This window comes from Pseudomonas sp. Au-Pse12 (assembly GCF_021341665.1).
Taxonomy (GTDB): Bacteria; Pseudomonadota; Gammaproteobacteria; order Pseudomonadales; family Pseudomonadaceae; genus Aquipseudomonas.
Genome location: NZ_JAJTTH010000001.1, coordinates 1 through 114,757 on the forward strand (window position 1 = coordinate 1; position 114,757 = coordinate 114,757).

The 114,757-nt window shown below is 62.9% G+C and carries 93 protein-coding genes (1 of these 93 cut by a window edge); 58 read left to right on the forward strand and 35 right to left on the reverse strand.

What is annotated here, in order from left to right; all coding sequences use genetic code 11:
- The 5 genes from LXM55_RS00005 to LXM55_RS00025 form a co-directional block, all read right to left on the reverse strand.
- On the reverse strand, positions 1 to 3,529 hold a 3,529-nt coding region (locus LXM55_RS00005), incomplete at its 3' end, for a DUF6531 domain-containing protein (protein WP_233317425.1).
- Positions 3,530 to 3,531: 2 nt separating this feature from the next.
- Complete coding sequence (locus tag LXM55_RS00010; RefSeq protein ID WP_233317428.1) at positions 3,532 to 4,641, reverse strand: DUF2169 family type VI secretion system accessory protein; 1,110 nt, start codon at positions 4,639 to 4,641, stop codon at positions 3,532 to 3,534.
- Positions 4,641 to 6,839, reverse strand: a complete 2,199-nt coding sequence (locus LXM55_RS00015; RefSeq protein ID WP_233317430.1) for a type VI secretion system Vgr family protein — start codon at positions 6,837 to 6,839, stop codon at positions 4,641 to 4,643. Before LXM55_RS00015 ends, LXM55_RS00010 begins: the two co-directional genes overlap by 1 nt.
- A gap of 541 nt (positions 6,840 to 7,380) precedes the next feature.
- A complete protein-coding gene (locus LXM55_RS00020; protein WP_233317431.1) occupies positions 7,381 to 7,809 on the reverse strand; it encodes a DUF2628 domain-containing protein in 429 nt (142 codons plus the stop codon).
- 286 nt (positions 7,810 to 8,095) lie between these two features.
- Complete coding sequence (locus LXM55_RS00025; RefSeq protein WP_233317433.1) at positions 8,096 to 9,028, reverse strand: hypothetical protein; 933 nt, start codon at positions 9,026 to 9,028, stop codon at positions 8,096 to 8,098.
- A 246-nt stretch (positions 9,029 to 9,274) separates the two neighbouring features.
- Here LXM55_RS00025 and LXM55_RS00030 point away from each other — a divergent pair, with 246 nt between their 5' ends.
- The 4 genes from LXM55_RS00030 to LXM55_RS00045 all read left to right on the forward strand — a co-directional run bounded on the left by LXM55_RS00030 (position 9,275) and on the right by LXM55_RS00045 (position 13,664).
- Positions 9,275 to 10,198, forward strand: coding sequence for an ABC transporter ATP-binding protein (locus tag LXM55_RS00030; protein WP_233317435.1), 924 nt, complete (start codon positions 9,275 to 9,277; stop codon positions 10,196 to 10,198).
- Positions 10,195 to 10,929 (forward strand): ABC transporter permease subunit, encoded by a 735-nt coding sequence (locus tag LXM55_RS00035; protein WP_233317436.1) that lies wholly within the window; start codon positions 10,195 to 10,197, stop codon positions 10,927 to 10,929. Before LXM55_RS00030 ends, LXM55_RS00035 begins: the two co-directional genes overlap by 4 nt.
- A 9-nt stretch (positions 10,930 to 10,938) precedes the next feature.
- Positions 10,939 to 12,768 (forward strand): GldG family protein, encoded by a 1,830-nt coding sequence (locus LXM55_RS00040; protein WP_233317438.1) that lies wholly within the window; start codon positions 10,939 to 10,941, stop codon positions 12,766 to 12,768.
- Between the two features lie 146 nt (positions 12,769 to 12,914).
- Positions 12,915 to 13,664, forward strand: coding sequence for an SDR family NAD(P)-dependent oxidoreductase (locus LXM55_RS00045; RefSeq protein ID WP_233317440.1), 750 nt, complete (start codon positions 12,915 to 12,917; stop codon positions 13,662 to 13,664).
- Here the strand turns inward: LXM55_RS00045 and LXM55_RS00050 are convergent.
- Positions 13,661 to 14,578, reverse strand: coding sequence for an AraC family transcriptional regulator (locus tag LXM55_RS00050; protein ID WP_233317442.1), 918 nt, complete (start codon positions 14,576 to 14,578; stop codon positions 13,661 to 13,663). The genes LXM55_RS00045 and LXM55_RS00050 overlap by 4 nt on opposite strands.
- Positions 14,579 to 14,711: 133 nt before the next feature.
- Here LXM55_RS00050 and LXM55_RS00055 point away from each other — a divergent pair, with 133 nt between their 5' ends.
- The 3 genes from LXM55_RS00055 (at position 14,712) to LXM55_RS00065 (ending at position 18,311) form a co-directional block, all read left to right on the forward strand.
- Positions 14,712 to 16,184 (forward strand): aldehyde dehydrogenase family protein, encoded by a 1,473-nt coding sequence (locus tag LXM55_RS00055; protein ID WP_233317444.1) that lies wholly within the window; start codon positions 14,712 to 14,714, stop codon positions 16,182 to 16,184.
- Between the two features lie 338 nt (positions 16,185 to 16,522).
- Positions 16,523 to 17,539, forward strand: coding sequence for a fimbrial protein (locus LXM55_RS00060; RefSeq protein ID WP_233317446.1), 1,017 nt, complete (start codon positions 16,523 to 16,525; stop codon positions 17,537 to 17,539).
- A gap of 142 nt (positions 17,540 to 17,681) precedes the next feature.
- On the forward strand, positions 17,682 to 18,311 hold the full coding sequence (locus LXM55_RS00065; protein WP_233317448.1) for a response regulator transcription factor: 630 nt from the start codon (positions 17,682 to 17,684) through the stop codon (positions 18,309 to 18,311).
- Positions 18,312 to 18,368: 57 nt separating this feature from the next.
- Here the strand turns inward: LXM55_RS00065 and LXM55_RS00070 are convergent, their stop codons facing one another.
- Positions 18,369 to 22,007, reverse strand: coding sequence for a transporter substrate-binding domain-containing protein (locus tag LXM55_RS00070; RefSeq protein WP_233317449.1), 3,639 nt, complete (start codon positions 22,005 to 22,007; stop codon positions 18,369 to 18,371).
- 84 nt (positions 22,008 to 22,091) lie between these two features.
- Positions 22,092 to 22,982: an EAL domain-containing protein gene (locus LXM55_RS00075; protein WP_233317451.1), complete on the reverse strand. Its 891-nt coding sequence runs from the start codon at positions 22,980 to 22,982 to the stop codon at positions 22,092 to 22,094.
- 235 nt (positions 22,983 to 23,217) lie between these two features.
- On the opposite strand from LXM55_RS00075, the gene LXM55_RS00080 reads away from it, so the two are divergent.
- From LXM55_RS00080 to LXM55_RS00105, 6 genes are all read left to right on the forward strand, one after another.
- Entirely contained in the window at positions 23,218 to 26,457 is a 3,240-nt protein-coding gene (locus tag LXM55_RS00080) for a hybrid sensor histidine kinase/response regulator (protein ID WP_233317453.1), read from the forward strand.
- A 125-nt stretch (positions 26,458 to 26,582) separates the two neighbouring features.
- Positions 26,583 to 27,689: a DmpA family aminopeptidase gene (locus LXM55_RS00085; RefSeq protein ID WP_233317455.1), complete on the forward strand. Its 1,107-nt coding sequence runs from the start codon at positions 26,583 to 26,585 to the stop codon at positions 27,687 to 27,689.
- Between the two features lie 255 nt (positions 27,690 to 27,944).
- Positions 27,945 to 28,538: a fimbrial protein gene (locus LXM55_RS00090; RefSeq protein ID WP_233317457.1), complete on the forward strand. Its 594-nt coding sequence runs from the start codon at positions 27,945 to 27,947 to the stop codon at positions 28,536 to 28,538.
- A 63-nt stretch (positions 28,539 to 28,601) separates the two neighbouring features.
- On the forward strand, positions 28,602 to 29,315 hold the full coding sequence (locus tag LXM55_RS00095) for a fimbrial biogenesis chaperone (protein ID WP_233317459.1): 714 nt from the start codon (positions 28,602 to 28,604) through the stop codon (positions 29,313 to 29,315).
- Between the two features lie 74 nt (positions 29,316 to 29,389).
- Positions 29,390 to 31,879, forward strand: coding sequence for a fimbria/pilus outer membrane usher protein (locus tag LXM55_RS00100; RefSeq protein ID WP_442799719.1), 2,490 nt, complete (start codon positions 29,390 to 29,392; stop codon positions 31,877 to 31,879).
- 574 nt (positions 31,880 to 32,453) lie between these two features.
- Positions 32,454 to 33,389: a fimbrial protein gene (locus tag LXM55_RS00105; protein WP_233317462.1), complete on the forward strand. Its 936-nt coding sequence runs from the start codon at positions 32,454 to 32,456 to the stop codon at positions 33,387 to 33,389.
- Between the two features lie 307 nt (positions 33,390 to 33,696).
- Here LXM55_RS00105 and LXM55_RS00110 read toward each other — a convergent pair whose 3' ends face one another.
- Positions 33,697 to 34,506 (reverse strand): helix-turn-helix transcriptional regulator, encoded by an 810-nt coding sequence (locus LXM55_RS00110; protein WP_233317464.1) that lies wholly within the window; start codon positions 34,504 to 34,506, stop codon positions 33,697 to 33,699.
- Positions 34,507 to 34,620: 114 nt separating this feature from the next.
- Between LXM55_RS00110 and LXM55_RS00115 the strand changes: the two genes are divergently transcribed.
- On the forward strand, positions 34,621 to 35,436 hold the full coding sequence (locus tag LXM55_RS00115; protein ID WP_233317466.1) for a carbon-nitrogen hydrolase family protein: 816 nt from the start codon (positions 34,621 to 34,623) through the stop codon (positions 35,434 to 35,436).
- A gap of 108 nt (positions 35,437 to 35,544) precedes the next feature.
- Positions 35,545 to 36,636 (forward strand): polyamine ABC transporter substrate-binding protein, encoded by a 1,092-nt coding sequence (locus tag LXM55_RS00120; RefSeq protein WP_442799728.1) that lies wholly within the window; start codon positions 35,545 to 35,547, stop codon positions 36,634 to 36,636.
- Here LXM55_RS00120 and LXM55_RS00125 read toward each other — a convergent pair.
- The 8 genes from LXM55_RS00125 to LXM55_RS00160 form a co-directional block, all read right to left on the reverse strand.
- On the reverse strand, positions 36,633 to 38,084 hold the full coding sequence (locus tag LXM55_RS00125) for an efflux transporter outer membrane subunit (RefSeq protein ID WP_233317468.1): 1,452 nt from the start codon (positions 38,082 to 38,084) through the stop codon (positions 36,633 to 36,635). The genes LXM55_RS00120 and LXM55_RS00125 overlap by 4 nt on opposite strands.
- A 10-nt stretch (positions 38,085 to 38,094) precedes the next feature.
- Positions 38,095 to 41,196, reverse strand: coding sequence for a MexW/MexI family multidrug efflux RND transporter permease subunit (locus LXM55_RS00130; protein ID WP_233317469.1), 3,102 nt, complete (start codon positions 41,194 to 41,196; stop codon positions 38,095 to 38,097).
- 18 nt (positions 41,197 to 41,214) lie between these two features.
- Positions 41,215 to 42,336: an efflux RND transporter periplasmic adaptor subunit gene (locus tag LXM55_RS00135; protein WP_233317470.1), complete on the reverse strand. Its 1,122-nt coding sequence runs from the start codon at positions 42,334 to 42,336 to the stop codon at positions 41,215 to 41,217.
- Positions 42,337 to 42,397: 61 nt separating this feature from the next.
- Positions 42,398 to 43,624, reverse strand: a complete 1,227-nt coding sequence (locus LXM55_RS00140) for an MFS transporter (RefSeq protein ID WP_267924085.1) — start codon at positions 43,622 to 43,624, stop codon at positions 42,398 to 42,400.
- A 251-nt stretch (positions 43,625 to 43,875) separates the two neighbouring features.
- A complete protein-coding gene (locus LXM55_RS00145) occupies positions 43,876 to 44,946 on the reverse strand; it encodes an XdhC family protein (protein WP_233317472.1) in 1,071 nt (356 codons plus the stop codon).
- Positions 44,947 to 45,033: 87 nt separating this feature from the next.
- Positions 45,034 to 47,283 (reverse strand): xanthine dehydrogenase family protein molybdopterin-binding subunit, encoded by a 2,250-nt coding sequence (locus tag LXM55_RS00150; protein WP_233317473.1) that lies wholly within the window; start codon positions 47,281 to 47,283, stop codon positions 45,034 to 45,036.
- Complete coding sequence (locus LXM55_RS00155) at positions 47,283 to 47,750, reverse strand: (2Fe-2S)-binding protein (RefSeq protein ID WP_233317474.1); 468 nt, start codon at positions 47,748 to 47,750, stop codon at positions 47,283 to 47,285. Before LXM55_RS00155 ends, LXM55_RS00150 begins: the two co-directional genes overlap by 1 nt.
- Positions 47,751 to 47,820: 70 nt before the next feature.
- On the reverse strand, positions 47,821 to 48,750 hold the full coding sequence (locus tag LXM55_RS00160) for an AraC family transcriptional regulator (RefSeq protein ID WP_233317476.1): 930 nt from the start codon (positions 48,748 to 48,750) through the stop codon (positions 47,821 to 47,823).
- A 701-nt stretch (positions 48,751 to 49,451) separates the two neighbouring features.
- Between LXM55_RS00160 and LXM55_RS00165 the strand changes: the two genes are divergently transcribed.
- On the forward strand, positions 49,452 to 50,249 hold the full coding sequence (locus LXM55_RS00165) for a fimbrial protein (protein ID WP_233317478.1): 798 nt from the start codon (positions 49,452 to 49,454) through the stop codon (positions 50,247 to 50,249).
- Between the two features lie 98 nt (positions 50,250 to 50,347).
- On the opposite strand, the gene LXM55_RS00170 is transcribed toward LXM55_RS00165, so the two are convergent.
- Positions 50,348 to 51,106 (reverse strand): SDR family oxidoreductase, encoded by a 759-nt coding sequence (locus tag LXM55_RS00170; RefSeq protein ID WP_233317479.1) that lies wholly within the window; start codon positions 51,104 to 51,106, stop codon positions 50,348 to 50,350.
- Between the two features lie 100 nt (positions 51,107 to 51,206).
- On the opposite strand from LXM55_RS00170, the gene LXM55_RS00175 reads away from it, so the two are divergent.
- The 7 genes from LXM55_RS00175 (at position 51,207) to LXM55_RS00205 (ending at position 58,738) form a co-directional block, all read left to right on the forward strand.
- Positions 51,207 to 51,794 (forward strand): TetR/AcrR family transcriptional regulator, encoded by a 588-nt coding sequence (locus tag LXM55_RS00175; protein WP_233317482.1) that lies wholly within the window; start codon positions 51,207 to 51,209, stop codon positions 51,792 to 51,794.
- A 239-nt stretch (positions 51,795 to 52,033) separates the two neighbouring features.
- Entirely contained in the window at positions 52,034 to 52,732 is a 699-nt protein-coding gene (locus LXM55_RS00180) for a Crp/Fnr family transcriptional regulator (protein WP_233317483.1), read from the forward strand.
- A 132-nt stretch (positions 52,733 to 52,864) separates the two neighbouring features.
- Complete coding sequence (locus tag LXM55_RS00185; RefSeq protein WP_233317486.1) at positions 52,865 to 54,430, forward strand: long-chain-fatty-acid--CoA ligase; 1,566 nt, start codon at positions 52,865 to 52,867, stop codon at positions 54,428 to 54,430.
- Positions 54,431 to 54,515: 85 nt separating this feature from the next.
- Complete coding sequence (locus LXM55_RS00190) at positions 54,516 to 55,304, forward strand: crotonase/enoyl-CoA hydratase family protein (protein ID WP_233317487.1); 789 nt, start codon at positions 54,516 to 54,518, stop codon at positions 55,302 to 55,304.
- A 78-nt stretch (positions 55,305 to 55,382) separates the two neighbouring features.
- A complete protein-coding gene (locus LXM55_RS00195; RefSeq protein ID WP_233317489.1) occupies positions 55,383 to 56,168 on the forward strand; it encodes an enoyl-CoA hydratase/isomerase family protein in 786 nt (261 codons plus the stop codon).
- Positions 56,169 to 56,178: 10 nt separating this feature from the next.
- Positions 56,179 to 57,948, forward strand: a complete 1,770-nt coding sequence (locus tag LXM55_RS00200) for an acyl-CoA dehydrogenase (RefSeq protein WP_233317491.1) — start codon at positions 56,179 to 56,181, stop codon at positions 57,946 to 57,948.
- A 10-nt stretch (positions 57,949 to 57,958) separates the two neighbouring features.
- Positions 57,959 to 58,738: an SDR family oxidoreductase gene (locus LXM55_RS00205; RefSeq protein ID WP_233317493.1), complete on the forward strand. Its 780-nt coding sequence runs from the start codon at positions 57,959 to 57,961 to the stop codon at positions 58,736 to 58,738.
- A gap of 307 nt (positions 58,739 to 59,045) precedes the next feature.
- Here the strand turns inward: LXM55_RS00205 and LXM55_RS00210 are convergent, their stop codons facing one another.
- Together LXM55_RS00210 and LXM55_RS00215 are read right to left on the reverse strand one after the other, a co-directional pair.
- Positions 59,046 to 59,972 carry an alpha/beta hydrolase gene (locus tag LXM55_RS00210; RefSeq protein ID WP_233317495.1) on the reverse strand — a complete coding sequence of 309 codons (927 nt, stop codon included), beginning with the start codon at positions 59,970 to 59,972 and terminating at the stop codon, positions 59,046 to 59,048.
- Between the two features lie 67 nt (positions 59,973 to 60,039).
- The gene (locus LXM55_RS00215; RefSeq protein ID WP_233317497.1) at positions 60,040 to 61,500 is read right to left on the reverse strand and encodes a flavin-containing monooxygenase; all 1,461 of its coding nucleotides are present in this window, start codon (positions 61,498 to 61,500) and stop codon (positions 60,040 to 60,042) included.
- A 189-nt stretch (positions 61,501 to 61,689) separates the two neighbouring features.
- On the opposite strand from LXM55_RS00215, the gene LXM55_RS00220 reads away from it, so the two are divergent.
- The 8 genes from LXM55_RS00220 (at position 61,690) to LXM55_RS00255 (ending at position 69,773) form a co-directional block, all read left to right on the forward strand.
- Positions 61,690 to 62,412, forward strand: coding sequence for a TetR/AcrR family transcriptional regulator (locus LXM55_RS00220; RefSeq protein WP_233317498.1), 723 nt, complete (start codon positions 61,690 to 61,692; stop codon positions 62,410 to 62,412).
- Positions 62,413 to 62,637: 225 nt separating this feature from the next.
- Positions 62,638 to 64,365, forward strand: a complete 1,728-nt coding sequence (gene lhpI, locus LXM55_RS00225) for a cis-3-hydroxy-L-proline dehydratase (protein WP_233317499.1) — start codon at positions 62,638 to 62,640, stop codon at positions 64,363 to 64,365.
- 159 nt (positions 64,366 to 64,524) lie between these two features.
- Positions 64,525 to 65,697 (forward strand): acyl-CoA dehydrogenase family protein, encoded by a 1,173-nt coding sequence (locus LXM55_RS00230; protein ID WP_233317500.1) that lies wholly within the window; start codon positions 64,525 to 64,527, stop codon positions 65,695 to 65,697.
- Positions 65,694 to 66,887: an acyl-CoA dehydrogenase family protein gene (locus LXM55_RS00235; protein ID WP_233317501.1), complete on the forward strand. Its 1,194-nt coding sequence runs from the start codon at positions 65,694 to 65,696 to the stop codon at positions 66,885 to 66,887. Before LXM55_RS00230 ends, LXM55_RS00235 begins: the two co-directional genes overlap by 4 nt.
- 15 nt (positions 66,888 to 66,902) lie before the next feature.
- On the forward strand, positions 66,903 to 67,685 hold the full coding sequence (locus LXM55_RS00240; RefSeq protein ID WP_233317502.1) for an SDR family oxidoreductase: 783 nt from the start codon (positions 66,903 to 66,905) through the stop codon (positions 67,683 to 67,685).
- A gap of 2 nt (positions 67,686 to 67,687) precedes the next feature.
- Positions 67,688 to 68,146 (forward strand): MaoC family dehydratase, encoded by a 459-nt coding sequence (locus LXM55_RS00245; RefSeq protein ID WP_233317503.1) that lies wholly within the window; start codon positions 67,688 to 67,690, stop codon positions 68,144 to 68,146.
- A 31-nt stretch (positions 68,147 to 68,177) separates the two neighbouring features.
- Positions 68,178 to 69,380, forward strand: coding sequence for an acetyl-CoA C-acyltransferase (locus LXM55_RS00250; RefSeq protein WP_233317504.1), 1,203 nt, complete (start codon positions 68,178 to 68,180; stop codon positions 69,378 to 69,380).
- 9 nt (positions 69,381 to 69,389) lie between these two features.
- The gene (locus tag LXM55_RS00255) at positions 69,390 to 69,773 is read left to right on the forward strand and encodes a steroid Delta-isomerase (protein WP_233317506.1); all 384 of its coding nucleotides are present in this window, start codon (positions 69,390 to 69,392) and stop codon (positions 69,771 to 69,773) included.
- Between the two features lie 55 nt (positions 69,774 to 69,828).
- On the opposite strand, the gene LXM55_RS00260 is transcribed toward LXM55_RS00255, so the two are convergent.
- Together LXM55_RS00260 and LXM55_RS00265 are read right to left on the reverse strand one after the other, a co-directional pair.
- Positions 69,829 to 70,299: an SRPBCC family protein gene (locus LXM55_RS00260; protein ID WP_233317508.1), complete on the reverse strand. Its 471-nt coding sequence runs from the start codon at positions 70,297 to 70,299 to the stop codon at positions 69,829 to 69,831.
- Between the two features lie 59 nt (positions 70,300 to 70,358).
- On the reverse strand, positions 70,359 to 71,135 hold the full coding sequence (locus LXM55_RS00265; RefSeq protein ID WP_233317509.1) for an SDR family oxidoreductase: 777 nt from the start codon (positions 71,133 to 71,135) through the stop codon (positions 70,359 to 70,361).
- Positions 71,136 to 71,295: 160 nt separating this feature from the next.
- Here LXM55_RS00265 and LXM55_RS00270 point away from each other — a divergent pair, with 160 nt between their 5' ends.
- Genes LXM55_RS00270 through dmpG form a run of 4 tightly spaced genes read left to right on the forward strand, consistent with a single transcriptional unit; the run spans position 71,296 to position 74,884 of the window.
- Complete coding sequence (locus LXM55_RS00270) at positions 71,296 to 72,123, forward strand: alpha/beta fold hydrolase (RefSeq protein WP_233317511.1); 828 nt, start codon at positions 71,296 to 71,298, stop codon at positions 72,121 to 72,123.
- Entirely contained in the window at positions 72,120 to 72,911 is a 792-nt protein-coding gene (locus LXM55_RS00275) for a fumarylacetoacetate hydrolase family protein (protein ID WP_233317513.1), read from the forward strand. Before LXM55_RS00270 ends, LXM55_RS00275 begins: the two co-directional genes overlap by 4 nt.
- 16 nt (positions 72,912 to 72,927) lie before the next feature.
- Positions 72,928 to 73,836: an acetaldehyde dehydrogenase (acetylating) gene (locus LXM55_RS00280; protein ID WP_233317514.1), complete on the forward strand. Its 909-nt coding sequence runs from the start codon at positions 72,928 to 72,930 to the stop codon at positions 73,834 to 73,836.
- Between the two features lie 13 nt (positions 73,837 to 73,849).
- Entirely contained in the window at positions 73,850 to 74,884 is a 1,035-nt protein-coding gene (dmpG, locus tag LXM55_RS00285) for a 4-hydroxy-2-oxovalerate aldolase (RefSeq protein WP_233317517.1), read from the forward strand.
- 34 nt (positions 74,885 to 74,918) lie between these two features.
- On the opposite strand, the gene LXM55_RS00290 is transcribed toward dmpG, so the two are convergent.
- From LXM55_RS00290 to LXM55_RS00300, 3 genes are all read right to left on the reverse strand, one after another.
- The gene (locus LXM55_RS00290) at positions 74,919 to 75,077 is read right to left on the reverse strand and encodes a hypothetical protein (protein ID WP_233317519.1); all 159 of its coding nucleotides are present in this window, start codon (positions 75,075 to 75,077) and stop codon (positions 74,919 to 74,921) included.
- A 124-nt stretch (positions 75,078 to 75,201) separates the two neighbouring features.
- A complete protein-coding gene (locus tag LXM55_RS00295) occupies positions 75,202 to 76,332 on the reverse strand; it encodes a helix-turn-helix transcriptional regulator (RefSeq protein WP_233317520.1) in 1,131 nt (376 codons plus the stop codon).
- Positions 76,333 to 76,460: 128 nt separating this feature from the next.
- The gene (locus tag LXM55_RS00300) at positions 76,461 to 77,504 is read right to left on the reverse strand and encodes a Rieske 2Fe-2S domain-containing protein (protein WP_233317522.1); all 1,044 of its coding nucleotides are present in this window, start codon (positions 77,502 to 77,504) and stop codon (positions 76,461 to 76,463) included.
- Between the two features lie 175 nt (positions 77,505 to 77,679).
- Between LXM55_RS00300 and LXM55_RS00305 the strand changes: the two genes are divergently transcribed.
- Both LXM55_RS00305 and LXM55_RS00310 read left to right on the forward strand, forming a co-directional pair.
- Positions 77,680 to 78,516, forward strand: a complete 837-nt coding sequence (locus LXM55_RS00305) for an SDR family NAD(P)-dependent oxidoreductase (RefSeq protein ID WP_233317523.1) — start codon at positions 77,680 to 77,682, stop codon at positions 78,514 to 78,516.
- Entirely contained in the window at positions 78,506 to 79,432 is a 927-nt protein-coding gene (locus LXM55_RS00310; protein WP_233317524.1) for an alpha/beta hydrolase, read from the forward strand. Before LXM55_RS00305 ends, LXM55_RS00310 begins: the two co-directional genes overlap by 11 nt.
- A 62-nt stretch (positions 79,433 to 79,494) precedes the next feature.
- On the opposite strand, the gene LXM55_RS00315 is transcribed toward LXM55_RS00310, so the two are convergent.
- Both LXM55_RS00315 and LXM55_RS00320 read right to left on the reverse strand, forming a co-directional pair.
- Entirely contained in the window at positions 79,495 to 80,880 is a 1,386-nt protein-coding gene (locus LXM55_RS00315) for a DUF1329 domain-containing protein (protein ID WP_233317525.1), read from the reverse strand.
- A gap of 23 nt (positions 80,881 to 80,903) precedes the next feature.
- Entirely contained in the window at positions 80,904 to 82,481 is a 1,578-nt protein-coding gene (locus tag LXM55_RS00320) for a DUF1302 domain-containing protein (RefSeq protein ID WP_233317526.1), read from the reverse strand.
- Between the two features lie 253 nt (positions 82,482 to 82,734).
- Between LXM55_RS00320 and LXM55_RS00325 the strand changes: the two genes are divergently transcribed.
- Together LXM55_RS00325 and LXM55_RS00330 are read left to right on the forward strand one after the other, a co-directional pair.
- On the forward strand, positions 82,735 to 84,483 hold the full coding sequence (locus LXM55_RS00325) for an FAD-dependent oxidoreductase (RefSeq protein ID WP_233317527.1): 1,749 nt from the start codon (positions 82,735 to 82,737) through the stop codon (positions 84,481 to 84,483).
- Positions 84,480 to 85,358, forward strand: coding sequence for an SDR family NAD(P)-dependent oxidoreductase (locus tag LXM55_RS00330; RefSeq protein WP_233317528.1), 879 nt, complete (start codon positions 84,480 to 84,482; stop codon positions 85,356 to 85,358). The genes LXM55_RS00325 and LXM55_RS00330 overlap by 4 nt, the downstream gene beginning before the upstream one ends.
- Positions 85,359 to 85,446: 88 nt before the next feature.
- On the opposite strand, the gene LXM55_RS00335 is transcribed toward LXM55_RS00330, so the two are convergent.
- From LXM55_RS00335 to LXM55_RS00355, 5 genes are all read right to left on the reverse strand, one after another.
- Positions 85,447 to 87,021 carry a FadD3 family acyl-CoA ligase gene (locus tag LXM55_RS00335; protein WP_233317529.1) on the reverse strand — a complete coding sequence of 525 codons (1,575 nt, stop codon included), beginning with the start codon at positions 87,019 to 87,021 and terminating at the stop codon, positions 85,447 to 85,449.
- Positions 87,022 to 87,094: 73 nt separating this feature from the next.
- Positions 87,095 to 87,841 carry an SDR family NAD(P)-dependent oxidoreductase gene (locus tag LXM55_RS00340; protein WP_233317531.1) on the reverse strand — a complete coding sequence of 249 codons (747 nt, stop codon included), beginning with the start codon at positions 87,839 to 87,841 and terminating at the stop codon, positions 87,095 to 87,097.
- A gap of 102 nt (positions 87,842 to 87,943) precedes the next feature.
- Complete coding sequence (locus LXM55_RS00345) at positions 87,944 to 89,017, reverse strand: 2Fe-2S iron-sulfur cluster-binding protein (RefSeq protein WP_233318997.1); 1,074 nt, start codon at positions 89,015 to 89,017, stop codon at positions 87,944 to 87,946.
- Between the two features lie 24 nt (positions 89,018 to 89,041).
- A complete protein-coding gene (locus LXM55_RS00350; protein WP_233317533.1) occupies positions 89,042 to 89,797 on the reverse strand; it encodes a glucose 1-dehydrogenase in 756 nt (251 codons plus the stop codon).
- Positions 89,798 to 89,945: 148 nt separating this feature from the next.
- Positions 89,946 to 90,461 carry a flavin reductase family protein gene (locus tag LXM55_RS00355; RefSeq protein WP_233317534.1) on the reverse strand — a complete coding sequence of 172 codons (516 nt, stop codon included), beginning with the start codon at positions 90,459 to 90,461 and terminating at the stop codon, positions 89,946 to 89,948.
- Positions 90,462 to 90,698: 237 nt separating this feature from the next.
- On the opposite strand from LXM55_RS00355, the gene LXM55_RS00360 reads away from it, so the two are divergent.
- From LXM55_RS00360 to LXM55_RS00415, 12 genes are all read left to right on the forward strand, one after another.
- Positions 90,699 to 91,883, forward strand: a complete 1,185-nt coding sequence (locus LXM55_RS00360) for a flavin-dependent monooxygenase (RefSeq protein ID WP_233317536.1) — start codon at positions 90,699 to 90,701, stop codon at positions 91,881 to 91,883.
- Positions 91,884 to 92,005: 122 nt separating this feature from the next.
- Positions 92,006 to 93,127: an LLM class flavin-dependent oxidoreductase gene (locus LXM55_RS00365; RefSeq protein WP_233317537.1), complete on the forward strand. Its 1,122-nt coding sequence runs from the start codon at positions 92,006 to 92,008 to the stop codon at positions 93,125 to 93,127.
- A gap of 211 nt (positions 93,128 to 93,338) precedes the next feature.
- Complete coding sequence (locus LXM55_RS00370; protein ID WP_233317539.1) at positions 93,339 to 94,244, forward strand: VOC family protein; 906 nt, start codon at positions 93,339 to 93,341, stop codon at positions 94,242 to 94,244.
- 2 nt (positions 94,245 to 94,246) lie between these two features.
- Complete coding sequence (locus tag LXM55_RS00375; protein WP_233318999.1) at positions 94,247 to 95,128, forward strand: CoA transferase subunit A; 882 nt, start codon at positions 94,247 to 94,249, stop codon at positions 95,126 to 95,128.
- 12 nt (positions 95,129 to 95,140) lie between these two features.
- A complete protein-coding gene (locus LXM55_RS00380) occupies positions 95,141 to 95,938 on the forward strand; it encodes a CoA-transferase subunit beta (RefSeq protein WP_233317541.1) in 798 nt (265 codons plus the stop codon).
- 27 nt (positions 95,939 to 95,965) lie between these two features.
- Positions 95,966 to 96,835 (forward strand): enoyl-CoA hydratase, encoded by an 870-nt coding sequence (locus LXM55_RS00385; RefSeq protein WP_233317544.1) that lies wholly within the window; start codon positions 95,966 to 95,968, stop codon positions 96,833 to 96,835.
- A gap of 2 nt (positions 96,836 to 96,837) precedes the next feature.
- Positions 96,838 to 97,905 carry an NAD(P)H-dependent flavin oxidoreductase gene (locus LXM55_RS00390; RefSeq protein ID WP_233317546.1) on the forward strand — a complete coding sequence of 356 codons (1,068 nt, stop codon included), beginning with the start codon at positions 96,838 to 96,840 and terminating at the stop codon, positions 97,903 to 97,905.
- A gap of 11 nt (positions 97,906 to 97,916) precedes the next feature.
- A complete protein-coding gene (locus LXM55_RS00395; protein WP_233317548.1) occupies positions 97,917 to 98,672 on the forward strand; it encodes an enoyl-CoA hydratase family protein in 756 nt (251 codons plus the stop codon).
- Positions 98,673 to 98,682: 10 nt separating this feature from the next.
- Positions 98,683 to 99,849 (forward strand): acyl-CoA dehydrogenase family protein, encoded by a 1,167-nt coding sequence (locus LXM55_RS00400; RefSeq protein ID WP_233317550.1) that lies wholly within the window; start codon positions 98,683 to 98,685, stop codon positions 99,847 to 99,849.
- Positions 99,850 to 99,859: 10 nt separating this feature from the next.
- Positions 99,860 to 100,936 (forward strand): acyl-CoA dehydrogenase family protein, encoded by a 1,077-nt coding sequence (locus tag LXM55_RS00405; RefSeq protein ID WP_233317552.1) that lies wholly within the window; start codon positions 99,860 to 99,862, stop codon positions 100,934 to 100,936.
- Positions 100,929 to 102,077 (forward strand): acetyl-CoA C-acetyltransferase, encoded by a 1,149-nt coding sequence (locus tag LXM55_RS00410; RefSeq protein ID WP_233317554.1) that lies wholly within the window; start codon positions 100,929 to 100,931, stop codon positions 102,075 to 102,077. The genes LXM55_RS00405 and LXM55_RS00410 overlap by 8 nt, the downstream gene beginning before the upstream one ends.
- Before the next feature lie 25 nt (positions 102,078 to 102,102).
- Positions 102,103 to 102,978 (forward strand): SDR family oxidoreductase, encoded by an 876-nt coding sequence (locus tag LXM55_RS00415; protein ID WP_233317555.1) that lies wholly within the window; start codon positions 102,103 to 102,105, stop codon positions 102,976 to 102,978.
- A 12-nt stretch (positions 102,979 to 102,990) separates the two neighbouring features.
- Here the strand turns inward: LXM55_RS00415 and LXM55_RS00420 are convergent, their stop codons facing one another.
- Positions 102,991 to 103,671 (reverse strand): TetR/AcrR family transcriptional regulator, encoded by a 681-nt coding sequence (locus LXM55_RS00420; protein WP_233317556.1) that lies wholly within the window; start codon positions 103,669 to 103,671, stop codon positions 102,991 to 102,993.
- A 127-nt stretch (positions 103,672 to 103,798) separates the two neighbouring features.
- Between LXM55_RS00420 and LXM55_RS00425 the strand changes: the two genes are divergently transcribed.
- The 7 genes from LXM55_RS00425 (at position 103,799) to LXM55_RS00455 (ending at position 111,415) form a co-directional block, all read left to right on the forward strand.
- Positions 103,799 to 105,835, forward strand: a complete 2,037-nt coding sequence (locus LXM55_RS00425; RefSeq protein WP_233317558.1) for an NADH:flavin oxidoreductase — start codon at positions 103,799 to 103,801, stop codon at positions 105,833 to 105,835.
- A gap of 132 nt (positions 105,836 to 105,967) precedes the next feature.
- Positions 105,968 to 107,275: a M24 family metallopeptidase gene (locus LXM55_RS00430; RefSeq protein WP_233317560.1), complete on the forward strand. Its 1,308-nt coding sequence runs from the start codon at positions 105,968 to 105,970 to the stop codon at positions 107,273 to 107,275.
- Between the two features lie 58 nt (positions 107,276 to 107,333).
- The gene (locus tag LXM55_RS00435) at positions 107,334 to 108,140 is read left to right on the forward strand and encodes an amino acid ABC transporter ATP-binding protein (RefSeq protein WP_325169824.1); all 807 of its coding nucleotides are present in this window, start codon (positions 107,334 to 107,336) and stop codon (positions 108,138 to 108,140) included.
- Positions 108,140 to 108,781, forward strand: a complete 642-nt coding sequence (locus tag LXM55_RS00440; RefSeq protein WP_233317562.1) for an amino acid ABC transporter permease — start codon at positions 108,140 to 108,142, stop codon at positions 108,779 to 108,781. The genes LXM55_RS00435 and LXM55_RS00440 overlap by 1 nt, the downstream gene beginning before the upstream one ends.
- On the forward strand, positions 108,778 to 109,440 hold the full coding sequence (locus LXM55_RS00445; protein WP_233317563.1) for an amino acid ABC transporter permease: 663 nt from the start codon (positions 108,778 to 108,780) through the stop codon (positions 109,438 to 109,440). The genes LXM55_RS00440 and LXM55_RS00445 overlap by 4 nt, the downstream gene beginning before the upstream one ends.
- A gap of 60 nt (positions 109,441 to 109,500) precedes the next feature.
- Positions 109,501 to 110,352, forward strand: coding sequence for an ABC transporter substrate-binding protein (locus LXM55_RS00450; protein WP_233317565.1), 852 nt, complete (start codon positions 109,501 to 109,503; stop codon positions 110,350 to 110,352).
- A gap of 58 nt (positions 110,353 to 110,410) precedes the next feature.
- Positions 110,411 to 111,415 carry an Ldh family oxidoreductase gene (locus tag LXM55_RS00455; protein ID WP_233317566.1) on the forward strand — a complete coding sequence of 335 codons (1,005 nt, stop codon included), beginning with the start codon at positions 110,411 to 110,413 and terminating at the stop codon, positions 111,413 to 111,415.
- 682 nt (positions 111,416 to 112,097) lie between these two features.
- Here the strand turns inward: LXM55_RS00455 and LXM55_RS00460 are convergent.
- Both LXM55_RS00460 and LXM55_RS00465 read right to left on the reverse strand, forming a co-directional pair.
- Entirely contained in the window at positions 112,098 to 112,844 is a 747-nt protein-coding gene (locus LXM55_RS00460) for a hypothetical protein (RefSeq protein WP_233317567.1), read from the reverse strand.
- On the reverse strand, positions 112,844 to 114,757 hold the 3' portion of the coding sequence (locus LXM55_RS00465) for an RHS repeat-associated core domain-containing protein (protein ID WP_233317569.1). It continues 2,316 nt past the right edge of the window; only the last 1,914 of its 4,230 coding nucleotides appear in the window; its start codon lies off the right edge, out of view; it ends in the stop codon at positions 112,844 to 112,846. The genes LXM55_RS00460 and LXM55_RS00465 overlap by 1 nt, the downstream gene beginning before the upstream one ends.

Consider the following 114,757-nt stretch of genomic DNA (forward strand, 5'->3'; position numbering starts at 1 on the left):
CGGCCTGTTGTTCGGTCAGCAGGCTGAGGCGGTTGTAGTGCTGTTGCAGGTTGAATCCGGCTGTGCTGCTGCGCTGGATGTCCCGGCCCAGGGCGTCGCGGCTGATCTGCAGCGGTGCATGACCGGCGATCAGCAGTTGTGCCAGGCCGCCATTACGGTCGTGTTGCCATTGCACCTGAGGCAAGGCGGCGAAGGCTTCCTGGGCGTTGGCGTGTTCGGCGATGGCGCCGGCCTGTTGGCCGATGGGCAGGCCGCTGGCGGGGTCGTACTGGTGTTCGATCAGGCGGCCATTTATGCGTTCGTTGATCAGGCGGCCCACGGCGTCGCGCTGATACTCGATGTAGGCGCCCGGGCTGCTGACGCTGATCAGGTGCCCGACGTCGTTGTAGCTGAACTCGGTCTGTTCGCGCCGTTCGCCATTGGCTTGGTAGTGAGTAATGGTCAGCAGGCGCGCGCTGGCGGTGTCGTAGTGGTAGGCCACGCGTGCGCCGTCGGCGCAGTGTTTTTCCGTGAGCCAGCCGACGGCGTTGTAGCGATAGCGGGTGAGGGTGCCGGCGAAGTCGCGCTCGGCGACCAGGCGTCCGGCCTTGTCGTAGGTGTATTGATACACATCGCCGACGCCATTGGTTAGGCGGGTCAAGCGGGTGAGTTTGTCGTAGCCCAGGGTCAGGTTTTGCCCGCCGGGGTAGGTGAGTCTTTCCAGCAGGTCGAAGGCGCCGTAGCCGTAGCGGGTGCGATGACCTTCGCCGTCGACGAAGCTGGCCAGTCGGTGTTCGCTGTCGTAAGTCCAGTGTTGTTGGGTGCCGTCGGCCAGGGTCACGCTGCTCAGGGAGCCGCGAGGGTGGGCGTGCTGGTTTTGGTAGGCGTACTGAGTGACATGGCCCAGCGCGTTTTGCTGCTGGAGAAGGCGGCCCAGGGTGTCCAGTTTTACCCGGCTGATCTGGCCGTCTGGTTGCTGGATTTCGCTCAGGCGTTGTTTGGCGTCGTAGCGGTAGAGGGTCTGGGTGCCCTCTGGCCAGGTCTGGCTCAGCAGCTCGCCGTGGGTTCCGCGCTGGTAGGCGGTGGTTCGTCCATCGGGATCTTTGACGCTGCTGAGGTTGCCCTGGGCGTCGTATTCCATCTGCCAGGAAGCACCGTCGGCGGCGAGGTATCGGGAGAGGAGACCCTGGGCGTTGTAGTCGAAGGTGTGCCGGGTGCCGTCCGGATTGATCTGGGTCAGCAGTTCGCCGAAGTCGCTGTAGCGGTAGGTGGTGGTGCGGCCCAGAGGGTCCGTAGTGGCGACCTTGTTGGTGTATTCGTCCCACTCGGTGAGCCATTCATGGCCCAGTGCGTCGATCTCGCGCACCACCAGGAAGTCGGCGTTGTAGTAGAAACGGCTGCTTGCGCCTTCGGCGTCATGGTAGTCGGTGCAGCGATTGGCATCGTGGTACTCGAAGCGGTCGGCGTAATGACCGCTGTCGGCATGGGTGCGAATGACCCGCCCTTTGGCGTCGTAGGTAATGTGGAAATGGGTCTTGTCGGTGTCGCGCCACTGAGTCATGTGGCCGGCGTTGTTGTAAGCGTGATACAGGGTGCCGAACTGATGGCTGGCACAGTCGGTCAGCATGCTGTGTTGTTCATAACGACAACTCAGCAATCGACGTGGGCTCTGCTCGCCGTCATGCAGGGTGACGCCTGTCAGCAGGCCGGTGCTGCCGAGTTCAATGTGCAGCTGATAGCCGTCGCTATGTTCGATGCGCTGCAGCCGCTGCTGTGGGCCGTAGATAAAGCGGATGCGGTTGCCGTTGCCATCTTCGATCGCCGTCAGGGGGCGAGTGGGGCTTGGGCTGTGAGCAAAGCTCAGGGTTTGCTGGGTCGTGCGGTCATACAGGCGCAAGGTGCCCGAGCGTTGACCGCTGAGCAGGTAGCGCCCGTTACGCCGGTTGTGGGCCTGGACCTCGTCGTCCGGGGCGTCGTAGTCCAGGGTGCTGCCGTCGACGGTGTGGTAGGTAATGCGCTGGCGATCGAGGACCAGGTGTTGGGACCAGTCGTCGGCCCATTTGCGCCCCAATAGCCCGCGAAAGTCTGCACGCGAGCGATACAGGCGCGAGAGTTTCAGCGGGATGCTGCCGGGGATTTCCAGCACCGGCCAGGTCTGCAGGTAGTCGCCGGTGGCGACATCCACCGGTTCGCCTTCCAGGCCGCATTTGCTGGTTTCGCAGTTCTTGCCGCTATCGGAGGTTTTTCCGGTTTTTACATCTTCCGCGGTGCCGTGGCGGGCACCTTGTGGGGTGACATGGACGCCATCATCCACGTGGGTAACGGTTTCAGTACGGTTGGCGTTCTTCAGGGCCTTGGCTGCCTTGGCGGCCTCTGCTGCTTTGCCCGACTTGAACAGCGCCCACGGTAAGGTCGCAATCTCCACCCCGGCCCGCGTCACTGCTTCAATATGGTTGCCCTTGGACCAGGCCTCTGTCACCGGCTTGACCAAGGCTGATCCCACAGCTTTGGCACCGCTCCAGGCCCCTTCACCGACGGTGCCTGGGGTGATATTTCCTAGGCGCATGTTCTCCGCGAGGATCTGCGCATCCAGTGCATGGCCTTTCATTCCATCCGGGGTATAGCCCTGGAGCACCTTGGCTTGATACTTGACCCCGGTATAGGCCAGTTCGCCAACCCCCATGACCGCGTCTTTGGCAAACCCGGCCAGGCCACGAGTCATCTGCGCATCGACGTCTGCCATACCGGGCACTTGGCCTAATGCGCCCAGTACCGCCCCTCGCTTGATACTGGCGATGCCCTCATCGGCGCTTTTATTCCAGCCATCAAAATCGATGTACTTATCCAGGCCATCGATATCGAGCTGTTGCTGCTTCAGGGCTTCGCGCTCGGCCTCCAATTCTTGCAGGCGGGCACTGGTCCGCTCTCCGGGAGGTGCCAGGTCACTCGACTCGCAGGCCACCGGAGTGGCCGACTGGGCTGTCGTCACGATCTTGCCCAGGGTGCCGCCCACGCCGGCAGCGTTGCAGTTGATCAGGCAGGCGCTGTCATGTCGGGCCAGTGGCAGTCCATTGACCTTGACGTTGCTGTGGCCCTCCAGCAGTTTGACGTTGCCGGCACCCAGCGAGGTGCCGGCGACCACATGGGCTCCGGCGTCGGCCTGGACCTGATTGAAGATGTCGCCCAGGCGATAGACCTTGGTGCCACGGGCCTTGACGTCGCTGGAAGCCAGTACGGGTTTGTCCAGTGTGGCGAACGAGTCGAAGGCCACCACCACCGGTCCGACCCAGCAGAAGTCCGGCGCACTGCACACGGCTTTCCACTCGCTACTGTCATGGGCAACGTGGCGTTTACTGCCACCTTTGGCGGTTGCGGCCGCTTCCCTATCGACCGGCGCCGACTCGGCAGCCACCGCCTGGGTGGCTGCGGCTTTTTGAGCATCCAGCTCAGCTTTCAACTGCTGCAGCTCACTGAGCCTGCGCTCATCCATCAAGCGTTTTTCCGCTGCCGCATCATCGGCGCTGTCGGAGATCGTCAATCTGTCCGTCATCTTCACGCCTTCCCTGGCAACGCGGCGGTGCCGACCAGCGCCATCGTGATCTGGCTGATACCTGCCGTGACGGGGAGGCGCCACAGCAACACGGCCTGGCGCTTGTCCAGGTCAAGGCGCAGGGTGTCGAGCACCGGTACGCTGACGTAGGGCTCAGCGTCCGCGCTTTCGCACACTGCGATGGGGCCAACACCCGGCAATTGCAGGGTGCAGTCGCCTTCGCGCAGGCAGCCCTTGAGCCGCACGTTCTCGTCGCCGGTCAGGTAGGGCGCGACCACCTGGTCGGCCGGGGCGCTCTGGTAAAAGCGTGGGTCGAAGTCTTCCGGCAACAGCGGGTAGCGTTCGGCGAGCCACTGCCCATCCAGCGTGCCTTGCAAGCCCACTCGCGGTTGCCACCAACGGGCCAGCGCAGTCAGCCCCACGGGCTGCAAACGCTGTGATGGTGCTTTGTAAGGGTGTGCTGGGTCTTCAATCTGTGGGGCGGGCAGGCTGTCCAACTGCGCGAGCTGCGCTTCAATGCGCTGGCGTACCGCAGCCTCCAAGGTGCTCAGCTGCGCCGCGCTCGGCAACCAGCCACACCCGGCCGTATTGCTGGGGTAACTGACGCTGGGAATCAGCGCCTGCTCGGGTGACGGCTCGGGGTCGTAGAAACTGCCGCCAAACGCCAAGCGGTAATCCAGCGCGACCTTTTCCACCTTGTCGGGGGCACCGAGCGTCCACCCCATAAGCCCCTTGTTCACGGTGCGTGGACCATAGACCTGTAAGGTCTTGCGTACCGGTCCGACGTGCACCTCGACCGGCCAGCTCGTTTGCCACTGCCCCTCGAAACTGTGCACGCTGCCTTGCAGCAGCACATCAGTGCCGGGTTTGCCCAGCAGCAGATCGCCTTCTTCGGCGATAACCGCCTGCAAGGGGTGGGTGGCCAGCGGGCCGTCAAAGCGATCCCCCAGGACGATCTCGCTCTGCTCTTCACTCAAAGGCATGGCCCGGCCCGGAGCGAAATCAAAGGTGCCGCGAATCACCAGGATGTCCATCGGCACACCCGCAGGGGTGGTTTTTTCATACAGCAGGTGCGGCAGGCCGGTGTGGTTTTCGATATGGATGACGCCCATCACCAGCTACCGTCGATCAGCAGCGGCATGGCATCGGTCACATCCAGACCTTTGAGCTGAGTGGTTTCGGCGTCCACCGGCAGGTTCGGCGCCGGTTGCGCGGTCCCACTGTTGAGGTGCACGTCCGAGGGGGCGTCGGCGTTGACCGTGTTGCCCGCCACCAGGTGAATGTCCGGTCCGTCGAAGTAGATCCCGGCATCGGTGATCACGACTTTCGAACGCCCGACCTGCAAGGTGATGCTTTCACCGTCCAGCTTGATGCTCGATCCCGGCCCGCTGGCGGCCGGTGCAGGCTCTTCACCTTCCGGCGGCGCTTCACTCTGCACGCTGCCATCACCCACTTTGAGGCTGTAAGAGGTGCCGACCACCGTGCTCTGGCTGCGGCCCACCTGGGTACTCTGGTTGATCCCTACCAGGGTGTTCATGTGCAGGCCGACGTTCTGGCTGTAGACCGTGCCGATGTTCATCATCTTGGCCAGCCCGACGTTTTGCAGCGAAGCCAGGTTGATGGTTTCGGTCTTGAAGCAGTCGACATTGATCGACCAGTTGCGCTTGATGCGATCACGCTCGTGACGGTCGATGGTCTTGGTGCGATCACGTCCGACCCAGTGGGTTTCGTCGTGTTCGACTTCGATGTTCTGGTCTCTTTCCGCGTGGACGTAGATCTCTTCGGCGCCCTTTCTATCCTCGATGCGCAACTCGTTGGAACCATTGCCGCCCAGGCTGCTACGGGTCTTGAACACGCTGCGGGTCTTGTTCGCCGGCAGCGGGTAGGGCACCGGGGTGTGCTGGTTCGGCACGCAGCCGGTCACCAGTGGCTGCTCCGGATCACCACCGATAAAACTGACCAGCACTTCCATGCCGATCCTCGGGATGATCACGTGACCAAAACCTTCACCGGCCCAACTGGTGGCCACCCGCACCCAGCAACTGGAGAAGTCGTTGCGTTCGCCTTCGCGGTCCCAATGAAACTGAATTTTTATGCGTGAGAATTCGTCACACCAAATTTCCTCGCCGGCAGGCCCGGTCACCAGCGCGGTCTGGCTGCTCAGCCGAGGTTTGGGGGCCGGCTCGTCGGGCCGGAAGAAGGTCTCGCTGGGGATGGCGCTGAAGCGGTTGCGGTAACCCTGGGTGAAACCGTCGCCTTTGCTGTCGTCGCTGGTGACCGACTCTTCCAGCACCTGCGGTTGGCGGCCTTCATGCTCAACGCTGACCAGCAGCCACATCTGGTTGTAGTCGCTGCGCGGGTGCTCGCTCAGGCTCACCAGATGGCCGCAGCGAAAGGTCGGCAGGTCACTCTGACCCTTGGCCAGCTGGTAGTCGGCACGGTGACCTTCAAGGGCGATCTGGCTCAGTTGTTTCCCCACTGCGCCGGTGCTGTAGCGGCCCGGGTAGCGATAGTCCTCCAGCACCGGAGTGGCCTCGCTGCGCACAGAGCTGTGCAGGGTACTGGGCACCGGGTCGAGCTGGGCACCGCTGGACGCGCTGCGCGGATCGGGCTTTTTCAGGTCGTAGTCGCGCCGGGCGACCTGGCTGGTGCGGGTGCTGAAACGCACCGCGAAATGGCTGACCACCGGGTCTTCGGCGGCCAGGCCGCTGCCTTGCTGATAGCGCGCGGTGGCCAGGATCGGGTAGTCGGTCTGGTTGTCGGAGAACACCAGCAGGTGCCGGTCGAGACTGTGTTCGTGGTGCCAGTGAATGCCGTCTTCGAAGCACAGGCGTTGTAGAAACTCAAAGTCCGTTTCGCCGTATTGCACGCAATACACACGGGGCACTGATGGCTTGGGGGCAATATTGAAGCGGTACTGGTCGGCAAGAATGCCGTGCTCCTTGAGCACCTTGGCGATGATCTGCGGCACCGTCAGGTTCTGGTAGACGCGCTGGTTGTGGCGGTGCTGCAACTGGTAGAGATGGGGGCGCAGGATCAGCTGGTAACGGGTCATGCGCTTGCCGCTGTCGCCGACCTCGATGTCGTCGATCAGGCCGTGAATGCCTTCGCCGTTGAGGCCGAACTGCAAACATGCAGGTTGGTTGAGCAGGCTTTCCAGGTCGACATGGGGGTTGTCCGAGACCAGGTCGACATGGATGGCATACAGCTCGCTGATGGCTTCGCGACCCTTGAAGGCCAGCACCTTGAAGTCGTGGCGAACGGAAGGGATGGACAGCACAAAATGCGCAGTGTCGGCCGGCGCGAACATAGGCTCATCCTTAAGCTTGAGAGAGGGCCAGATCCGCGCCATACCTGGCCCGGACGAAACGTGGCGCGTAACCTAGCAAAGGGGGGAGCGAGGTTAATATGGGACCAATCTGAAAGATGGCTTGAGGTTTCGTAATTTCCGAATCCGCCATCCATCAAGCGCCGCAGTGTTTAAGCGTTGACGCCGCCTAACGTCCTAATGCCATGACTGAGCACTCCATCAAGACAATCGAAGGCATGCAGCAATTGGCTCTCGGTCGGGGAGGCATGTGCCTATCCAAGACCTATCACAATCGGTCTATGCGGCTGTCCTGGCGCTGCGCAGCTTGCACTTATTGGGTCAAGTGCCGTAGTGAGTAGAAACGCCGAAAGTACTTGAGGCGTTGGTGTGTCAGCGCTTTGTTGAAAGAAGGGGAAATTGAATTTGGTGCTGGTGTTGTTGAGCCTTGGCGCGTTCAGTAAGGAATGTTCCGATCAACTCAGAAAAACGAGCCCGCATCCTCATGGTGAGGACCGGGCTCTTGGCTGACCAAGTATCTAAATCAGAAACGCATACCCTGGAATGGATTCCAGCTTTGTTCACCTTTCACTTCTTTCAGGTAGTACGAGTAGTTGGTCATGAGCGCATAACTCATGGAGACAGCGATGTTCAGACCTGTAGTCAACGGTTTGGGGAATTCCATGCCAAAGATCGCAAACATCACACTTAGCACGACATTGATCGTAAGTATGATACCCAGCATGGCAAGATTCTTCTTCCAGAGGCCCAAGACGAACAGGTAAATAGGCCCGAAGAAAAATGCAATCACGTTGGCGTTAATGAGCATTTTCTTTTTGAGGCCAGGCAGCGTCTTGATTGCCTCCTTGTATCGTGGATCGCTCGGTGAACCATAAGTGTCAAAAAAGTTGAAGCGCTCCTGCCACTTGGTGCTGTATTTACCGCTGCTTTGTACTTGCTCATTTGTGTTCATTTTTGCGCTTCCTGATATTCCATAATGTAATGCCTTTTCTTCCGTTAGTTCCTGTGCTTCTTTTTTTCTTGTTTTTAGCGCGCTGATTATATTGGTTTTTTGAGGGGGGGATTCAAGTGAATTTCTTGCACCGTTTGTTCAGCCTGCGTTGATTGGCGAGGCTGCGTACTGAGTTTGCACGGTGTCTAGAGAGTCCGAGGCACTGGATAGGGGAGGCGAGTGTGTGACTGATCCAGCCCTCTGGGGAGGGCGGGCACCCAGTTGATCGTTTTACGGAGACGGCCCGTTACCGAGTGCCATCCAGACTCCCGCCCACGCCGCTGATCAATTTGATCACCTCGGCGAGCTTGGCTTCTGCGCTGGCTAGAGAGGCGAGCCCATGGTTGAGTTCCGCCTCCCGCAGGTCCAGTGACGCCGCGCGCTCGACCAACACCTTTTCCCGGCGGTCCTGGTCGAGGTGGATGCTGTTCAACTGATCATGCTTGCCCTGCAAGGTGCCTTGATGGTCCTGCATGTTGGCCATCAACGCTTGCAGGTGATCTTCGATACGCTTGGCCACGCCGTGTTGGGGCTCCTGGGCGGGCGCTGCCTCTCGGGCGAGGGGGCGTTCGTCTGTAGGTGGGGCGTTGACGGCGGCCAGAGGTGCATGGGCAGTGATCCTGCCCAGCAGCTCCATGGAGGAGGGTGGCTGGGGTTGTTCGTCAGGGTGGAATGAGTTCGACAGGGTGTAGTAGTCGTCGCACTGCAGTGTCACTTGCAGAGGCCGTTTGGGCGATGGCGGCTCACAGGCTGCAGCGAGGCTGATGGGTGCGCTCAGTTCTGGACGGAACTGAAGTAACTTCAGCAACAACTCATCATTAATCTTCAAACTGTGGTGGCTATGAGAATAGTCGGGCTCGATCTGTGTTCCTGTCAGATCAAGCAAGTGATAGTCATCGTCAGTCTGTAGGGGCGGGACGGATGAGGCGTCACGAATAATACTCTTCAATGTATTGGCCGCGACTTTGAACTCGCTCGGTGTGGCGCCGATCAGTCGCCATGAGTTCTTTTCGTTGATGATCGAACTGACATAAATCTGTATCAGGTTGTTGTCGAGTTTTTCATTGAGGCTATAAACAACAAACTCGCGGTTGATTGTCTTGACTGAAAAACTACAGACCAATGCGGCGTTGAGCAGGTCTCCGCTGAGGTTTTGCACGCTGATGGTTCGAAAGTTCATATTCCTGTCCAGGCTCATGTTGCTGATAGAGAGGCGTATTTCAGTGGTCGAGAATACCGGGGGGACAGTGCGAGTTTTGTAGGGCGTTTCTTGCTTCGCTGCGGATAAGACAACAGGGTCCAAGGCAATGTCTGGCGACTTGATACTGCGGTTTTATAGCGGCAGTGATCGAGTTATGTTTTTTCGCGACCCATACCTCCAGTCAATGCCACCAGACGCCTCACGTTACCCTGCGAATCGGAAACCATGATTGAACTAACAAGACTGACCAAGTCGTTCTCGAAGAAGATTGCCGTCAATAACCTGTCCTGCACCATTGCCCCGGGAGACGTGCTCGGGGTGCTGGGGCCCAACGGTGCCGGCAAGTCCACCTTCATGAGAATGCTCGCCGGTTTTGTCAGGCCGACGTCCGGTACCCTCAGCCTGTATGGCGTGGATGTGATTCGGCACACACGCAAGGCTCAGCGACTGATCGGTTACTTACCTGAACAGAGCCCCTGCTACAGCGACATGAGCGCCCGTGGCTTCCTGACGTTTATCGCTGAGATGCGCGGTTATCGTGGAGCGCAGAAGCGGCATCGCGTGGCCAGCATGATGGAGCGTTTCGGGCTGGAGGACATGGGCCACTATCCCATTGAGGACCTTTCCAAGGGCCATCGCCGGCGGGTCGCTCTGGCCCAGACACTGCTGCACGATCCCCAGGTGCTGATCCTCGATGAGCCCACCGATGGCCTGGACCCCAACCAGAAGCGTCACGTCCGTGAGCTGATCAAAGGGTTGGCCGCTGAGCGGATCGTGATCCTCTCCACCCATATCCTCGAAGAGGTCGAGGCGCTGTGCACGCGGGTGCTGGTGCTCGACAAGGGGCAGATACTGGCCGATAGCAGCCTCGAGCAATTGCAGGCGCGCTGCCGTTATCACCAGGCCGTGACCCTGTTTGCCTCGCACCCTTTGGATCTCTTGTCGCTGGCGGTGTTGCCAGGGGTCGCAGGCATCGAGGCGGGGGCGCAGCCCAACAGCGTGAAGGTGCTGGCCCGCGCCGGGGAGGTGATTTTCCCGGCGATCAATGGGTTGATCAGCCGCTCGGGCTGGGACGTCAGGCACCAGGAAGTGGAGCGTGGGCACTTGGACGAAGTGTTCCGCACGCTGACCCGGGAGGCGCGAGCATGAGGTTGCTGCCTGCGATTGCCAAGCGTGAGTTCTTCAGTTATTTCGAAACCCCTACGGCCTACGTGTTGATGACCACCTTCCTGGTGCTGTCGGCGATCTGTGGCTTTTATCCCGGCAGTTTCTATGAGCGCAATCAGGCCGATCTCGCGCCATTTTTCAGTTGCCACCCCTGGCTCTACCTGGTGCTGATGCCGGCGCTGGCGATGCAGCAGTGGGCGCAGGAGCGCAAGTCCGGCAGCATCGAGTTGCTGCTGACCCTGCCAGTGACCTGCCTGGAGGTGGTGCTCGGCAAGTTTCTCGCGGCCTGGTTGATAGTCACCATCAGCCTGTTGCTGACATTTCCCATGGTCCTGAGCGTCAACTACCTGGGCCATCCGGATAACGCGGTGATTGCCTGCGCTTACCTGGGGAGCTGGCTGTTGGCGGGTACCTGCCTGGCGATCACCAGTTGCATGTCGGCACTGACCCGGAATCAGGTGATCGCCTTTGTTCTCGCGGCCGCGGTCTGCTTGCTGGGCATCGCCGCAGGCTCCGCCGCGGTACTCGACATGTTCAAGCCCTGGGCGCCGGCCGAGTGGCTGGACAGGGTCGCTGCCATGAGCTTCCTGGTGCAGTTCGACGCCATCAGCCAGGGCGTGCTTGACCCGCGCAACCTGCTGTACTTTGTTGCCCAGATTGTCGCCTGGCTGGCCGCTACCGCATTGGTCGTCGATATGCGCAAGGCTCATTGAGTCATGGTCATGTCGCGAACCTTGTCGATCTGCACCTGCTTGCTGGCGCTGTCCTCGATCCTGCTGGTGGGCCAACCTTCGATTGGCGCGCGACTCTCCGCGTTGCGCCTGGACCTCACCGAACAGCAGCTTTACAGCGTCAGCGACGGCACCCGCAGGTTGCTTCAGGCACTGCCGGAGCCCGTGGACCTGTACTGGTTTTACTCCAGCCAGGCCGCCAGGGACCTGCCGGACCTGCGCAGTTACGCGCAGCGGGTCGAGACCCTGCTCCGGGAGTACGAACGCCTGGGCAACGGCCGCATCAGGCTACATATCATCGACCCTGGGGCCTTTTCCGCCGAAGAGGCGCAGGCCCAGGCCTATGGCTTGCAGGCCTGGTCGCCAGGGGAGGGGGCGTTGCCGGTGTATTTCGGCCTGGCGGCGGTGGACGCGCAGCACCACCAGCAGAGCATTGCCTTCTTCGCGCAGGACCAGCAGTCCTTGCTGGAGTACCAGATCAGCCGGCTGCTGCACGCCTTGAGCAGCCCTCAGCGCCCAGCGCTGGGGCTGCTGTCGAGGCTGCCGCTGAGCGGCGGCTTCGATCCCCAGAGCGGCAACCGGCGGCCAACCTGGGCCGTGTTCGAGGACATTCGCCAAGCCTTCGACGTGCGTGAGCTGGACCTCGAACTGCAGAAGATTCCCGAGGACCTCAAGCTCTTGTTGCTGGTCCACCCCCGGCGCCTGTCCCAGGAGACCTTGTACGCCATCGATCAGTTCGTGCTGCGTGGCGGTCGGCTGCTGGTATTTGTCGACCCCTACAGCGAGGCCGACCCGGGGGATCAGTACTTCGGCATTCCCAGCAAGGACAAGTCTTCTGACCTGGCGCCGTTGCTCCAGGCCTGGGGCGTGCACCTGAACGCCGGCTCGACCCTGGGCGATGGCGACTACGGGCAGTTCGTCAATCTCGGGCCGCAGGCAGACGCGGTGTGGCAGCCTACCGCCCTGAGCTTGCCGACAGCGGCTATCAACCAGCATGAAGTCAGCACCGCCGGCCTGCACCGCATCAACCTGAGCACCGCCGGGGTCCTGGAGCCCCTGAAAGGCAGCCGCATGAGTTTCAACCCGCTGTTGCACAGCTCCGAGAGCTCGACACTGTTCAAGACCGCGCGCTTCGATCACTTACCGGACCCAAAGCAACTGGCCCGGGAGATGAAAGCCTCCGGTCAGCGCCTGACCCTGGCCGCGCGCCTGCAAGGGCCGGCCCGCTCGGCGTTTCCGGAGCGGGCAGGGGCCGAGGAAGGGGGGCTGGTCGCCGCGGACAGCATCAACCTGATCGTCGTCGCCGACACTGATCTGCTCAGGGACAGCCTGTGGATGGAGCGTCAGGAGCATTACGGCCAGCAGCAGGCGGTGGCCTGGGCCGACAACGGGGCCTTTGTCCTCAATGCGCTGGACAGCCTGGCGGGCTCCGAAGCCCTGATCGGGTTGCGTTCAAGGGGCAACTACCACCGCAGCTTCACCCGGGTCGAACAGATGCAGCGCCAGGCCCAGGCCAGCGTGGTGCAGATGCAGGGCGCCCTGGAGAAAAGGCTGGAGGAGACCGAACGGCAACTGGCGGTGCTCCAGGACGATGCCACTCAAGCTGACGCTGGCACGCCCGAGCGCCAGGCCCGGGAAGCTGCCTTTGCCGAGGAAAGGCAGGCCATCGTTACCGAGATGCGCAGGGTGGCGCGGGACATGACCGTGCAGGTGGATCGGCTCGGCCTGCAGCTCAAGCTCGCCAACATCGCCTTGATACCGGCCCTGTTGAGCCTGTTCGGCTTGTGTCTGTGGGGTGTCCGCTGGTGGCGTCGGCGTTGAAAGCCCCCGAGGCCTGTGCTGGACGCTGGCGCATGTTTCCTGGCTTTTCAGCCATTAACGCTCCCCGGGCCCGAGCTTAAGCTGCTGTCATCGCTCAACGCCGGCCGGCGCTGGGCTGACTGAGCAACGACGGGAAAGGTTCAAGCATGAAAACATTGGAAAAGAAAATCGCCCTGGTGACCGGTTCCTCCAAGGGCATCGGTGCCGCAATCGCCCGGCAACTGGCAGCGCAGGGGGCCACGGTGATCGTCAACTACACCCGCAGCCAGGCCGATGCCGACAGGCTGGTGACGCAGATCGTCGAGCAGGGCGGCAGGGCCTTTGCGATCCAGGCCGATGTCTCGAAAAGCCTTGAGGTCAAGGCACTGTTCAAGACCATCGGCCACCTGCATGGCCACCTCGATATCCTGGTCAACAATGCCGGGGTCTATTCCACCGGGGCGCTGGCCGACGTCACCGAAGAAGCCTTTCACCGGCACTTCGACCTGAACGTCCTGGGCCTGATTCTCTGTTCCCAGGCCGCACTCGAGTACTTCAATCCGGCCGGGGGCAGCATCGTCAACATCAGCTCCAGCGTCACCTCGTTCACCCCGGCCGACTCCACGGTCTACACCGCTTCCAAAGGGGCGGTGGATGCCGTGACCCGAACCCTGGCCAATGAACTGGGGCCGCGAAACATTCGGGTCAACTCGGTCAACCCGGGGCTGGTCGAGACCGAAGGGGTGCACGCCAGCGGTTTCTTCGCCGACGAGTTCCGCCGCAAGATCGAATCCATCACGCCCCTGGGTCGGATTGGCGTGCCCCAGGACATTGCGCCGGCGGTGGCTTTCCTGGCCTCGGACGCGGCCGGCTGGATCACCGGCGAAACCCTGATCATTGGCGGCGGCCTGCGCTAGAGGCCCTGCTGCGCGCGCTGATAGTGCCGCGGCGCTTCGTTCATCACCCGCTTGAACGCGGTGCTGAAGGCGCTTTCCGATTCGTAGCCGAGAGAGAAGGCGATGCTGGAGATGCTGTCGGCGGAGTTACGCAAGCGGTCGCTGGCCAGGAGCATGCGCCAGCGGGTCAGGTACTCCATGGGGGCGACGCCGACGATGTGCTTGAAGCGCTGGGCAAACGCCGAGCGCGACAGGTTGGCCAGGCGCGCCAGTTCCTCCACGCTCCAGCGCCGCGCCGGGTCGTTATGCAGGGCGCTGATGGCGGCACTCAGATGGCGGTCGGCAAGGCCGGCAAACCACCCGCTGCCTTCGCCGTCGAAGGTGTCCAGGTGAGCCCGCAGCACCTCGACGAGCATGATGTGAGCCAGGTGCTCGGTCATCAGCGAGCGCCCTGGACGGTGCTGATGCAGCTCCGAGGTAAAGCGCTCCAGGGCCCAGCGCAGGATGGAGGCCTGGGCGGAAATGCCGGTCAGGTGGACCAGCGAGGGCAGGGTGCTGAGCAGGACCTGGGCCGGGACCCCGGTGAACTCGAAGCGCCCCCCCACCAGCTGGGTTTCCTGGCCGCCATGGTCGAGGCGTATTTCATCTTCGGCCAGGCGCTGGAAGAACGGCCCGGCATCGACCGGCACCTGGCTCATGTCGCTGTAAAGGGCAAAGGGAACGCCCCGGGTCATCAGGAAGCAGTCGCCTTGTTGCAAGCGCTGAGGCTGTTGTTCGCCTGCAACTAACAACCAGCATCCACCCTGGACCACGGTGGTGAACTTGATCCCGGCATTTTCGGGAAAACTGAACGCCCAGTCGCCCGCCAACTTTAAAGTTGCAGAGTGATAGTTGCGAATGCGCAATAAGGAAAGAACACCTGAAAGCGGGTCCATGACTCGGCCTTTATTGAGTTTCGAGAAGTAAGAAGAGGACTCTAACATCGAGATTGCTGTGCGGGATATATAAATATATCGCCACTATTGCCGGCAATTTTTTGTCCAATCTGTAACTTGCAGAGGCATTGATATGACTGTCGTATTTGCACCGTTTTATGGCCCGTTGATTAACGGCGTATTTGAACATGATGATAATGCCCCGGTTCCCGCGTTCGATCCGGCCACCGGCCAGTGCCTGGCGCACATCCATTACTGCAACGCGGCCGATGTCGGGCGTGCGGTCGAGGCGGCCCAGGCCGCCTTTGCCGGCTGGAAGGCGCTGGGGCAGCAGGAGCGGGGGCGGCTGATCAATGCCCTGGCCGATGCCGTGGAGGCCGACAGCGAACGATTGGCGCGCATCGATGCCCACGACGTCGGGCGTTGCATCAGTGAGGTGCGCAAGGACTATCAGACCGCGGTGCGTCACTACCGCTACTTTGCCGCGGTGATCATGGCCCATGAAGATCAGGGCCGGGAGATCGCTGGCGGCTACGCCCTGGGCAAGCGCGAGCCCCTGGGCGTGTGCGGGCAGATCATTCCGTGGAACGCACCGGCCATCATGGCCGCGTTCAAGCTGGCGCCGGCCCTGGCGGCAGGCAACACCGTGGTCCTGAAACCCGATGAAAACGCTTCCCTGTCGACCCTGGAGCTGGGCCGGCACATCGCGCGGATCTTCCCCGCCGGGGTGGTCAATATCGTCACCGGCCTTGGCGAGGTGGTGGGGGCGGCCCTGAGCAAGCATCCCAAGGTGCGCAAACTGTCGTTCACCGGCAGCACCGAAGTGGGCCGGATCGTCGCCGGGGTGGCGGCCGAGCGACTGGTGCCGGCGACCCTGGAGCTGGGGGGCAAGAGCGCCAATATCGTCTTTCCGGACATTCAGGACCTGGACGCGGTGGTGGACAACGCCACCTTCGCCGCCATTCACAACAATGGCCAGTCGTGCCTGGCCGGCACCCGGCTGTTTGTCCACAAGGACATTTTCCAGGCCTTCAAACAGAAACTGATCGAGTCTTTTCAGCGGGTCAGGGTCGGCTCGCCCCAGGATGAAGAGGCGCGCGTCAGTTGCCTGGTGTCCGCCAGGCAGGGCGAGAAGGTCCTGGAATACATCGCCACGGGTATCGAGGAAGGCGCTGAACTGCTGGTGGGGGGCACCAGGGTCGAGGTCGCGGGCTGCGAAGCCGGCTATTTCATCCAGCCCACGGTGTTTCTGGCCCGCAACAGCATGCGCATCTGCCAGGAAGAAATCTTCGGCCCGGTGCTGTCGCTGATCCAGTGGAGCGATTACGAGGAGATGATCGCCCAGGCCAACGACACTGAGTACGGCCTGGCCGCCGGGATCTACACCAGCAACCTGAAGCACGCGATGCACACCGCCGACCGTCTGGAGGCCGGCTCGGTCTGGATCAACCGCTACTCCAACATCAGCGATGGCACGGCTTTTGGTGGTTACAAGAACAGCGGTATCGGCCGCGAGTTCTGTCGCGAAACCCTGAACGCCTACACCCAGGTCAAGACCATCACGCTCCAGGCTGAAGTGCCGGCGCCCTGGTTTGCTCCGCGCTAGATCCTGAAGTGTTATCGGACCGCTTGTTTCCTTGGGAGCAAGCGGTTTTTTTGTGCTGAAGATAGGTGTTGGTGTTTGTGTAGGACGAATCCTACATTCGCGTGCGGATTGTCTGTGATTGGATGTCGATTCCTGCGATTTTTGTTTTTCTGGATCGAGATTATAAATCTCCGAATCTTTTCGATATCGACCAGCTGCTCACTATCCATAACAGGGAAGTTGTCGTGCTCAGTCTTGCTGAAAGGGGCTGGCGGCTACGATTCCCTGTCTTTGGATAAGACAGTGGCTTGGGGATTTATTATTGGGTGCAGGAAGCTGATTTTGCAGGGTGAGAAATTATGAATGTCTATGCTTTATGGAGTTTGACGTTTTTGGTAATAGTGTCTGGGGGGGTGTCGAATGCTAATGCCGAATGTGTGAGTAAAAATGTAAGTCTTCCAAGTGTTAACTTGAAGTTTCAAGGAGCAAGCGTATATCCCGCGATGATATCCAGTACTTGGCATGAGGCGTTTATAGATGGTGCATTGGATTGCGTGTCGAGAAGCGGGGTTAGGTATTTTTATACTATTGGTTCGCTCTGGTCAGTCAGCAGAACTTACAGCTTTGAGGGCGCGAGCTACGGTGTCTACGAGACTGCTAATCCTGCAGTTGGAATGATTTTAGCGGCTGCAGAGCCTGGTGGAGGTTTTGTGGTTGTTGGGAGTTCTAGAACTACCGTATTTAGTGTAATGGGCGTGGGAGCGGATGGAGCCGCAAGGAGCGCCGCTATATATCGATATCGATATATAGCTCTGAACAAACTACCCTCGGGAGTTGTTGGTCTGTCTGGGAAAAATGTGACGGATATTAGCGCATCCCATGACCTGATGGATTTCAAAAGTGTTTTGTCCAGTGCTGCCAGTTCCATTTCTGTAAATAATCTTTCATGCAGCCTCAGTGTCCCGGCAGCGGTAAAGCTGACTAAAGCTACCGTTTCATCATTATCTTCGACGGGGGCGAGTAGGGTGGTGGGTAACTTTCAGCTAAGGGTGCGGTGCGGTACCTCATACCTTCCCTATAAGGTGCTTTACTCAATGTCCGACATTAACTCACCTGGCAACACCTCTTCGATCCTCAAGATTTCCAGCCAATCGGGGGCTGCCTCGGGGGTAGGGCTGCAAATTCTAGATGCGGGCGTACCTATAAGCTTTGGGCCTGCATTCGCGCCAGGAACTTTTAGGGGAAAGTTTGGAGATATGGGCGTTCAAGGTGGTGATCTTGCCAGGCAGCTAAGTGTTAACTATGTTCGTAGCGGTGGAGCGGTCAAGCCTGGGGTGGTGAGTGCGGGCATCAGCGTTACCCTCTCTTATGACTGAAGTTTAAAACTAAATAAGTCTGACTTTGTCGAGCGTAAATTAAGGGCTTTTGCTAAAGTCGGCATCGCAGTAAATAGATACCGTGTTGGCATGCCGCAATAGCGCAATGCTGTAAGTGCGGAAAATCAGGAGCAACTAAGCAATGGGCAATATAGTCATAGTCGACGATCACCCGCTGATGCGCATGGCCGTGCGGGTCATGCTCGAAGGTGAGGGGCACACCATCATGGCGGAAGTCGATAACGGCGTGGATGCCCTAGAGATCATCCGCAAGTTGCTGCCTGACCTGATCGTCCTCGACCTGAGCATCCCCAAGATGGATGGCCTGGCGGTGATCGCCCGGCTTACCGCCATCGGCATTTCCACCAAGGTGTTGATCCTGACTTCCGGTGATGCGCGTAATTTTGCCATGCGCTCGCTGCAGGCGGGTGCCGCTGGTTTTGTCTGCAAGGACGACAGCCTGGATGAGTTGGCCGGCGCGGTGAAGGCGGTGCTGGCCGGCTACAGCTATTTCCCGGCCAACACCATTCATATGCTGCGCGACAACTCCCAGGCGGCAACCGAGGAAAGCCTCAAGCTGGCGCAATTGTCCGATCGGGAAATCACCGTGCTCAAGCTGCTGGCCCGTGGCCTGGGCAACCAGGATATCGCCCAGCAACTGATGATCAGCCACAAGACGGTCAGTACCTACAAGGTGCGTTTGCAACGGAAGTTGAGCGTGGAAAACCTGATTGCGATGGTGGAGCTTGCCAAGCGTAACGATCTGGTTTGAGCTTGCACGAAGCAAAAGGCCGGAGGGTTGAATCTCCGGTCTTTGTGCATCCGCACTTCAGCCGGTCTGGGCGAAGGTCTTTTTGATCCGTAGCAGTTCTTCCTCCACCTCGGCGGCGCTGGCTGCCAGAGCTTTCAGGTTGTGCTCCGCACAGGCTTGTTCCAAGGCCTTGCACAGCTGTGTCAGGTGGGCGTTGCGCAGAATGGCCGCTCCGCCGCGCATGCGATGAGACAGGTGCACCAACTCCTCGATATTCAGTTCCTCGCGCAGTCGGCGCAACTCTTCGAGGTCGCGCCGATTACTCTTGAGCAGTTCGACCCGCAGTTGCTCCTGCAGCTTTGGATTACCCATGCTCAGTTTGCTCAGTGAGTCGATCCCCCCGGTACGTTCGCGAGGGCTTTCCTCGACGGGCACCGGGCTTGCGCTTACACCCATGGCGACCAAGGTGCACAGGCGCTCTTCCAGGGTGTCGAGGCTCACGGGCTTGATCAGGCAGTCACGCATGCCTGCATTGATGCAACGTTCGATTTCCTCTTGCTGGGCATCGGCGGTCAAGCCGACGATCAGCGTGCGCTCGCGCTGCTGCTGGTGCTCTTCCTGACGGATGGCCAGGGTCAGTTCGACACCGTTCATCAGTGGCATGTGGTAGTCGGTGAGCAGCAGGTCAAAAGTGCTTTGTCGCCATAGTTGCAAGGCTTGCAGCCCGTTTTCAGCTTCCACGGCCTGGCAGCCGAGAAACTCCAGTTGGGCCCTCAGCATCTGCCGATTGAGGGTGTTGTCATCCGCGACCAAGACCCGGGCGCAGCGTTGAGCGGGACGTTGTGACGGGGGGAGGGGCGCTGCCTGGGTCGGGGGTAGCGGTTCGAGGACTTTCAGGCGCAGGGTGACTGTGATTGTGGTGCCCCGTCCCGGGGTACTGTGCATGTCCAGGGCCCCGCCCATCATCTCGCACAGCGAGCGTGAGACCACCAGCCCCAGGCCGCTGCCATTCTGTCCGCCGAAGGCGGGCTGGGCCACCTGGGCAAACGGCCGAAACAGCGATTGGCGATCCTCTTCCGAAATGCCGCGGCCGCTGTCCTGAACCTGCAACTGCAGGTTGAGCGTCTGTTCGGCATCGATTCGGCTGGCGATGCGAATGCTCACCTGGCCTTGATCGGTGAACTTGATCGCATTGCTCACCAGATTCGACAGCACCTGCTTGAAACGCATGGGGTCGATCAGTACGTCGCAGGTGGCGCCGGCATCCATTTCCAGCAACAGGTTGAGATTCTTCTGCCGTGCCAGGCCCTCGAACACTCGAACCACCGGTTCCACCAGCTCCTTGAGGCGCGAGCGCCGTGGAAAAAAGCTCAAGTGTCCGGATTCTATACGCACGATATCCAGGGTGTTGCCTAGCAGCTCCAGCAGGTTCTTCGCTGAGCTGTAGGCGATATCGATATGGTAGCGATCCAGCACGCCTTGGTCGGCGCGTTTCAAGGCCAGCTCCAGGGTGCCGATCACCGCACTCATGGGCGTGCGTATTTCATGGCTGATAGTGGCCAGGAACTGGGTCTTGGCCTGGTTCGCTTCCTCGGCCAGGTCCTTGGCCTCTTGCAGGTCCTGGACCAGCCGCTGGTGTTCGGAAATATCCTGCCAGCCGCAGATCACTCCCTTGATGTTGCCCGAGGAGTCGCGAAACGGCTGGATCCAGTGTTCGATGCATAGACGGGTGCCGGCAACGAAGATTTGATACTGGCGCTCGATGGTGACACCGCTCTCCATCGCCTGCAGGTAGCTGTTGTGCAGGGCCAGAGCCACTTCGAAGTGCTCGATGGGCATTTCCAGGGCGGTCTTGCCCAGCACATCCGCCTGGCGCAGGTTCATCACCTGCTCATAGCGCCGGCTGCAGGACAGCAGGCGGCCTTTGCGATCGCGCACATAAATGGGGATGGGCATGGAGTCGTCGAGCGCTAGCTGGAACTGCAACTGATCGTTGAGGGCTTTCTCGGCCGCCAGACGCCGGTGAATTTGCCGGCGCAGCTGGAAGATCCGAATCATGCACACCAGCATCATCACTAGGGCGCAGCCGACGATCTCCAGGATCACCCGCCCGTAGTCGCGCCAGCTCTGGCCGCTCATGGCGGCGTTGGCCCGCCAGCGCAGGGTGATGGCATTGAGCTCGTCCGGGGCAATGCTGAGGATTGCCTTGTCCAGCAGCGACTGCAGTTCGGTATCGCCACGGCGCATGGCAAAGCTGGCGGTGGCGGCTTCGCCGTCGAGAATGGTGGCGATCCGCAATTTCTTTTCATACAGGCGAGCGGTGTAGTAGCGGGCCATGGACAGGGCCATGACCGCTGCGTCCGCCTGGCCTTCGACCACCATGCTCATCGCTTGCAGATTGTTGTCCGGGCGCAGCAGGTGGATCGCCGGATAGTCCCGGGCAATGCTGGCGCTCAGCACATGACCCCGGGCAATCGCCAGGCGCTTGCCGGCCAGTGCGCTCAAGCTCGACAGCTCCGGCCGGCCTTCGGCGGTGACCAGCACGAAGGAGCTGGTGGCAAAGGGATGAGTGAAGCGGAACGTCTCCTGGCGTTCGGCACTGGGGGTGAGCACCGCCAGGTCGGTTTCGCCATCGCGCAAGGCCTGCTGGATGCCCTGGAAACTCGAGGTGCGCTGCACTTCGAAACGCAGGCCGGTGCGCTGGGTGATGATCTCGAACAGATCGGAGATCACCCCATTGAAGCGCCCGTCGGCATCGAAGAATGCGGACGGCGCCATGTCGTCGTTGATCATCAGCCGGGCCACGGGGTGCTTGTGCAGCCAGCGCTGTTCCTCGCTGCTGAGGCTGACCCGGTCTTCGGGCATGACAATGCCGCCGCCGGTCCAGCGCTTGACGATAAAGCTCATGCGCAAGCGGCCGAAGGACTCCAGGGTACGGTTGAGGATGTGCAGCAGCTGTGGGTCATCGCGACGCAAGAGAAAACCGTAGCCGGCGGACTGCAGGTCGATGAAGCCGGCGAACTTCAGGTAGTTGAAGAAACTGTGGTTGATCAGGTAGTGAGCGCTCAGCGAGTCGCCCATGTAGCCGTCGGCGCCCTGAAAGGCCACGGCGGCCATGGCTTGGGCGGCGTTGCTGTAGCTGAGGATCCGTGCCTCGGGGTAGCGCGCGCGAAACAAGGCTGCCGGCAGGTAGTCCTGGACCACGGCGATGGTCATTCCCCGCAGGTCTTCGGGCCAGGTGCGCTCATCGCCCTGGCGTCGATACAGCGACGGGGCGTTTTCCGCGTAGGGCAGGCTCAGGACGGTGGCCGGGTCGCGTTGCTGGTAGTCGCTGGTGCGGCTGATCAGGTCGATCTGGCCGGCCTGCAGCGCGCGCTGGGCATCCTGGGCATCGTTGAACCCGAGCACCTGGATGTCGATGTTCAGTTGTTGTTTCAGCAAGGCCACCACATCGGCGCTGATGCCTTCGTAGTCGCCGTTGCTGTAGATGATGTCCATGGGCAGGGCGGATGTCCCGGCAACGCCGAGCACCAGCCGGCGCTTTTCCCGCAGCCAGGCCCAGTCTTCGGGCGCCAGTTGCAGTTTCTGCGGCTCGCTGGTCAATTGGCTGGTGAGGTGCAGGTCACCGGGAACCGGTGTGGCGCTGACTGGCGCGCAGCTCAACAGGGTGCACAGGCCGAGCACGCTGAAGGTGATCAAGAACTTGCTGGTGAACATGGAACGACTACCTGGCAGAGGGCGCTGGCAAGGCGAAGCACGGGGGCGGCTGGGCGCGCAAGCAGCGGGGTGTCGAGCCTGGGCTCAGGCCGAGAATGAAGGGCGCCGCAGGCTGGCGTTGTGCAGGCAATAGCTGATGAAGTGCGCTTCAGGCATGGGGCGGGCGATGGCGAACCCTTGCACCAGCGTGCAGCCCAGGGCTTTGAGCTGCTGCAGCTGCGCGGGAGTTTCCACCCCTTCGACCACCAACGACAGCCCTAGGGTACTGGCCAGGCGCACGGTGTTTTCCACCACGGCGCGGCACGCGGGGTTGGCCTCCAGCTTGCGCACGAATGAGCCGTCCAGCTTCAACTGGTTGAACGGCAAGTCGCAGAGCCGCTCCAGCGAGGAGAAGCCGGTACCGAAGTCGTCCATGGACAGGCCGCAGCCCGCGAGCCTGAGTTGCAACAGGTTTCTCAGGCTGATGGTCGGCAGGTGGATCGAACCGGTTTCGGTGATCTCGAACATGATGTGGGTGGGTGGGCATCGATATTCGCTCAGCCAAGTACTGATGAGTGTCGAGAAACGTGGGCAGCTCAATTGTTCGGGCTGTAGGTTGAATGCCAGCTCCACAGGCATTGAGAGTGCCGACAGGGACTGGTTCAAGCGTAATCCCTGCTCGAAAATCTGACTAAAAAGTGCGGGCAGCAAGTTGTCTTGGAACACGCCGGGGAGAAACATCCCTGGTGCCAGAAGGCCCCGTTGCGGATGATCCCACCGGGCCAGGACTTCGGCCCCGGCTAGCGAGCCGTTGAGCAGTGACAGCTTGGGTTGGTAATACGCAATGAACTCACGGCGATGAAGCCCGTTGCGGATTTCCTCGATGCTGGGAGCAAGCGGGCTGCCGATTTCCGGCAACACGCTGCTGTCTCGCGTCGTAGTAGGTGGGGATTCGTGGCCAAAGAAATTAATGCGGCTCAGGCTGGAGTTTTTCATGGTGCTCGACGTTGCAATACGATCTACCTACAGTGGCGCGGCTTGGGCAGACTGTCAGTCGGCGGTTTCGATGGTTCTGGTAGGAAACGTCCTACTTCAGCTAAAAGGGCGTGCCAGGTTCGGCAGCGTTGGGCGTGATGCCGATGACCAGCATGCGCAGGCGATATTTTTTACGGTGAGTTTTCTTGGGAGCAGCAGATGCAGCGAGCAACAGGTTTTTTCAGTCCGGTCTTTCATGAGCTATAAGCACTCGCGGGTACGGCGCCTGGAAAAGGTCTCGTTACGGCTGCACTTTGCGCTGGTGGTCAGCTTTCTACTCCTGGTGTTCTTTGTCATTAGCGGTTATTGGGCCACGTACAAGGTCCTGCGTGGCGAGATGGTCAAGGTCAACTACCACTTCCTGCGGCTGGTGGCCCGGGCCAACGACCATGAAACCTTTCTGCTGCGGGTGATCAAGGCCAGCGGTTCCGATCAGTACAAGCCCGACATGAACTATTCGGGTTATATCTTCACTGAAATGCCTCTAGGTGATGTTCGGGTTTACGAAGGCCTGGCCTCCCAGTTCGTGACCAAGGTCTCGGTGGTCCTGCCCGAAGGCACCAGGCAACTGGGCCCCGGGGTGATCAACCGGCAATTGGGGTTGGCCCGTGGGCTGGCCAATGTCTACAGCGATTTCTGGAGCGGCTCGTCCTTTACCGCGCCGCAAATGTTTGTGTTTGATCTGGACCGTCACTTCGATATTGCGATCCCCTGGATCGAGACGCAGCCACAGTCACCAGACACTCCTCAGCCGGTCTTGCTACCGGTATTGAGCAAGGTCAAGGAAAGCATCCTGCGCAATCCACCCCAAAGCAGCGATCTGATCGTGCATTGGGCCCCCAGTGAGTCGTTCCTGATGGATGGGCGTCGGGAGCTGTTGGCCTATATTTCCGATCAGGCCTCGGATGCCTATCGGGTGAGGGGGGGCGAGTCGCGGGAGGTGGTGGCCGCCACCTTGTTGGAACTCAATGAGTTCAACGCCTTCGGCGAGCGCATCGACAAGCAGTTTTTCCCCAAGCCCGACTTTGAGTCCATTGATCTGCTGGCCCCTGATGGCACCTTGTTGGTGGGGGCGGCGGACAGTGATATCCGTGACTACGAAAACGGCCTGCACCTGACGACTTCGGGGTTGTTGATCAAGCGCAGCGCCGGTATCCAGGGCACTTGGCAGGCGCTGTATCGGATCAGTTATGCAGGGCTGCGAGAGGAAGCGTTGTGGCCGCTGTTGAGTCTCGTCGGGCTCTTCATGAGCGGTATTTCCGGCGGCTGGTGGTTGATCAGCTGGTATCGGCGACGCATCGTGGTGCCGGCCGGCAGCGACTACCGGGACCTGCTGGTCACCCACGATTTCAACCGGTCGATCCTGCAGACCGTGCCCCTGGCCCTGTGTGTGGTTCGCGGCGCCGGGCTGGAGCCGGTGACCCAAAACAGCCTGTACAGCGAGTGGCTGGGCAACGCCTGGGACCTGCAGTCGTTGATGAGCCAGTGGTGGATGTTCGACCAGGACCGGCCGGTGTCCGGCGAGGGCTGTCTGGTGGTGGGCCAGCGTTCACTGCATGTGCGTTTCGCGCCCACCGAGTACCAGGGCGAAAGCGTGCTGCTGTGCACCTTCAACGACATCACCTCGCACCGCGAAGCGGCGGCGTCGCTGATCATGGCCAGGGATGCAGCGGACGCGGCCAATGCGCAGAAGAGCAACTTCGTCGCCACCGTCAGCCATGAAATCCGCACGCCCTTGTATGGCGCCCTGGGCACCCTTGAGCTGTTGGCCATGACCGAGCTTAACGAGCGGCAACGGGCCTATCTGGACACCATCGACAACTCCTCGACGCTGTTGCTGCATCTGCTCAGCGACATCCTCGACATGTCCAAGATCGAAGCCGGTCAACTGGTGCTGGAGTCGGTCAGGTTCAGTCCACGGGAGCTGCTGGAAGACACCCTGCGCGGTTTCTCCGCCATGGCGGCGAGCAAGGGGCTTAGCCTCTATGGCTGCGTCGATGTCGGGGTGCCTGCATGGGTGCAGGGCGACAGCCTGCGGATCCGCCAGATCATCGGCAACCTGCTGAGCAATGCCATCAAGTTCACCCAGAGCGGGCAGGTGGCGGTCTACCTCACGCTGGAACGGCGTTCCCGGCAACAGGTGCTGCTGCGTTGGCGGGTGGTCGACAGCGGGCCCGGCATTCCGGTGCCGGTGCAGGCGCGCCTGTTCGAGCGTTTCTACCAGCCCGACAACGGGCAACACAGCGTCAGGGGCACCGGCCTGGGCCTGCCCATCTGCGCCAGCCTCAGTCAGATGCTGGGTGGCAGCCTGACCTTCAGCAGCGAGCCGGGGCAGGGCAGCGAGTTTGTCTTCGAGCTGGATCTGGAACTGCCGACGTCTGTGAGCGGCGTGGAGCGCGAGTGGGATTTCCGTGGCAAAAGCGTGCTGCTGCGGGCGCCCTTTACCGACTTGGGCGACAGCCTCGGCGCCTGGCTCGAACACTGGGGCGCTCAGGTGTGCCTGTCCCTGGAAGACTCGCCCAGGCCCCCGGACGCGATCCTGGAGCTGCTGCCCGAAGCCTTGCCCGGTCTGGACTGGGGCGGCATCAAGGTTTTTGCCCAAGGTGATTTCAGCCTGGCGCCGCAGGTCATCGGCAAGGACATCCTGGTCAACCTGCACAGCCTGTCCGGTATTTTCCAGGCCCTGGACATGGCCCTGAGCGGTGATATCCACGAGCCTGTGGTCACGGCTGCCGCGCCGCAACGGCACCTGGGCCTGCGGGTATTGCTGGCCGAGGACAGCCCGGTGAACCAGGCCCTGATGAAGGAACAACTGCAGGCCATCGGTTGCCAGGTGGATGTGGCGGCCAATGGCGTCGAGGGCCTGCGCTACCTGGACCAGCAGGCGTATGACTTGATCCTCAGCGACGTCAACATGCCGCTCATGGACGGCTATGCCTTCGCCGAGCAGGTGCGCCAACGCAACCTTGAGCTGCCGATCATCGGCGTCACCGCCAACGCGTTGCGCGAGGAAGGAGAGCATTGCATCCGCGTCGGCATGAACAGCTGGCTGACCAAGCCGATCGATCTCCAGGGCCTGTACCTGTGCCTCAAGGGGGTGATGGACAGCGTCACCGCCACGGCCGCGCCGGCCCCCGACAGCCACGGTGTGGCGGACGATCCGCTGCAGGTGCCCGAGCGCATGCTGGAGCTGTTTCTCACGACCATCGGCCAGGACCTCGATGCCCTCAAGGCGGCGCTCCCGGGTGGCGATGCCGGCCAGGTCGCGGATTTGCTGCACCGCATCCGTGGGGCCCTGGCGGTGGCCAAGGCCAAGCGCCTGATCGTCGCCTGCCGCGAGCTGGAGACGGCGGTGCGCCACGGCGGGCAGGTCGGCGACGTGCCGGGGCTCGGCGCGTTTGTCGAGCGCATCGAGCGGGCCATCAGCGCTCTCTAGAGCGTGGTCCTGACGCCGGGCGGGCCGGTTAACCTGTCCGGGGTAACGCATGAGGGTGATCGTCAGCGGCCCTGGCGGTTCCTACACTTCGAGCCCCTGAATGATCGAATGTGGAGACTGCACCCATGCGTTTACGCGACCTTGGCATCACCCTGGGCTCCGGTACCCCCGGCATCTACAACGCCATCACCGATGTGCCGGGCGTGCGTGTCGGCCATTACACCCTGAGCCAGCAGCGCGCCGAAGGCGCGATTCACACTGGGGTTACCGTGATCGAGCCGCGGGCCGGTTCGGCCCACTTGCAACCCTGCTTTGCCGGGGTCCATGTGCTCAATGGCAATGGCGATGCCACCGGCCTGGAATGGATCCGCGAAGCCGGCCTGCTGGCCTCGCCGATTGCCTACACCAACACCCACAGCGTTGGCGTGGTCCGCGACGCGCTGGTGGCGGCCGAGCGCGAAATGGCCAAGCGGCACACCTACTGGTGCATGCCGGTGGTGCTGGAAACCTACGACGGCGTGCTCAGCGACATCTGGGGCCAGCACGTGACCGCCGAGCATGTGGCGGCGGCCCTGAGCGAGGCGCGCTCGGGGCCCGTGGCCGAGGGCAATGTCGGCGGCGGCACCGGGATGATCTGCCACGAATTCAAGGGCGGCATCGGTACCGCATCGCGGGTGCTGAGTGGGGAGCAGGGCGGCTGGACCGTCGGCGCCCTGGTGCAGGCCAACTACGGCGTGCGCGAGGAGCTGCGGGTGGCGGGTTACCCGGTGGGCCGGGTGCTGGACGATGTGGCGTCGCCGTTCAAGGGCGCGAGCAATGTCGGCGAGCCGGGCATGGGCTCGATCGTCATCACCATCGCCACCGATGCGCCCTTGCTGCCACACCAGTGCACCCGCCTGGCGCAACGGGCCAGCGTCGGCCTGGCCCGGGTCGGCGGCGGCACCGAAGACTCCAGCGGCGATATCTTCCTGGCCTTCTCGGTGGGCAACAGCAACCTGCCGGTGGCCAACCACGGTCATCCGGGCGCGCCCACCACGGCTCTGCAGATGATCAACAACGACTACATTTCGGCGCTGTTCCTGGCCGCGGCGGATGCGGTGGAGGAGGCGATCCTCAACGCCATGCTGGCGGCCCGCGATCTGGCCGGCTGTGGCAGCCAGGCCCTGGCCCTGAAGCCCGAGCGCTTGCTGGCGGCCATGCAACAGGTGGGCTGGCGCCCGCCCGTGGGTTGAGCCCGCGGCCGCCACGGCGGTCATCGCCACGCCTGCCGTTCAACGCCTGAATAAACGCCTGCTGCCCTTGAGGGAGCGGGCGTTTTTTTTGGTTCACTCGCTCGTGTAGGAATCATCCTACAAATGCCGAAGGTTTATCTGCCTCGGTAAGTGGAAACCGCAGATTGTTGCCGGTCAGCACCTTTAAGGAAAATTACCCAACTCTTTAACAGAAGAGTTTTTCTGGTAATCAAGTGCATAACCATAGGGAAGCATATGTCCGTATATCTGAAGAACGTTTTGGCCGCATCGGTCGTTGGCCTGTTGGCCAACTCGGCCATGGCTGCTGACGGAACTATCAACTTCACCGGCGAAATCAGTGCGGCCTCCTGCAGCGCAACCGCGGGTGCGGGTACTAGCATCGCTGGCGAAAAGGGCAAGCAGAACATCAATGTCAGCCTAGGCAAGATCAGTATGGACTCATTGACCGGCGCGGCCGGTGGCAACATCGTGGGTGGTTCAGCGATCAATGTGAACCTGGATTGCGGTAATACCGCGGCCGGTCTCACCACGGTTCGTGTGCAGTTCGACCCTATGTCGGGTTCTGGCGTGGATCTTAAAAACAACAAATTGCTGAAGACCACTGGTACTGCGAAGGGGGTCGGCATCGGCATCTACAACTCCAGTAATGAGGCGATCAATCTGGCCGCGAACGAGTTTGTCAATGCTCCGCTGGTCAAGGTCGGCGAGGCGGAAGCTACCAAATACAGCGCCAATCTCAATATGCGCGCAGCTTATGTCGCCAATGGTGACCCTATTACTCCCGGGACCGCCAACGGCACCCTGCCGTTCACTCTGACCTACGAATAAGCGCTCCATATAGAGAAGCATTTCGATGCTTCTCTAATCATTCTTAAAACAGGTACTTCTAAGATGATCCTGAAATCCAGATATCTGCTGGCGGGCCTTGCTTTGCTCTCGGCCAGCGTTGCCAATGCTGGTATTACGCTTGGTGGTACCCGATTGATTTACGTGGAAAAGAGCAAGGAAGCTTCGATCCTGATCAAGAACGATGGCGCCCAAGACATCATGATTCAGTCTTGGTTGGACCCGGAGAGTGGTGATAAAGATGAAGATGTGCCTTTTGCCCTGACGCCGGCTTTAAGTCGCCTGGCAGGTAATAAACAACAGACTTTACGGGTGTTTTACTTCGGTAAGGGGTTGCCAGCTGATAAAGAGTCGGTGTTTTGGCTTAGTGTCCAGGAAATTCCGCAAAAGGCTGAGGGCAATACATTGCAAATAGCCCTGCGTCAGCGGATCAAGTTATTTTTTCGTCCGGCCAATCTTGTCGGAAGTCCTCAAGATGCAATTAGCGGCTTGAAGTGGCAGACATTGGTTGAACGAGACCAGTTCTATCTGCAGGTAACTAATAACTCACCTTACTTTGTTTCTTTCGGGGAGGCGAAGGTGGTCATTGGCGGAAAGAGCTATCCATTGATCAGTGACATGCTTGCGCCAAACAGCACCAGTAAGTTTCTCGCCCGTGGCGCACCATCATCATTAACCCCCGGTGTCATGACGGTGGAGTTTTTCAATATCAATGATTACGGTGCGCCGGTTAATAACAAAGTTTCGATCTCTGGCTGAATCTGAACTGTTTGCATGCTATTGCCACTTTTCAAGTATGGCAGGCGGTGTTGTTTATGGAGCGAGGCGTGTATATGGCAGGGAGAAAGAGTGGTCTGAAAATTGTTGGCTATGTTAGTGGGTCTTGTGCTGCTGCTTTCGGTGTTATGTTTCCTCAAAGTGCATTTTCGCTGGAGTTCAATGAAGCCTTCTTGAACAAGCGCGGTGCCGCGGTGGAGTTGAAGTACTTCGAACAGGGCAACAACATCGCTCCGGGTACTTACAACGTCGACATCTATCTCAACCAAGTGTTGATGAGTCGCCAGCAAGTGGAGTTCAGCGCGGTCGGCGACTCGGCCGGCGTGCATCCGAAACTCTACCTGGGCGTGCTGAAGGCGATGGGGGTCAACATCGCCAAGCTCATGCAGGAGCAACTGATCGCTGCCGACAGCGATGACCAGAGCGTCATCGACCTGCCCGCCAGCCTGCCCGATGCCTCGGTCGAATTCGATGTCAATGCCCTGGCGTTGCAGCTCAGCGTGCCCCAGGCCTACGTTCAGCGCACCAGCCGCGGCTACGTCGACCCGTCGCTGTGGGACCAGGGCATCACCGCCTTCTACACCAACTATCAGACCAACTTCAGCCGCAACATCAGCCAGGGCTACCGCAGCGACTACCGCTATGTGGGCCTGCGCAACGGGCTGAACATCGGCGCTTGGCGCCTGCGCAACGAGTCGTCGGTCTCCGGAAGCAGCGGCAGCGGCAACAAGTTCACCAGCAACCGCAGCTACCTGGAGCGCGACATTACCGGCCTCAAGGGCCGCCTGGCGGCGGGCGAGCTGTACACCCAGGGCGAGATTTTCGACAGCGTGCGCTTTCGTGGCGCGCAGTTGAGTTCCGACCTGGCCATGCTCCCGGACGACGAAGTGGGCTACGCCCCGGTGGTGCGCGGCATCGCCGAAAGCAACGCGACGGTGGAGATCAGCCAGAACGGCTATGTCATCTACTCCACCAGCGTTTCGCCAGGCGCTTTCGAGATCGACGACATCTATCCCGGTGGCTCCAACGGTGACCTGAAGGTCAAGATCATCGAGGCCGACGGCCGCGAACGCGAGTTTTCCCAGGCCTACTCCTACCTGCCGGTGATGACCCGCCGCGGCAGCCTGCGCTACAGCCTGGCGGCCGGCCAGTACAGCAACCAGGAGGGCGCGACGCCGGCCTTCTCCCAGGGCACCCTGGTGTACGGCATGAGCAATAACTTCACCGGTTACGGCGGGGGGCTCAGCGCCAGTGGCTACAAGGCGCTGAACCTGGGGCTGGGCATCAACTCGCCCTGGGGCGGCCTGTCGTTCGACGTGACCCAGAGCGACTCGCAAAGCAAAAGCGGCACCCGTGCCCGTGGCCAGAGTGCGCGCTTTCTGTACTCCAAGACCCTCAATTCCACCGACACCACCTTCACCATGGTCGGCTATCGCTACTCCACCGAAGGCTATCGAACCTTCAGCCAGCATGTGGACGAGCAGGATGTGCTGGCCGGCCCGAGTTACGGCCGGCAGAAGAGCCGCTTCGACATGAACGTCAACCAGTCGCTGGCCGGGCGCGGGTCGCTGTTCCTGAGCCTGGGCGAAACCAGCTACTGGAACCGCCAGGGCAAAACCCGGCGCTGGCAGTTCGGCTACAACGGCAGCTATCGCGATGCCAGCTACAGCTTCGCGCTCGCCCATACCGAAGGCCAGGGCATGAGCCAGAAGGCCGAGAACCAACTGACGGCCTCCATCAGCATCCCCTTTGGCGGCGGTAGCCGTTCGCACCGGGCCTATTCCAGCGTCACCTCTTCCAGCACCGGCGACGCCTCGTTTCAAAGCGGCGTGTCGGGCAGCCTGGACGAGCAGAACAACCTCGGCTACTCGCTCCAGGCCGGGCACAGCAAGCGTGGCGGAAGCTCTGCCGATGCCGGCCTGAACTGGGACACACCGGTCGCCAAGGTCAGCGGCAACTATGGGCAAGGGCAGAGCAGCCGGCATATGGACCTCGGCGCCTCGGGCTCGATCGTGGTGCATGGCGGCGGCGTGACCCTGGGCCAGCCGGTGGGCGAGACTTTCGCCCTGGTCGAAGTGCCGGGCACCGAGGGCGTCGGGGTCGACTCCTCGTCATCGGTGCGCACCGACAGCCGCGGTTTTGCCGTGGTGCCCTATACCCAGCCTTATCGCTACAACTGGATCAACCTGGATTCCAGCACCCTGGGCAGCAACCGGGAGACCGAGGAGAGTTCGCAGCGCGTGGTGCCGACCCGTGGCGCCATCAGTAAAAGCCGCTTCGCCGTGGCCTCGGGGCGCCGCCTGCAACTGACCGTGAAAACCGCGAAGGGCCAGGGCATTCCGTTTGGTGCCCAGGCCTTCGACCCGCAGGGCGCCCCGGTGGGCGTGGTCGACAACCGCTCCCGCTTGCTGATTTTTTCCAGTGATGACAAGGGCAGCGTTGATATTCGCTGGGGCGGCGATAGTTGCCGGGTCCGTTATGACTTGCCGGCCGCGGTGAAAGATGTGGTGTATGAGCAGTTTGATGTGAGTTGTGAAAAGGTTTGAAGGCTCTGGGTTGCCTAATAAATGGTTTTCTCTTTTTTTATATTTATATTGTCTGCAGCTATCTAAGGTTTTGGCGTGCCGTGAGTGATGTGGAAGGATGTTTTATTTTAAGAATCTTATATAAGAATGCTTGGTTTCTCGTGTAGCCAATATGTGCTCTTGCATGTTCATCTTAGGGTGTTGCGACAGGCTCCAATACCACTCCAGCACACATGGCACCTAAGGCGAGTCAAGGTTATAACTTCGCGAGCGTATCTTGAGCGCTCTGTAAAATGCTATGCAGTAATAGGCCTATTGATCGTAGTGATAGATCAAATAGATCGTGATATTCCACAACATAAAATGAGCGTGCTGGACTCTGAGCAGCTCAGGGGTGATTGGAGGACAGGATATTTTTGATGGTTTATCGGGATATCTAGTGTGAGGTGGGAAGGGTTGATTGTCTGTGTTGTTTTTTTTTACTTACTTGGGCGCCCCCCTTAATTCCTATAAAAGCTTGTCGGGAGATGGGTTCATAGGAAAAGGTGTGTCCTGGGTATGATTTAAAACTGAAGTTTTTAACTAGGTTTTGGAGGTGAAGTTGATTAGAAGTGTAGGTGGAAGCATATTGCTTTTTCTATGGGCGATAAAGGCATTCGCTTTTGTATGCGATAATTCAACTGCTGGAAGTGGTGTCACTGTATCTCTTCCAAATTTAATTAATTACACCGGTGGGCGAGAACAGGGAGAGCTGATTTCAGATGAATGGCATTCAGCAATAAATGCAGATGTTATTCATTGTCGGCTGGAGAGTGGAGACGGGGCAGGTGCAGATGTAAAAATCTATGCTGAGCCGGCTATCAGCTTCTCCGGTCGGACTGTTGTTCATAATGGTGTTCCGTATGATGTCTTCAGTACTAATACTACCGGCATAGGTGTAATTGCAGAGGCTTCTGTCAATGGTAATTATATTCCGCTGGTAAATAACAAGGTTTTGTTGCTGAGGGAGGTGAGGGTAACAAGTAAGGAGTGCAATTTTGGTATGCGAGTACGAGTTAAATTAGTCGCTTTAACTAAGCTCCCGCCAGGCTTGCTGAGTTTTGTGGGTGTTCCTGCTATCGTAACGCAGTGGGTAGGGCCTGCCACTGCTAAACAGGCATCTATTTCAGCCTCTACAACTTCAACGTCCATTCAAGTAAAAAACACTTCCTGCAAACTGGATGTACCAAGTAGTGTTAAGCTGCCGCGCGTCGATACATCTTTGATGCGCTCGATATCGGATACGGCAGGAGATACTCCTTTTACTCTATCAGCAAGCTGTGATGGGGGTTACATAGACTACAAGGTCAGCTATACGATGACAGATGTTAACTCCATTGCGAACGTAACATCGAATTTAGTATTGGAAAACTTTCCCGGTTCTGCGACTGGTGTTTCATTGCAGGTGATCGATAATGGTATTCCTGTGCTCTTCGGGCCTTCCGATTCTCTGGCAAGTAGAAGAGAACTTGGAATACGGGAAGTATTATAGTTGAATCGATGGTTGTCAGGTATGTTCGTGTTTCTGCAGGCATTACGCCGGGAGTAGCAAGAGCAGGAACTACAATAACGCTGTCTTATCAGTAGTTTACTTTCTCTGACGAGCTTGTTTGGAGGAGAGCTCAGCAGTCTTTTAACTTGTAGGTCGGGTTTTATTAGAAAGGGACGTTGAATAATTCGCTAGCTTTTGGGGGCATTAATATTGTTATAACCGTACCGGCGCCGTGACGCCGGGGAAGGTCAACGCCGGAGTCAGCGTTACCTTGTCTTACGATTGAGGCGCTTGCGGCTTTTCCTGCCTAGCCGTGCTCGCCACCTTCCTGGGCCTGCAGGAACAGGGCGAACAGCTCGGACTGGGACTTGATCCCCAGCTTGCTGTACAGGTGCTTGCGGTGCACCTTGACCGTCTCGGCGGAAATCGCCAGCTTGCGCGCGATCTCCTTGTTCGAGCAGCCGCTGAGCAGCAGTTGAACCACTTCCATTTCCCGCGCCGAAAGCGCCGTCGCTGAGTGCGAGGCGGCCTGCTCCAGGCGGCTCTGCCAGCGGGGCGCGGTTTGTGGCGCATCTGCCGAGTTGTGCTCGAACGGCAAGCGCTGGCGCATCAGCGCCGCGACCCACGGCCGGATCAGCCCCAGCAGGGCGGTCTGCTCGGGGCTGAAGCGGCACTGGCTGCCCAGGGACAGGCTGAGGCTGCGCTGGCCATCGAGCTGGACGTTGATGTGCACCTCGTCGGCCACCACGTTCAGGCGGAAATAGCGCTGGTAGTAATCGGTCTGTTCGAAGCATTCCGGGGCCACGTCCTCCAGGCGGAACAGGCCGCTGCAGAGTGTCTCCCGATTGTGGATGTAGAACGGGTCCAGCAGGTACAGGCCCTTGAGGTAGTCCTGGAACAGGGCGTCCGGCTCGCCGTCCGCCGCCGCGGACTCGGCCAGGACCTGGGGCCGGCCAGGGCTGAAGATCAGCACCACCCAGTTGTCCACCGGCACGTAGTGGCTAAGTAGGCGTACCAGCGCGCTCCAGAAATGCTCCTGGTCCAGGGTCTCGATCAAGCGGCCCACGGCATCGTGCCAGGCCACGTCCTGCAAGGTCAGGCGTGTTTCACTACCCATAGTGGGGTACCCCATCGAAGTGATTCTGTGCCGCGTGGCGGCGCTCCATACTCTGTGCGTCCCCGGCGCCTGCAGCGGCGATCGGGGCACCTCCAACGCGTGCAAGGATCAACGATGAAGATCGAACTGGTGCAACTGGCTGGCCGTGACGGCGACAGCGTTTATAACCTGGGGCGGGTGCTCGAAGCCATTACAACCTGTGCCGAGGACACCGACCTGCTGGTGTTTCCGGAAACCTGCCTGACCGGGTTCGTCGGCGCCGAACAATTGTCGCTCTGCGCCGAACCCCTCGACGGGCCGAGCGTGCAGGCGGTGCTGCAGGTGGTGCGCCAGCGCAAGGTGGCGGTGGTCATCGGCCTGGCGGAAAGTGCCGAAGGCCAGTACTACAACAGCTCGTTGCTGCTGACCCCCGACGGCATCGCGCTGCATTACCGCAAGACCCATCTGTGGCCCTCGGAGCGCGGCGATTTTCGCCCGGGCGACCGCTATGCCACGGTGCTGTGGAAAGGCCTGCGGGTCGGCATTCTGATCTGCTATGACATCGAGCTGCCTGAAAGCGCCCGGGTCCTGGCGCAACTGGGGGCCGAACTGATCATCGTCACCAACGGCAACATGGACCCTTACGGCCCGGTGCACCGCACCGCGATCATGGCCCGGGCCCAGGAAAACCAGCTGTTCGCGGTCATGGTCAACCGGGTGGGCGAGGGCGACGACGGGCTGGTGTTCGCCGGCGGCAGCGCCGCCGTCGATCCGTTCGGCCAGGTGCTGTTCGAGGCCGGGCGCGATGAGTGCCGGCAGGTGGTCAGCCTCGATCCGCAGCAACTCCAGGCCGCCCGCCGCGATTACCACTACCTCAGCGACCGCCGCTTGCTGTTGCACGGCGAGCGGATCGACCACCCGGACGGTCGCCGCGAGCTGTTGATTCCCTGATTGACCTTCACCGCTCTGATTCCTGCCACAACAATCCCAATATCAGCAGGCGCGGTGCCGGTCCCCAAGGGCCGGAAACTGGCGCTGTGGAGTATCCCGATGACAAGCATGCGCTGCGCCCGATGGGCCTTGGCCTCGATGTTCAGCTTCAGCCTGGCGTGCGCCGCCAGCGCCGAACCCCAGGTGCACATCTACAACTGGTACGACTTCATCGCCCCGGACACCACCAAGGACTTCCAGGCGCAAACCTCGATCGTTCCGACCTACGACGTGTTCGACAACAGCGATGTCATGCAGAGCAAACTCATGGCCGGGCGCAGCGGCTACGACGTGGTGGTCGCCACCGGCGACCTGCTGCCGAACTTGATCAAGGCCGGGGTGCTCAAGGAACTGGACCGCAACCAGTTGCCCCACTGGTCCCACCTGGACCCGCAGATACTGGCCAAGGTCCAGGGCAACGACCCGGGCAACCGCTACGCCGTGCCTTACCTGTGGGGCACCACCGGCATCGGCTATGACGCCGACAAGGTCAAGGCGATCCTCGGGGCCGATGCCCCTGTGGATTCCTGGGACCTGATCTTCAAGGAAGACAACCTGGCCAAGCTCAGCCAGTGCGGCGTGGCCATGCTCGATGCCCCCGGCGAGGTCATTCCCATTGCCTTGCACTACCTGGGCCTGCCCTACAACAGCCAGAACCCGGAGGACTATCGCAAGGCCGAGGCGCTGTTGCTGAAGTTGCGCCCCCATGTGCGCTACTTCGATTCCTCGAAGTTCATCACCGACCTGGCCAACGGCAATATCTGCGTGGTGCTGGGCTGGGCCGGCGGCGTGCTGGACGCCAGGACCGCCTCGGAAGCGGCCGGCAATGGCCGCCGTATCGAATACCGCATCCCTCGGGAAGGCGCGCCGATCTGGGTGGAGAGCCTGGTGCTGCTCAACGATGCGCCCAATCCGCAGCAGGGGCTGCAGTTCATCGACTACATGCTGCGCCCGGCGGTGATCGCCCAGACCACCAACTACCTGAAGTACCCCAATGGCAACCTGGCCGCCAAGGCGCTGATCGAGCAGAAGATTCGCGACAACCCCAGCGTATACCCGAGCCAGGCGGTGCTCGACACCTTGTTCCCGCTGGAGCCCTTGCCGTTGAAACTGGAGCGGATCCGTACCCGGGTCTGGAGCAAGGTCAAGAGCGGCAGCTAGTGGCGAGCGGCAACGCCGGGGCTGGCGGTCATTGCCGTGGCGTGCCAGCCGCCTCCCAGCGCCTTGTAGAGCGCGACCACATTGACGTAGGACGCGGTATCCGCCTGGGCCAGTGCATCCTCGGTTTGCAGGCGGCGGCGTTGGGCCTGCAGTGCCAGCAGATAAGGCGCCGCGCCCGCTTCATAGCGCACCTGGGCCAGGCTGGCGGCCCGGGCGCTAAGCCTGGCAGCCTGCAGCAGGTCGCCCAATTGCTGTTGCGACTGGCTGTAGGTGGTCAGTGCCCCTTCGGTTTCTGCCACGGCTTGCAGCACCACTTGCTCGTAATGGGCCTGGGCACCTTGCTGGCGGGCCTGGGCCTGACGTTGCCGGGCCTTGACGCTGGCCAGGTGCAGGGCCGGCCAGCTGACGCCGGGCATGATACTGAAGGCGCGACTGGCGTCAGTCCCCAGGTCGGCGCCCCTGATGGCGACGAAACCGAGGAAGCCCCCGAGGTCCACTCGGGGATACAGCTCGGCGGTCACCGCGCCGATATCGGCGGTGGAGGCGGCGAAGTGACGCTCGGCACTGGCAACATCGGGACGCTGGCGCAACAGGTCGCCCAGGTCGCCAATCGGCAGGCGAGTGACCAGGGGCGCGAGGGTGGATGGCCGGTTCAGTGCCTGCAGTTCGTTGGGCCGCGCGGCCACTAGCACCGCCAGGCGATAGCGGGCCAGTTGGCAACGGGTTTCCAGAGGCGGCAGGGCCGCTTGTTGGTGTGCCTGCTCAGCCTCTGCGCTGGCCAGCTCATCGGCGGCGCCACGTCCGGCCATGACCTTGGCCGCCACTACGTGCACCATGGTTTTCTGGTTTTCCAGGGCTGCTCGGGCCACGTCCAGTTGGCGCTGCGCTCCGCGCATTTCGAAGTAATTACGTGCCACCTCGGCGGCCACCACGATCCGCGCTTGCGCCAGGTCCGCTTGCGCCGCCTCGCCCCGGGCGGCAGCAGCCTGGGACAAGCGCTGCAGCCGGCCAAACAGATCGATTTCCCACTGTGCATCGAGTCCTGCCCGGTAGTTTCTGGCCAGGTTGCGCTCACCGGCAGGCCCCGGGTTGTCCTGAGCCAGACTGCGGCTGTAACCGGCCTCGGCGGTGACCGTAGGCAAACGGTCGAGCTGACGTTGATCAAGCTCGGCGCGGGCCTCCAGCAACCGGGCCTGGGCCTGGTGGATATCCCGATTGCGGGTCAGGGCCTGCTCGATCAACTGGTCCAGTTGCGGGTCCTGGAATTGGCGCCACCAGTCCCGCTGCAGTTGTTCGCTGGCGTAGAGCGCGGGGTCCAGGGGCTGGGACAGTTCAAGCGGTGCTTCGACCCGGGGCTGATAATCCGGGCCCACGGTGCAACCGACCAGCCCGGTCAAGAGCAGCAGCCCGCAAAGGGGAGGCAATGCATGAATCAGGGTGTAACGCATGGTGTGCTCCTTAACCCCGAGGGGTCATGACTGAGGTCGCGGCATCGATGGAGGCCAGTTCACGAGCCCGTGGGGTGTTGGCCGCCGTGCGATGGTCCACGGCAATGATCGAGTACATGGTGGGCAGCACCAGCAAGGTGAACAGGGTGCCCACCAGCATGCCCACCACGATCACCAGCCCCAGGTCATGGCGGCTATGCGCTCCGGCGCCACTGGCGAACAGCAGTGGAATCAGCCCGGCAACCATGGCGGCGGTGGTCATCAGAATCGGTCGCAGGCGCATCTTCGCCGAGTGCAGAATCGCTGCGCGTCGATCAAGCCCGTCCTTGGCTTGCAGCTCGTTGGCGAACTCCACCATGAGAATCCCGTGCTTGCTGATGAGCCCCACCAGGGTGACCAGGCCGATCTGGGTGTAGATGTTGATCGTGGCCATACCCAGCGCCAGGGGAATCAGGGCCCCGCACATGGACAGTGGCACGCTGATCAGGATGATCAGCGGGTCGCGCAGGCTCTCGTATTGAGCGGCGAGCACCAAGTAGATGACGATGATCGCGAACACAAAGGCCAAGATCAGCGCGGAGCCTTCCTGGTGGTATTGACGGGCGTCCGACAGCCAGTCGTAGGTGAAGCCCGGTGGCAGGTCGCGTGCTTGTCGTTCAAGAAATGCCACCGCATCGCCCATTGCGACCCCGGGGTTCGGGATGGCCTGGAAGATGGCTGAGTTGAGCTGGTCGAACTGAGTCAACTGGTTGGGTTCGACCCCGGTGGAGAGGGTCACCAGGTTCGCCAGCGACACCTGGCCACCGCTGGCACTGGTGACATAGAACCGTCCCAGGGCCTCGGCAGACAGGCGCTCATTGCGCAGGCTCTGGGGAATCACATCGTAGGAGCGGCCCTGCAGGCCAAAACGGTTGACGTAGTTTTCACCCACCAGTACCGCCAGGGTGTCGCCGATATCCTTCATCGTGACCCCAAGGCTGTTGGCCTTGGCCCGGTCGATGTCGATCCGGATCACCGAATTGTTGTAGTCCAGGTCACTGTCCACCACCATGAACAGGCCGCTTTTACGGGCGGCATCTTTCAGCTCCTGCATGGCCTCATAGACGATCCTGTAGTCGCCAGCGCTCTTGATCACCATCTGCACCGGCAGCCCGCCGGTGGAGCCGGGCAGGGAGGGCAACTGGAAGGCGAAGATGTTGCTGCCCTCGATGTCATTGGCGCGATTCTGCATGTCGACCTGGATCTGGTCGGCGCTGCGCTGACGCTGTTCCCAGTCAACAAAGTTGACCCCGCCAATGCTGTTGGAGACGCCATTGATGCCGTTGATCAGCCACAGATTGCTTTGCTCGGGCAAGGTCGCCATGACCTGATTCCACTTGTCACCGAACTTCTCCACGTAGTCGATGTTGGCGTTCTGCGGAGACTTGATGGCCGTCAGCACTGTGGATTGGTCCTCCACCGGCGCCAGTTCACTCCGAGCCTGGCTGTACAGCAGTGGCACGCTTATCAGTACCACCAGAGCGACCGTGCAGGTGACCCAGCGGTGCTGCAGGGATACATCCAGCACCCGGCCATAGGCCGAGCCCAGGCGCGCGAAGAAGGTTTCGGCGCGGCGCGCCATCCAGCCCTCGTTCATCTGGCTGTCCAGCAGGAACGAACTCATGACCGGGGATAGCGTCAGGGCGATGATCCCCGAGACCACCACGGAGCCGGCGAGGGTGAAGGCAAACTCCTTGAACAGAGAGCCGGTCAGGCCACCCATGAGGCCGATGGGCGCGTAGACCGCGGCCAGGGTCAGGGTCATCGCGATCACCGGCGCGGCCACCTCGCGGGCACCCACCAGGGCGGCGACGGCAGGGGACTTGCCTTCTTCGATATGCCGGTGGACGTTTTCCACCACGATGATCGCGTCATCCACCACCAGGCCGATAGCCAGCACCATGGCCAACAGGGTCAAGAGGTTGATGCTGAAGCCGAACAGGGCCATGAAGGCGGCGGCACCGAGCATGGACAAGGGGATGGTGATCACCGGAATGATCACCGCCCGCGCCGATCCCAGGCTGAGAAAGATCACCAGTACCACAATCACTATGGCTTCGATCAGGGTGCCGGAGACTTCGTCGATCGAGGCGCTGATAAAGCGTGCCAGTTCGAAGGGCACCGCCACCTTGACATCCGGTGGCAGGTTCTGGCGGATTCCCGGCAGCAGTTCGTTGAGTTTTTTGACGATCACCAGCGGGTTGGCGTTGGGCGCGGCGTTCAGGCCGAAATACACCGCCTTGACGCCATCCATGATGGCGCTGGTGTCGGTGGCCGCCGCCCCCAGCTCAACGGTGGCGATGTCGTCGAGGCGCACCAGCCCGGCCGGGGTGCTCTTGACCACCAGTTGGCGAAACTCGGAGACATTCACCAGGTCCGTGTTGATCTGGATATCGGACACGACATACAGGCCCTTGGCCTGGCCCGGCGCGGCTTGCACGTTGTTGTTGCGCAGGGCCTGGGCCACGTCTGCGGCGGACACTCCGCGAGCGGCCAGGCGTCTGGCATCGAGCCAGATGCGCATGGCCATTTTTTGCCCGCCATTGAGGTCGATGCTGCCCACGCCCTCGATGGACGACAGCTGTGGCTGTACCACCCGCGTCACGTAGTCGGACAAGGCCGCGGTGGACAGGGTCGAGCTGGAAAAGCCGACATAGGCCACCGCGGTGGCCTCGCCGGAGGACTTGACGATCACCGGGTCGTAAGCTTCGGCGGGAAGCCGGTACTTGACCTCGTTGACCTTGGCCATGACCTGGGTCATGGCCTTGTTGGAGTCGGCATTGAGCTTCATCCGAACGGCAATCACGCTGCGGCCCTGGGTCGAGGTGGAGGTCATGTAGTCGACGTCCTCCACCGTGGCCACGGATTGGGCGATGGCCTGGGTGACAAAGCCTTGCATCAACTGCGGCGAAGCGCCGGGATACTGGGTGGTGATGGTCAGCGTCGAGCTTTCGGTCAGTGGATATTGGCGAATCGGCAGCTGGTTCAGCGCCAGTAGCCCCAGCAACAGAATCAGGGTGCTGACCACCAGCGCCAGCACTGGGCGGCGGACAAACAAATCAGTGAAGGTCATGATCGAATCCTTGGTATTTCACTTGGCCAGGACCGGCTCTTGGGGAGCCTCAAGGCTCAGGCTGTCCTGGGCGGCAATCTGTACCGCGGCGCCGTTCTGCAGGCGCAGTTGACCCGAGGTGACCACTCGGTCCCCCGGCTGTACGCCGTCTTGCAGCACCACCCGACCGGCTGTGCGCTCACCGGTCTTGACGTACACCTGGCGCACGCTGAGGGCCGAAGCATCAGCCCCCTGCACCCGGTAGACGAAATCGCCGTAGGCGCTGTAGCTGACCGCGGTTTCCGGGACGCTCATGCGGGGCGGACCGGCGGGCAACGCCACCTGGCCGTTGACATACATGCCAGGGGTCAGCAGTTGCTCCGGGTTGGCCACCACGGCTTGCACCAGCACCGTTCGGGTGCCGGGATCGATGCGCGGTTCCAGGGTGCCAATCCGCCCCTTGAACGTGCGTTGCGGATAGGCATCCACGGCGACGCTCATCTCCTGCCCGGGGGCCAGTAATGCCAGGGCGCGTTCAGGCAGGGTGATATTGGCGTAAAGCGTCCGTGCGTCGGTCAGGGACACCACGGGTTCGCCTGCTTGCAGGTACTGGCCGAGGTTGACTTTGCGCACCCCGAGCACCCCGTCGAAGGGGGCCTTGATGCGCTTCTGTTCGATCAGCGCCTTGACTCGTTGGATCTCGGCCAGCACTTGTTGATAGGCCCAGTGGGCCTGGTCCAATTCTTCCTGGGTCGCGGCCTGCTGTGGCAGCAGTGTGCGAGTGCGTTGCAGTTGTGCTCGTGCATTGCTGGCCTGGGCTTCGAGCCTGGCCAGCTCACTTTGTTCCGGCGCGGCGTTCAACTGCACCAGCAGTTGCCCGGCGCGCACCCGTGTTCCTGGATCAAAGGCGATGGCGGTGATCAGGCCGCTGGTTTCTGCGGCGACCATGATTTGCCGGGTAGCCTCCAGTTCACCGATACCGGTCAGGACTTGGGGGACTGCCCCCAGCAGCACCTCGGCGGTCGCTACTTTCAGGGGAGACGGGGCGTTGTCGCTCGTGCCCGCAACCATGGCAGTAGGCGCGCAGAGGGTTTTGTAGGCGAACGCGACGACCGCCAGCGCGATGGTGGCGCCAGCTAAAAGCTTGGGTTTTCTATTCATGATCCTGGCTACTGATAAGTGAATGACATTGCGCCATGCACGATTGACGGGTGCGTGGGCGTTACTGCTGAACGGGGAGGAATCGGACCTTGTGCGCCATCAGCCACAGTGTGCTGCTGACGCCAAGAAACAGCATGAGCGCACTCTGGATGGCCTGGGCCATGCCTGATGAATCCACCAGAAGCCCCAGTGGAATCGGCACGGCATTGAAGCAGTAGATCGTCATGTAGAAGTAGGTGATGAGCTTGCCGTGCCCATGGCCTGCGGCCAGCTGGTTGATCAGCCGGGCACTGCCGACAAAGATGGCGCCGTAGGCGTAGCCGCCGACGATCAGGGCCAGCACCGCCAGCAGCAAAGAGGCTTGGTAGAAGGCCATCAGCAGCATGACGAGGGCGAGGCTCTGGAACAGCAGGCCGGACAACAGCGCGCGCCGGGCTTCGAGGCGCTGGCAGAACAGCTGGCTGGCGCCGGCAATCAGCAGATAGACCGAAATGCCGTAGCCGAACGCTCCGTGATCATGCAACCCCAATAGCTGCTCCGCGGCACTGGGGCCGATCACGAAGACGCAGGCGGCAAACGACCAACTGAAAAACACTGCCCAGGCGCATAGGTGATAGGGCACGCCGATGCCTTTCAGGCTCTGGAGCAGCCCGGGCGCCTTGATCTGCGGTGTGTCGGTCGTGGTCGCGGGGATGGTTGGCGATGACGGCCAGCATCCCAGCACCCCCAGGATGGCCAGCAGCCCCAGGAGCATGATCAGCCAGAACGGCAGCGTTCTGGGATAGCAATCCAGTTGCAGGGCGGCGCCGCTGAGCAGCGGGCCCAGGGCCAGCCCCACGACCATCGCCAGGGTGGCCAGCAGCGCCGCGAGCTTGCCGCTGTCGGCCGGACCAAAGCGCACCAACGCCATGTTGACCCCAGCGGTCATCGCCCCCGAACCCAGGCCCGCGATCAGGCGCCCGGTACCCAGTTGCCATAAGGAGCTGCCCTGGGAAAACAGCCAGGCGCCAAGCACCACCAGGGCGGCGGCTGGCAGCAAGAGCTTGCGCAGATCCCGCAGGCGCCCGACGAGCCCGGCCAGGGTCAGCAGCGACAGCAGAACGCCGGCGCCGTAGACGCCGAAGATCAACGTCAGGTCCACGGCACTCAACTGCAGCTGTTGTTGATAGAAGGGGTACAGCGGCGTTGGCACGCTGCTGTTCATCAAGGACACCATCAGCGACAGGGCCAGAAAGAGTAGAAGTGGCCTTGATTGCGCTTTGTTACAGGCGTGAGGAATCGTGGGCATGACTTGTCCGAGCCAATGGCTGTAGGTGCATGGCGGTAAAAATGAGTGTGACGAGGCGAAGAGAGAATGAGCCGGTGCGTGATCGGATGGGACGATGACTGACGCGTTTTCCGGGTAGCTCTCGAGCTAGGGAAATTGAGCGGTGTGGGTTGAAGAAACGCCTCTCAAATCCTGATGCAAATGATAGCGTCTGCTCCCATCAGCACCATGCTCGAAACCCCAGGGTTCATTTTTCTGCGTCCAGCGGAGCACTAATCGTCAAGAGACATCTGCAGCTCGAGCACGGCTGTATCCGCCAGCGCAGGCTGCTCGTAGGAGGGCTGTAGTCTTTGCTTGGCTCGTAAAACGTCGAAGCCATCGGGCAGGGTGACAGCGTTCTTTACGGCGAGGATCTCAGCCATCACGCTCACCGCAATTTCGGCAGGGGTCTTGCTATCAATGTAGAGCCCGATTGGGCCGTGAAGACGCTGGAGCGAGGCCTCGCTCTGGCCAAAATGCTCAATGAGACGCTCGCGGCGCCGTTGGCTATTACGCCGCGAACCGATGGCGCCAATGTAGAACGCAGGGCTGTGCAGGGCTTCGAGCAGGGCCAGATCGTCCAGCTTGGGATCGTGGCTTACGGCGACAATGCAACTGCGTAAATCCGGTGCGAATGCGCGAACAACATCGTCCGGCATGCCCTTCAACTGTTCTACGCCGGCGACGTTCCAGCCACCGATGTATTCGGGCCGAGGATCGCAGATCGAGACCCGAAAGCCGTTGAACAGCGCCATGGTTGCCAGGTATTCGGCCAGGGCGCCCGCCCCGATCAGTAGCAGGCGATAGCCGGGGCCTAGGGTATTGGCCATCTGCTTGCCGTCGTAGACGAAGCGCTCTGGCGCGACGCTGACGGTCAAGGACACCCGGCCGTTGCTCAAGTCCAGGCGGCGGCACACCAGGTGACCGGTATCAAGCTGTGCCAGCAGTTGGCTGAGGACGCTCGACGACGGAGCGAATTCGAGGATCAGTTCGAGCGTGCCGCCGCAGGGCAAGCCAAAACGGTGGGCTTCATCAGCGATGATGCCATAGCGCACCACTTGCGGTGGTCCGTCCGGCAGGCCATCACCGCCATGGGCGGTGGTGTAGCGGTGTATCAGGTCGTCCTCAATGCAGCCTCCCGACACGCTACCGACCACACGGCCGTCGTTACGCAACGCCATCATCGAACCGACGGGGCGGGGAGAGGAGCCCCAGGTTCGGGCTACGGTGGCGAGCAGGACGCGTTGGCCGGCGTTGAGCCATTCGAGGGTGGTGCGCAGGACCAGCAGATCGGTGCTTTCCATAGAGTTTTCCAGGTTCATGCCAGGGGCTGCCGTGGCGCGGCATGCCCCTGCGGTTTGCCGCGCTGCAGAGGCCGCGCGCGAAGGCCGTCAGCTGAAGGTGTATCGGCTCAATGGCATGCTGCGGATGCGCTGGCCGGTCAGTTGCGCAACCGCGTTGGCCACCGCTGGTGCCACTGCCGGCAGCGGCGGCTCGCCGATGCCGCCCATCTTTTCGCCACTCTCGATGATCCGTACATGCACCCGCGCCATGCGTGAAGGCGGCAGGATCGGGTAGAGGTCATAGTTGCGAGCCCGTGGCCGGCCGTCCACGTACACCGCCTCTTCCAGCAATACCTGGGACAGCCCCAGGGCCACGGCACCATTGACCTGTGCCGTGATGATCGCTGGGTTGACGATGCTGCCCGGGTCAATTGCTTGCCAGATATCGTGGACCTTGACTTGACCACCCTCGATCGAGACCTCGGCGATGACCGCCGCGTGCGAGCCGAATGGCGAGGCCATGGCCACCCCGCGAGCGCGGCGGGTTCCATCCGCGGCGGTGAATGGGCCGCGCTTCCAGCCACCAGAGAGTTCGCCTACAGCCTGCAGCAGGGTGGTCAGGCGCGGGTTGTCGCGCAGTAGGTGCAGGCGCAATTCGAACGGGTCATGACCGCCTTTGTCAGCCAGTTCGTCGAGGAAAGCTTCATAGAAAAAGTCGTTGAGGGAATTGCCCACCGAGCGCCAGTAACCCAGCATGGCGGGGCCTTTGACGTAGATCTGCGCAATACGTCGATTGGCAATCGCGTAAGGCTTGCCTGACAGGCCTTCAAGGGCGGTTGTATCCGGTTTCTCGCCCTGCTTGCCGGCGAGAGCCTCGGCCGGACCTTCGGTGGCGCTTATCGCTTCGATCGCCACTGGCAAGCCTGCGGCATCCAGTGCCGCGCGGAACTTGACCACGGCAACCGGGCGTAGCACGTCGCGCAGGAATTCTTCCTCGCGGCTCCAGATCAGTTTGATCGGGCGGCCGACGGCCTTCGCCAGCTCGATAGCCTGAGGGTATGGGCTGGCCGAGTCATACAGAAAGTGGCGGCCGAAGAAACCGCCCAGCAGCGGTGAGTGCAAGGTGATGCTCGATGGGGCGAGGCCGCTACGCCTGACGATGTCGTCGCGGAACATTTCTGGCGCCTGGTTGGGCAGCCAGACCTCAAGCGAGCCATCGGGGTTGAAGCGGGCCAGGGCTGAAGGCGGCTCCAACTGGGCATGGTTGAGGTACTGGTTATGGTAGGTGGCCTCGACCTTGGTGCTGGCACTGGCCAGGGCGGCGGGCACATCGCCTTCGCGTTCATCGTCGCGGATCGGCCCCTGCTGTGCGGCGAGAAAGTCGCGAAAGGCGTCGCTGGAAAAGTCTGCGGGCATCGGACGTACGTTCGAATCGGCAGCCGGTTCCGCCCATTCCACCTGGATCGCCTCCACCGCACGCTTGGCGTGCCACCAGCGCTCGGCGACCACCGCCACCGCGCCTGGCAGTGGGTGGATGGAATGCACCCCTTTCATGGCCTTGACCTGGGCCTCGTTAAGCAGACGACCTAGGGTCATGCCCAGGCGTGGAGCATGCTGAACGGCGGCATGGAGCATGCCGTCGACCTTCTGGTCGATGCTGTACAGCGCCTTGCCGGTGGATTTTTCATAGGCGTCGACGCGCTGCACCGGCTTGCCGATCCAGCGGAACTGACTCGGGTCGCGCAGTCTGATACTGGCCAGGTCGGGCACCGCCATATCCAGGGCTCGTCCCGCCAAGTCACCGTAGCCAAGCGAGCGGCCCGAGGCCGCGTGCACCACGCGGCCGGGCTCGGTGGACAGCTCGGCCAATGGCACGCCAAGCTGTTCGGCGCCGGCCTGCAGAAGCATGGTCCTGGCCAGGGCGCCAAGACGACGCATGGCGGTATAGCTCATGCGCACCGACATGCTGCCTCCGGTAAGGCGCATACCGTTGGCCATCACTCGGTAGGCTTCGCCGGGCGGCGCGCTTTCGACCACGAAGGTGGCTGGATCGGCATCTAGCTCTTCGCCGACAATTTGCGCCATGGCGGTATGGATGCCTTGGCCTCCTTCCATGAAGGGGCTGAGCAGGCGCACGGTACCGTCTGGGCGAATCTCGAGGAACGCCGGCACCTGGGGAGCACGCTCCGCGGCGGCGGCCGTGCTGGCCAGAGCCCGGGTAAAACCAAGTGGCAGACCGAAACCGAGCACCAGCGTGCCGACAACGGTACTGGTCAAGAAACGTCGGCGGGACAGGTTGACCGGTTCGTCCAGCGGTGTGTCCAAGACGTCTGCGGTGGAGTCGATGCACTGGTTCATCAGGTGTTCGCCCTCTTGGCTGGTTGTGCGGCAAGATCGTGCACGGCGGCATGAATGGCGTTGTAGGTACCGCATCGACACAGATTGATCATCGCCGCCTGGATCTGCGCATCAGTGGGGGCCGGGGTGTGCTTGAGCAGGGCAGTAGCGGCCATGACCTGTCCGGACTGACAGTAGCCGCACTGGGCCACTTGATGCTCGACCCAGGCCGCTACCACGCGCTTGCCTACCTCATCGGCTTCTATCGCCTCGATGGTGGTCACCTCGCGGCCCACTACGCCTGCCACTGGAGTGACACAGGCGCGCACCACGTTGCCGTCCACCAGCACTGAGCAGGCGCCGCATTGGGCCACGCCACAGCCGTACTTGGTGCCGGTCAGCCCAAGCTCATCGCGGATGACCCACAGCAGGGGGGTATCGGCGTCAGCATCGACTTGATAGGGCTGTTGATTGATTCGTAGTTCCATGGGGCACCTGCTGATCATTGGTTGGTGTCTTTGGGCTTTCGTCAGCCGCGCGCAGTTGGGTGTCTCCCCATCAGACAGCTGGATCCTGCCCAGTGGCACTGAGCGCACACCCGCGTAGCAGTGCGATGTCTTTGCGTGGGGCGGTGCCGAACAAACGGCCATATTCACGGCTGAATTGCGAAGGGCTTTCGTAGCCCACTGCGAAGGCGGCTCTTGATACGTCCAGATGGGTGTTGAGCATCAGCCGTCGCGCCTCGTTCAGGCGCAGCCACTTCAGGTATTGCAGCGGGCTCATGGCCGTGAGTTGACGAAAGTGATGATGGAAGGTGGGCGTACTCATCTGCACCCGGGCAGCGAGGTCGTCGATGCGCAGTGGCGCCTTATAGTTGAGTTTGAGCCAGTCTATGGCCCTGGCGATGCGGTGGCCTTGGCCATCGACCGAGGTGATTTGCCGTAGGCGCAGTGACTGGTCACTGTTGAGCAAGCGGTAGTGAATTTCGCGAAGGATCATCGGTGCGAGCACGGGGATCGCCTCGGGCTCTTCCAGCAGTGACAGCAGGCGGCCGATCGAGCCAAGCAGGGCAGGGGTTGCTGTGCCGATGCCGACCCCTTTTCCCGATGTGCGGTCGTGCACCGCTGGCGCCCCGCTGTGGGCGATGAGCTCTGCCAGCATGTTGACTTCAAGCTTGATAAGCAGGCCGACGCAGGGCTGCTCCGCAGTGGCCGCGAGCACTTCAGAGTTGGCGGGCAGGTCCAGCGAGGTGATCAGAAAGTGCGAGGGGTTATAGCTGTAGCTTTCACCTCCGATCCACAGCCTTTTTTCGCCCCTGGCTACCAGGATCAGGCTCGGCTCAATCATGCATACGGCAGGTGCTGAGGGTTGTTCGCGACGGAACAAGGTGAGGCCGGAAATCGCTGTAGTGAAGTTGCCGGGCAGGTTGATCTGCTGGTCGATGATCTGTGCCAGGGCCGATTCCTGGTGGGCGATAGCGTGGGGCATGACGATGTGTTCCTCCTCGCCGGACTCTAGCTCGCAGACGTAGGCTTTCCTATCCACTACAGGGAAGGTTCAGAGGATCAGGCAAGAATTTCAGCGGATTGAACTACTGGCAAGAGTTGGGAGATCTGGGCAACGGGTTGCAGTAATAGCCTTATTGCTCGTGGCGATAGGTTGGATGGGGCGAGGTGCTCTACACCACAAAATGAGTCGGCACACGCCTGAGCAACTCTGGAATGTTTTGCTTTGTAGGATATCTCCTTGGCTTTATTGGATATGTCTAGTGGGTGGTAAGGATATCTGAGCTGTGGGTCTGCGTTTTTTTTGCGTAGGATTTTCGGCTCTTGGCGGTCTTTTAACTCCGGTGAAGCATTAGGTGGGAGGTCGGATCTTTGGTGAAAGTCTGCCCTGGGTACGATTTCAGTTTAAGCATGTGGTTGTGGTTTTTTAACTAAGTTTTGGGGGCGAAGTTGTTTAGGTCGATAGGTGGCGGCATATTGCTTTTTCTATGGGCGATGAAATCGTTTGCTCTTGTGTGCGATAACTCAACCGCTGGGGGTGGTGTCGTTGTGCCTCTTCCTAGTGTAATAAACTATACGGGAGGGCGAGAACAGGGGAAGTTCATTTCGTCTGGCTGGCATTCAATAGTAAATGCGGCTGCTATCAATTGCCGATTGGAGACTGAAGACGGGGGACGTGCAGATGTGAAGATTTATGCCGAGCCGGCTGCTGTTTTTTCCGGTCAGAGCATTATTTATAATGGTACTTCATACGATGTTTTTAGTACCGGCACTGCCGGGGTAGGCATGATTGTAGAGGTTGCTGTTAGTGGTGATTATATTCCTTTGGTAAAAAATAAGAACCTGCTGTTGCGAGATACGACAATCACGACTGTATACAATTTTGGTATGCGGGTGAGAGTTCAATTAGTCGCCTTAACTAAACTTCCGCCAGGTCAATTGAGTTTTGTTGGTGTTCCTTCAGTCGTAACGCAGTGGGTGGGCCCTGTCACGGCTAGGCAGGCACCCATTTCAGCTTCTATAGCATCTGCTTCCATTCAAGTTAAAAATGCCTCCTGTAAGTTGGATATGCCAACCAGTGTTAAGCTACCGCGAGTAGATGTCTCTTTGATGCGGTCAGTGTCTGATACGGCGGGAGATACTCCCTTTACGCTATCGGTAAACTGTGATGGGGGTTACGTGGATTATAAGGTCAGTTATACGATGACAGATGTTAACTCTACTGCGAATGTCACATCGAATTTAGTGCTGGAGAATTTGTCCGGTTCCGCGAAAGGTATTTCATTGCAGGTGCTCGATAGTGGTACCCCTGTACTTTTCGGGCCGCCAGGTTCACTGACAAGCAGGAGAGAGTTTGGAACGGTTGTCACTGCGGGAAGTCTTGTCGGTAAAACGATGGTTGTCAGGTACATTCGTACTTCTGCAGGCATTACTCCTGGAGTGGCTAGGGCAGGAAGTACAATGACATTGTCTTATCAGTAGTTTTTATATGCTTGATCAAGGTTTGGGGTTGTGTGCACAACGAATGCGGCCCCAAGTCGGCAGATGCAATCTGCTGATCTGGGGGCGCAAGGCATATGTCACTTTGCCGCTGGTTTGTATCCCGCGAGCATTTTCAAAACTTCATCATGTGAGCCATTCGCTTCAGCAAAGCGTAATGGCTTGGCGCGCTCAACGACGAGTTCGGGTGGGGTAGGAGAGATCTTGAGTAGTTCGAAGATTTCGTCCAGGAACGCTTCCAAGGGCATTGCATGCTCGTCATTTTCCTGACCAAGCAAAGTGGTCCGTACTCCCGGCGGCGCAAGCTCGACGACCTCGACGGATGAGGCTTCTAGCTGGACCCGAAGGCTTTGCGTGAACGAATGAACCGCCGCTTTGGTTGCGCTGTAGGTCGGCGTTGCAGGCAGCGGTACGAATGCCAGAGCCGAGCTGACATTCACTATCGTTGCGTTGGGCTGCAAGGTCAGATGGGGAATAAATGCGTACACCATGCGAATCGTGCCAAGCAAGTTCGTTGCTACGGTTTCTTCGGCGGTGTTCAGGCTTTCCGGATCGGTCAGGTCTTCCCAATGCATGATGCCAGCATTGTTGATGAGGACGTTCAGGTTTGGGTGGCTGATCGCAAGCGCTGCGCTGGCGCGCTGGATGGATTGTGGATCGGCAACGTCCAGTAATACTGATTCAATACCTGGGTGTTCCGAGACGATTTTGTCGAGTAGAGCTTTGCGACGCCCCGCGATGATCACCTTGTTTCCCGCCTTGTGAAACCTAAGCGCCAGACCGAGGCCAATGCCTGAGGTGCCGCCAGTAACCAGAATCGTGTTTCCAGTGCCGTTCATAGTAAACTCCCGAAATGATGAACAACCGGACAGTTGTCCACTTAAAGCAACGTACCGGACAGTTGTCCGCTTAGCAATACAGCGAAGGAAAACTTTGCTCATGACTGACGAGTTGGTGATGCGTTCTGATGCCAAGAAAAACCGGGAGCGGATACTGGAAGTCGCGGTGGGAGAGCTGACACGCGACCCTGCGGTTGCGCTGAGTGCGATTGCGAAGAAGGCTGGGGTGGGGCAAGGCACGTTTTATCGCCACTTCCCTACCAGAGAGAAACTGGTATTTGAGGTCTATCAATTCGAAATGCAGCAAGTGGCCTTGTTGGCAGAGCATCTGCTCGCGACCAAACCACCCAAGGCGGCCCTTCGAGAATGGATGGACGGCCTCGCTGAATATGCATTGACGAAGGCAGGGCTCGCTACTGCGATACAACAAGCGGCGTCTCTTTACGAGTTCCCAGGGAAGTCGGGATATGCACCTGTCCAGGCCGCAGTAGAGGCGCTTTTGAGGGCAAATGAAAAGGCTGGAACGATTCGTAGCGGGATTACTAATGACGACTTTTTTCTAGCCATTGCCGGAATATGGCAAATGGACTCTCGAAGTGACTGGCGTCCACGTCTGGCCAGATTGATGACCCTGGTGATGGACGGCCTGTGTGCTGGCAGCCCCGAAAGCCTGAAGCAGAGTGGGTAGCATAAAAACCAAGCGTCACCTCGAACGACTACAGGAAAGGCAATTCATCGCCCTTCACTGCTGTGGCGGTCACCAGCGCAGTCATCTCCCAATCAGTCAGGCCGCAGGCGGGGTATTTGCCTGATCAATTAAGCGCCTTGATTAAACGGTTTATTCGTCGCCTGACCTGAAACTGATTGAGTGGTGGCGCTTGATTTCTGTAAATATGAAATCCGCCACTGTTACGAGGTGCATGCGGCATGAGCGGCTTCAACTGGGTTGATGAATTACCTTCAGGGGTTCGTGGGGCGCTGCTCGAAAAGGCCCGGCTGCGCAGGTTTGCCAGCGATATCACGCTCTATAGCCAGGGGGATCCGGTCACTGAGGTATTTCAGATCGTCGCGGGGGAAATACGCAAGTGCATCCTCACCGCCGATGGCCAGGAAGTGCTGATTTATGTCTACAAGCCGGGCGACCTGATAGGGGACAGCTCGATCGCGGATGATGAACCCTATTCGGTCACCATCGTGACCCGCGGCGAAGTGACCCTCAGGGCCTGGTCGGCCAAGGATTTTGCGCAGTTGCGGGCCAGCCACCCGGCGATCGAAAGCGCGATATCGCTGCAGACCAGTCGACGCTTGCGCGGTGCCTTGCGGCTGGTCGAAGAGTTGCTCACCCAGCCGGTGGCGGCGCGTATTGCGTCCCGGGTTCTCTGGCTGGCCGACATGCAAGGCGCCGCGACGCAAGACGTGGCCCTGTCGCTGTCCCAGGCCGAGATCGGGCAGATGGTGGGCAGCGCCCGGCAGAGCGTGAACAAGGTGGTTACCGAGTTGCGACGCTTGAACCTGATCGACACCCATTACGGTTCGGTCGTGGTCAAGGACCCTCAGGGCTTGCGCCACTTTATCGATGAACATGTGCGCCAGGAGCGCAAAGCGCCTGGCAGGTTCCCTGCCTGACGGCGCGCCGGGGCGCGACAAAATCACCCAGAGTGTCACCTGCAAGACGTTGTGGTTTTTCCCCCTCCCTTAGCATCGGCTCCACGAGCGCCACCCAATAACAAATCGGGCGCCGTCGTGGAGACCCTGTCGATGATTGAACTGACGTTGGCCGAGATTGCCCGGCCCATGGCCGATGATTGCCGCGAGCGCATTGCCCTGGTGTCGGGTGAGCAACGAACCCCCTATGCCGAACTGGATGAGCATGCCAACCAAGTCGCTAATGGCCTGATGGCGCTGGGTTGTGTCGACCAGGAACGTATCGCGATTCTTGATCACAACAGTGATCACTTCTACGAGCTCTGGTTGGGCGCGGCTCGCGCCAACCTGGTAGCAACCCCGCTCAACGCTCGTTTGTCGGCGCGGGAAGTGGCCCAGGTGCTGGCGGACTGCCGGCCCCGGGTGCTGTTCGTCGGCGAGGAGTTTGTTGCGCTGATCGATCAGGTGCGCCCCGCGTTGGGGTTTATCGAGCGTGTGGTGGTGCTGGGCGAGGATTACCTGGCCTGGCGCGACGCGCAGCCTGCGTCGAGCGGCCTGGCGACCATGGACCTGGATGACGCCTGCCTGCAGATTTACACCAGTGGAACCACCGGTGTGCCCAAGGGCGTGCAGCTGACGTCCCGCAGCATCCTCAGCGCGTCGCTTTGCGCGCCGGTCACAGGCGAACTCAGCCCCTGCAACCCGATCGACGCCCACAGCGTGGTGCTGTTGTGCCTGCCGCATGCCCATGTTGCCGGCTCGCTGCTGGGCATTTTTGGCCTGGCGCGTGGTGCTCGTTTGGTCATCGCCCGGCATTTCGTTCCCGAGCAGATGCTCGACATCATCGAGCGTGAACAGGTCACGCTGACCCTCATGGTGCCGGTGATGGTGCGCGGGCTGATGGAGGCCATGGCCCGCACCGGACGCGCGTGCGCCAGCTTGAAAACCATTATCTACGGCGCCGCGCCGATGGCCGCCAGCCTGTTGCAGGAGGCCATGCAAGCCCTGCCACACAGCGGCTTCGGGCAAATCTATGGGCTGACAGAAACCTCCGGCCCTATCGCCTACCTCACGCCAGCTGATCATCAGCGCATCGCAATGGGCGACAGCGCGCTGGCGCTGTCCTGTGGCCGGGCTACCGCCGGGGTCGAGCTTCAGGTGATCGATGTCTGCGGGCACGTTCTGCCTGCGGGCGATGTGGGCGAGATCATCTGCCGCTCTTCCCAGGTCATGCCGGGTTACTGGCAGCGTCACGAGGAGACCCAGGAGGTGATCCGTGAGGGGTGGTTCCACACTGGCGACATGGGCTACCTGGATGCCCAGGGCTACCTGTACATCTACGACCGCAAGCGCGACATGATCATCAGCGGGGGTGAGAACGTCTATCCGGCCGAGGTCGAGAATGTGCTTTACAGCCATCCAGCGGTCCTCGATGTGGCGGTGATCGGTGTGCCCGACGAGCAGTGGGGCGAGGCGGTCAAGGCGGTCGCGATACTCAAGCCGGGGGCCAGCCTGAGTGAAGAGGAATTGATCGCCCATGCCCGGGGCAAGGTGGCCGGTTTCAAGTTGCCCAAGACCGTGGAGTTCGTTGCCGAGCTGCCGCGCAATGCCACGGGCAAGGTGTTGCGGCGCCTGATTCGCGAGCCCTACTGGAGAAACCAGGGGCGGGGCGTCGCCTGATCGCTGTGCATGCAAGTCAAGTTGCCTGCGTGGCGATTCGGTTGCCGCGCAGGCGTTGAGTTCCCCTACCCAAGAGGTTAACCCCATGAGTCAAGAGCAGCATTTTGGCGCGGTTCACATGCGCGTTGAAGATCACATCGCCATTATCTCGGTGGACAACGTCGCCAAGCGCAACGCCCTGTCGCCGGAGATGATCGAGCAGTTGTCCCGGCACCTGACCACCTTCGACAACGACGACAACCTCTGGGTCGCGGTGCTGTGCCCGGAGGGTGAACACACCACGGCAGGCCTGGACATGCCGAAATTCTTCGGCCCGACTGCCACCGTCAAGCCCTTGCCGGAAGACTGGGTCGACCCGTTCGGCCTGGGCAAGCGCAGCAGCAAACCGGTGATTTCGGTGGTGCATGGCATGACCTACACCGTCGGCATCGAGATGATGCTCGCCGGCGATATCGTCGTCGCCGCCGACACCGCGCGTTTCTGTCAGATGGAGTCCAAGCGCGGCATTGCCCCGCTGGGCGGTGCGCACTTTCGCTACCTGACCCGCACCGGTTGGGGCAACGCCATGTATCACCTGTTCCTCTGTGATGAGTTTGATGCCCAGCGCGCCTTGCAGATCGGCTTTGTCCAGGAAGTGCTTCCTTTCGGGCCGCACAAGGAGCGGGCCATGGAGCTGGCGCGGCTGATCTGCCAGTGCGCGCCGATTGGGTTGCGTGCCACCAAGGCGGCGGCCTTGCGCTTCGTGCGCGAGGGTGAGCAGGCCGCGATCGATTGCATCCCGCAGATTCAGGAAACGGTGTTCGCCACCGAGGACTACGCGGAGGGGCTGCGCTCTTTCGTAGAGCGGCGCGCCGCCGTTTTCAAAGGCCGTTGATCCTTCCTACTAACGTTTCCCCGCGACCGTGGGGAGGGCATCGGCTTGCCTGAGCGATGCCCGTTCCTGGAGAAAAGCATGACTGTCAAATTCGAAATGGATGGCCCGCTGGCCATCGCCACTTTTTGCGGCGGGCCGATGAACCTGCTGACCGGCGCCTCTTTCGCGGGGCTCATGGCCGCCGTTGACCAGGCGCTGGAGGCCAAGGCCCGGGCCCTGTTGACGGTGGCCGAGGGCGAGCACTTCTGTGCTGGCGCGGACGTGATCGGCACCTTTGTCGATAACGACGCCAACTTCGCCCGCCGCAAGCTCAATCGGTGGATTCCGGAGATTCAGCGCTTCGAGAACCTGCCGTTCCCCACGGTGGTGGCGATTCGTGGCATGTGCCTGGGCGGTGGCTGTGAAATGGCCCAACTGCACGACATTCTCTTCGCCGGTGAGTCGGCCCACTTCGGCCAGGTCGAGGCGCGAATCGGCACCACTACGTTGCTGGGCGGCGCTCAGCGCCTGCTGGCGCGAGTCGGTCTGGCCCGGGCCAAGGAAATGGTCTTGTCCGCTGGTATCTATGACGCCAGGACCATGCTCGATTGGGGCCTGATCAACCGCGTGCTGCCCGACGACGATGTTGAAGCCAAGGCGCGTAGCTATGCCATGAAGCTGGCGAATGGACCAACGGTGGCCTACGCCGCCTCCAAACACCTGATCAACACCGCGGTAGCCCATGGCCTGTCCGCGGCGGACCAGCGCCTGCTGGACGTCGGACCCGCCACCTTCGCCAGCGCCGACATGATCGACGCGGTCGAGCGTTTCGCTGCCGCCGGGACGGATGCACTCAACCAGGGCTTGAGCTTCAAGGGCGAGTAAGGGGCGGACCATGTCGAATTATCAAGCCCCTGTCGGGGAGTATCAGTTCCTGGCCAGCCACCTGCTGGCCAAGGAGTTCCAGGCGTGCGCCAGTGAGGAGGGCAGTGCGCAGATGCTTGGCACTGTGCTCGAAAACCTCGGGCGGTTTGTCAGTGAGCGCTTGCTGCCGCTGACCGACATTGCTGACCGCCAAGGCTGTCGGGTGACGGCCGAGGGGGTCAAGACGCCGCCAGGCTACCGTGCCGCGTATGAGGATTTTGTCGCCGATGGTTGGGGCGCCTTGCACACGGCCGTCGAAGACGGCGGCCAGGGGCTCGGGTGGCCGTTCGGCTTTGCCTGCGACGAGCTGCTCAGCAGCGGCTCCATGGCCTTTGCCCTGTACGTCTCGATACGCCTGGGCGTGTACTCGGTGATCAAGAGTATTGGCTGTGATTACCTGCGCCAGACCTACCTGGAAAAGATCGGCAGCGGTGAGTGGAACGCCAGCATGTGCCTCACCGAACCGCAAAGCGGAACCGATCTGTCGCTGATCCGCACCACGGCGAGGGTGAACGAGGACGGTACTTACCAGCTCAGTGGCAACAAGATCTTCATCAGCGGCGGTGACCATGACTTGACCGACAACATTGTCCATCTGGTGCTGGCGCGGATTCAGGGCGCGGCGGCGGGGCTTTCCGGCTTGGGGCTGTTTATCGTGCCCAAGTTCAAAGCGGCTGCCGACGGCCGTTGGAGCCAGGCCAATGGCGTGACCTGCCCGCGGATCGAGGAAAAGCTCGGCATCCATGCCTCGGCCACCGCCGAGCTGCTGTTTGCCGGGGCCCAAGGCTGGCTGGTCGGTCAGCCGGGCGAAGGCCTTCCCGGCATGTTCGCGATGATGAAGCTGGCGCGCATCGGTACTGCCTTCCAGGCCATCGGCGTGGCTGAGAGGGCCGTTCAGCAGGCCACGGCCTACGCCCTGGAGCGTGTACAGGGACGCGACCTGTGTGGCGGCCGCAAGGGGGCGCTGCCGATTGCCGAGCATCCGAATATCCGTCGCGAGATCGTGCGCATGCGCATGCTGACGGCCTCGGCGCGGATGCTCGCCTTCACCACCACGCTGGTCTACGAACACAGCCAGAACCGTGAGGACCGCGAAGCCTCGCAGCGTGCCCGGTTGTTGCTGCCGGTGCTGATGTCGACCGCCAAGGCCATCTGCAGCGAAATCGGCGTGGACGTCACCAGCGCCGCCATGCAAACCCATGGCGGGCATGGCTATATCCGCGACACCGGTATCGAGGTGTTGCTGCGTGATGTGCAGATCCTGCCCATCTACGAAGGCACCAATGACGTGCAGTCACTGGACCTGGTGGTGCGTCGCCTCGACGACGGTCGCCAGCAATCCGTGGATGGCACCCTGCAATGGCTGCGTGGGCAGATCGCTGAACTGCCGGCGGTCGGTGAGCATCGGGCGCATGTGCCGGCGGTCGAAGCACTGCTGGGGCAGATTGCCGACGTGGTGCAACAGCTGCAGAACGAGCTGAAGACCACCCCCTTCGCCGCGTTGCAATGTGCTCGTGAGTTTCTCTGGCTGGTGGGGCATGGGGTCATCGCCACGCTCTGGCTGCGAGTGCTGGCCGCCCTGGACCAGCCTGGCTTGCCCATCGATCCGGCGGCCAAGCGCGCCGAGGCGCAGTTCTACTTTGCCTATCAATTGCCCGATGCCGGGTTGCGCGTGGCGCGCCTGAAAGCCTCCGGGGCGATTCAAGCGGCGCTGCAAAGCTATCCACTGCATTCACGTTGAGGTACACGAAATGACCACGCAAACTTCATTGTTCGACATCAGCGGCAAGGTTGCCCTGGTGACTGGCGGTACTCGCGGCATTGGCCTGATGATCGCCAGGGGGCTGGTCCAGGCCGGGGTCAAGACCTATGTGGTGTCGCGCAAGGCCGAGGCCTGCGCCGAGGCCGAGGCTGAGTTGCGACAGTATGGCCAGGCCATTGGCATCGCCGCCGACCTGGCTGATCCGCTGCAGGTCGACCGGCTGGCGCACGAGATCCAGCAGCGCGAACCCAAGCTGCACATCCTGGTGAACAACGCCGGCGCCACCTGGGGCGCCAGGTTTGGCGAATTCCCGGAGAGTGGCTGGGACAAGGTGATGGACCTTAACCTGAAATCCATTTTCTTCCTGACCCAGAAACTCGGTGCGCTCCTACAGGCCGCGGGCAGCGCTGTCGATCCTGCCAGGGTGATTAACATCGGTTCCGTCGATGGCCTGACGAGCCCGGACTACGGCAACTACTCCTACTCGGCGAGCAAGGCCGCGGTGCATCATCTGACCCGGCATCTGGCGTCTCACCTGGCGTCGGTGAACATCAACGTCAACGCGATCGCCCCTGGCCCGTTCGAAACCAAGATGACCGAGTTCATGCTCAAGAGCAGCGGTGATGCTATTGCTCAGAGCATTCCCTTGCGCCGTATTGGCCAGGCTTCGGATGTGGTGGGCACCAGCGTTTTCCTCGCCTCGGCCGCTTCGGCCTACATCACCGGTGCGATCATTCCGCTGGACGGCGGGTTTTCCACGACTCGCTGAACCGCTCAGGTTGTAACCGCGCTTTAGTTGTGTGATCTGGCCGGCAGGGAGCTGGCCTTTGACTTCTACCTGCTGGCTTGCCAGCACGGCCTTAGTGGGCTTCGCGCCCTGTAACGGCTAGCCGATTGACCAGACGGCGACCGTCTCGCTCCCTTCTGCCCACCTGTGGTTTCGATCGCTGACCGGGGAATGCCTGTCCGTGGCATTCCTTGGGTTTCATGCGTTGAGTGATAGAGGCAAGCACATTGCTGTCGGGATCAGCCGGTTCACTCGCGGTGAAGGGGGGCGGCTGTTGGTATGCGGGTGGCTAGACCTTGAGGAGGCTGTTCAAGAAGCGAGTTTGAATGGCCAGGTTCTGTTCCAGAAGAGGAGGGAAGTAGGGTTCAAAGTGATTTGCATCGATGGTGCTTATGGACACGTTCGGGTTGGGTATTTTCTGCAACTCAGATTGATTGAACGGCGCCACGGTGTCTCGTGTTCCACCAATCAGCAGAGTGGGCACCCGTGTCTGTTCCAGTGACTTGATGGGTTTGTAGGTCAACATGGTGAGCGCTGATCGGGCGGCAACGTAATTAGGTGCGCCCGGGCCGTATTGTTTTACAGATTGCTCCTTGGCCCGAAAGGCGCCATCCCTGTCCATTGTCGATAGCTGCCCTGGCTCGGAGACAATAGGGATGTACAAGGTCCTGGCGCCTCTCGCCAAGTCAATGACTGCATACGTCAACAGCCGCAAACGGCGCAGCAAAGGGGTGGCGGAAGAGGCGGAGCGTCCATCGAGCATGGGAACTTGTGCAATGGCTCCCAACAGCTCGGGGTGCCGCTCGGCTAGCGTGCAAGTGATGCCCCCGCCCAGTGAGGAGCCCCAGAGCACTATCGAAGAGGGGTCCACTTCTGGCTGCTGTTTCAAGTGATTTAACGCGGCTTGTGCATCGGCAATTCGTTCATTCACGCGAATGACATGCCGAGGATGGCCAGCGCTTTCGCCCCAAGAGCGAAAATCAAAGGTCATTACGGCAAAGCCGAGGGACAGAAAATGGTCTCTGAAAGGGGGGAGAAATGAAGTTTGAGTTCCTCCCCAGCCATAGATCATCAATATGGCCGGAAGCGGCTTATGGCTACCGGCGTCATTTTTCGGGAGGTAGAAAGTGGCGGCACAAGATGTACCGAGGCTATCAAAGCGAGACTTTCTGACCGTGGTCGCAGGATTGACGCCGCTTGAAGGTAAGTCATTCATACAGATGAGCCCATGTGCATTTATGTAGGGGAGTTGCTCATTGATCGGGTGGGCGTGGCAGGGCGGGTCATGCTTTGGAAAACTCCAGAACCTTGTCTTCCAGGCGACCATGTTTCAGGGCGAGGGTGTCAAGAATGTAGTTCTGGTGCAGTTTCCAAGGCGCGATGTCGCCTTGTTTGGGGAACTTGTCCACTGACCTGAGCACGTAGCCGGATTTGAAATCGATGAGCGGCTGTGCTTTTAGTGCGCCCTGTTCTATCCGTGGAACTACCTGTTCGTATTGATGCCGCCGCATGTGCTTCAGAAGTTTGCAGATGTATACGGACACCAAGTCGGATTTCAGGGTCCAGGATGAGTTGGTGTAGCCCATCATGAATGCCATGTTAGGGATGTTGCTGATCATCATTCCCTTGTAGTTGTATTGCTCTCCCATGTTTATGGTTTCATTGTCGATCGAGATGCGTGTGCCGCCGAAGGCCTGCAAGTTCAAGCCTGTCGCGGTAACGACCATGTCCGCCTGCAGTTCCTTGCCCGACTTGAGCTTGATGCCTGTTTCTGTAAAGCGGTCAATGTGGTCGGTGACAATTGAAGCCTTGCCTTCACGGATGACCTTGAACAAATCGTTGTCTGGCACCGCGCACACGCGCTGATCCCACGGGTTGTAGTCGGGAGTGAAGTGCTCTGCCACGTACTCTTTGGGCAGTTGCTCGTGGAGCAACTTGAGAATCGCGTCTTTTGCGCGTTGAGGTTTTTTCTTGCTCATGCGGTAAGAAAGAATTTGCAGCGTAATGTTTTTCCAGCGCGTTACCCCATGAACGAGGTGGATGGGCAGCCATTTCTTGAGTGTCTGCGCGACAGGGTCGCGCGCGGGCCGGCTCGCGACCCAGGAAGGCGAACGCTGCAACATCGTCACGTGCCTGGCTTTATCGGTCATCGAAGGCAGCAATGTCACGGCGGTTGCACCACTGCCGATGATCACGACATTCTTTGCGCTGTAATCAATGTCGTTCGTCCACTTTTGCGGGTGGACCACTTGTCCCTTGTAGTGTTCGATGCCTTCAAACTCTGGGGTATAGCCTTCGTCGTAGTTGTAGTAGCCAGAGCAAATCCAGAGAAAACGGCACTTGAATACTTTAAGAGCCTTCTCTTCTCCAACTTCCACGTTAATTGTCCAGCGCCGCTCCGCAGAGGACCAGTCAGCCTGTGCGACACGGTGACGGTACTGGATCATTTGCTCTACGCCGCATTCATTAGCGGTTTCCTTTATGTAGGAAAGAATGGTTGAACCATCCGCAATGGACTTTTCATAAGTCCAGGGCCTGAAGGAATAGCCGAAGGTATACATGCTGGAGTCAGATCGAATACCGGGGTACCTGAAGAGATCCCAGGTTCCCCCCAAACGGTCACGTCCTTCCAAAATGGTGAAGCTGTGCTCGGGACAGTGTTTCTTGAGGTGAGCAGCCGCGCCTATTCCTGACAGGCCCGCTCCAACGATCAGTACATCGATTTCGATTTGTTGCGTGCTCATAGGCTTAAACCCTTGCGTTGACGGTCTGTCGTCCACAGAAGAGGCCGCAGGGCGCGACCCCGAGCGAACGGTTCCTGGCGTGAACGGCTAGAGGTTAGCGAGGCCCGGAAAAGCCGTCAAGCATGTGCATGATGCATGTGCATTATTTGCTTTTTATGTGCATTACCGCTGATCTGATAAACTGCTGCGATGACCAAAAAAATCTCTCATCCCGATTCAGAACAGTTGAATGACGCTGATGTTGATGCGTTCGAACGTCGCCCGCTTCCCACTGTGGGGCGCGCCGCAGGGGGAGATGCCCGCACCCGCGCGCATCTGATCGATGTGGCGATACGGTTGTTTGCGCGGCATGGAATCGATGCGGTCTCGATGCGGCAGATCACGGCGGAGGCCGGGCAATCCAATCAGTCGGTGATCCAGTACTACTTCGGCGGCAAGGACGGTCTGATCGTTGCCGCGCTCGACCTATTCATGGAAGAAGTGAAGCGTGTGCATGACTCCATGGAGTCCGAGTTTGCGGCGATGGGAGAGCATCCGGACCTGAAGTCGGTACTTCATGCCTACATGGATCCGTTGATGACTCTGCACCTGTCCTCGCCGTCGGCCAGACGCGCCGTTCAATTTGCTGATCGGTTAACTCGATCCGATCCTGAGTACTACGACTTGCTGGTCAGCAAGTTGCTTCCTTATCACCAATCCTTTCTTCGGCGAGTTCAGGAGGCCCTGCCAGAACAGCCCGCTGACGTGACCGCCGTCAAGGTCTTTTATGCGGTGGGAACCATCTTGCACAGTTTGGCCGATACCCGACTTTCCATTAAAGGAGGAGGGCCCATGCAAGGCTTTGATCAGGCGACCTTGTCGGCCATTTTTGTGGATTTTATTGTGGGCTCAATAGCCGGTTATTCACGTTGAAGAGCGTGCAGTCTATTTGTTGAAGTTAAGGGTTTGAGTCGAGTTGTTATCAGTGGCAGTTCTTGAAACTCCTCTCGTGGCTTGATTCCCGCTTCGCTTTTACAGCCAGACCCCATACTTCTTCCCCAAGTGAGAGACAGGGCTGACCACACCAGCGTCCAGTTCTTGCAACCTGCGCTCAACTGAGTACTCGGTTCCAGGTGCACTTTTCGAGGGTGACATGAGATGAGCGGTTCACGTCTGCAGGCAAGGTCGTTGGTTCATGGGGTGGCCCAGGGCGAGGTGCTGTTTTCCAGCGTGCCCTTGAGCCTGTGGGGAGGCGTCGACCCTTACACCAGCGAGGTGATCGATCGGCACCATCCGCTGTCGGGTCAACACCTGGCCGGCAAGGTGCTGGTGATGCCCAGCGGGCGTGGTTCGTGCTCCGGCAGCGCGGTAATCATGGAACTGTTGTTGAACGGCAAGGCGCCGGCGGCATTGGTGTTTGCCGAAGACGAAGAAATCCTCACGCTGGGGGCCTTGGTTGCCCAGGCGATCTTCCAGGTGTCGATCCCGGTGGTCAGTGTGGGCGAGGGCGGTTTCGAGCGCTTCGCCAAGGCCCGCTCGGTGCGAATAACGGGGGCGCTGGTGGAGATTGACGGCGGTGGTGATGACCCGGCCGTCGACGCCTCGGTGGCGGCGACCGGGGCCGTGCAGCTCTCGGCCAGCGATCGGGCGATGCTCGACGGCCAGTCCGGCAAGGCCTGCCAGGTGGCGATGCAGATCATCCTGCAGATGGCCCGGATTCAAGGCGCCAGTGAACTCATCGACGTGACCCAGGCGCATATCGACGGCTGCATCTACACCGGCCCGGCCAGCCTGCGCTTTGCGCAGCAACTCTGTGAGTGGGGCGCGAAGGTGGTGGTGCCCACCAGCCTCAACTCGGTATCGGTGGACCAGCGGCGCTGGCGCAGCCAGGGCATCAGGCCCGAACTGGGCGAGCCAGCCAGTGCCTTGGCGCAGGCCTACGTCAACATGGGCTGTGAACCGACCTTCACCTGTGCGCCGTACTTGCTCGACACCGCGCCGAGCTTGGGCGAGCAGATTGTCTGGGCCGAATCCAATGCCGTGGTCTACGCCAACAGCGTATTGGGCGCCCGCACCATGAAGTACCCGGACTACCTGGATATCTGCATTGCACTGACCGGGCGCGCGCCCTTGAGTGGTTGCCATATCGATAAGAATCGCCAGGCGGCGGTGGTGATCGAGGTGCCGCCGCTGGCGGATTTCGACGAGTCGCTGTATCCGCTGCTTGGCTACCATGTCGGCTTGATTGCCGGTCAGCGCATACCGCTGGTGATCGGGCTGGAACGCCAGTGCATGACCCTGGATGACCTGAAAGGCTTCGGCGCGGCCTTTGCCACCACCTGCGCGGCCCCGATGTTCCATATCGCTGGCGTCACCCCGGAAGCGCTGTCCCCAGCGGCGCAGCAGACGCTGGCCAGCCCCCTGGAAAGCATCAGGGTCAGCCGTGACGACCTGTACCGCAGTTGGCAGGAACTGAACACCGCCGATGATCGACAGGTGGACATCATCTCCCTGGGCAACCCGCATTTTTCCCTCGACGAATTCAAGCGCCTGGCGCAGCTGTGCGCCGGTCAGCGCAAGCACCCGCAGGTCTCGATCATGGTCACCAGCGGCAGGACGGTGTTCGAGCAGGCCGAGGCGGCCGGCGCGATCGAGGTCCTGGCAGCCTTCGGCGTGGAGTTCATCACCGACACCTGCTGGTGCATGATCGAAAAACCGCTGCTCAAGCCCAACGCCCGCTCGCTGATGACCAACTCCGGCAAGTACGCGCATTACGGCCCCGGTATTTCCGGCTTCGGCATTCACTATGCGGGGCTGGCGACCTGTGCCGAGACCGCGCGCAGCGGCCTGGCGCCGGAGGAAGCTCCCGCCTGGCTGCGGCCATGATCGGGTGTCGGCGCTCCGCGCCGCTAATCCCGAGCCGACATCCGCCCATCGTCCACTCGGACTAGGCAGGGCTGCCGATTTTTCCGCTGATGCGCAGCGCCATAGTGGCTGGCGGCGCGGGTGTTGCACCCGTCACCTTCAGCCAGCAAGGCGTAAGCGATGGACTTTGCATTCAGCGACGAGCAGGAAATGATCCGTGCGTCGGCCGAGGACTTTCTCGCCGACGTTTCCGACAGCGCGGCGGTACGAACGGCCATGGCCAGCGAGCTGGGCCATGACCCGGCCGTCTGGCAGCGCGTGTGCCAGGAACTGTGCTGGCCGGCGCTGCACATTCCCGAAGCCTGCGGCGGCCTGGGCCTGGGGTTTGTCGAGCTGTCGATCCTCCTCGAACAAATGGGCCGGCGGCTGTTCTGTTCGCCGTTCTTCGCCACCGCCTGCCTGGCGACCCCGGCCTTGCTCCTGGGGGGCTCGCCGGCCCAGCAGCAACGCTGGCTGCCGCGCATTGCCGACGGTTCACTGACCGCAACCCTGGCCAGCAGCAGCGGCCATGGCTGGGGCGCCGAGCAGGTGCAGGTCAGCGCGTTGGCCGAGGGCGCCGGCTATCGCCTCGACGGTGTGCTGGAGCATGTGTTGGATGGGCATAGCGCGCAGTTGCTGATCATTGCCGCTCGCCACCCGCACAGCACTGGCACGGCCGGCATCAGCCTGTTCGCGGTGGAGGCCGGGCATCCGGCGATGCAGCGCCAGTGCCTGCCGACCCTGGACCAGACCCGGCGCCTGGGGCGCATTGAACTGCGGCAGTTGTACCTGCCGGCGGAGCATCTGCTGGGCGATTTCGGCAGCGCCTGGCCGGTGCTCGAACGGGTCTTGCAACTGGCCTGCATCGCCCAGGCTGCAGAGCAGCTCGGTGGTGCCCAGCAGGTCTTCGACCTGACCCTGGCCTACATGCAGGAGCGGCGTCAGTTCGGCCGGCCGATCGCCAGCTTCCAGGCCCTGAAACACCGCGCGGCCGACCTGATGCTGCAACTGGAGTGCGCGCGTTCGGCCAGCTACTACGCCGCTTGCGTGGCGCAAGAGGCGCTGGACCCGGCCGGCGCCGCCCAGGTGGCCGAAGAATTGCCGCTGGCGGCGGCCCTGGCCAAGGCGCAGTGCTCGGAAAGCTATTACCAGTGCGCCGCCGAATCGATCCAGTTGCATGGCGGGGTTGGTTTCACCTGGGAATACGACCCGCACCTGTACTTCAAGCGGGCCCGGGCCAGCGAGGCGTTTCTCGGCTCGCCGGCCCTGCACCGCGAACAGATCGCCACGTGGATCCTGGGGGAGCAGCCATGAAAATCGGTTTCAGCCCAGAGGATGAGGCGTTTCGCCACGAGGTGGCGCAATGGCTGGCGGCCAACCTGGCGGGGGAGTTCGCCGCGCTGCGCTTTCGTGGCGGGCCGGGGGACGAACACAGCTTTCCCGAACAGCGCAAAGCCTGGGAACGGCGCCTCGCCGAAGGCGGCTGGACCTGTGTCGGCTGGGCCCCGGAGCATGGCGGCCGCGGCTTGTCCATCAGCCGGCAGGTGATCTTCCATGAGGAATACGCCCGTGCTGGCGGCCCCGGGCGCATGGGGCATATCGGCGAGGGCCTGGCCGGGCCGACCCTTGTGGCGTTCGGCACTGAAGAACAGCAACGTCGCCTGCTGCCGGGTATTCGCAATGGCACGACGTTCTGGTGCCAGGGCTATTCCGAGCCCGAGGCCGGTTCCGACCTGGGCAACGTCAAGACCCGGGCCACGCAGGACCCGCACAGCGGCGACTGGCTGATCAAGGGGCAGAAGGTCTGGACCTCCCTGGCGCACGAGGCCGACTGGTGTTTTGTCCTGGCCCGCACCGAGGCCGGCAGCGTCGGGCATCACGGCTTGTCGTTCCTGCTGGTGCCCATGGCCCAGCCCGGGGTACTGGTGCGTCCGATCGAACAGTTGACCGGCACCTCGGAGTTCAACGAGGTGTTTTTCGACGAGGCCCGCACCGAAGCGCGGAACATCGTCGGCCGCCCGGGCGAGGGCTGGAAGATCGCCATGGCACTGCTGGGGTTCGAGCGTGGGGTGTCGACCCTTGGCCAGCAGATGCAGTTCCACAACGAACTGCAGCGGATCATCGACATCGCCCGGGGCAACGGCGCGGCCCGCGACCCGTTGCTGCGCCAGCGCCTGGCCGAGGCCTGGGGCGGCCTGCGGATCATGCGCTACAACTCGCTGCGCATGCTCAGCGGCCCCCAGGACGGCAGCCTGAGCCGTGCCGCCAGCATCTACAAACTGTGCTGGTCCACCTGGCACGCGCGCCTCGGCAAGCTGGCGATGGACGTGCTCGGCGCCGAGGCCGAACTGCTGGAAGGCGCGCCCTATGCGCTGCGCCCCGAGCAAGCCCTGTTCCTGTTCTCGCGGGCCGACATGCTGTACGGCGGCAGCAACGAAATCCAGCGCAACATCATCGCCGAGCGCGCCCTGGGCATGCCCCGGGAACCGCGCCCGGTTTCTTGATCGAGGAGTGTGTTCATGGCGGTTCCTGAATATGTACCGGGCCACGGCCTGCTGCGGGGCAAGTCGGTGCTGATCACCGCCGCGGCCGGTGCCGGCATTGGTTATGCCGCGGCGTTGCGGGCGGCGGAAGAGGGCTGCCGGGCCTTGCTGCTGAGTGACATCCACCCCGGGCGGCTGGCCGAGGCGGTGGCCGGGATTCGCCGGGCCAGCGGGCTTGAGGCGGTGTTTGGCGAGTTGTGCGATGTCACCGACGAGGCCCAGGTGCAGCACCTGGTGGCTTGCGCCGAACGCGACCTGCAGGGGGTCGATGTGCTGATCAACAACGCCGGCCTCGGCGGTTCGCGCCGCTTGCTGGAGATGCCCGACGCGGAGTGGCAGCGGGTGCTGGATGTGACCCTCACCGGGACCATGCGCATGACCCGGGCGATCCTTCCGGGAATGATCCGCCGCGGCGCCGGGGTCATCGTCAATAACGCCTCGGTGCTCGGCTGGCGGGCCCAGAAGGAGCAGTCCCACTACGCCGCGGCCAAGGCCGGGGTGATGGCCCTGACCCGCTGCGCGGCGCTGGAAGCGGCCGAGCACGGCATTCGCATCAATGCCGTCAGCCCGAGCATCGCCATGCACGATTTCCTGCGGCGCAGCGCGCCCCCGGCGGTGCTTGAGCAACTGGCCGCCGGCGAGGCGTTCGGGCGTGCCGCCGAGGTTTGGGAAGTGGCCAACGTGATGATGTTCCTGGCCAGCGACTACAGCTCCTATATGACCGGGGAAGTGCTCTCGGTCTCCAGCCAGAGGGCTTGAACATGCCGCGAGTTTTTGCCACGCCCGCTGCCATGGCCGATGCCGTCGGCGAGGAACTGGGGGTCAGTGACTGGCTGCTGCTGAAGCAGGAGCGCATCGACCTGTTCGCCGACGCCACCGGCGACCACCAGTGGATTCATGTCGACCCCCAGCGTGCCGCCAGTGGGCCGTTTGGCGCCTGCATCGCCCACGGCTACCTGAGCCTGGCCCTGGTCAACCTGTTCCTGCCGCAGATCGTCGAGGTTCGCGGGGTGGCCATGGGGGTCAACTACGGCTGTGACCGGGTGCGCTTTCCCGCGGCCATCCCCGCCGGCTCGCGGGTACGCGGCAGTGCCCGGCTGCTGGCGGTGGCGCCGGTCCAGGGCGGGGTCCAGGCGACCCTGCAGGTCAGCGTCGAGATCGAAGGCCAGGCGCGTCCTGGCTGCGTGGTCGACACCATCAGTCGTTACTACCCGGCCTGAGCCGGCCGCTTGTCCATTCCAGGAGCACAACATGAACCACGCCGTCATCGTTTCCACCGCTCGCACGCCGATCGGCAAGGCCTTTCGCGGGGCGTTCAACGACACCGAGGCACCGCGTATGGGCGGCCACGTGGTGCGTGAAGCGCTGCGCCGCGCCGGGGTCGAACCCGGCGAAGTGGATGATGTGCTGATCGGCGCCGCGGCCCAGCAAGGCACCCAGGGCTACAACCTGGGGCGCCTGTGCGCCATGGCCGCCGGCCTGCCCGCGACCGTGGCCGGAATGGCCCTGGATCGCCAGTGCGGTTCGGGGCTGATGAGCATCGCCACCGCGGCCAAGGGCATCATCTGCGATGAAATCGAGATTGCCGTGGCCGGTGGCCTGGAGTCGATTTCCCTGGTGCAGAACCGCCACAAGAACAGCTACCGCAACCAGAGCTCGGCGGTCATCGAGCACGACCCGCGGGCTTACATCCCGATGATCGAAACCGCCGAGATCGTCGCCCAGCGCTATGGCATCTCGCGCCAGGCCCAGGACGCCTACAGCCTGGAGAGCCAGCTGCGCACGGCCCGGGCCCAGGAAGCCGGGCGCTTCGATCGGGAGCTGGCGCCGCTGAGCAGCCGCAAGGCGATCGTCGACAAGGCCAGCGGTGCAACCCGCTATGAAACCCTGACCCTGCAGCAGGACGAGTGCAATCGCCGCGACACCACCCTGGCCAGCCTCGGCGCCCTGGAGCCGGTGTGGGCCGGCGGCGAATGGAGCGGCCCCGGGCGCTTCATCACCGCCGGCAACGCTTCGCAGTTGTCCGACGGTGCCTCGGCTGCGGTGCTGATGAGCGCGCGCCAGGCCGAGCGCCGGGGCTTGCAGCCCCTGGGTATCTACCGGGGCCTGGCGGTGGCCGGGTGCAACGCCGATGAAATGGGCATAGGCCCGGTCTACGCGATTCCCAAGCTGCTCAAGCGCCATGGCCTGACGGTGGACCACATCGGCCTCTGGGAGCTGAACGAGGCCTTTGCCTGCCAGGTGCTGCATTGCCGCGACACCCTGGGCATTCCCATGGAGCGCCTCAACGTCAACGGTGGCGCCATTGCCCTCGGGCATCCGTTCGGCATGTCCGGGGCGCGTATGGTCGGCCACGCCCTGATCGAGGGGCAGCGCCGGGGCGTGCGTTATGTGGTGGTGAGCATGTGCATCGGCGGCGGCATGGGCGCCGCGGCCCTGTTTGAAGTGGCCTAGGAGGCGCGAATGATCAGCAGTGAACGGATCCAGGCGATCATGCAAGGCTATGTGCAAAAGGTCGATGCCGGCGACATCGAGGCGATTGTCGCGCTGTACGCCGAGGATGCGGTGCTGGAAGACCCGGTGGGCCAGCCGCCAGTGCGCGGGCTGGCGGCCATCGCCGAGTTCTATCGCCAGGGCCTGGGAACGGCCAAGGTCTCGGCGACCCTGAGCGGCCCGGTACGGGTGACGCTCAATGGCTGCGCGGCGATGGCCTTTCGCATCGAGATGCTGTGGCAGGGCCTGCCCTGTTCGTTGCAGGTGATCGATGTCATGGAGTTCGACGAGCAGGGCTTGATCCGCTCGATGAAGGCCTACTGGGGCCCGGCCAACATCCAGCCTCTGGGTTGAGCCGCGTCGCGCCAGGGCGTGCCTTGTACGCCCTGGTGCCTGCCGTTACTTGCGGCTATTTGAAGTACGCGTTCTGGGTGCGCCCGGTTTCGTAGAACGCCTTGAGGTTCTCGGCGATCTGCCGCACCACCTGATCCATGGCCTTGCGCAGCAGGCGCTCGACCAGGCGTCCTCCGCGCATTTGGTAGTACAGGCGGGTGACGACCCGGGTCCCGCTGCCTTCGGCCTGCAACTGGTAATGAAAGTGTGCTTGGCGAAAGGGGAAGGGCGCGCCGGCCTGTTCCCGGTGCAGGCGCAGGACAAATCCTAGCCCCTCTTGCCAGTGCACCACGCTTTCATCCAGCCAGCGCCCGCCTTTGCGAAACACCCGGCGGCTGGCTCCCACCTCCTGTGCCGGCCCGGGGTGCAGCCGGCAGCCGGTGAGGCCGGGAACATAGTGCGGGGCCAGGCGCAAATCACTCAGGCTGGCCCAGACCGTGGCGTTGTCGAGATTGAGCAAGACACTGTGGCTGGCAATGGCTGGCATCGGATATTCCTCTTGGACGTGTTTCGAAAACCGCCCGGGGCGGCGCGTTGGATCCGGGTTCAGCCGTGGGCCTGTACCGCTGCCAGAAAGGCCGGGCGCTCGCCACCGCCGTGCACCAGCAGGTCACTGCCGCTGACATAGCGGGCCAGGGGGGAGGCCAGGTACAGGCAGGCATCGCCGATGTCCTCGGGGCTGGCCAGGCGTTGCAGGGGAATGCCGGCGGCGACCCGCTCCAGGCCGGCGGCGTCGCCATAGTGCAAGGCCGCCTGTTCGGTGAGGACCAGCCCGGCGCTGACCGTGTTCAGGCGGACCTTGGGCGCCCACTCCACCGCCAGCGAGCGGGTCAGGTTCAGCAGCCCGGCCTTGGCCGCGCCATAGGCGGCGGTGCCGGGGGAGGGTCGGCTGGCGCTGACACTGGTGATATTGATGATGCAGCCGCCTTCGGCCTGGGCTTGCATCACCCGATTGGCCTGCTGGCACAGGTTCAGCGGCGCCAACAGGTTGAGGCGGATGATCGCCTCGCTGAAGCGCGGCGAGGCACTGGCGGCGTCGGCCTGGGGCGCGCCACCGGCATTGTTGACCAGCACGTCGAGCCGGCCGCAGCGTGCGCGCACCTGATCCACCAGCGCCTGGGACTGCTCCACGTCGCGCAGGTCGCAGGCGATGAACAACGCCTCGCGCCCAGCGCTGGCGGGCAGTTGCTCAGGGGCCTGGCGCCCGCAGATCAGCACCTGCGCGCCCCGTTCCAGAAAACGTTGGCTGATGCCCCGGCCAACCCCCTTGCCGCCGCCGGTGACCAGCACCACGCGGCCCTTGAAATCCATTGGTTGCTGCATGCCTGCCTCGCTCTGGGCTGTTGTCGAGGGCTTGATCCTAGGGGCCGCTCAGCGGGCCTCCAACGTCCAAAGGGACTAGGCAGGCTAGTCCTCTCGGACGATGTGGGCGGCCCTGGCGCTGCGCACAATCGGCGCACGACAAAAAGCCGGAGGACCGGGCATGAAGGCTTCAGCGCAAGGGCGGGCAGTGACGCTGCCCAACGGTATGCGACTGCATTACCAGGACATGGGCAGCGGTGAACCGGTGGTGTTCATCCACGGCAGCGGGCCGGGTGCCAGCGGCCACAGCAACTTCAAGGGCAACTACCCGGCGTTCGCCGCGGCCGGCCATCGCTGCATCGTGCCCGACCTGCCGGGCTACGGCGCGTCCGACAAGCCACGGGTCGAGTACCGCCTGGCGTTTTTTGTCGAGGCCCTCACTGGCCTGCTCGATGCCCTGGATATTGGCCGCTGCGTGCTGATCGGCAACTCCCTGGGCGGGGCGATTGCCGTGCAATTGGCGCTGGACCAGCCGCAGCGGGTCAGCCGCCTGGTGCTGATGGCCCCCGGCGGGCTGATGGACAAGCAGGAGTATTACCAGCGCATGCCGGGGATTCAGCGGATGGCCGCGGCGTTCGCCACCGACGAGCTGCACGATGCCAGCGGCATGCGCCGCCTGCTCGGCCTGCAAGTGTTCGACCCGAGCCTGATCAGCGACGAAACGGTGAATGAGCGAGTGGCCGTGGTCCGCGAGCAGCCGCGTGAAGTGCTGTCGACCATGCAGGTGCCGAACCTGACCGCGCGCCTGGCCGAGTTGAGTTGCCCGATCCTCGGCTTCTGGGGCGTCAATGACCAGTTCTGCCCGGCCTCCGGGGCGCAGACCCTGATGGAACATTGCCGGCAGATCCGCCTGCTGCTGCTCAGCGAATGCGGGCACTGGGTGATGGTGGAATATCGCCAGCTGTTCAACCGCCAGTGCCTGGAGTTCCTGGCGGAGCCGCGAGCATGAACCAGGCCCTGCAACAGCAGTACGGCGAAGCGCTGTACCAGGCCTTGCGCCAGGGCGTGACCCTGGCGCCGCTGACCGAGTGCTGGCCGGACATCAGCATCGAAGACGCTTACCAGATCTCGCTGTACGGCATCCAGAGGCGGGTGGCGGACGGTGACCGCATCGTCGGCAAGAAAATCGGCGTGACCTCGGCGGCGGTGCAGCAGATGCTCGGCGTGCACCAGCCGGACTTCGGTTTTCTCACCCAGGCCATGGCCTTTGCCGACGGCGCGAGCATCTCCCTGGCGGCCAATCGGCTGATCCAGCCCCGGGCCGAAGGCGAGATCGCCTTCAAGCTCAAGCGCGACCTGCTGGGCCCCGGGGTCACCGAGGCCGATGTGCTGGACGCCAGCGAGTGGGTGGCGCCGTGTTTCGAGATTGTCGACTCACGGATTGATGGCTGGCGGATTCGTATCCAGGACACCGTGGCCGACAACGCCTCCTGCGGTGTCTTCGTGCTGGGGGAACAGCGCGTCGACCCGCGGCAGCTGGACCTGCCGGCGCTGCGCATGCAGGTGTTCAAGAATCGGCAGTGGCTCAGCCAGGGCCTGGGCTCGGCGGTACAGGGCAACCCGCTGACGGCGGTGGCCTGGCTGGCCAATACCCTGGGGGCCTTCGGCATTGCCTTCAAGGCCGGGGAAATCATTCTCTCCGGGTCCCTGGTGCCCCTGGAACCGGTGCGTGCCGGTGATGAATTTTCCTTGACCATCGATGGCCTGGGCAGTGCCCGGGTGTCTTTTTGCGCCTGACCCGAGGGGTAAGCCAATGAGCAAGAAACTCAAGGCCGCGATTATCGGCCCGGGCAACATCGGCACCGACCTGTTGCTCAAGATGTGCCGTTCCGAATGGATCGAACCGGTGTGGATGGTCGGTGTCGACCCGCACTCGGTCGGCCTGCAGCGGGCCCGGGAACTGGGCCTGAAGACCAGCGCCGACGGCGTGGACGGCTTGCTGCCCCACGTCCTGGACGACGATATCCGCATGGCCTTCGACGCCACCTCGGCTTACGTGCATGCCGAAAACAGCCGCAAGCTCAATGCCCTGGGGGTGATCATGATCGACCTGACCCCGGCGGCCATCGGGCCTTTCTGCGTGCCGTCGGTGAACCTGCGGCAACACGCCGAGAGCCTGGCGCTGAACGTCAACATGGTCACCTGCGGCGGCCAGGCGACGATTCCCATGGTGGCGGCGGTGGCCCGGGTGCAGCCGGTGAGCTATGGCGAGATCGTCGCCACCGTGTCCTCGGCCTCGGTGGGCCCCGGCACCCGGCAGAACATCGATGAATTCACCCGGACCACCGCCGAGGCGGTACAGCGCATCGGCGGCGCGCGGCGGGGCAAGGCGATCATTGTCATCAACCCGGCCGAGCCACCGCTGATGATGCGCGACACCATCCACTGCCTGACCGACAGCGCCCCGGACCAGGCGGCCATCCGCGCCTCGGTACTGGACATGGTCAAGGAGGTGCAGCGCTATGTGCCGGGCTACAAGTTGATCAACGGCCCGGTGTTCGACGGCAAGCAAGTGAGCATCTATATCGAGGTCGAGGGCCTGGGGGACTTCCTGCCCAAGTCCGCCGGCAACCTCGACATCATGACCGCCGCGGGCTTGCGCACCGCCGAAATGTTTGCCGAACAAGCCCACCTGGGCACCCTGCAACTGCCTGTTCGTTGACCGGAGAATTGCCATGAATCTGCACGGTAGAAGCGTTGTTCTGCATGACATGAGCCTGCGTGACGGGATGCACGCCAAGCGCCACCAGATCAGCCTGGAACAGATGGTCTCGGTGGCCAGCGGGCTCGACGCGGCGGGGGTGCCGCTGATTGAAATCACCCACGGCGACGGCCTCGGCGGGGCGTCGCTGAACTACGGCCTGCCGGCCCACAGCGACGAGGAGTACTTCGCCGCGGTGATCCCCCGGCTCAAGCAGGCCAGGGTGTCGGCGCTGCTGCTGCCGGGCATCGGCACCCTCGATCACCTGAGAATGGCCCACGAGCACGGGGTGAGCTGCCTGCGCGTGGCCACCCATTGCACCGAGGCCGATGTCTCCAGCCAGCACATCGGCATGGCGGCGAAGATGGGCCTGGACACGGTGGGGTTCCTGATGATGGCGCACATGCTCAGCGCCGAAAAACTCCTGCAGCAGGCGCAACTGATGCAGCGCTACGGCGCCAACTGCATCTATTGCACCGACTCGGCGGGCTACATGCTGCCCGCTGAAGTCAGTGAAAAGATTGGCGTGCTGCGCCAGGGGCTCGACCCGGCGACCGAGGTCGGCTTCCACGGCCACCACAACCTGGGCCTGGCGATCGCCAACTCGCTGGCGGCGATCGAGGCCGGCGCCGCGCGCATCGATGGTTCGGTGGCGGGGCTCGGCGCCGGCGCCGGCAACACGCCGCTGGAAGTGTTGGTCGCGGTGCTCGAACGCATGGGCGTCAGCAGCGGGGTGGATCTGTACGCGATCATGGATGTCGCCGAGGACCGGGTGGTGCCCATGCTCGACCAGCCGATTCGCCTCGACCGGGATGCGCTGACCCTGGGCTATGCCGGGGTCTACAGCTCGTTCCTGCTGTTCGCCAAGCGTGCCGAGCGCAAGTACGGCATCTCGGCCCGCGAGCTGCTGGTGGAGCTGGGCCGGCGCGGCACCGTCGGCGGCCAGGAAGACATGATCGAAGACCTGGCGTTGACCCTGTCCCGGGCCCGCGGCGTGCTGCCGACCTGATGTCGCCGGGCGCCGCGGGCAGCCGCCTCGGTGTTCAGGGCAGCAGGCCGCGCACCTGCGGCGGATAGCAGGGGTTGGTGGGGCACAGGCTCAGGGTGCTAGCGGCGCGGTAGGCCGGTTCCTTGAATACCTGATAGGCACCGACGCTGGTGAAGAGGGCGATGAGGAGCAGGAACAGGGTGGATTTGCGCATGACGAGCCTCCATGGCGGTTTTGTTCTTGTCGGTCGACCTTATGCTGTCCACCCCTGGCCCGACCTCGTCCGATCGGACTAGCCGGTCGAGCTGGGAGCGACTGGCGCGGCGTCCTGTGGGTCCTCAGCCCAGGGTCGCCACGCTGCGCAAGATCAAGCGCACCAGCATGGTCTGTCGGGTGACCCCGGTCTTGGAGAAGGTCGAGCGCAGGTGCGCGCGCGCGGTGTTGCGGCTGATGCCCAGCTCCGTCGAGGCTTCGTCCAGGGTCAGGCCGTTGGCCAGGAGCATGGCCAGTTGGGTTTCCGCCGGGGTGAAATCGAACAGTACCCGGACGATCTCCTGGGGCGCGCTGGAGTGCTGCTCCGGGTCGCTGATGAAAATCACCACCGTAGGGCAACGCGTGCCCTCGCTCCAGGCCGACAGCGGCACCGAGCGCACGATGATGCCCAGGTCGGCGCGCCCCGAGGGGCGTTGCACGCGCAGGGCCTCGACCACCGATGGGTTGCTGCGTTGTTGCGAGAGCAGCGACTGCTTCACCAGGCGCCGGAACTCCTGGGTATCGCGCACGGTGCCGACTTGCAGCCCCTCGTTGACCAGCTTGATACCGTCCTTTTCCTGGATCAGCCGATCGGCCACCTGATTGGTCTGCAGCACCTTGCCGGTCTCGTCGAGGATGATGGTGCCGATGGCCATCTGGTCCACCGCGCCGGCATAGAGGTTGCGTTCGGTCTCGATGCGGTTGAGCTTCATGTGCATCTTGATCGAGCGCTCCAGGTGCGGCACGAATTGCGCCAGCAGCTGTTTCTCCTCCTCGCCGAAGGGCGGGTCGCCGCGCCCGCGACTGATCCGCAGGCGGCATTGCGCGCCTTCGCTGGTGTTGATGTCGGTGCCGAGGATATGGAACACCCCCACCGGTTCGAGGAAGTTGCGGTAGAACTCCGACTGCAGCCAGTCGTCGTTGGAGACGAACTCGGCGAGGGTCACCACCTGGCGGTTGGGCAGGTCGACAAACGGGTCGAGGCTGAAGAAATGGGTGTTGTAGGAGGTCGTGACCTCGCTTGAACTACCGGTGGTGCTGACCAGCAGCCCGTCCACCTGGGCACTGGGCGGGCGCAGGATGAAGGTCACGTATTGGCTCTGCAGGTGGTGGTTGAGCTGGTTGAGGAAGGTGGCCCATGGAATGTTCTCCAGGGGCCCTTGATAGAGGTTGCCGATCAGGTCGCTGAATGTCTCGAGGCTGAGGTTTTTCTGCATGGCGAAAACCGTTTTTATTATTGTTTAGGTAACAGCGTTGGCCGAGATTAGGGTCGGCCTCGCTGGCGCACAACGGCTCAAGCAAGGTGGCTGATCGGCAAGTCTCCCGAGGCGGATCAGGGCTGAAATCAGCGCTGCTGGTCGTCCAGCACGACGAATTCCCTGGGCTCCAGGAGGCTCGTCGGCAGGACCTCGATGTCGGTGTAGAACTGCTCGTACCATTTGCGCAGTTGGTACACCGGGCCGTCGCCGTCGCACAGCAGCGGGTTGTCCACCCGGGTCTTGCTGTGCCAGATCGCCACGTCCTCGTAGAACGCTTCCTGGGCCTGTTGCACATAGGCCTTGGCCATCGCCTGGTTCTGCTCTTCGCTGAGGCCGGGGATCTTCTTCACCAGCACGCCGTAGCGCAGAGTGAAGCTGTGCTGGTCGATAGGCACGTGGCAGTTGAGCAGGATCGAATGAATCGGTTGACCGTCCATGGCGCCGGTCATTTCGGTGATCTGGTAGGCCGGGCCGAAGTAGGTGGCGGTGGTGCTCAGTTCGCTGTCGCCGGACAGGCGTTCACTGCGGGCGCGCATCACCTGGGTCGCCAGATGGCCCTCGAAGCGGTTGCTGAACGCTTGCACCGGGGCGCCGTGGACCGTGCCGAAATGCGCCATGTCGGCGACGTTGTCGATCAGCTCGCGGCAATGGGTCTCGATCTTCAGCTCCGCCACTTCCCAATGGGCCCACTGGTCGTCGAAGCAGGCGTCGATCCTGGGGATGCGTTGCTGTTCGAGCGGCGGGTTGTCCTGCGGGTCGTTCCAGATGAACAGCAGGTGGTTTTCCTCCATCAGCGGCCAACTCTTGAGCCGTGCCCGGGGCGGAATCCGTTTGGCATAAGGGATGTCGTCGCAGACCCCGTCGGCGCCCCAGCGCCAGGCGTGGAAGGGGCAGCGCAGGGAGCTGCCTTCGACGCAGCCGCCGCTCAGGTCGGCGCCCATGTGCGGGCAGTAACCGTCCAGAACGTGCAGCTCGCGGTCTTCGCCCATGAAAGCCACCAGCCGGGTGCCGAACACATCCAGGCGATGGGCCTTGCCGTCGCGGTACTGGGCGGCCAGCCCCAGGCAATGCCAGCCACGGGCGTAGCGCGCTGGCAAGGCTTGGCTCTCGATGCGGTGCAGGGTGCTCATCTTGTACTTCTCCTGGTCAGGGTGGGGCCGCCGTGGCCTCAGGCAGAAACCCGGCGGTACTTGCACTCCTTGGCGATTCTGCCGCCCCTGCACCCGCTGGCATCGTCTGAATGGACGATGGCTCCTGTTGCCCAGCCCGCTCTACTGGGCTCAATGACCATCAGAGGAGTGAACCATGAGCCGTCAAACAGGGTCGGTCGCGGTGATTACCGGCGCCGCCAGCGGAATTGGCCGGGGCCTGGCCGAGGAGGCCGCGCGGCGCGGCATGCGCCTGGTGCTGGCCGATCGCGATGCCTCAGCGCTGGCCCAGGTGTGCGCCGCCTTGCAGGCTGGCGGGAGTGAGGTGGTGAGCCGGGTGACCGATGTCGGGCAACTGGCCCAGGTCGAGGCCCTGCGCGATTGCGCGGTGGAGCGTTTCGGTGGCGTCGACCTGGTGTTCAACAATGCCGGGGTGATGCAGACCGGCTACAGCTGGGAGATCAGCCAGGCGCAGTGGCAACGCCTGCTCGACGTCAACCTCGGCGGGGTGATCCATGGCATCCGCTGCTTCGTCCCGCTGCTGCTGCGCCAGGGCCGTGGCGGCCATGTGATCAACACCGCGTCCCTGGCCGGGCTGCTCAGCAGCCCGTTGCTGGCGCCCTATAACGTCACCAAGCAAGCGGTGGTGGCGCTCTCGGAAACCCTGCATTACGAATTGGCCCTGCTGGACGCGCCGATCGCGGTTTCGGTGATCTGCCCGGGCGCGGTGGCCAGCTCGATCATGGCCTCGAACCAGCACAGCGACACCGCCGGTGACGGCTTGAGCCAGTTGCTCGGCGAGCGTATTCGCGAAGGCATGAACCCCGCTGAACTGGCCGCGCTGGTGTTCGAGGCCATTGACGCCAAGCGCTTCTGGGTCCTGCCGCACAAGGAGTTCAAGGTGGCGCTGCAACGCCGGGTGCGCAGCATCCTCGATGAAACCAACCCCCAGTTCCAGCTGTCCGCCAGCGAAGGAGAAGCGCATGCCTCTTGATCCGCAGATCGCCGCAGTCCTGCACGCCCTGGAGGGCCAGGCCGCGGCGGATTTCAGCCAGCTGGACGCCGTCCAGTACCGTCAGTTCGCCGATAACCTGATGGTGGCGCCCCCTGGTGCGGCCTTGCATGAAGTGCGCGAGTTGCGCGTGGCCGGCGCCAGCGGTGAACTGGATGCGCGGCTGTACCGCCCACAGGACCAGGAATGCCTGCCGCTGCTGGTGTTCTTTCACGGCGGCGGTTTCGTCGTCGGCACCCTCGATACCCACGACCACTTGTGCCGGGCCCTGGCCAGCCAGACCGGCGCGGTGGTGGTCTCGGTGGCCTATCGGCTGGCGCCGGAAGCGCCGTTTCCGGCCGCGCCCGAGGACTGTTACGCCGCCACCTGCTGGCTGGTGCAGCACGCGGACGAACTGGGCATCGACGGGCAGCGCCTGGCCCTGGCGGGGGACAGTGCCGGGGGCAATCTGGCGCTGGCGGTCAGTCGCCTGGCGGCCCAACGGCAAGGGCCGAAGATTGCGTATCAATGCCTGTTCTATCCGGTGACCGACGCGGCCTGCGACAGTGCCTCCCACCACGAATTCGCCGAGGGCTATTTTCTTACCCGGGCGATGATGCAGTGGTTCTGGCAGCAGTACCTGCCAGACCCCGCGCAGGGCGTCGATCCCCTGGCTTCGCCGTTGCGTGCCGAGCATCCGGCGGGCTTGCCGCCGACCACCCTGATCAGCGCCGAGTTCGATCCCTTGCGCGATGAAGGTGAAGCCCTGGCCGAGCGTCTAAGCGCCGCCGGGGTGCAGGTGCGGCTGCATCGTTGCGCCGGCATGGTCCATGGTTTCATCAGCATGACGGCTTCGGTCGATGTCGCCGCCCGCGTCCTGGCGCAAGCCTGCGCTGAACTGCGTCAGGCCCTGGCTTGAACTTGGGGGTGTGACAAAGGGCAACCGGCCCCAGGCGCCAAGCGCATGGGGCCGGTCCCGTTTCAGCGGGTGCCGAGCTTGCGCAGGTTGCCCGGGGTGAAGTCGTCATCGACGAAGTGGCTGGCATTGAGCTTGGCCGGCTTCTGGTCCACCAGCAGCCGGTCAACCAGGTAGGAGCCGGCGATCAGGTCCTGGTAGATGCCCAGGCGGGCCTGGTAGCGCTGCATCTCGTAGGCATAGACCGAAGTTTGCATGTTGGTGCGCCATAGCTGGCCACGGCTGTCGTAGTTGTCGGCCAGGGTGGCGGCCCAGGTGTCCTCGTCGAGGTACAACATGCGCTTGGCATAGATATGCCGCGCGCCTTGCTTGAGCGTGGCCTGTAAAACCCAGACCCGATGCTTCTCGTAGCGCATGTATTGCGGGTTGACGTGGCCGGTGGTGGCGAGGATCTGCTCCTGGCTCACGCTGGGATCGTCAATCCGGTAGTTGTGGTACGGAATGTAGATGTCCCGCTTGCCGACGATGCTCCAGTTGTAGCGATCCGGTGCGCCGTTGAACAACCGGTCTTCGTCGTACACGCGAAAGCCACCGGCGCCGGTGGGCGAGTCGTAGCCCACGGTCGGCGCCCGTCTTACCCGGCGCTGCCCGGGGCTGTATTGCCAGGCCTGGCGTGGCGAGGCGGTGGGGTTGATGAACTCGTGGCCGATGATGATCTCGCCCTTCTTGCGCAGCGGCTCCAGAGTCACCTGGAGGAAGTTGCTGAGCACCCCGTTGGCGTTTTCCGGGGTTCGGTCCGGGGCCGACCAGATCGAATGGATCTTGTAGTTGACCCGCTCCAACACCTGTTCCTTGTTGGCATACACCACCGCCTGCTGGTAGTTGGCCTCTTCGGTGTAGGCGCGGCCGGCGAGGGTGTGGTTGAACATCAGTTCGCTGCCGTTCTTGGGGATCGGGAACGGCGAGGCGGCCCAGGCGTTGCGGGTGTCGTTGCCGTCGTTGATCAACTCGGCATTCAGCGCATTGGCCTTGATGTGGTCATACAGCCGCTGATCGAAGCGGAAGTCGCGGTGGCTGGGGTACACCGGAATGTTGAAGGTCTGCGGGTAGCGCTTGAGCAGCGCCTGCTGGCCGTCGCTGAGGTTGGCGGCGTACTTCTGCATGTTCTGGGCGGTGATCACGAACAGCGGTTTTTCCGCCGCGTAGGGATCGGGGTAGGGGCTGCCGGGCCCGTCGTACTTGAGTTGGGGCGGCAGGCCCAGCCATTTTCCCGACCAGGCGGGAATGCTGCCGTCGGCGTTGCCGGCCCGTTCCGCGCCCATTGGCGTCAGGTCCTGGCCCAGGCGTGCGGCTTCCTCGGGGCTGACCTTGGCCTGGGCCGCGAGGCACGCAGCCATCAAGCTGGCGGCCAGGGTTGTGCGCAACAACAGGGTGTTGGGAGTGTTCGACATGCTGTGCTCCTTGGGGCGGGGAATCAGAACCGATACTTGAAGTTGAGGGCGACGTTGTCGCGGTCGGCCAACGGGCTGTTGTTGGCGTTGCCCAGATAGGCGTTGTAGCGGGCTTCGACGGTGAAGTTACCGAGGTAGCGCCAGGCACTGCCAAGGCTGGCGCGGTCGTCGCCCTGGCCCGAGTTGATCGAGCCCACCAGCGAGCTGTCGTTGTGCGCTGCGGTGCTGAAGGTCAGTGGGATCGACAGGTCCCAGCCGGTGAACACGTCGTTGTAGTCAAAGCTGGCCTGCACCGTGTAGCCCCAGGCCGCGCGGTCGTGGAGCAGTTTGTCGGTGCCCGGCAGGCTCAAGCCGGGGGCCAGCTGGGTCGGCAGCGAGTGGTCATTGCTCAACACCTGGTTGTACACCAGCTCGCCGGTCAGGGTGGTGTTGTCGGCCCAGGACGAGGGCCCCAGCACCTCGATCACCGAGACCTGGGCCTGCAGGGTCCTGGCCCGCACCGGGCTGGCAAAGCCGTTGTCGACCATCACCGGCTGGCCATCGCGGTAGCTGACTTCGCCGGCGATGCTGGTGTCGCCGAGCACGCTGGAGAAGCTCGCGCCGTACTGATCGATGTTGTCGAAGTAGATCGCCCGGTAACTGCCCAGCTGGCTCTGGAAGTCCAGGGACGGGGTCTTGTCGTGGTAGCGCGAGTAGTACAGGCCGAACTCGGTGTTGTTCAGCGATTCGGCGGCGTAGGTGAACGCCAGGCCGTACTGGCCGCTGTTGCTCGGGGTGTCGTTTTTCAGGCGACGGACGAAGCCCGACGCATCGTTCTCGCCGCCGCGGTCGATGTAGTCGGTGGTGGAAAAATAGCTGCCGACCCCGAACAGGTCGGTTTTCTGCCACTGGTACTGGTAGTAGGCCTGGACGTCCAGGCTGTCGCTCAGGCTGAACTGGGTGAACAGCTGGCCCACCGGCAGCAGCACTTCCTTGACCTCGACCCCCGGGGTGGTCGACTTGGTGGCGTCCACCGGGCTCTGCGCCGCCGAGATCCCGGGGTAGAACAGGCTTTCGCCCCAGCTCACCACCTGCTTGCCCAGGCGTACGTTGAGGTTGTGCCCGGACAGGTTCCAGGTGCCGTAGGCGTAGGCGTCCAGCAGGCGAAAATCGTTGCGGTGCTGGTCGATGGTGTCCTGGGAAAAGCGCTCGGGACGGCTGCAACGGCCGCCGGCAAAGCAGTTGGAGGTGCCGCTGGGGTTGTCGTTGTCGCGGTCGTAGACGTTGTCGTAGAAGCCGTCGGCGCGAATGAAAAAACCGTAGAGGTCGCGCCAGTGGATGTTGGCTTCCGTGAGGAAGCCGCTGCGGTTGCTGATCAGGCTGCCCCTGGCGAAGGCGTTGTCGCCGTCGTTGCCATTGGCGTTGGCCAGCAGCTTGTGATCGCGCGAGGCGGTACGCCAGGCCAGGCTGTAGGTCAGGGTGGTGTCCCAGTCGACACTCAGCTCATCGCTGGGTTGGAAGGTCATGGCGCTGGCCGGTCCGCCGAGCCCGCCGGCCAGCATCAGCAAGGCAATGTTCAGTCGGGTGAGCAGCGATAGTGGGGCGATTGTTGTTTTTGTCATCTCGTCCTCGTGCCCAGGTCAGGGCTGCCCGACCTGCAGTTAAGGGTGGGGAAGTGCCGCAGGAACGACTATGGGAGCGGTGGCGGGGCGCGGCATCGTCCAAGCGGACTAAGCGCTTGGCGGTGGCGGGCGCTAGTCCCATTGGACGATGCCCGGGCCAGGGGGCTGGCGAACAATCCCGGCACCGACTGCGCCGGAGCACGGCCCGGTGGCGGCGGCTTCCTGCCTGTAGGCGCCTTGCGGAGATGTGCGGATGAAATCTGCCGAGATCAAATGGGATGAGTGCTGCGATGTTCTGGTGATAGGTTCCGGTGCGGGGGGCATGACCGCCGCGCTGCGCGCCCATGACCTGGGGCTCAATACGTTGCTGATCGAGAAGAGCGCCGAGTACGGCGGCACCTCGGCGGTGTCCGGTGGCGGCATCTGGATCCCCGTCAACCACCGGATCCAGGCCCTGGGCGGCAGCGACTCGGAGGCCGAGGCGATTGCCTACATCCGTGCGGTCACCCAGGGCGAGATCGACGACGGGCGCATCGAGGCCTATGTCGAGCAGGGCCGGGACATGGTCCGCTACCTGGAGGCGCAGACCCGGGTGCGCTTCGAGGCCCAGCCCGGCTACGCCGATTACTACCCGGAGGTGCCCGGCGGCAAGCCCGGCTATCGCTCCATGGACCCGCAGCCCTTCGACGCCGCCGAACTGGGGGATGAGTTCCTGCGCATGCGCGCGCCGTCCCCCGGCACGCTGATGATGGGGCGCATGGCGATGACCATGAAGGAAGCCCAGGTGCTGCTCTGTCGAGGCCCGGGCTGGTTGCGCCTGACCTTGCGGGTGATGTGGCGCTACTGGCGTGACCGCAAGGGCCGGCGGCTGTCTCGCCGCGACCGCTTCCTGACCTTGGGCAATGCCCTGGTGGGCGCCTTGCGCTGCTCGCTGCTGGATCGCCAGCGGCCGCTGTGGCTCAACTGCGCGTTGCAGGATTTGCTGATCGTCGATGACCGGGTCGGCGGCGCACGGGTCTGCCGCGACGGCCAGACCTTGAACATCAAGGCGCGCCACGGGGTGATCGTGGCGGCCGGCGGCTTCGAGCGCAATCCGCTGATGCGCGAGCACTACCTGCCGCAACCGTCGCGAACCGAGTGGAGCGCCACGCCGCCGCACAATACCGGTGACGGCATTCGTGCCGGCCAGGCGATTGGCGCGCGTACCGCGCTGATGGAGCACGGCTGGTGGGCGCCTACCACCCGGGTCGCGGGCGAGGAAAAACAGCGCGCGCTGTTCGTCGAGCGCGCCTTGCCCGGTTGCGTGCTGGTGAACTCGGCGGGGCAGCGCTTCGTCAACGAGGCGGCGCCCTACACCGATATCGTCTACGCCATGTACGAGCACCATCGGGCCGAGGCGGCGAGCGTGCCGTGCTGGATGATCTTCGACGCAGAATTTCGCCGTAAATACCCCTGTGGCGCGTTGTTGCCCAGTTATGCCCAACCTGACTGGCGGCTGCCGCAACACTTGCGCGATTACTTCCATAAGGCCAGCAGCCTGTCGGCCCTGGCGGCGCAGATCGGCATCGACGGCCCCGGCCTGCTCCGCACTATCGAGCGCTTCAACCCCATGGCCGAGCAGGGGCGCGACCTGGATTTCGGCAAGGGCGAGTCGTTGTTCGACCGTTATTACGGCGACCCCGGGGTCAAGCCCAATCCGTGCCTGGCCCCCTTGCTCAAGGGGCCGTTCTACGCGGTGCGGGTGGATGCCGGGGACATCGGCACCAAGGGCGGCCTGCTGACCGATATTCACGCCCGGGTGTTGCACGAAGACGGTCAGCCGATCCTCGGTCTGTACGCCATTGGCAACAGCGCCGCCTCGATGATGGGCCGCACCTACCCGGGAGCCGGCTCGACCATCGGCCCGGCGATGACCTTCGGCTACATCGCCGCCAATCACATCAAGGCGCAAAGCCTGCGTCAGGCGCCGTCCGCCGTCAGTCTTGCAAGGAGCAGCCTATGAGCATCCAGCCACCTCAGGTGGCCCTGGTCACTGGCGCCAGTCGCGGCGTCGGCCGGGGCATCGCCCTGGCCCTCGGGGCGCAGGGCATGACCGTGTACGTCACCGGCCGCGCGCCCGAACAGGCGGGGGCGCGGCTGTACGATCAGCCGTTGCAAGGTTCGCTGGCGGACACCGCGGCGGCCATCAGTGCCGCCGGTGGCCGCGGCATTGCGCAGGTCTGCGAGCATGCCGACGATGCCCAGGTTCAGGCGTTGTTCGCGCGGATCGCCGAAGAGTCCGGGCACCTCGACCTGCTGGTCAACAACGTGGCGGCGATCCATGAACAGTTGATCGAGCCCGGGCCGTTCTGGGACAAACCCGTGGAGCTGGTGGACATCCTCGATGTCGGCCTGCGTTCGGCCTACATCGCCAGCTACTACGCGGCGCCGCTGTTGCTGCGCAGCGCCCAGGGGTTGATCTGCTTCACTTCGTCGTTCGGTGCCGGCTGCTACATGCACGGCCCGGCCTACGGTGCGCAGAAGGCTGGTTGCGACAAGCTGGCGGCCGACATGGCGATCGATTTCGAGGGCCACGGCGTGGCGGCGTTGTCCCTGTGGTTGGGGCCGCAGTTGACCGAACGCACGCGGATCGCAGGTCTACACCACGGCGAGCAGTACCGGGCGTTCCTCGCGCAGGCCGAGACGCCGCAGTTCAACGGTCGGGTGATTCATGCGTTGCTCAATGATCCGGCGTTGCCGAGCCTGTCCGGGCAGACCCTGATCACGGCGGAAATTGCTCCGGGCTATGGCATCAGTGAAGAGCAGGGGCGCCAACCGCCGTCCCATCGCTCACTGCTGGGCGAGCCTCGGCGCCAGCACCCGGCGCGGGTGATCTGAGCGGGCAAATAACCCGTGGCGAGGGCGCTCGCTCCCTCGCCACAAGCGCAGTGCTTGTCCTTGGCAGATCGGCATTGCCGGCCTTTTCTTAGCCGGGCTGTTCGGCCCACTGGCGCAACACCTGCTTGGTAACCTTGCCGGCCGCGTTCAGCGGCATGGCCTCCACCACCTGGAGCCGTCGCGGCACCTTGTAGTTGGCCATCTGTTCCCGGCACCAGCCAAGCAGCGCGTCCGGCTCCAGGGCCTGCCCGGGCGCCGGCAGAAGAAAGGCCATGGCCACTTCGCCGAGGCGCGCGTCCGGCACCCCGATCACCGCCGCCTGGGCCACCCCGGGAAACTGCAGCAGGCACTGCTCGATTTCCGCCGGGTAGACGTTGAACCCCCCGGTGATGAACATGTCCTTGAGCCGATCAGTGATGCGCAGGTAGCCCTGCTCGTCGAGGACGCCGATATCGCCGGTGCGCAGCCAGCCGTCGGTGTCCAGCACTGCCTGGCTGGCGTGCGGGTCGTTGAGGTAGCCCTGCATCAGGTTGTAGCCGCGGATCTGGATTTCTCCAGGCACATTGGGCGGTTGCGGGCGGCCGTCGGCGGCGACGATCCGCACCTCCACGCCGGGCATCGCCCGGCCGCTGGTCTGGGCCACTCGTTGCGGATCGTCGCCGGGGCGGCAAAGGGTGGCGAAACCGCAGACCTCGGTGAGGCCATAGGCGGTGACGATGGTGGCGAAGCCCAGCTCGTCGCGCAGGCGCCAGATCATTTCCACCGGGATCACCGCGGCGCCGGTCACCGCGACCCGCAGCGAGGACAGGTCGTAGGCCGCGCGCCGGGGGTGGGCCAGCAGCGACTGATAGAGGGTCGGTGGGCCGGGCAGCACGCTGATGCGCTGGCGCTGCACGCATTCGAGTACCGCATCGACGTCGAACACCTGCTGGGGAATGATGGTCGCGCCGCGCATCAGCGCCGCCAGCCAGCCGGCCTTGTAGCCGAAGGAATGAAAGAACGGATTGACGATCAGGTAACGGTCGCCTTCGACCAGGCCCACCACCTCGCTCCAGTCACGCACGCCCCGCAGGTTCTGTCCGTGGCAGGTCATCACGCCCTTGGGTTGGCCGGTGGTGCCGGAAGTGAACAGCACATCCGATAGGGTCTGCGGGCCAAGCTGTTGCTGGCGCCGCCGCAGGGCGCTGGCGGGTACCCGGCTGGCCAGGGCCATGAACCCGGGCCAGTCCAGGGCCGCCGAGGAGGGCGAGCGCAGGCGGATGACCTGGCGCAGCTCGGGGAGGTTCTCAGCAGCGAGCATCTGCGGGTAGTCGACCCCGAGGAACTCGCCGATGCTGAACAGCACGCAGGCGCCGCTCTGGCGCAGGATGTAGCCGGCCTCGTGGCCTTTCATCCGGGTGTTGAGCGGCACCAGGGCGGCGCCGACGCTGTGCAGGGCGCCGGCGGCGACAATCCATTCCCAGGTATTGGGCGCCCAGATCGCCACTCGGTCCCCGGTCTTGACTCCCAGGGCCAGTAGCGCCCGGGCGGCTTGCCGGCGCAGGCGATCGAGCTGCCGGTAACTGAGGCTGCCGGCGTCCTCGATGGCCGGGCGGTCGCCGTAGGCCAGGGCTGCCCGGGCGAACAGATGAGCGATGGTGGGAGCGTTGAGCACGGACGGCATGGTGCCTCCTCAGGCAGAGGATCGTTGAACGGAGGGGGAGGCGGCCAAGCGGCAAGGCCCGGCCGCCGATGATTCAGGCGGGTGGTGGGGCGAAGCGCCGGCCGGCGGAGAAACCACCGTCCACGGCGATCATCTGGCCACTGACGAAAGAGGCTTCGTCGGAGGCCAGGAACAAGGCCACGGCCGCCACTTCTTCGGGTTGCCCGGAGCGGTTGAGCATGTGCTGGGAGGCGAAGTAGGCGTGGAACTCGGCCTGCTCGCGGACGATGCTGGTCATCGGTGTGTCGATCAGCCCCGGGCACAGGCCGTTGACGCGGATATTGGCGTAGCCGTAGTCCACCGCCATGGAGCGGGTCAGCTGGTTGATCCCGCCCTTGGACACGTTGTAGGCGACGTTGCCGTCGCAGCCTTGCAGGCCGAAGATCGAGCCGATGTTGATGATCGAGCCGCCGCGTTGTGCCTCCATGGCCCCCAGCAGGTATTTGCTGGTGAGCATGCTGCCGGTCAGGTTGATGTCCAGTACCCGCTGCCAGTTGGCGGTGCTGGTGCGGGTCACGCTGCCCTGGTCGGCGACCCCGGCGGCATTGACCAGCACATCGACCCGCTGAAAGTGGCCGATGATTTCTTCCATCACCTGCTCGACCTGGGCTTCGTCGCGTACATCCAGGGTCATGAAGCGTCCGGGAAAGTCCGTCGGCGGGCTGCCGATGTCCAGTCCCACCACCTGCGCGCCTTCCGCGGCGAAGCGCCGGACACAGGCCAGACCGATACCGGAAGCCGCGCCCGTGACCACCGCGACCTTGTTTTGCAACCGAGCCATGCATACACCTCTTTTCTTGTTGTGGGGCAATCGTGGCGGTCGAGTCTAATCACTGTCGCGTCCGTCGGGATCGTCCGTTGGGACTAATGGCGCGCGCCGCCCTCAATCCGGAAAACGCACCCGCACCAGCGGCGCGTCGGCGTGGCTCTGGCAGGCCAGGGTCCAGCCATCGGCCAGTTCCTGGGCGCTGAGCACGGCGTTGCTGGCCAGCCGCGTGCGGCCCTGTTCGACCCGGCACATGCAGGCACCGCAGATGCCTTCCTCACAGGAGGCCGGCACTTCCAGCCCTGCGGCGCGGCAGCTTTGCAGCAGGGTTTCGCCGGGGCGCCAGGCGAGGGTGTGGGACTGGCCGTCGAGTTCGACGGTCAGGCTCTGGCAGGGCTGCGCGGGGGCTGGGGGGCTGCTGTTCTGTACGGGGGGGCGCGGGTCGGGCGGTGACGCAAAGCGCTCGACATGGATCGCCTGGCGCGGTTCGCCGAGGGCCAGCAAGGTGCTTTCCACGGTGTCCATGAACGGCGCCGGGCCGCAGATGAAATACTCGCCACCGCGGCGCAGGCGCAGCAGTTGGCGCACCTGGGTCGGGGTCACGAACCCCTGTACCGAGTCCAGCAGGTGCAGCACCTCCAGGCGCTGCTCGTGGGTACGGGCCAGTTGTTGCAGTGGCTCCTTGAAAATCACCGAGGCTTCGTCGCGGTTGGCGTAGACCAGGGTCACCGGCCGGTGCCCGGCGTGCAGTACCGACTGCAGAATGGAAAACACCGGGGTGATCCCCGAGCCGCCGGCAAACAGCACCAGCGGGCGCTGCTCGTCGGCATCGGCGGCCAGGCAGAAGTGCCCGGCCGGGGGCAGCACCTCCAGCCAGTCGCCAACCTGCACCTGCTGGTTCATCCAGTTCGACACCCGGCCCCCGGCGACCCGCTTGACGGTGATCTTCGGTTGCGGGTCGCACAGCGGCGAGCTGGCCATGGAATAGCAACGGGTCAGCAACTGGCCGGCGCAGGGCACGCGAACGCTGAGGAACTGCCCCGGTTTGTAGCGAAAGCGCTCCCGTAATTCCCTGGGAACGTCGAGCACTAGAGAGCGGGCGTCGGCGGTTTCCTCGATCACCGCGGCCACCTGCAGGCGAAAGCTGCCGGTGGCCGAGGCGGCGCCGGCTGGCGCGCTGGGGTCGCAGATGGACGTGCCGGTATTCACCTTGGTTCAGACCCCGCTGATCAATTGCCCGTTGTCGACGCGAAGCTCCGCGCCATTGATGAAGCGCGATTCGTCGCTGGCCAGGAACAGCACCACGTTGGCCACGTCCCGAGGCGCGCACAGGCGGTTCATCGGGTCCTGGTCGAGGCTTTCCTGAGGCTGCGCCTGGCCGCCGCTCAGGGCCTGGGTCATCGGCGTGTTGATGCCGTCCGGATGCACGCTATTGCAGCGGATGCGATAGCCCTGCCGCTTGCAGTGCAAGGCCACGGAGCGGGTCATCGCGGTGACCGCGCCCTTGGCGGCGGAGTAGGCGCAGAACAACGGCATGCCGCCCAGCGCGGCGACCGAGGACATGTTGATGATCGAGCCACCACCGCTGTCCTTCATCGCCGCGATGGCGTACTTGCAGCCCAGGAAATAGCCGTCGCTGTTCACCGTCAGCACCTGGCGCCACAGCTCCAGGGAGGTGTCCTCGATACTGCCCAGCGCCAGGATCGCCGCGTTGTTGACCAGTACATCGAGGCGGCCGAAGTGCCTGACGGTGGTTTCCACCACCCGTTGCCAGTCGTTTTCACGGGTGATGTCGTGGGGCAGGAACAGGGCGTTTTCGCCGATCTGCGCCGCTACTTGGCGGCCGGCTTCCTGGTTCAGGTCGGTCAGCACGACCCGGGCGCCCTGGCTGGCCAGCAGCAGGGCGTCCTCGCGGCCGACGCCGCTGGCGGCACCGGTGACAATGCAGACTTTGCCTTCTACGCGTTGCATGGTGATTCTCCTGGTGGTGCGGATCGAGCCGTTGCCTGGCCGGCCAGATGACGGGCCGCCCGGCGGCGGGCAATAGCGGCTGGCGCTCAGTCAGCGACCTTGGCGCAGCGGCTCAAGGGCCTGCGTGATTCAACGGCTGTGCTCCGGTTCAACCGGCGCAGGCCTGGGCCGGGGCCGGCAGGGCCGTGGTGGTGTAGCGGCCGTCGAGGTAGACCAGCGGGGTAATGCGCGGGCTGGTGTGAATGCGCACGATGCGGCCGATGAACACGGTGTGGGTGCCGTAGCTGAAGTGCCCGTCCTGACGGCAGAGGATGGCCGACTGGGCGTCCCCCAGGTAGGGAATGCCGTCTTCGCTGGTCAGCCAGTTGCCGCTGCTGAAGCGCGCCTCGCCCTTGATCGCGCCGCTGCACAGATGGGCCAGCGCCTGTTGCTCCAGGCCGAGGATGTTCACGCAGAACCCGGCGCCGGTGGCCAGGGCAGCATGCGAGGAAGCGCTCTGGTTGATGCAGATCAGCAGCGACGGTGGCTCGGTGCTCAGCGAGTCCACGGCGGTGGCGGCCATGGCAAAGCGTTCGGCGCCATTGCTGGTGCTGATGATCGTGACCGACTTGGCCAGGCGGCGCATGGCCTGGAGCATGTCTGCTTGCAGATTGACGTCTTTCATCGCACAGCCCTCTTACTTAAGTGGTGCATGGAGTGCGATGAATTCTGGCCATGGCGCCTCTGGGCAACATCGTCCAAGCAGACTAGCCACGGCGCGGGGCAGGTCCGGCGCTCCTCGCATATGGTCCGTTTGAGGGATGCCCAGGTGGCGGACGGTTGTTTGAATGCGCCCATGCAGGCGGTTGCCCGCCGTAGCACGCGCGCCCCGGCGGACGGGGTTCCCAAGGAGAACGACCTGATGCTCAACCACGATCTGCTTCGCCAGCGTCTCTACCAACAGGCCGAGGCGTTGGTGCCGGTGCTGCGTGAACGGGCAGCCGAGGCCGAGCGGCTTGGCCGCTTGCCGGACCAGACGTTGCACGACTTCCAGCAGGCCGGGTTCTTTCGCATCCTGCAACCGGCGCGCTGGGGCGGCTACGAGCTGGAGCCCAATGATTTCTTCCGGGTGCAGATGACCCTGGCCGAAGGCTGCATGTCCTCGGCCTGGGTGCTCGGGGTGGTGGCGATCCACAACTGGCAGCTGGCGCTGTTCGATGATCGCGCGGCCCGGGACGTGTGGGGCGAGGACAGCAGCGTGCTGATTTCCTCTTCCTATATGCCGGTCGGGCGGGTGGAGCGTACCGAGGGCGGTTTCACCCTCAGTGGTCGCTGGGGGTTCTCCTCGGGCTGCAAGCACTGCGACTGGGTGTTCCTCGGCGCCCTGGTGCCGGCCCTGGAGCCCGGCGGCGCGCCGGACTACCGGACCTTCCTGCTGCCGCGCGCGGATTACCAGATCCTCGACAACTGGCAGGTCATGGGCCTTGCGGCCACCGGCTCCCACGACATCCTGGTGGAGAACGCCTTTGTTCCCGAGTACCGCACCCACCGCGCCCTCGACGGCTTCATGCAGGACAGCCCGGGCAACGCGGTCAATCAGGCGCCGCTGTTTCGCTTGCCGTTCGGGCAGATCTTCGTGCGCGCGGTGTCGTCCTCGGCGATCGGTGCCCTGCAGGGCGCGGTGGATCAGTTCATTGCCCATAACCGCGCCCGGGTCGGGGTCAATGACGGGCGCAAGATGGTCCAGGACCCGGCGGCCCAGAGCGCCCTGGCCAACGCCATGGTGTGTGTCGACGAATGCCGCACGGTGCTGCTGAACAACTTCGAGCTGATGCTGCAACGGGCCCGCGAGGGCACGCCGCTGGGCATGCCCGAGCGGGTGAAGATGCGTTACGACTCGTCGCTGGTGGCGCAAAAGTGCGCCACGGCGGTGACCGACCTGATGTTCAACAGCGGCGCCTCGACGATCTTTCGCGGGCACCTGATCAACCGGGCCTTTCGCGACATTCACACCGGCCGCGCCCACGTCGCCAACCATCCGGCGAAATACGCCTGGAACCTGGGCGGCGTCGCCATGGGCCAGGACAGCAGCGACTTCTTTCTCTGAGTGGCAAACGACGACAGCCCTAGTCCGTTTGCGGGATTCCCCAGGCCCGGCTTTGCCCGAGCATGCAGGCCAAGGCGCGAAGGGTGCGCCGAGCCTGCCTTTTACGACCACAAGGATCGAGCATGAAATTTTCGCTGATTTATGAAGCCCAGACCCTGGATGCCAGTCGCGCCGGCGACCGGCAGATTTTTGCTGACACCGTCGAACAGGCGGTGCTTGCCGATCAGTTGGGGTTCGACACCTTCTGGTGTGTCGAGCACACGGCGCTGACGAACTATTCGCACATGTCGGCCCCGGAAACCGTGCTGGCCTTCGTCGCCGGCAAGACCGAGCGCATTGGCATCGGCCACGGCGTGGTCTGCCTGCCGCCGGCGATGAACCACCCGGTCAAGGTCGCCGAGCGCATCGCTACCCTCGACTTGCTGTCCAAGGGCCGGGTGCATTTTGGCGTGGGCAAGGGCGGCACCCAGCAAGAGGCCGGGACCTTCGGCTACGACCTGGCGACCCTGCAACCGCAGATCGACGAGGCCATGTACCTGATTCCGAAAATCTTCGTCCAGGACGAAATCGAGCACCACGGCGATTTTGTGCAGATCCCCAAGCGGCCGATCCACCCCAAGCCGTACCAGGACCCGCACCCACCGATGTACCTGGCCTGCACCAACACCGAGTCGCTGAAGAACGCCGGTGGCCGTGGCATGGGCGCCCTGGTGCTGGGCTTTGGCGGCCCCGAGGAAATCGCCAAGAAGGTCGAGGTCTATCACCAGGCCTGGGACCACCGCGACCCGCGCCAGCAAGTGGGCTTCCGGCCCAACCGGCACATCGCCGCGCTGTGCCCGGCGATTGTCCTCGATGACAACCTGGAGGCGCGGCGTATCGGCATTCGCGGCCAGCGCTATTTCATGGAATCGCTGGGCTACTGGTACGGCGGCGGCGAGCGTCCGGACCCGGCCAAGTGGCAGGACGATACCTACGTCGATGGCAGTGGCCAGAGCGTGATCAAGTCGCGCTTTGCCTCGGAGGAAGTCACCGTCGACTTTGCCGATCCGGCCATGTCGATGATGAACCCCAACCACGCCTACGGTTCCGTGGAGGACTGCATCGGCTATGTGCAGCGCCTGGTGGACGCTGGCGCCGACGAGATCCTGTTCATCTGCCAGATGGGCACCGTGCCGCAATGGGCGCAGTTGGAGACCCTGCGCAACATTGGCCAGAAGGTTATTCCGCATTTTCGCAAGGCTTGATTTTTAGCGCTGCCTGCCTCGGTCAAAGCCGCTTTCCCGAAAGGGCAAAGCGGCTTTTTTACTTGTTGCGCCGGGGCCTTTCCGGCCGCCGCTGGCACACCGATGCGCTAGTCCCATTGGACGATGCCGGGGCCACCGCGAGGCGATTTAATCCTGTTGCACAAGGCCTCCTTGCAAGGAGGGCGGGTTGAGCTGAACGAGGAGTGCTGGCATGGATATTCGCGGGTTGGGCTACGTGACCTTGCGGTCGCGGGACCTGGGGCAGTGGCGCCATTACGCCAGCCAGGTGCTGGGGATGATGGTGGTGCCGGACGCTGACGAGCAGCGGCTGTACCTGAAGATGGACGAGCGGCCCTACCGGATTCTGGTCGAGCACAGCACCGAGGACGGTTTCGGTGCCTGCGGTTGGGAAGTGCCCGGCCAGGACGCCTTCGAACAGGCCCTGGCGCAGTTGCAACGGCACGGGGTCACGGCGCGCCTTGGCAGCGCGGCGCAAGCCGAGGAACGCCAGGTCCAGGCGCTGGCGCACTTTCTCGACCCCGACGGCAACCGCCACGAGGTGTTCTGGGGGCCGCGCCAGGATTTCGCCCGGTTCGTCTCGCCGGTGGGCCTCAAGGGCTTTGTCACCGGCGACCTGGGCATGGGCCATGTGGTGCTGCCGGCGCCGAGCTTCGAGCGCTGTCGCGAGTTCTATGAGCACGTCATGGGCTTTGGCCTGTCCGACCTGATGCAGGTGCGCTTTGGCAGCGACCCGGCCGAGCCGCAGAAGGCCCTGCACTTCCTTCACTGCAACAACGCCCGCCACCATTCCCTGGCGATCTTCGAGTGCCCCATGCCCCATGGCTGCGTGCACCTGATGGTCGAGGTCCAGGGCCTGGACGAAGTCGGCCGCGCCCTGGACCGGGCTCACGCCCACGGCGTGAAGCTTTCCGCGACCCTGGGCCAGCACACCAACGACCAGATGATTTCCTTCTACATCAAGACGCCCTCGGGCTTCGACCTGGAATACGGCTGCGATGGCCTGGTGGTGGACTGGCAGCAACACACGCCCTTTGAAAGCACGGTGGTCAGCCACTGGGGCCATGACTTCAGCATTGGCCGGGAGCACGCGCAATGAGCCTGGACAAGCGCATGAGCACCGCGCAGATGGTCGCGCAACTGCGCGACGGCATGACCCTGGGGATCGGCGGCTGGGGGCCGCGGCGCAAGCCCATGGCGCTGATCCGCGAGATCCTGCGCTCGGACCTCAAGGACCTGACGGTGGTCGCCTATGGCGGCGCCGACGTCGGCATGCTGTGCGCCGCCGGGAAGATCCGCAAGCTGGTGTTCGCCTTCGTCTCCCTGGATTTCATTCCCCTGGAACCGTACTTCCGCCAGGCCCGCCAGGAAGGCGCATTGCAGGTCATGGAGATCGACGAAGGCATGTTGCTGCTGGGATTGCGGGCGGCGGCGATGCGCGTGCCGTTCCTGCCCACGGCGGCGGGGCTGGGCACCGATGTGCTGCGCCACAACCCCGAGATCAAACTGATCGCCTCGCCCTACGCCGACGCCCGCGACTGGGTGGCGATGCCGGCGCTGAAGCTCGATGCGGCGCTGATCCATGTCGACCGCGCCGACAGCCGCGGGCTGTGCCAGATCAGCGGCCCGGACCACTACATGGATGACCTGCTGGTGCGCGCGGCGGCCCGTACCTACGTGACCTGTGACCAACTGCTGGACCGCGACACCTTGCACAGTGATCCGCAGCAGGCCCGCCAGGTGTTCTGGGAACCCAACCTGACCAGCGCCGTGGCCCATGTGCCCGGTGGCGCGCACCCATCGTCGTGCGCGCCGCTGTACGGCTTCGATGTCGCCCACTTCAAGACTTACAACGCTTCGGCCCAGGAGGCCGGTGGCTGGCAGGCGTACCGCCGCGAGTACGTCGACTGCAGCCATCAGGACTACCTGGACAAGGTCGGCGGCCTGAGCGCCATCCAGCAACTGCCGTTGCCGATTTTCTAAGGAAACCTTGCCATGCACAGCAGCCCCTACAGCCTCGCCGAACTGATGATCTGCGCGGCCTCCGAAGGCTTCGCCGGGGACGGTGAAGTGCTCGCCACCGGGATCGGGGTGATCCCACGGCTGGCCGCGTCCCTGGCCATGCTCAGTTGCAACCGCCAGTTGCTGATGACCGATTCCGAAGCCTGGCTGGTGGCCGAGCCGGTGCCCCTGGGACCGCGTGACGGCTACCAGCCCAAGCGCGATGCCTGGATGGGCTTTGCGCGGATCTTCGACAACCTCTGGGGCGGCCGGCGCCATGCCATGGTCGGCCCGTCGCAGATCGACCGCTTTGGCCAGGGCAATATTTCCTGCATTGGCGATTACGCCCGGCCCAAGGTGCAGATGCTCGGGGTGCGCGGTTTTCCCGGCAACTCCATCAGCCATGCGAACTCGTTTTGCGTGCCCAGCCACAACCGTCGGGTGTTCGTCGAAGGCGAGGTGGATGTGGTGGCTTCGGTCGGCTACAACCCGGCGCGCCTGGCCCGGGGCTGGTCCCTGGACGACATCGACCTGCGGCTGATCGTCAGCGACCTCTGCGTCCTCGACTTCCAGGGCCCGCAGCGGCAGATGCGCGTGCGTTCGCTGCACCCTGGGGTGAGCCTGGCGCAGGTGCAGGACAACACCGGCTTTGCCCTGCATGTGCCGCAGCAGTGCCCGACCACGGCGGCGCCGACCCCTGAGCAGTTGCAGCTGATCCGGCGCCTGGACCCGCACAACCTGCGGGCCCTGCAACTCAAAGACAACCCGCCGGGCCTGCGCCGCGTCGGCTGAGCGAACCCCGTTTCGGAGAGCCAAGCAATGCTTGAACACAACAGCAACAAGCCAGACGCGGTGGTGCTGTACGAGGTGCGCGCAGGCGTGGCTGTGGTCACCCTGAACCGCCCGGAGTACCACAACGCGCAGAATTCGCGCATGACCTATGCCCTGGACGCGGCCTTTCGCCGGGCCTGTGACGACGACGAGGTCAAGGTCATTGTGCTGCGCGGCGCCGGCAAGCATTTTTCCAGCGGCCACGACATCGGCACGCCGGGGCGCGACGTCGATCAGAGTTTCGAGCGGGCCAGCCTGTGGTACGACCATGTCGGCAAGCCCGGCGGCGAGTTTCTCTATGCCCGGGAGCAGGAGGTCTACCTGGGCATGTGCCGGCGCTGGCGCGAGATGCCCAAGCCGACCATCGCCATGGTCCAGGGCGCGTGCATTGCCGGTGGGCTGATGCTGGCCTGGGTCTGTGACCTGATCATCGCCAGCGACGATGCCTACTTCGCCGATCCGGTGGTGCGCATGGGCATTCCCGGGGTCGAGTATTTCGCCCACGTGCATGAGCTCAACGCGCGCATCGCCAAGGAGTTCCTGTTCCTGGGTGAGCGCATGCCGGCGGCCCGGGCGCTGCAGATGGGCATGCTCAACCGGGTGGTGCCGCGCGCCGAACTGGAGCGCGAAACCCTGGACATCGCCGGGCGCATCGCACAGATGCCGCGCCTGGGCCTGCAATTGAGCAAACAGGCGGTGAACAACGCCGAGGACCTGATGGGCAAGCGTTCGAGCATGGACATGGCGTTCGGCCTGCATCACTTTGCCCATGCCCACAACGAGCTGCTCTGTGGCGACCGGCTGGGGGGCTACGACGCCCGGGCCATGGCCCGTTCCCAGCGCGGCGAGGGGGCCTGACCATGGCGCTTGCCCTCGACACGCCGCTGACCGAACTGCTCGGTTGCCGCTACCCGATCATCCAGACCGCCATGGGCTGGGTCGCCGACCCCAGGCTGGTGGCGGCCACCGGCAATGCCGGCGGTTTCGGCTTTCTCGCCGGGGCCACCATCGAACCGCCGCAGATGGAGGCGGCGATCCTCGAAACCCGGCGCCTGACGGCGCAGCCGTTCGGGGTCAACTTCCACCTGTACCAGGCCAATGCGCCGCAGATTGTCGAGCTGGTGCTCAAGCACCGGGTGCGGGCGGTGAGCTACAGCCGCTCGCCGGGGCAGCAGATGATTGCCCGGCTCAAGGACGCCGGGGTGGTCTGCATACCCACGGTGGGTGCGCTCAAGCACGCGCAGAAGGCCGTGGCCATGGGCGCCGACGCGGTAGTGGTGCAGGGCGCCGAGGGCGGCGGGCACACCGGCTCGGTGCCGACTTCGCAGTTGCTGAGCCAGGTGCTGGCCGCGGTGTCGGTGCCGGTGGTGGCGGCCGGTGGCTTCAAGGACGGCGCCGGTCTGCTGGCCGCCCTGGCCCAGGGCGCGGCGGGCATTGCGATGGGCACGCGCTTTCTGATGAGCGCCGACAGCCCGGTGCCCGCGGCGACCCTGGCGCGCTACCTGGCGGTCAGCGACCCGGCGCAGATCATCGTCAGCCGGGCCATCGACGGCATGCCGCAACGGATGATCCGCAACGAACTGCTCCAGCGCCTGGAAGCCGGTGGTGCCTGGCGCCGCTTGTGGCTGGCGTTGGGCAGTGGCCTGGCCTACCGCCGTCACAACGGCCTGAGCCTGGGCCAACTGCTGCTGGGGGCCTGGAACCAGCGGCGGGGCGGCGGCCTGACCCTGGCCCAGAGCCTGATGGCGGCCAATGCGCCGATGGTCATCCAGAAAGCCATGGTCGAAGGCCTTCCGGCCGAGGGCGTGCTGCCCGCCGGGCAGGTGGCCGCCAGCATCGACAGCCTGCCCGGCTGCGCCGAATTGATCGAGCAGATCGTCCACGACGCGCAAACGCGCCTGGGTGAACTGTGCCGTCGTCTCTCGTGAAGGAGCCCCGCATGCAAGCATTCAGTGTGAGTATCGACAACGGCATCGCCGAGCTGGTCTTCGACCGGCCCCCGGTGAATGCCTTCAACTGCCAGGGCTGGGCCGACATCGCCCGGGAAATCCAGCGTTTGGGCCAGGCCCCCGACGTCCGGGTAATTCTGATCCGGGCCGAAGGCCGGGGCTTCTGTGCCGGCGTCGACATCAAGGAACTGGCCGCCGACAGCGATCTGATCGTGGCGGTGAACAAGGGTAACTACGAGACCTTCAAGGCCATTCACCGCAACCCCAAGCCGGTGATTGTCGCGGTCCATGGCTTTGTCCTGGGCGGTGGCATCGGCATCTGCGGAGCCGCCGACCTGGTGCTGGCCGCCGATTGCGCGCGTTTCGGCGTGCCAGAGGTGGACCGCGGGGCCATGGGCGGCGGCGCGCACCTGCAACGGCTGTTTCCGCTGCAGAAGGTCCGCCACATGTATTTCACCGGGCAGATGATCGACGCCGCCGAGGCCTGGCGCCTGGGGGCGGTGGAGCGGGTGGTCAAGCGCGAGGCCTTGCGCGATGCGGCCCTGGAGGTGGCCCGGGCCATCGCCGCCAAGAGCCCGCGCATGATCGCCCTGGCCAAGGAGGCCTTGAACGCCATCGAGGACGGCAACCTCGAAGACAAATACCGCCGTGAGCAGGGCTTGACCCTCGAAGCCTATCGCTCGCTGGACTCCCAGGAAGCCCGTGACTCGTTCGTCGAGAAACGCGCTGCTCACTTCAACGGCTGAAGGCACTGGCATGAACCTCAACTACACACCGGCGCAGCAGGCGCTGCGGGCCGAGGCCCGGGCCTGGCTGGCGGCCAACGTGCCCGACGCGCCGCTGGCCTCCTTTGATACCGAGCAGGGTTTTGCCCAGCACCGGGCCTGGGAAGCCAGGCTCAACCAGGGACGCTGGGGCATGGTCACCTGGCCCCGGGAAATGGGCGGTCGCGGCTGCGACCTGATCGAGTGGCTGATCTTCGAAGAGGAGTACTACCGCGCGGGCGCCCCGGCGCGGGTCAACCAGAACGGCATCTTCCTCCTCGGTCCGACCCTGATGGAGTTCGGCAGCGAGCAGCAGAAAAAGCGCTTCCTGCCGGCCATGGCCACTGGTGAGCAGATCTGGGCCCAGGCCTGGTCGGAGCCCGGCGCCGGTTCGGACATGGCGGCGATCCGTTCGCGGGCCGAGCGGGTTGGCGATCACTACGTGCTCAATGGCCAGAAAACCTGGTCGACCCGGGCGGTCTGGGCTGACTGGGCGTTCGGGATTTTTCGCAGCGACCCCGAATCCCGGCGCCACCACGGCTTGACGTTCATCCTGGTGCCCCTGGACAGTCCGGGGGTGACGGTGCGGCCGATCCGTCAGCTCAACGGCCTGCCGGGCTTTGCGGAAATCTTCTTCGATGACGTCAAGGTGCCGCTGGAGAATGTCCTGGGTGGCGAGGGCCGTGGCTGGCACGTGGCGATGTCCACCGCCGGTTTCGAGCGCGGGCTGCTGCTGCGTTCACCGGCGCGCTACCAGGAAAGCGCGCGCCGACTGGTGCAGCTGTACCAGGCCAACCGCGCCACCGCCGGCCTCGACCCGAGCATCGGCGAGGCGGTGATGCGCGCCTGGCTCGACGCCGAGGCCTACACCCTGAACACCTACATGACCGCTTCGCTGCTGGTCCAGGGCGGCAAGATCGGCCCGGAGTCATCCACCAACAAGATCTTCTGGTCCGAACTCGATCAGCACCTGCACGAGACCGCGATGAGCATTCTCGGGCTGCGCGGCGAGTTGCTGCCCGGTGCTTCGGCGGCCGGCGACGTCGGTCAGTGGCTGGAGGGTTTCCTGTTTGCCCAGGCCGGCTCGATCTACGCCGGGACCAACGAGATTCAGCGCAACATCATCGCCGAACGCATGCTCGGCATGCCCCGGGCCTGAGGAGCAGACCATGGATTTCAGCTTTACCTCCGATCAACTGCTGTTCCAGGACAACCTGCGGGCCTTCCTGATCAATGAGGTGCCTCCCGAGCGCTTGCGCGAACTGTGGCAGAGCCCCAGCGGGCGGTGCGAGCGGCTCTGGGGGCAGTTGTCCGAACTGGGCCTGAACCTGCTGACGGTGCCCGAGCCGTACGGCGGCATGGGCCTGTCGCTGGTCGATGTGGTGCTGCTGGCCCAGGAATGCGGTTATGCCGCCCTGACCGAGCCCTGGGTGGACACGGCGCTGATCGGCGTGCCCTTGCTGGCGGCGCTCGATGACGCCCGGACGCCGCTCAAGCAACACTGGCTGACGCGGGTCGCCGAGGGCCGCACGCGCTTGGCGGTGGCGCAGCCGGGGCATCCGTTGGTCAGTGATGCGCATGTCGCCGATCTGTTGCTGCTGGCCCATGGCGATGAGGTGCATGCCGTGGAACCGGCGGCGGTGCGCCTGGTTCGCAACGAGTCGATGGACCCCAGCCGCCAGCTGTTCCAGGTTCACTGGACGCCCAGCGCGGCCACCTGCGTGGCCGATGCGACTCAAGGCCGACAGCTCTGGGCCGCGGCCTTCAATCGCGGTGCCCTGGGCACCGCGGCGCAGCTGCTCGGCCTGGCCCGGCGCATGGTCGACCTGGCGGTGGACTACACCTTCGAGCGCAAGCAGTTCGGTCAGCCGGTGGGCTCGTTCCAGGCGGTCAAGCACCTGATGGCCAATGTCGCGGTGCAGGTCGAGTTCGCCAAGGGCCCGCTGTTTCGCGCGGCCTGGGCCCTGGATCAGGGAAGCCCGGGCCTCGACGTTCAGGTCTCGCACGCCAAGCTGGCCTGCGCCGAGGCGGCCATGCTGGCGGCGAAGCACGCGATCCAGGCCCATGGCGCCATGGGGTACACCTGGGAGGTGGATCTGCAACTGTTCATGAAGCGTGCCTGGGCCCTGGACAAGGCCTGGGGCGACCCTTGCCGGCACAAGGCCCGGGTGCGCCAGGCGCTGTTCGACCCGCAGGCGCCGCTCGGCGCCGGCCAGACCTTTGCCCAAGGAGGCCCAGATGCCTGAAGCCTATATCGTTGACGCCCTGCGCAGCCCCACCGGGCGGCGCCAGGGCGGCCTGAGCCGGATCCACGCCGCCGACCTGGGGGCCCATGTGCTGCGCGGCCTGGTGGCGCGCAACGGCATCCCCGAAGCGGACTACGACGACGTGATCTTCGGGTGCGTCGACACCATCGGCCCGTTGGCCGGGGACATCGCCCGCACCAGTTGGCTGGCCGCCGGGTTGGCCGAGGAAGTGCCCGGCACCACCATCGACCGCCAGTGCGGCTCATCGCAGCAGGCGGTGCATTTCGCCGCCCAGGCGGTGATGAGCGGCACCCAGGACGTGGTGATCGCCGGTGGCGTGCAGACCATGAGCCAGATCCCCATCGCCTCGGCCATGAGCGCCGCTGAACCCCTGGGTTTCAGTGACCCGTTCAGCGGCTCCGAGGGCTGGGTCCGGCGTTACGGCCCATTGCCGCCGACGCAGTTTCGCGCGGCGCAGAGGATTGCCGAGAAGTGGGGCTTGTCGCGAGAGGCGTTGGAGGAGTACGCCCTGGAGTCCCATCGCCGGGCGCTGCAGGCGCAGGAGCAGGGGCGCTTCAACCGGGAAATCCTGCCCCTGGCCGGGGTCGCGCAGGACGAGACGCCGCGCCACACCAGCCTGGCGAAAATGGCCGAGCTGGAGTTGCTGTTCGGCTGTGACCGGGTCACGGCGGCGGTGTCCAGCCAGACCTGCGACGCCGCCAGTGCGCTGCTGATCGTCTCGGAAACCGCGCTCAAGCGCTATGGCCTGACCCCGCGCGCGCGCATCCACCACATGAGCGTGCGCGCCGCCGATCCGATCTGGATGCTCACCGCGCCGATCCCCGCTACCGCTCATGCCTTGCGCCGCGCCGGCATGCGCCTGGACGACATCGACCGGGTGGAAATCAACGAAGCCTTCGCGTCGGTGGCCATGGCCTGGCTCAGGGAGACCGGCTACCCCCAGGCCCGGACCAACGTCAACGGCGGTGCCATCGCCCTCGGCCACCCCCTGGGCGCCACCGGCACCCGCTTGATGTGCAGCCTGTTGCACGAGCTGGAGCGCAGCGGTGGGCGTTTCGGCCTGCAGACCATGTGCGAAGGCGGTGGCCAGGCCAACGTGACCATTATCGAGCGCCTGTAGAGGCGCCGCTCAAGGAGGCGTAACGATGAAGAGCTGTGAAAAGCGTGTCGTGATCATCACGGGGGCCGGTGGTGGCCTGGGTCGCTGCTATGCCCTGGCCTTTGCCGAGGCGGGCGCCAGGGTGCTGGTCAACGACATCAATCCCGAGGCGGCCGCGGCGGTGGTGGCGCAGATCGTGGGCCAGGGCGGCCGCGCCGTGGCCAACAGCGACGACATCACCGACTACGAGGCGGCCGGACGAATTGTCCGGCAAGCCCTGGCGTGCTTCGGCGACCTGCATGTGCTGGTGAACAACGCCGGAATTTGCCGCGACCGCATGTTCAGCAGCCTCAGCGAGGCCGATTGGGACCAGGTGGTCGCGGTGCACCTCAAGGGCCATTTCTGCATCGCCAGCCATGCCGCGCGCTACTGGCGGGACCGGGCCAAGGCCGGCATCGCGGTCAGCGGGCGGATCATCAACACCAGCTCCGGGGCCGGTTTGCAGGGTTCCATCGGCCAGTCCAACTATGCGGCGGCCAAAGGCGGCATCGCGTCCTTGACCCTGGTCCAGGCGGCGGAGTTGCAGCGCTACGGGGTGACCGTCAACGCCTTGGCTCCGGCGGCGCGCACCGGCATGACCGAGCAGGTATTCGCCGAGGTGATGAAAAAGCCCGAGACCGGCTTCGACCACTTCGCCCCGGAGAATGTCGCCCCGCTGGTGGTCTGGCTCGGCTCCGAGGCGTCGGCGGCGGTCACCGGGCAGGTGTTCGAGGTCGAAGGTGGCAAGCTGTCGCTGGCCGAGGGCTGGCGCACCGGCCCCTCCCTGGACCGGCAGGCGCGTTGGCCGGTGGCGCAGATCGGTGAGGCGGTGGCGCAGTTGCTGGCGCGGCGGGCGCCGGCGCAGAAGGTCTATGGCCATTGAGCCGGTGGGGGGTCATTTGGCAAGGGCCTGGGGGGCTGCATGGCCCTGGGTTGCCAGCTCGGCCGAGGAAAAACCATTGCGCTGAAAGAAACGCTCCAGCTCCCGGGGCTGGGGCTCGACGCCGGTGAAGATCTGCAGGTACTCGGGGATGTAGCGCATGCGCTGCGCCAGCGGTTCCTGGGTGTTCATGCTGATGTAGCCGATCTGGGTCAGGTAGATCGAGCGCGCGCGGGTCACGGCGGCGTCGTGGGCGAAACCGAAACGGTCGAACATCTGTGCCAGGGCCTGTACCCGCTGGGCATCGGCCTGGCGGATTTCCTGCGCCACCTCGGGCGATTGCAGGGCCCAACTGCGCATCGCGAACTCGAATTGTGAATCGAACAATTCGCTGTTCAGCCAGCAGTCGAAGACGTTGAGAATCGCCTCGGTGATGGATTCGGCATAGGCCTCGGACTGTGACACCAGGCTCAAGGTGTTCTTGTTCTTCCACAGGTTCACCAGGGCTTCGAGCAGGGCTTCGCGGTCCTGGAAATACCAGTAGAAACTGGTGCGCGACAGGTTGAGTTTCTTCGCCAGCGGCATCACCCGCACGGCATCCACCCCCGATTCCTTGAGGCTCTCGTAGGCTGCATTGAGCCAGCTCTCCAGAGAGCCGCGGCCGGCGGCTTCGGCACTGTTGCTGGTTGCTTTCATGGGGCGTTCTTTCCTTGTCCGGTTGACCTTGACGGCGGTGAATATACACCACTGTCCATGTTATTGACACTTGTGTACATTGAGGTCTATCGTCTGCCTTGCCTGATGACCCGTATGCGAGACCGATATGAATAACGATCCGCTTCTTCAGCCTTATCGCCTCAAGCACCTGACACTTCGCAACCGCATTATCACCACCTCCCACGAGCCGGCGTACCCCGAAGACGGCATGCCGAAGCAATTGTATCGGGCCTATCACGTCGAGCGCGCCAAGGCCGGCGTGGCCATGACCATGACCGCAGGCTCGGCGGCGATCTCCCGCGACAGCCCGCCGGTGTTCAACAATATCCTGGCGTACAAGGACGAAGTGGTCGGCTGGATGAAAGACCTCACCGACGAATGCCACGAGCATGGCGCGGCGGTGATGATCCAGCTCACTCACCTGGGGCGGCGCACCCGCTGGGACAAGGGCGACTGGCTGCCGGTGGTGTCGCCTTCGCACAACCAGGAACCGGCGCACCGGGCCTTTCCCAAGAAGCTGGAGATCTGGGACATCGAACGCATCATCGGCGACTACGCCGACGCCGCCGAACGCATGCAGGCCGCCGGCCTGGATGGCATCGAGCTGCAAGCCTACGGCCACCTGATGGACCAGTTCTGGTCGCCGCTGACCAACGAGCTGGAGGGCGCCTACGGTGGTTCGCTGCACAACCGCCTGCGTTTCACCTTCGAGGTGCTGAGTGCGATCCGCCAGCGGGTGGGCCCGGACTTCATCGTCGGCATTCGCTACACCGGCGACGAGGTACTGGCCGGCGGCCTGGAGAAGGAGGAGGGGCTGCAGATCTCGCAGCTGCTGAAAGACAGCGGCATGGTCGACTTTCTCAATGTGATTCGCGGCAATATCGCCACCGATGCCGGGCTGACCGACATCATTCCGATCCAGGGCATGCGCAACGCGCCGCACCTGGACTTCGCCGGGGAGATCCGCGCCCTGACCGGCTTCCCGACGTTCCATGCGGCGAAGATTCCCGACGTCGCCACCGCCCGCCACGCGATTGCCTCGGGCCTGGTGGACATGGTGGGCATGACCCGCGCGCACATGACCGACCCGCATATCGTGCGCAAGATCATCGAAGGCCGTGAAGATGAGATCCGCCCCTGTGTCGGCGCCAACTATTGCCTGGACCGGATCTACAACGCCGGCGCCGCCTACTGCATTCACAACGCCGCCACCGGCCGCGAAACCAGCATGCCGCATGAGGTGCCCAAGGCCGCGCAGCCGCGCAAGGTCCTGATCATCGGCGCCGGGCCCGGCGGCCTGGAGGCGGCGCGGGTGGCCGGCGAGCGCGGGCATGAGGTGCTGGTGCTGGAGGTGGCCGACCAGCCCGGCGGGCAGGTGCGCCTGACCGCGCAGTCCGAGCGGCGCAAGGAGATGATCAGCATCATCGATTGGCGCATGGCGCAGTGCGAGCGCCTGGGCGTCAAGTTTCGCTTCAACACCTGGGCCGATGCGGCGATGGTGCTCGATGAACAGCCCGACGTGGTGATTGTCGCCACCGGCGGCTTGCCGCACACCGACGTCCTTGCGCAGGGCAACCAGTGGTTGGTGTCGAGCTGGGACATCATTTCCGGCGACGTCAAGCCCGGGCGCAATGTGCTGGTGTACGACGATGCCGGTGATCACGCGGGCTTGCAGGCCGCCGAGGTGATTGCCCGCAGCGGGGCCCGGACCGAGATCATGACCCCCGACCGCTCCTTCGCGCCGGAGGTGATGGGCATGAACCTGGTGCCCTACATGCGTTCGCTGCAACGGCTGGACACCACCTTTACCGTCACCTACCGGCTCAAGGCCGTGGAACGCCAGGGCGACCAGTTGCTGGCGACCATCGGCACCGATTACAGCGACCTCGAGAAAACCCGGCAGGTGGACCAGATCGTGGTCAACCATGGCACCCGGCCGCTGGACGAGCTGTATTTCGAGCTCCAGCCCCAGGCCAGCAATGAAGGCGCCGTGGAGTACCGGGACCTGATTGCCGGCAACGTGCAGCGAGTGGTGACCAACCCCCAGGGGCGTTTCCAGTTGTTCCGAATCGGCGATGCGGTGGCATCGCGTAACACCCATGCGGCGATCTACGACGCCCTGCGCCTGGTCAAGGACCTCTAGCGACTTGTTGCTGTGCTCTGAACCATAAGAAAGACAGCCGTCATCCGTTTCCCACGTCTTTATGTCACTGCCCCGAATGTTGGCCCGATTGGTTTTGATTAACGTCAAACTCTTCCCCACGGAGGTTGTTGCATGCACACGGATACCGATTTCACCGAGCTGCTCAATGCCGTACCCCCACGCCCGCTGCGCTATCGCAGTGATGCCAGCGTCACCGGGCATGCCTTGGCCCCGGTCGACCACGGCCTGCTGGCGGCCTATGCCGCGATTGACCGGCCGGCGCTGCGCCAGTACCGCCTGGAACGCATCCGCCAGCAACTGCGCGAGCACGATTACGCCGGCGTGCTGCTGGCCGACCCGATCAATATTCGCTACGCCACCGATACCAATAACCTCGGCCTGTGGGTGATGCATTCCCCCAGCCGTTACGTATTCGTGGCCACCGATGGCCCGGTGGTGCTGTTCGAATTCACCAGCAGCCGGCACAACAGCGAGCACATCGAAACCATTGATGAAATCCGTCCGGCGATCCCCTGGCTGTACTTCCTCGCCGGCCCGCGGGTCGAGGAAAAAGCCCAGCGCTGGGCCCTCGAAGTGGCCGACCTGATGGCCCGACATGGCGCGGGCAATCGACGCCTGGCGGTGGACCGCTGCGACCCCTGGGGCGCGGAAAGACTCAAGGCCCAGGGCATCCAGCTGTTCGACGCCCAGCCGCTGATGGAGCAGGCGCGGCTGATCAAGTCGGTGCAGGAGATTGCCAGCCACCGGGTGTCGATGGATGTGTGCGACCTGGCGATTGCCCGCATGCGCGCCAGCCTGGTGCCGGGCATCACTGAAAACCAGCTGTGGAGCATCATGCACGGGACCAACGTGGCCCAGGGCGGGGAGTGGGCCGAGAGCCGCCTGCTGAACTCCGGCCCGCGCACCAATCCCTGGTTCCAGGACGCCTCGGACAAGGTCATCGAGGCCGGCGAGATGGTCTGTTTCGACACCGACATGGTCGGGCCGGGGGGCTATCTCTCGGACATCTCCCGCAGTTTCATCTGCCCCGGCAAGACGCCGACGGCGGCCCAGCGCGCGCTGCTGGACATCGCTTCGCAGCAAATCAGTTGCAACCTCGACCTGCTGCGCCCGGGGTTGTCGTTTCGCGAGTTTGCCGAGCGCTGCTGGCCGGTGCCCAGGCAGTTCGAGCACAACCGCTACATGATGATGCTGCACGGTGTCGGCCTGGTGGATGAGTACCCCAGCGTGGCCTACGCAGTGGACTTTGCCGAGTGGGGCTATGACGGCCATTTCGAGGAAAACATGGTGCTCTCGGTGGAGAGCTACATCGGCGAGCAAGGTGGCCATGAAGGCGTGAAGCTCGAAGAGCAGGTGCTGATCAGTGCGACGGGAGCGGTCAAGCTCTCGCGTACCCCGTTAGTCGACGACGATCGATAACAGCGGTTGTTGCCTGGTTCTTGCAGGCATGGCGTCTACCCTGTCCGGAGAAAAAAACATGAGCAGCATGACCGTGATCGACAGCGCCGCCCTGGCGTCGCGCCCGGCGCCCAGCGCCGAACCCTTTCTGCGCCTGGAAGCGATTCACAAGCAGTTCGGTCCTTACCCGGTGTTGCACGACGTGTGTTTCGAGATGGCCCAAGGCGAGGTGGTGGCGATTATCGGCCCCAGCGGCTCCGGCAAGAGCACCTTGCTGCGTTGCATCAACCAGCTGGAGCCGGCGACCCGCGGCCGGGTCAGCATGGACGGGGTGCATATCGAGGCCGGACGCCCGCTGCCCAGGAGCGAGTTGCTCAAGCTGCGCCGGCGCATTGGCATGGTGTTCCAGTCGTTCAACCTGTTTCCGCACCTCACGGTGCTGCGCAATGTCAGCCTGGCGCAGATTCGCACCCTGGGCCGCAGCGCCGAGGAAGCGGATGCCCGCTCTTTGCAGTTGCTCGACCGCGTGGGCCTGGCGGACAAGGCCAACGCCTACCCGGCACGCTGCTCCGGCGGCCAGCAGCAACGCATCGCCATCGCCCGGGCCCTGGCGCTGGAGCCGGAGCTGATGCTGTTCGACGAGCCGACCTCGGCCCTCGACCCCGAGCTGGGCCTGGAGGTGCTGGCGGTGATGAAGGAACTGGCGCGCGAAGGCATGTCGATGCTGGTGGTGACCCACGAGATGCACTTTGCCGAGACCGTTTCCGACCGCGTGGTGGTCATGGCCGAGGGGCGGATCATCGAGCAGGGGCCCAGTGCCCAGGTGATGCGCGAGCCGCAGCACGCGCGGGTGGCGCAGTTTCTCCAGGCCGTGAGGAATCGCTGATGGTGGATATTCTACTGGTCCTGTTGCGCGGCGTGCCCTGGACCCTGAGCGTGACCCTGGGCGCGTTCTGCATCGGCGTGGTGCTGGGCTTTCCCCTCTGCGCCCTGCGGCTGTCGAACCTGAAGCTGTGTCGCTGGCTGGCGGCGATGCTGGTGCTGACCCTGCGTTCGATCCCGCCGATTGTCTGGCTGTTTTTCATCTTCTTCGGCATGGGGGGCGGCTACATCGTCCTGTCGCCGTTCACCGCCGCAGTGCTGGGCCTGGGGCTGATCACCGCGGCGCATATGTCGGAGGTCTATCGCGGTGCCTTCGCGGCGATTCCCCAGGGGCAGTTCGAGGCGGCGCAGGTGCTCAATCTTTCGCCGGCCCAGCGGTTTTTCGATGTGCTGCTGCCGCAACTGGTGCGCATCGCCATTCCCACCTCGGCCACCTATGCCATCGGCCTGCTCAAGGACTCGGCCGTGGCTTCGACTATCGGTGTCGGTGACGTCAGCTTCCAGGCGTATCAGCTGTCCCAGCAAACCTTTCAAGGGCTGGGGGTGTACAGCGTGGCGGCGGTGGTCTACCTGATTCTCAGCGTGCCGGTGGCGCTGTTCTCGCGCTGGCTGGCGGCCACCTTGAAGCAGAGGGTGGCCCGATGAACGAGATCCTTTCGATGTGGCTTGCCTGGTTTCCCGAACTGTGGAAGGGCTTTGTGCTGTCGATGCAGGTCACCGCCGTCAGCCTGGCGCTGGGGGTGGTCCTGGGTTTGCTGCTGGCGCTGGGAGTGTCGGCGGCGAGCCGCATGCTGCGCTACCCCTCGTTGCTGATCGTCGAACTGGGGCGCGGCGCGCCGGCGCTGATCCTGCTGCAGTACGTCTATTTCGGCCTGCCCTCGGCCGGCCTGATCCTGAGCTCCTTCTGGGCCGCGGCCCTGGCCCTGGCCTACTGCACCGCGGCCTACACCAGCGAGATCATCCGCGGCGGTATCGAGGCCGTGGCCCAGGGGCAGAACGAGGCGGCCGAGGTGATTGGCCTGAATCGCCTTGATGCGCTGCGCTTCATCATCCTGCCCCAGGCGCTGCGGGTGGCCCTGCCGTCGTTGCTGGGGTTCTCGATCATGATGTTCCAGGCCTCGTCGCTGTGTTTCACCATCGCCTTGCCGGAGCTTGTCAGCCGCGCCTCGGCCATTGGTTCATCCACCTTCGAGTACCTGCCGGTGCTGACCCTGGCCGGCCTGATGTATGCCGCAGTTTGCGCGCCGGCGACCCTGGGCGTGGCGGCACTGGAGAAAAGACTGGCGCCCAGCCAGCACGCGTGACCCGCTCGGGCCGTCTTTCGGCGGCTGTTCTCTCAACGCAAGCCATGCACAGGTGAAGTCATGATCCGTTCATTCAAACGCATTACCCGTTGGGCATTCCTTTGTTCCTCCCTGGTGGGTGGCGCGACCCTGGTTGGCGCGCCCCTGGCCTTGGCGGACTGCAAGCCGGCCCACCAGTTCGAAACCCTGACCCCCGGGGTGCTGGCGGTCGCGGCCTGGGTCTTTCCCCCGTACTCGATTCCCGGGCCGGGCAACCAGTTGAGCGGGGTCGATGGTGAAATCATCAAGCGTATTGCCGCCAGGGAGTGCCTGGAGATCAAGCTGACCGTGGTGGACCCGGCGGCGGTGATCCAGTCGGTGATCGCGCGGCGGGCCGACGTCGGCATCGGCGACTGGTACCGCACCGCCGAGCGCAGCAAGGTCCTGGGCCTGTCCGCGCCGTTGTACCTGGACATGATGGGAATTATCTCCAGCGAAGGTTATTCGACAATCTCCGAGCTTGAAGGCAAGCGCATCGGCACGGTGCAGGGCTACCTGTGGGTCGACGACCTGAAAAAGACCTTTGGCGACAACCTGGTGCTGTACCCCAACCCGGTGGCCATGGCCCAGGACCTGGCCTCCAAGCGGATTGCACTGGGTGTCGACAGCTTCGCCGTCGGCGTGGCTTCACAGCAGAAGGGCGCGTACCAGGGCCAGCACATCAAGGTCTCGGCACCCGACCCACGGGTGAGGGCCACCTTGCAACCGGGGCAGTCCGGCTTCCCGCACACCAAGGCCAATACCGCGCTGGGCGTGGCGCTGAACGACAACATCCAGGCCTTGCACGCGTCGGGTGAAATGGCGGAGATACTCGGCGCGTTCGGCCTGGATAAACAAGCCGCCAACGTCGGTACGCCGCGCCTGGTGGAATAACCGATGGCCCTTGGCCCGCTCGCCAGGGCGGTTCTGGAACAGCGTCAGGGAGCAATCCATGCCTGAAGATGCAGGGTTCAAGTGTCTGTCGCTGGCAGAGGCCAGGGCTTTTGCCCAGCGCTGCTGCCTGGCCGCGGGCAGCAGCGAGGAAGTGGCCCAGGCCCTGGCCGAGGCCACGGTATCGGCCCAGGGCCATGGCCTGCCCAGCGTCGGTTTCGAGCACCTGGTCGATTACCTCCGTGGGTTTGCCAGCGGGCGCATTGCAGGCGTTGCCCAGCCGCTGATCACCCAGGTGGCGCCGGCGATGATCCGTTGTGATGCGCGCCAGGGCATCGCGCAGTTGGGGTTCGACCAGGCCTTTGGCGCCTTGTGCGACAACACCAGGCAACTGGGGATCAGCCTGTTTGCCCTGCACAACGGTTTTACCTGTGGCGAGCTGGGTTATTACACCCGGCGCCTGGCCAGCGAAGGGCTGGCGGCACTGGCCTTCTGCAATGGTCCGCCGCTATTGACTGTGGCCGGCCAGCGCCAGCCGATGTATTCGACCAACCCGCTGGCATTCGCCGCGCCCTGTGGCGACGGGCGCCTGCTGCTGATCGACCAGGCCAGCAGCGCCACCGCCTTCGTCAACCTCCTCAAGGCGGCCGAGGCCGGGGAGGCGATCCCCGAAGGCTGGGCGGTGGATGCCCAGGGCGCAGCCACCCTGAGTGCCCGCGAGGCCATGCACGGTGCCTTGCTGGCATTCGGAGGCAGTCGCGGGGCCAACATCGCCATGCTGGTCGAAGTGCTCGCCGCTGGTGTCAGCGGGGCCAACTGGTCGCTGGATACGCCCGACTTTCGAAGCGGCGCGCAATCGCCGGGTTCTGGGCTGCTGGTGATCGCCATCGCCCCGCACCTGCTTGATGACCAGTTCGAGACCCGACTGGCGCAGCACATGCAGCGTCTGGCGAGTCTCGGCGTCCACCCTCCCGGGCAGGCCAAACAGCAAGCCTGGGCCCGGGCGCAGAAGGAGGGGATCAGCCTGCCTATTGGCTTGTATCAGCAACTAGAGGGGCGACTTTAGCGTTGGCGGCCAGCGCGGACACTAATAGGCGCCCGACGGCTCCAGCCTGTGGATGATGGCTGTTCGTTCGGCCTGGTTTTCAACAAACACCCGTAGGGTAGCCATCCTCATCCTGTTGCAGCGGGAAAATTATCGTGTGGAAGATGTCTTGCTGATTGGGCACGAGTTTGTCCATGTGCTCTGTGGGGCCGAGCAGGTCCGGTAGGGGGCGGAAGAATGCCTTAAACAAGGGGCCTGTTCTGTAGGATTGCGACCGGTTCTTGAGCCTCTTTTGGAGGGGGCTGCTGGTAGCTGCGTAGGCCTGGTGAGCTTGCTCAAGGAAAGCCAGATATTCCTGATTTAAATGTATGTAAAGGAGTTGGATGTATTATCGCAAGTCGCGTTGTATTTTATGGTGCAGTGAATGGTATCGGATAGGCGTATTTATCTGGAGGCTCCGGTGCATGGCGAATAGTTCTTTTGCTGGGAGTAAGGTGGGCGATAATTTTTGGAGTGTAGTGCTTTCAAGATCTTATTTGATGTGTGCGCATAAATCATCGGTATTAGCAGGTGGAGGGGTTTTTATAGTGCCTTCAATGTCAAGGCTAAATTTTATCTTCTTTGCCAAGAGTCGTGAGTGAGTAGCGGTTTTCATTCGATAAAAACTGGGAAAGCTTTGTGTGAGCTTTCCCGGTTGTGCTGTTTACGAGAGCTTAAGTATATGGCAGTGGATTTTATTGTAAGATAGTTTTTTTGTGATAATGGATAGTATGGTGTCCCAGTTTCCACCGCCCAGTCCCGCACCAATCATGGGAAGTTGAATAACTAGCCTCTCTTTTAAAGCGAAGTCAGAGATTTTAGAAAGGCAGGCTTCTAAACTTTCATAGCATATATATGTATTGTTATCCTTGGCGGATTTCTTGATTCCATTTTGAGCTAGCATATTTGCCACAAAAATCCTGTTCTCACCATCTACAGACAGAAACTGAACATCGCCCATGTTGAAGCCGGATTTAAACCAACTTAAGTAACTATCTTTAGTTGTAGGGTATTGCTTGGACAAAGAAAGAACAAAACCCTTACCCCATTTTCCATGATTATTCACGATGTGTATTATTATAGTTGAATTATGTATGGGGATGGATGCGTCGCCAATGTGGTAACTTATCAAAGAGTTTAAGTCGCTTTCTGAAATGCTTTTCTTCCAAGCTGATTCAAATGTCTCACTGGTAATTTTTTCAGAGTCTGACAGGTCCAATTCGTCTTTCTTTCCATCATATAGCAAATATCCAATATCTTTATCCCAGTCTTGAATGCACGATGATGAATAGTAAGTGTCATTAATGATGTTGATCTGTCGTACTGCGATATTTCCAAAAAATTCTGTATAGATAATGCCCTCGCCGGAAGTGAAGTCTGTGCTTGCACGATAATATGTTTTCTCTTCCATTAACAGCTGCTCCCACTTCTAACTACTCTGCTGGAAATATCCAGATTGCCGGCGTTAGCCACTCTAAATGTTCCCGGTCTAGGTTCGGTGATATCCAGTCCTCTAACATCTATTTCAATGTAGTTGGTTATGCTATTTAGTTTTCTTGCGTCACCATAAATGTCAGATGCTAATTGGCCTAAAGATATTTTCCCGCTACCGACAGTGTCTTTAATGGTGCGGCCGCCAATCATGTCTGGTGATATGTTAGTAAAGTACTGTCCGTTGCCGAATCTGGCATGTATATCACCTGTAGAGGCATTTAATACACCGCTTTTTAGTATTCCTTCCATCCCCTCTTGGGTCGTATAGTGGAAAAGGGTTGTTACCCCTTCGGCTGTTAACCCCCACGGATCAACCCACCCCAACGCATTCGGCGCATACCGATACAGGTTCTCCCCACCCGCCAACCCAATCGGATCCTGCGTGGTAAACCGCCCGACCGCCGGATCGTAGTACCTGAAGGTGTTGTAGTACAGCCCGCTTTCTCGGTCGTGATACTGACCTTGAAAGCGCAGATTCTGCTCCACCGTATTCGGTGATAACGCTTCCAATCCGCCCCAGGCCTTGTAGTACGCGCGCCACACCACGTGCCCTTCGGCATCGGTCATTTCCTGCGGTGTGCCGATCTGGTCGGTGTGGAAGTAGTAGGTCTGGCCCGGTTGCTCGGGCAGGCTGGGATCCGTGTCGAGGCGCGCCAGGGGAGCGTAGCTGTCGGGTTCGTAGACGTAGGTACTGTGGCGCTGCGCTTGTTGTTCTTGCAGCAGGCGCAAGCCTTGCCAGAGGAATGTCGTGTCTTGGGTCTGGCCGTTTTGCGTGACTTCTTTACCTATGCGTCGGCCGAGGGCGTCGTAGTGGTAACGGGCTTGGCTATGCAGGGTCGCGCCGTGCCAGGTCCGGGCCTCGATCAGGCGGTTTTCGCAGTCGTAGGCAAAGCGTTGCAGGGCGCCACTGGCGCTGCTTCTTTCGCTGAGGTTGCCCCAGTCGTCGTAGGCAAAACGCAGGTCCTTGAAGGCCATGAGGCGGTTGTTCTGGACCTTGTCGAATTGCCAATCGCCGCTGCCACAGAGGTTGCCGGCCGGGTCGTAGGAAAAGTCTTCGGTGTGCAGTTGTGGGTGGTTTGGTTGGCGGCTGCGCAGTTGGCCGCTGGCGTCGTAGTTGAAGTCGGTGGCGCCTCGCTGTTTGTCGACGATGCGCTGTACTTCTCCGCCTGGGCTGTAGTGATAGCGGCGGTGCAGTGCGGTGGCGGGATGCTCCGGGAGGCCGAGCAGGCGGTCAGTCTTGTCGTGCAGTTGGCTCAGTTGTTCGTGGGGCAGGCGGATCGCGGCTTGCCAGAGTTTGCGCCCCTGGCTGTCGTAGCCGTAGCGGCTGGTGAGGCGGCCTTGGGTGCGCAGGGTTTCGCGGTGCAGGGCGTCGCGCTCGAAGTCGCTGATCAGGTGGCCGTCGAGGTTGATCTGGTGCAGGTGGCCGCTGCCGTAATAGAGCTGGTTGAGCTGGCGGCCGTCGGGCAGGGCCAGGCCGGTGAGGTTGCCCAGGGCATCGTAGTGGTACGCCAGATCACCGGTACTGCTGCTTTCGCTCAGCAGTTGGTCGGCGGCGTCGTAGCTGAAGGCGAGGCGATCGGGGCGGATGCCCAGGGCTTCGCCCGCCTTGCTTGGCAGGCGCTCGACGGCGATCAGACGGTCCGCATCGTCGTAGTGATAATCCAGGCGGGCATCGCTCGTGACCCGGCTGAGCAGACGCCCCGCGGCGTCGTGTTCGAACTGTTGCAGGCGAGTGAGCCGGACCAGGGTCGGGCTGGTGGCGATTTCTTCCAGTTGGCTCAGTTGGCCGTTGGCGCTGTAGCTGAAGCGGCGGCGCAGACCATCGAGGCG

What these genes read in the sequence shown, in the direction of transcription:
- LXM55_RS00010 (WP_233317428.1), bottom strand. Translation starts at nt 4,641, where the DNA reads ATGGGCGTCATCCATATCGAAAACCACACCGGCCTGCCGCACCTGCTG.
- LXM55_RS00015 (WP_233317430.1), bottom strand. Translation starts at nt 6,839, where the DNA reads ATGTTCGCGCCGGCCGACACTGCGCATTTTGTGCTGTCCATCCCTTCC.
- LXM55_RS00020 (WP_233317431.1), bottom strand. Translation starts at nt 7,809, where the DNA reads ATGAACACAAATGAGCAAGTACAAAGCAGCGGTAAATACAGCACCAAG.
- LXM55_RS00025 (WP_233317433.1), bottom strand. Translation starts at nt 9,028, where the DNA reads ATGAACTTTCGAACCATCAGCGTGCAAAACCTCAGCGGAGACCTGCTC.
- LXM55_RS00030 (WP_233317435.1), top strand. Translation starts at nt 9,275, where the DNA reads ATGATTGAACTAACAAGACTGACCAAGTCGTTCTCGAAGAAGATTGCC.
- LXM55_RS00035 (WP_233317436.1), top strand. Translation starts at nt 10,195, where the DNA reads ATGAGGTTGCTGCCTGCGATTGCCAAGCGTGAGTTCTTCAGTTATTTC.
- LXM55_RS00040 (WP_233317438.1), top strand. Translation starts at nt 10,939, where the DNA reads ATGTCGCGAACCTTGTCGATCTGCACCTGCTTGCTGGCGCTGTCCTCG.
- LXM55_RS00045 (WP_233317440.1), top strand. Translation starts at nt 12,915, where the DNA reads ATGAAAACATTGGAAAAGAAAATCGCCCTGGTGACCGGTTCCTCCAAG.
- LXM55_RS00050 (WP_233317442.1), bottom strand. Translation starts at nt 14,578, where the DNA reads ATGGACCCGCTTTCAGGTGTTCTTTCCTTATTGCGCATTCGCAACTAT.
- LXM55_RS00055 (WP_233317444.1), top strand. Translation starts at nt 14,712, where the DNA reads ATGACTGTCGTATTTGCACCGTTTTATGGCCCGTTGATTAACGGCGTA.
- LXM55_RS00060 (WP_233317446.1), top strand. Translation starts at nt 16,523, where the DNA reads ATGAATGTCTATGCTTTATGGAGTTTGACGTTTTTGGTAATAGTGTCT.
- LXM55_RS00065 (WP_233317448.1), top strand. Translation starts at nt 17,682, where the DNA reads ATGGGCAATATAGTCATAGTCGACGATCACCCGCTGATGCGCATGGCC.
- LXM55_RS00070 (WP_233317449.1), bottom strand. Translation starts at nt 22,007, where the DNA reads ATGTTCACCAGCAAGTTCTTGATCACCTTCAGCGTGCTCGGCCTGTGC.
- LXM55_RS00075 (WP_233317451.1), bottom strand. Translation starts at nt 22,982, where the DNA reads ATGAAAAACTCCAGCCTGAGCCGCATTAATTTCTTTGGCCACGAATCC.
- LXM55_RS00080 (WP_233317453.1), top strand. Translation starts at nt 23,218, where the DNA reads ATGAGCTATAAGCACTCGCGGGTACGGCGCCTGGAAAAGGTCTCGTTA.
- LXM55_RS00085 (WP_233317455.1), top strand. Translation starts at nt 26,583, where the DNA reads ATGCGTTTACGCGACCTTGGCATCACCCTGGGCTCCGGTACCCCCGGC.
- LXM55_RS00090 (WP_233317457.1), top strand. Translation starts at nt 27,945, where the DNA reads ATGTCCGTATATCTGAAGAACGTTTTGGCCGCATCGGTCGTTGGCCTG.
- LXM55_RS00095 (WP_233317459.1), top strand. Translation starts at nt 28,602, where the DNA reads ATGATCCTGAAATCCAGATATCTGCTGGCGGGCCTTGCTTTGCTCTCG.
- LXM55_RS00100 (WP_442799719.1), top strand. Translation starts at nt 29,390, where the DNA reads ATGGCAGGGAGAAAGAGTGGTCTGAAAATTGTTGGCTATGTTAGTGGG.
- LXM55_RS00110 (WP_233317464.1), bottom strand. Translation starts at nt 34,506, where the DNA reads ATGGGTAGTGAAACACGCCTGACCTTGCAGGACGTGGCCTGGCACGAT.
- LXM55_RS00115 (WP_233317466.1), top strand. Translation starts at nt 34,621, where the DNA reads ATGAAGATCGAACTGGTGCAACTGGCTGGCCGTGACGGCGACAGCGTT.
- LXM55_RS00120 (WP_442799728.1), top strand. Translation starts at nt 35,545, where the DNA reads ATGCGCTGCGCCCGATGGGCCTTGGCCTCGATGTTCAGCTTCAGCCTG.
- LXM55_RS00125 (WP_233317468.1), bottom strand. Translation starts at nt 38,084, where the DNA reads ATGCGTTACACCCTGATTCATGCATTGCCTCCCCTTTGCGGGCTGCTG.
- LXM55_RS00130 (WP_233317469.1), bottom strand. Translation starts at nt 41,196, where the DNA reads ATGACCTTCACTGATTTGTTTGTCCGCCGCCCAGTGCTGGCGCTGGTG.
- LXM55_RS00135 (WP_233317470.1), bottom strand. Translation starts at nt 42,336, where the DNA reads ATGAATAGAAAACCCAAGCTTTTAGCTGGCGCCACCATCGCGCTGGCG.
- LXM55_RS00140 (WP_267924085.1), bottom strand. Translation starts at nt 43,624, where the DNA reads ATGCCCACGATTCCTCACGCCTGTAACAAAGCGCAATCAAGGCCACTT.
- LXM55_RS00145 (WP_233317472.1), bottom strand. Translation starts at nt 44,946, where the DNA reads ATGGAAAGCACCGATCTGCTGGTCCTGCGCACCACCCTCGAATGGCTC.
- LXM55_RS00150 (WP_233317473.1), bottom strand. Translation starts at nt 47,283, where the DNA reads ATGAACCAGTGCATCGACTCCACCGCAGACGTCTTGGACACACCGCTG.
- LXM55_RS00155 (WP_233317474.1), bottom strand. Translation starts at nt 47,750, where the DNA reads ATGGAACTACGAATCAATCAACAGCCCTATCAAGTCGATGCTGACGCC.
- LXM55_RS00160 (WP_233317476.1), bottom strand. Translation starts at nt 48,750, where the DNA reads ATGCCCCACGCTATCGCCCACCAGGAATCGGCCCTGGCACAGATCATC.
- LXM55_RS00170 (WP_233317479.1), bottom strand. Translation starts at nt 51,106, where the DNA reads ATGAACGGCACTGGAAACACGATTCTGGTTACTGGCGGCACCTCAGGC.
- LXM55_RS00175 (WP_233317482.1), top strand. Translation starts at nt 51,207, where the DNA reads ATGACTGACGAGTTGGTGATGCGTTCTGATGCCAAGAAAAACCGGGAG.
- LXM55_RS00180 (WP_233317483.1), top strand. Translation starts at nt 52,034, where the DNA reads ATGAGCGGCTTCAACTGGGTTGATGAATTACCTTCAGGGGTTCGTGGG.
- LXM55_RS00185 (WP_233317486.1), top strand. Translation starts at nt 52,865, where the DNA reads ATGATTGAACTGACGTTGGCCGAGATTGCCCGGCCCATGGCCGATGAT.
- LXM55_RS00190 (WP_233317487.1), top strand. Translation starts at nt 54,516, where the DNA reads ATGAGTCAAGAGCAGCATTTTGGCGCGGTTCACATGCGCGTTGAAGAT.
- LXM55_RS00195 (WP_233317489.1), top strand. Translation starts at nt 55,383, where the DNA reads ATGACTGTCAAATTCGAAATGGATGGCCCGCTGGCCATCGCCACTTTT.
- LXM55_RS00200 (WP_233317491.1), top strand. Translation starts at nt 56,179, where the DNA reads ATGTCGAATTATCAAGCCCCTGTCGGGGAGTATCAGTTCCTGGCCAGC.
- LXM55_RS00205 (WP_233317493.1), top strand. Translation starts at nt 57,959, where the DNA reads ATGACCACGCAAACTTCATTGTTCGACATCAGCGGCAAGGTTGCCCTG.
- LXM55_RS00210 (WP_233317495.1), bottom strand. Translation starts at nt 59,972, where the DNA reads ATGAATGACTTACCTTCAAGCGGCGTCAATCCTGCGACCACGGTCAGA.
- LXM55_RS00215 (WP_233317497.1), bottom strand. Translation starts at nt 61,500, where the DNA reads ATGAGCACGCAACAAATCGAAATCGATGTACTGATCGTTGGAGCGGGC.
- LXM55_RS00220 (WP_233317498.1), top strand. Translation starts at nt 61,690, where the DNA reads ATGACCAAAAAAATCTCTCATCCCGATTCAGAACAGTTGAATGACGCT.
- lhpI (WP_233317499.1), top strand. Translation starts at nt 62,638, where the DNA reads ATGAGCGGTTCACGTCTGCAGGCAAGGTCGTTGGTTCATGGGGTGGCC.
- LXM55_RS00230 (WP_233317500.1), top strand. Translation starts at nt 64,525, where the DNA reads ATGGACTTTGCATTCAGCGACGAGCAGGAAATGATCCGTGCGTCGGCC.
- LXM55_RS00235 (WP_233317501.1), top strand. Translation starts at nt 65,694, where the DNA reads ATGAAAATCGGTTTCAGCCCAGAGGATGAGGCGTTTCGCCACGAGGTG.
- LXM55_RS00240 (WP_233317502.1), top strand. Translation starts at nt 66,903, where the DNA reads ATGGCGGTTCCTGAATATGTACCGGGCCACGGCCTGCTGCGGGGCAAG.
- LXM55_RS00245 (WP_233317503.1), top strand. Translation starts at nt 67,688, where the DNA reads ATGCCGCGAGTTTTTGCCACGCCCGCTGCCATGGCCGATGCCGTCGGC.
- LXM55_RS00250 (WP_233317504.1), top strand. Translation starts at nt 68,178, where the DNA reads ATGAACCACGCCGTCATCGTTTCCACCGCTCGCACGCCGATCGGCAAG.
- LXM55_RS00255 (WP_233317506.1), top strand. Translation starts at nt 69,390, where the DNA reads ATGATCAGCAGTGAACGGATCCAGGCGATCATGCAAGGCTATGTGCAA.
- LXM55_RS00260 (WP_233317508.1), bottom strand. Translation starts at nt 70,299, where the DNA reads ATGCCAGCCATTGCCAGCCACAGTGTCTTGCTCAATCTCGACAACGCC.
- LXM55_RS00265 (WP_233317509.1), bottom strand. Translation starts at nt 71,135, where the DNA reads ATGCAGCAACCAATGGATTTCAAGGGCCGCGTGGTGCTGGTCACCGGC.
- LXM55_RS00270 (WP_233317511.1), top strand. Translation starts at nt 71,296, where the DNA reads ATGAAGGCTTCAGCGCAAGGGCGGGCAGTGACGCTGCCCAACGGTATG.
- LXM55_RS00275 (WP_233317513.1), top strand. Translation starts at nt 72,120, where the DNA reads ATGAACCAGGCCCTGCAACAGCAGTACGGCGAAGCGCTGTACCAGGCC.
- LXM55_RS00280 (WP_233317514.1), top strand. Translation starts at nt 72,928, where the DNA reads ATGAGCAAGAAACTCAAGGCCGCGATTATCGGCCCGGGCAACATCGGC.
- dmpG (WP_233317517.1), top strand. Translation starts at nt 73,850, where the DNA reads ATGAATCTGCACGGTAGAAGCGTTGTTCTGCATGACATGAGCCTGCGT.
- LXM55_RS00290 (WP_233317519.1), bottom strand. Translation starts at nt 75,077, where the DNA reads ATGCGCAAATCCACCCTGTTCCTGCTCCTCATCGCCCTCTTCACCAGC.
- LXM55_RS00295 (WP_233317520.1), bottom strand. Translation starts at nt 76,332, where the DNA reads ATGCAGAAAAACCTCAGCCTCGAGACATTCAGCGACCTGATCGGCAAC.
- LXM55_RS00300 (WP_233317522.1), bottom strand. Translation starts at nt 77,504, where the DNA reads ATGAGCACCCTGCACCGCATCGAGAGCCAAGCCTTGCCAGCGCGCTAC.
- LXM55_RS00305 (WP_233317523.1), top strand. Translation starts at nt 77,680, where the DNA reads ATGAGCCGTCAAACAGGGTCGGTCGCGGTGATTACCGGCGCCGCCAGC.
- LXM55_RS00310 (WP_233317524.1), top strand. Translation starts at nt 78,506, where the DNA reads ATGCCTCTTGATCCGCAGATCGCCGCAGTCCTGCACGCCCTGGAGGGC.
- LXM55_RS00315 (WP_233317525.1), bottom strand. Translation starts at nt 80,880, where the DNA reads ATGTCGAACACTCCCAACACCCTGTTGTTGCGCACAACCCTGGCCGCC.
- LXM55_RS00320 (WP_233317526.1), bottom strand. Translation starts at nt 82,481, where the DNA reads ATGACAAAAACAACAATCGCCCCACTATCGCTGCTCACCCGACTGAAC.
- LXM55_RS00325 (WP_233317527.1), top strand. Translation starts at nt 82,735, where the DNA reads ATGAAATCTGCCGAGATCAAATGGGATGAGTGCTGCGATGTTCTGGTG.
- LXM55_RS00330 (WP_233317528.1), top strand. Translation starts at nt 84,480, where the DNA reads ATGAGCATCCAGCCACCTCAGGTGGCCCTGGTCACTGGCGCCAGTCGC.
- LXM55_RS00335 (WP_233317529.1), bottom strand. Translation starts at nt 87,021, where the DNA reads ATGCCGTCCGTGCTCAACGCTCCCACCATCGCTCATCTGTTCGCCCGG.
- LXM55_RS00340 (WP_233317531.1), bottom strand. Translation starts at nt 87,841, where the DNA reads ATGGCTCGGTTGCAAAACAAGGTCGCGGTGGTCACGGGCGCGGCTTCC.
- LXM55_RS00350 (WP_233317533.1), bottom strand. Translation starts at nt 89,797, where the DNA reads ATGCAACGCGTAGAAGGCAAAGTCTGCATTGTCACCGGTGCCGCCAGC.
- LXM55_RS00355 (WP_233317534.1), bottom strand. Translation starts at nt 90,461, where the DNA reads ATGAAAGACGTCAATCTGCAAGCAGACATGCTCCAGGCCATGCGCCGC.
- LXM55_RS00360 (WP_233317536.1), top strand. Translation starts at nt 90,699, where the DNA reads ATGCTCAACCACGATCTGCTTCGCCAGCGTCTCTACCAACAGGCCGAG.
- LXM55_RS00365 (WP_233317537.1), top strand. Translation starts at nt 92,006, where the DNA reads ATGAAATTTTCGCTGATTTATGAAGCCCAGACCCTGGATGCCAGTCGC.
- LXM55_RS00370 (WP_233317539.1), top strand. Translation starts at nt 93,339, where the DNA reads ATGGATATTCGCGGGTTGGGCTACGTGACCTTGCGGTCGCGGGACCTG.
- LXM55_RS00380 (WP_233317541.1), top strand. Translation starts at nt 95,141, where the DNA reads ATGCACAGCAGCCCCTACAGCCTCGCCGAACTGATGATCTGCGCGGCC.
- LXM55_RS00385 (WP_233317544.1), top strand. Translation starts at nt 95,966, where the DNA reads ATGCTTGAACACAACAGCAACAAGCCAGACGCGGTGGTGCTGTACGAG.
- LXM55_RS00390 (WP_233317546.1), top strand. Translation starts at nt 96,838, where the DNA reads ATGGCGCTTGCCCTCGACACGCCGCTGACCGAACTGCTCGGTTGCCGC.
- LXM55_RS00395 (WP_233317548.1), top strand. Translation starts at nt 97,917, where the DNA reads ATGCAAGCATTCAGTGTGAGTATCGACAACGGCATCGCCGAGCTGGTC.
- LXM55_RS00400 (WP_233317550.1), top strand. Translation starts at nt 98,683, where the DNA reads ATGAACCTCAACTACACACCGGCGCAGCAGGCGCTGCGGGCCGAGGCC.
- LXM55_RS00405 (WP_233317552.1), top strand. Translation starts at nt 99,860, where the DNA reads ATGGATTTCAGCTTTACCTCCGATCAACTGCTGTTCCAGGACAACCTG.
- LXM55_RS00410 (WP_233317554.1), top strand. Translation starts at nt 100,929, where the DNA reads ATGCCTGAAGCCTATATCGTTGACGCCCTGCGCAGCCCCACCGGGCGG.
- LXM55_RS00415 (WP_233317555.1), top strand. Translation starts at nt 102,103, where the DNA reads ATGAAGAGCTGTGAAAAGCGTGTCGTGATCATCACGGGGGCCGGTGGT.
- LXM55_RS00420 (WP_233317556.1), bottom strand. Translation starts at nt 103,671, where the DNA reads ATGAAAGCAACCAGCAACAGTGCCGAAGCCGCCGGCCGCGGCTCTCTG.
- LXM55_RS00425 (WP_233317558.1), top strand. Translation starts at nt 103,799, where the DNA reads ATGAATAACGATCCGCTTCTTCAGCCTTATCGCCTCAAGCACCTGACA.
- LXM55_RS00430 (WP_233317560.1), top strand. Translation starts at nt 105,968, where the DNA reads ATGCACACGGATACCGATTTCACCGAGCTGCTCAATGCCGTACCCCCA.
- LXM55_RS00435 (WP_325169824.1), top strand. Translation starts at nt 107,334, where the DNA reads ATGAGCAGCATGACCGTGATCGACAGCGCCGCCCTGGCGTCGCGCCCG.
- LXM55_RS00440 (WP_233317562.1), top strand. Translation starts at nt 108,140, where the DNA reads ATGGTGGATATTCTACTGGTCCTGTTGCGCGGCGTGCCCTGGACCCTG.
- LXM55_RS00445 (WP_233317563.1), top strand. Translation starts at nt 108,778, where the DNA reads ATGAACGAGATCCTTTCGATGTGGCTTGCCTGGTTTCCCGAACTGTGG.
- LXM55_RS00450 (WP_233317565.1), top strand. Translation starts at nt 109,501, where the DNA reads ATGATCCGTTCATTCAAACGCATTACCCGTTGGGCATTCCTTTGTTCC.
- LXM55_RS00455 (WP_233317566.1), top strand. Translation starts at nt 110,411, where the DNA reads ATGCCTGAAGATGCAGGGTTCAAGTGTCTGTCGCTGGCAGAGGCCAGG.
- LXM55_RS00460 (WP_233317567.1), bottom strand. Translation starts at nt 112,844, where the DNA reads ATGGAAGAGAAAACATATTATCGTGCAAGCACAGACTTCACTTCCGGC.